The organism is Peribacillus huizhouensis, assembly GCF_014138605.1.
In the GTDB taxonomy this organism is placed as follows: Bacteria; Bacillota; Bacilli; order Bacillales; family DSM-1321; genus Peribacillus; species Peribacillus huizhouensis.
Map to the genome: position 1 here is coordinate 1 of NZ_JACJHX010000015.1, position 112,264 is coordinate 112,264.

The 112,264-nt window shown below is 33.9% G+C and carries 102 protein-coding genes and 8 pseudogenes; 61 read left to right on the forward strand and 49 right to left on the reverse strand.

The genetic code is table 11. The annotated features are described in order from the left end of the window. The coding region (locus HNP81_RS18395) for an SOS response-associated peptidase (RefSeq protein ID WP_182503583.1) at positions 1–365 on the reverse strand (365 nt) is incomplete at its 3' end. Positions 366–1,099: 734 nt separating this feature from the next. On the opposite strand from HNP81_RS18395, the gene HNP81_RS24010 reads away from it, so the two are divergent. Beyond that, the gene (locus HNP81_RS24010; protein ID WP_246399450.1) at positions 1,100–1,315 is read left to right on the forward strand and encodes a hypothetical protein; all 216 of its coding nucleotides are present in this window, start codon (positions 1,100–1,102) and stop codon (positions 1,313–1,315) included. Between the two features lie 388 nt (positions 1,316–1,703). Here the strand turns inward: HNP81_RS24010 and HNP81_RS18405 are convergent, their stop codons facing one another. Genes HNP81_RS18405 through HNP81_RS18415 form a run of 3 tightly spaced genes read right to left on the reverse strand, consistent with a single transcriptional unit; the run spans position 1,704 to position 2,764 of the window. Next, positions 1,704–1,985 (reverse strand): hypothetical protein, encoded by a 282-nt coding sequence (locus HNP81_RS18405; RefSeq protein WP_182503584.1) that lies wholly within the window; start codon positions 1,983–1,985, stop codon positions 1,704–1,706. 10 nt (positions 1,986–1,995) lie between these two features. Next, the gene (locus HNP81_RS18410) at positions 1,996–2,385 is read right to left on the reverse strand and encodes an SHOCT-like domain-containing protein (RefSeq protein WP_182503585.1); all 390 of its coding nucleotides are present in this window, start codon (positions 2,383–2,385) and stop codon (positions 1,996–1,998) included. 13 nt (positions 2,386–2,398) lie between these two features. Further along, positions 2,399–2,764, reverse strand: coding sequence for a DUF2089 domain-containing protein (locus HNP81_RS18415; protein WP_182503586.1), 366 nt, complete (start codon positions 2,762–2,764; stop codon positions 2,399–2,401). Between the two features lie 1,000 nt (positions 2,765–3,764). On the opposite strand from HNP81_RS18415, the gene HNP81_RS18420 reads away from it, so the two are divergent. The 7 genes and pseudogenes from HNP81_RS18420 to HNP81_RS18450 form a co-directional block, all read left to right on the forward strand. Then, positions 3,765–4,334: a DUF4871 domain-containing protein gene (locus HNP81_RS18420; protein WP_182503587.1), complete on the forward strand. Its 570-nt coding sequence runs from the start codon at positions 3,765–3,767 to the stop codon at positions 4,332–4,334. Between the two features lie 380 nt (positions 4,335–4,714). Continuing rightward, positions 4,715–5,191, forward strand: coding sequence for a GNAT family N-acetyltransferase (locus tag HNP81_RS18425; protein ID WP_182503588.1), 477 nt, complete (start codon positions 4,715–4,717; stop codon positions 5,189–5,191). An 885-nt stretch (positions 5,192–6,076) separates the two neighbouring features. Continuing rightward, positions 6,077–6,733 carry an RNA polymerase sporulation sigma factor SigH gene (sigH, locus tag HNP81_RS18430; protein WP_376766769.1) on the forward strand — a complete coding sequence of 219 codons (657 nt, stop codon included), beginning with the start codon at positions 6,077–6,079 and terminating at the stop codon, positions 6,731–6,733. Positions 6,734–6,820: 87 nt separating this feature from the next. Beyond that, positions 6,821–7,198: pseudogene (locus HNP81_RS18435) on the forward strand (MerR family DNA-binding protein). Next, entirely contained in the window at positions 7,198–7,656 is a 459-nt protein-coding gene (locus HNP81_RS18440; protein ID WP_182503651.1) for a putative iron-sulfur cluster-binding metallochaperone, read from the forward strand. The pseudogene HNP81_RS18435 and the gene HNP81_RS18440 overlap by 1 nt, the downstream one beginning before the upstream one ends. Positions 7,657–7,666: 10 nt before the next feature. Next, positions 7,667–8,125: an NUDIX domain-containing protein gene (locus HNP81_RS18445; protein ID WP_182503590.1), complete on the forward strand. Its 459-nt coding sequence runs from the start codon at positions 7,667–7,669 to the stop codon at positions 8,123–8,125. 290 nt (positions 8,126–8,415) lie between these two features. Next, positions 8,416–8,838, forward strand: a pseudogene (locus HNP81_RS18450) (IS1595 family transposase); the annotation flags it as partial. A gap of 28 nt (positions 8,839–8,866) precedes the next feature. On the opposite strand, the gene HNP81_RS18455 reads toward HNP81_RS18450, so the two are convergent. Continuing rightward, entirely contained in the window at positions 8,867–9,163 is a 297-nt protein-coding gene (locus tag HNP81_RS18455) for a Type 1 glutamine amidotransferase-like domain-containing protein (RefSeq protein ID WP_051404886.1), read from the reverse strand. Between the two features lie 1,061 nt (positions 9,164–10,224). Then, on the reverse strand, positions 10,225–10,437 hold the full coding sequence (locus HNP81_RS18460) for a histidine kinase (protein ID WP_182503591.1): 213 nt from the start codon (positions 10,435–10,437) through the stop codon (positions 10,225–10,227). Between the two features lie 1,234 nt (positions 10,438–11,671). On the opposite strand from HNP81_RS18460, the gene HNP81_RS24475 reads away from it, so the two are divergent. From HNP81_RS24475 to HNP81_RS18515, 12 genes and pseudogenes are all read left to right on the forward strand, one after another. Beyond that, positions 11,672–11,761 (forward strand): hypothetical protein, encoded by a 90-nt coding sequence (locus HNP81_RS24475; protein WP_312859701.1) that lies wholly within the window; start codon positions 11,672–11,674, stop codon positions 11,759–11,761. Between the two features lie 406 nt (positions 11,762–12,167). Beyond that, positions 12,168–12,875 carry a DUF421 domain-containing protein gene (locus HNP81_RS18465; RefSeq protein ID WP_028390990.1) on the forward strand — a complete coding sequence of 236 codons (708 nt, stop codon included), beginning with the start codon at positions 12,168–12,170 and terminating at the stop codon, positions 12,873–12,875. A gap of 1,011 nt (positions 12,876–13,886) precedes the next feature. Then, positions 13,887–14,225, forward strand: coding sequence for an ArsR/SmtB family transcription factor (locus HNP81_RS18470; protein ID WP_034300900.1), 339 nt, complete (start codon positions 13,887–13,889; stop codon positions 14,223–14,225). Between the two features lie 17 nt (positions 14,226–14,242). Then, the gene (locus HNP81_RS18475) at positions 14,243–15,205 is read left to right on the forward strand and encodes a TIGR03571 family LLM class oxidoreductase (RefSeq protein WP_182503592.1); all 963 of its coding nucleotides are present in this window, start codon (positions 14,243–14,245) and stop codon (positions 15,203–15,205) included. A 155-nt stretch (positions 15,206–15,360) separates the two neighbouring features. Next, the gene (locus tag HNP81_RS18480) at positions 15,361–15,540 is read left to right on the forward strand and encodes a hypothetical protein (protein WP_182503593.1); all 180 of its coding nucleotides are present in this window, start codon (positions 15,361–15,363) and stop codon (positions 15,538–15,540) included. Between the two features lie 189 nt (positions 15,541–15,729). Next, positions 15,730–15,816, forward strand: a pseudogene (locus tag HNP81_RS18485) (hypothetical protein); the annotation flags it as partial. A gap of 209 nt (positions 15,817–16,025) precedes the next feature. Then, positions 16,026–17,027 (forward strand): LLM class flavin-dependent oxidoreductase, encoded by a 1,002-nt coding sequence (locus HNP81_RS18490; protein ID WP_182503594.1) that lies wholly within the window; start codon positions 16,026–16,028, stop codon positions 17,025–17,027. Between the two features lie 364 nt (positions 17,028–17,391). Further along, entirely contained in the window at positions 17,392–18,342 is a 951-nt protein-coding gene (locus HNP81_RS18495; protein ID WP_182503595.1) for a TIGR03571 family LLM class oxidoreductase, read from the forward strand. A 52-nt stretch (positions 18,343–18,394) separates the two neighbouring features. After that, positions 18,395–19,372: a nuclear transport factor 2 family protein gene (locus HNP81_RS18500; RefSeq protein WP_182503596.1), complete on the forward strand. Its 978-nt coding sequence runs from the start codon at positions 18,395–18,397 to the stop codon at positions 19,370–19,372. A 406-nt stretch (positions 19,373–19,778) separates the two neighbouring features. Then, a complete protein-coding gene (locus HNP81_RS18505) occupies positions 19,779–20,039 on the forward strand; it encodes a hypothetical protein (protein ID WP_182503597.1) in 261 nt (86 codons plus the stop codon). A gap of 200 nt (positions 20,040–20,239) precedes the next feature. Continuing rightward, positions 20,240–20,668 carry a DMT family transporter gene (locus HNP81_RS18510; protein WP_182503598.1) on the forward strand — a complete coding sequence of 143 codons (429 nt, stop codon included), beginning with the start codon at positions 20,240–20,242 and terminating at the stop codon, positions 20,666–20,668. Positions 20,669–20,683: 15 nt separating this feature from the next. Beyond that, complete coding sequence (locus tag HNP81_RS18515) at positions 20,684–21,157, forward strand: DMT family transporter (RefSeq protein ID WP_182503599.1); 474 nt, start codon at positions 20,684–20,686, stop codon at positions 21,155–21,157. 289 nt (positions 21,158–21,446) lie between these two features. Here the strand turns inward: HNP81_RS18515 and HNP81_RS18520 are convergent, their stop codons facing one another. Together HNP81_RS18520 and HNP81_RS18525 are read right to left on the reverse strand one after the other, a co-directional pair. Next, positions 21,447–22,058 carry an FMN-binding negative transcriptional regulator gene (locus HNP81_RS18520; RefSeq protein ID WP_182503600.1) on the reverse strand — a complete coding sequence of 204 codons (612 nt, stop codon included), beginning with the start codon at positions 22,056–22,058 and terminating at the stop codon, positions 21,447–21,449. A gap of 194 nt (positions 22,059–22,252) precedes the next feature. Next, entirely contained in the window at positions 22,253–23,155 is a 903-nt protein-coding gene (locus HNP81_RS18525; protein WP_182503601.1) for a DMT family transporter, read from the reverse strand. Between the two features lie 159 nt (positions 23,156–23,314). Between HNP81_RS18525 and HNP81_RS18530 the strand changes: the two genes are divergently transcribed. Together HNP81_RS18530 and HNP81_RS18535 are read left to right on the forward strand one after the other, a co-directional pair. Then, positions 23,315–24,694 carry an aminotransferase-like domain-containing protein gene (locus HNP81_RS18530; RefSeq protein WP_182503602.1) on the forward strand — a complete coding sequence of 460 codons (1,380 nt, stop codon included), beginning with the start codon at positions 23,315–23,317 and terminating at the stop codon, positions 24,692–24,694. A 181-nt stretch (positions 24,695–24,875) separates the two neighbouring features. Continuing rightward, positions 24,876–25,019 carry a transposase gene (locus tag HNP81_RS18535; RefSeq protein ID WP_182503603.1) on the forward strand — a complete coding sequence of 48 codons (144 nt, stop codon included), beginning with the start codon at positions 24,876–24,878 and terminating at the stop codon, positions 25,017–25,019. 841 nt (positions 25,020–25,860) lie between these two features. On the opposite strand, the gene HNP81_RS18540 is transcribed toward HNP81_RS18535, so the two are convergent. The 3 genes from HNP81_RS18540 to HNP81_RS18550 form a co-directional block, all read right to left on the reverse strand. Beyond that, positions 25,861–27,015 (reverse strand): pyridoxal-phosphate-dependent aminotransferase family protein, encoded by a 1,155-nt coding sequence (locus tag HNP81_RS18540; RefSeq protein WP_182503604.1) that lies wholly within the window; start codon positions 27,013–27,015, stop codon positions 25,861–25,863. Positions 27,016–28,036: 1,021 nt separating this feature from the next. Next, complete coding sequence (gene guaD / locus HNP81_RS18545; RefSeq protein WP_182503605.1) at positions 28,037–29,404, reverse strand: guanine deaminase; 1,368 nt, start codon at positions 29,402–29,404, stop codon at positions 28,037–28,039. A 602-nt stretch (positions 29,405–30,006) separates the two neighbouring features. After that, positions 30,007–30,273 carry a hypothetical protein gene (locus HNP81_RS18550; RefSeq protein WP_182503606.1) on the reverse strand — a complete coding sequence of 89 codons (267 nt, stop codon included), beginning with the start codon at positions 30,271–30,273 and terminating at the stop codon, positions 30,007–30,009. A gap of 236 nt (positions 30,274–30,509) precedes the next feature. On the opposite strand from HNP81_RS18550, the gene HNP81_RS18555 reads away from it, so the two are divergent. The 3 genes from HNP81_RS18555 to HNP81_RS18565 all read left to right on the forward strand — a co-directional run bounded on the left by HNP81_RS18555 (position 30,510) and on the right by HNP81_RS18565 (position 31,955). Further along, positions 30,510–30,959: a hypothetical protein gene (locus tag HNP81_RS18555; RefSeq protein ID WP_182503607.1), complete on the forward strand. Its 450-nt coding sequence runs from the start codon at positions 30,510–30,512 to the stop codon at positions 30,957–30,959. Between the two features lie 449 nt (positions 30,960–31,408). After that, positions 31,409–31,555: a hypothetical protein gene (locus tag HNP81_RS18560; RefSeq protein ID WP_154663995.1), complete on the forward strand. Its 147-nt coding sequence runs from the start codon at positions 31,409–31,411 to the stop codon at positions 31,553–31,555. Between the two features lie 109 nt (positions 31,556–31,664). After that, entirely contained in the window at positions 31,665–31,955 is a 291-nt protein-coding gene (locus tag HNP81_RS18565; protein ID WP_182503608.1) for a DUF5316 domain-containing protein, read from the forward strand. A 686-nt stretch (positions 31,956–32,641) separates the two neighbouring features. Here the strand turns inward: HNP81_RS18565 and HNP81_RS18570 are convergent. Beyond that, entirely contained in the window at positions 32,642–33,091 is a 450-nt protein-coding gene (locus tag HNP81_RS18570; protein WP_182503609.1) for a GNAT family N-acetyltransferase, read from the reverse strand. A gap of 261 nt (positions 33,092–33,352) precedes the next feature. On the opposite strand from HNP81_RS18570, the gene HNP81_RS18575 reads away from it, so the two are divergent. Next, complete coding sequence (locus HNP81_RS18575) at positions 33,353–33,919, forward strand: GNAT family N-acetyltransferase (protein WP_220478641.1); 567 nt, start codon at positions 33,353–33,355, stop codon at positions 33,917–33,919. 167 nt (positions 33,920–34,086) lie between these two features. Further along, a complete protein-coding gene (locus HNP81_RS18580) occupies positions 34,087–34,260 on the forward strand; it encodes a serine kinase (RefSeq protein ID WP_182503610.1) in 174 nt (57 codons plus the stop codon). Positions 34,261–34,743: 483 nt separating this feature from the next. On the opposite strand, the gene HNP81_RS18585 is transcribed toward HNP81_RS18580, so the two are convergent. Beyond that, positions 34,744–36,354 carry an ABC transporter permease gene (locus HNP81_RS18585; RefSeq protein ID WP_182503611.1) on the reverse strand — a complete coding sequence of 537 codons (1,611 nt, stop codon included), beginning with the start codon at positions 36,352–36,354 and terminating at the stop codon, positions 34,744–34,746. A 9-nt stretch (positions 36,355–36,363) separates the two neighbouring features. After that, on the reverse strand, positions 36,364–37,245 hold the full coding sequence (locus HNP81_RS18590; protein WP_200868663.1) for an ABC transporter ATP-binding protein: 882 nt from the start codon (positions 37,243–37,245) through the stop codon (positions 36,364–36,366). A gap of 184 nt (positions 37,246–37,429) precedes the next feature. On the opposite strand from HNP81_RS18590, the gene HNP81_RS18595 reads away from it, so the two are divergent. The 6 genes from HNP81_RS18595 to HNP81_RS18620 all read left to right on the forward strand — a co-directional run bounded on the left by HNP81_RS18595 (position 37,430) and on the right by HNP81_RS18620 (position 43,171). Further along, positions 37,430–38,014, forward strand: a complete 585-nt coding sequence (locus HNP81_RS18595) for a TetR/AcrR family transcriptional regulator (protein WP_028391013.1) — start codon at positions 37,430–37,432, stop codon at positions 38,012–38,014. A 209-nt stretch (positions 38,015–38,223) separates the two neighbouring features. Beyond that, positions 38,224–38,412, forward strand: a complete 189-nt coding sequence (locus HNP81_RS18600) for a hypothetical protein (RefSeq protein WP_182503612.1) — start codon at positions 38,224–38,226, stop codon at positions 38,410–38,412. 223 nt (positions 38,413–38,635) lie between these two features. Then, positions 38,636–38,857, forward strand: coding sequence for a hypothetical protein (locus tag HNP81_RS18605; protein ID WP_182503613.1), 222 nt, complete (start codon positions 38,636–38,638; stop codon positions 38,855–38,857). Positions 38,858–39,993: 1,136 nt separating this feature from the next. Beyond that, entirely contained in the window at positions 39,994–40,503 is a 510-nt protein-coding gene (locus HNP81_RS18610; RefSeq protein ID WP_182503614.1) for a DinB family protein, read from the forward strand. A 1,008-nt stretch (positions 40,504–41,511) separates the two neighbouring features. Continuing rightward, positions 41,512–41,967 carry a DUF4362 domain-containing protein gene (locus tag HNP81_RS18615; RefSeq protein ID WP_182503615.1) on the forward strand — a complete coding sequence of 152 codons (456 nt, stop codon included), beginning with the start codon at positions 41,512–41,514 and terminating at the stop codon, positions 41,965–41,967. An 886-nt stretch (positions 41,968–42,853) separates the two neighbouring features. Continuing rightward, complete coding sequence (locus HNP81_RS18620) at positions 42,854–43,171, forward strand: hypothetical protein (protein ID WP_182503616.1); 318 nt, start codon at positions 42,854–42,856, stop codon at positions 43,169–43,171. 301 nt (positions 43,172–43,472) lie between these two features. On the opposite strand, the gene HNP81_RS18625 is transcribed toward HNP81_RS18620, so the two are convergent. Continuing rightward, positions 43,473–44,489 (reverse strand): LacI family DNA-binding transcriptional regulator, encoded by a 1,017-nt coding sequence (locus tag HNP81_RS18625; protein ID WP_182503617.1) that lies wholly within the window; start codon positions 44,487–44,489, stop codon positions 43,473–43,475. Between the two features lie 454 nt (positions 44,490–44,943). On the opposite strand from HNP81_RS18625, the gene HNP81_RS18630 reads away from it, so the two are divergent. Then, a complete protein-coding gene (locus tag HNP81_RS18630) occupies positions 44,944–45,765 on the forward strand; it encodes an inositol monophosphatase family protein (RefSeq protein ID WP_028391020.1) in 822 nt (273 codons plus the stop codon). Between the two features lie 219 nt (positions 45,766–45,984). On the opposite strand, the gene HNP81_RS18635 is transcribed toward HNP81_RS18630, so the two are convergent. Further along, the gene (locus tag HNP81_RS18635) at positions 45,985–46,560 is read right to left on the reverse strand and encodes a DUF7010 family protein (RefSeq protein ID WP_028391021.1); all 576 of its coding nucleotides are present in this window, start codon (positions 46,558–46,560) and stop codon (positions 45,985–45,987) included. Positions 46,561–46,932: 372 nt separating this feature from the next. Here HNP81_RS18635 and tpx point away from each other — a divergent pair, with 372 nt between their 5' ends. The 3 genes from tpx to HNP81_RS18650 all read left to right on the forward strand — a co-directional run bounded on the left by tpx (position 46,933) and on the right by HNP81_RS18650 (position 49,476). After that, the gene (tpx, locus tag HNP81_RS18640) at positions 46,933–47,433 is read left to right on the forward strand and encodes a thiol peroxidase (protein ID WP_182503618.1); all 501 of its coding nucleotides are present in this window, start codon (positions 46,933–46,935) and stop codon (positions 47,431–47,433) included. Positions 47,434–48,328: 895 nt separating this feature from the next. Next, a complete protein-coding gene (locus tag HNP81_RS18645) occupies positions 48,329–48,991 on the forward strand; it encodes a YcnI family copper-binding membrane protein (RefSeq protein ID WP_182503619.1) in 663 nt (220 codons plus the stop codon). A gap of 332 nt (positions 48,992–49,323) precedes the next feature. After that, positions 49,324–49,476: a YfhD family protein gene (locus tag HNP81_RS18650; RefSeq protein ID WP_152534710.1), complete on the forward strand. Its 153-nt coding sequence runs from the start codon at positions 49,324–49,326 to the stop codon at positions 49,474–49,476. A gap of 691 nt (positions 49,477–50,167) precedes the next feature. Here HNP81_RS18650 and HNP81_RS18655 read toward each other — a convergent pair. After that, positions 50,168–50,671: a YflT domain-containing protein gene (locus tag HNP81_RS18655; protein WP_182503620.1), complete on the reverse strand. Its 504-nt coding sequence runs from the start codon at positions 50,669–50,671 to the stop codon at positions 50,168–50,170. Positions 50,672–50,986: 315 nt separating this feature from the next. Between HNP81_RS18655 and HNP81_RS18660 the strand changes: the two genes are divergently transcribed. From HNP81_RS18660 to xylB, 4 genes are all read left to right on the forward strand, one after another. Next, positions 50,987–51,184 carry a hypothetical protein gene (locus HNP81_RS18660; protein WP_182503621.1) on the forward strand — a complete coding sequence of 66 codons (198 nt, stop codon included), beginning with the start codon at positions 50,987–50,989 and terminating at the stop codon, positions 51,182–51,184. Between the two features lie 17 nt (positions 51,185–51,201). Beyond that, positions 51,202–51,573, forward strand: a complete 372-nt coding sequence (locus HNP81_RS18665) for a hypothetical protein (RefSeq protein ID WP_182503622.1) — start codon at positions 51,202–51,204, stop codon at positions 51,571–51,573. Beyond that, entirely contained in the window at positions 51,567–51,830 is a 264-nt protein-coding gene (locus tag HNP81_RS18670; protein WP_182503623.1) for a GNAT family N-acetyltransferase, read from the forward strand. The genes HNP81_RS18665 and HNP81_RS18670 overlap by 7 nt, the downstream gene beginning before the upstream one ends. 150 nt (positions 51,831–51,980) lie before the next feature. Then, positions 51,981–53,480 (forward strand): xylulokinase, encoded by a 1,500-nt coding sequence (xylB, locus tag HNP81_RS18675; RefSeq protein WP_182503624.1) that lies wholly within the window; start codon positions 51,981–51,983, stop codon positions 53,478–53,480. A 558-nt stretch (positions 53,481–54,038) separates the two neighbouring features. Here the strand turns inward: xylB and HNP81_RS18680 are convergent. Continuing rightward, positions 54,039–54,269 carry a LysR substrate-binding domain-containing protein gene (locus tag HNP81_RS18680; RefSeq protein ID WP_220478643.1) on the reverse strand — a complete coding sequence of 77 codons (231 nt, stop codon included), beginning with the start codon at positions 54,267–54,269 and terminating at the stop codon, positions 54,039–54,041. Positions 54,270–54,309: 40 nt separating this feature from the next. Between HNP81_RS18680 and HNP81_RS24760 the strand changes: the two are divergent. From HNP81_RS24760 to HNP81_RS18705, 5 genes and pseudogenes are all read left to right on the forward strand, one after another. Next, positions 54,310–54,659 (forward strand): annotated as a pseudogene (locus tag HNP81_RS24760) (hypothetical protein). 533 nt (positions 54,660–55,192) lie between these two features. Beyond that, positions 55,193–56,572: an amino acid permease gene (locus tag HNP81_RS18690; RefSeq protein ID WP_182503625.1), complete on the forward strand. Its 1,380-nt coding sequence runs from the start codon at positions 55,193–55,195 to the stop codon at positions 56,570–56,572. A 1,613-nt stretch (positions 56,573–58,185) separates the two neighbouring features. Continuing rightward, positions 58,186–60,231: a transporter substrate-binding domain-containing protein gene (locus HNP81_RS18695; RefSeq protein WP_182503626.1), complete on the forward strand. Its 2,046-nt coding sequence runs from the start codon at positions 58,186–58,188 to the stop codon at positions 60,229–60,231. After that, positions 60,221–61,591: a sigma-54-dependent transcriptional regulator gene (locus tag HNP81_RS18700; RefSeq protein WP_220478644.1), complete on the forward strand. Its 1,371-nt coding sequence runs from the start codon at positions 60,221–60,223 to the stop codon at positions 61,589–61,591. Before HNP81_RS18695 ends, HNP81_RS18700 begins: the two co-directional genes overlap by 11 nt. Before the next feature lie 723 nt (positions 61,592–62,314). Then, positions 62,315–63,433: a YkvI family membrane protein gene (locus HNP81_RS18705; protein WP_220478645.1), complete on the forward strand. Its 1,119-nt coding sequence runs from the start codon at positions 62,315–62,317 to the stop codon at positions 63,431–63,433. Positions 63,434–63,822: 389 nt separating this feature from the next. Here HNP81_RS18705 and HNP81_RS18710 read toward each other — a convergent pair whose 3' ends face one another. After that, positions 63,823–63,978, reverse strand: a complete 156-nt coding sequence (locus HNP81_RS18710; protein ID WP_182503628.1) for an alpha/beta-type small acid-soluble spore protein — start codon at positions 63,976–63,978, stop codon at positions 63,823–63,825. Positions 63,979–64,343: 365 nt separating this feature from the next. Between HNP81_RS18710 and map the strand changes: the two genes are divergently transcribed. Continuing rightward, positions 64,344–65,093, forward strand: coding sequence for a type I methionyl aminopeptidase (gene map / locus HNP81_RS18715; protein WP_028391030.1), 750 nt, complete (start codon positions 64,344–64,346; stop codon positions 65,091–65,093). Between the two features lie 468 nt (positions 65,094–65,561). Next, positions 65,562–65,711, forward strand: coding sequence for a hypothetical protein (locus HNP81_RS18720; protein ID WP_154663996.1), 150 nt, complete (start codon positions 65,562–65,564; stop codon positions 65,709–65,711). Positions 65,712–66,109: 398 nt separating this feature from the next. Here HNP81_RS18720 and HNP81_RS18725 read toward each other — a convergent pair whose 3' ends face one another. Further along, entirely contained in the window at positions 66,110–67,474 is a 1,365-nt protein-coding gene (locus HNP81_RS18725; protein WP_312859702.1) for a cytochrome P450, read from the reverse strand. A gap of 262 nt (positions 67,475–67,736) precedes the next feature. Further along, complete coding sequence (locus HNP81_RS18730) at positions 67,737–68,561, reverse strand: alpha/beta fold hydrolase (RefSeq protein WP_182503629.1); 825 nt, start codon at positions 68,559–68,561, stop codon at positions 67,737–67,739. A gap of 310 nt (positions 68,562–68,871) precedes the next feature. On the opposite strand from HNP81_RS18730, the gene HNP81_RS18735 reads away from it, so the two are divergent. The 4 genes from HNP81_RS18735 (at position 68,872) to HNP81_RS18750 (ending at position 73,439) form a co-directional block, all read left to right on the forward strand. After that, positions 68,872–69,633, forward strand: a complete 762-nt coding sequence (locus HNP81_RS18735; protein ID WP_182503630.1) for a helix-turn-helix transcriptional regulator — start codon at positions 68,872–68,874, stop codon at positions 69,631–69,633. 10 nt (positions 69,634–69,643) lie between these two features. Then, positions 69,644–70,570 carry an MBL fold metallo-hydrolase gene (locus HNP81_RS18740; protein ID WP_028391033.1) on the forward strand — a complete coding sequence of 309 codons (927 nt, stop codon included), beginning with the start codon at positions 69,644–69,646 and terminating at the stop codon, positions 70,568–70,570. A gap of 90 nt (positions 70,571–70,660) precedes the next feature. Then, positions 70,661–71,812 (forward strand): acyl-CoA dehydrogenase family protein, encoded by a 1,152-nt coding sequence (locus tag HNP81_RS18745; protein ID WP_182503656.1) that lies wholly within the window; start codon positions 70,661–70,663, stop codon positions 71,810–71,812. Between the two features lie 721 nt (positions 71,813–72,533). Further along, positions 72,534–73,439 carry a tyrosine-type recombinase/integrase gene (locus HNP81_RS18750; protein ID WP_028391035.1) on the forward strand — a complete coding sequence of 302 codons (906 nt, stop codon included), beginning with the start codon at positions 72,534–72,536 and terminating at the stop codon, positions 73,437–73,439. Between the two features lie 264 nt (positions 73,440–73,703). Here HNP81_RS18750 and HNP81_RS18755 read toward each other — a convergent pair whose 3' ends face one another. Continuing rightward, positions 73,704–74,366, reverse strand: a complete 663-nt coding sequence (locus HNP81_RS18755; protein ID WP_312859705.1) for a hypothetical protein — start codon at positions 74,364–74,366, stop codon at positions 73,704–73,706. Positions 74,367–75,020: 654 nt separating this feature from the next. Continuing rightward, the gene (locus HNP81_RS18760; protein ID WP_028391038.1) at positions 75,021–75,422 is read right to left on the reverse strand and encodes a hypothetical protein; all 402 of its coding nucleotides are present in this window, start codon (positions 75,420–75,422) and stop codon (positions 75,021–75,023) included. Positions 75,423–75,763: 341 nt separating this feature from the next. Here HNP81_RS18760 and HNP81_RS18765 point away from each other — a divergent pair, with 341 nt between their 5' ends. From HNP81_RS18765 to HNP81_RS24025, 3 genes are all read left to right on the forward strand, one after another. After that, the gene (locus tag HNP81_RS18765) at positions 75,764–75,904 is read left to right on the forward strand and encodes a hypothetical protein (RefSeq protein WP_154663997.1); all 141 of its coding nucleotides are present in this window, start codon (positions 75,764–75,766) and stop codon (positions 75,902–75,904) included. Positions 75,905–76,290: 386 nt separating this feature from the next. Beyond that, positions 76,291–76,788 carry a hypothetical protein gene (locus HNP81_RS18770; protein WP_028391039.1) on the forward strand — a complete coding sequence of 166 codons (498 nt, stop codon included), beginning with the start codon at positions 76,291–76,293 and terminating at the stop codon, positions 76,786–76,788. A gap of 578 nt (positions 76,789–77,366) precedes the next feature. Next, complete coding sequence (locus HNP81_RS24025; protein ID WP_312859706.1) at positions 77,367–77,540, forward strand: hypothetical protein; 174 nt, start codon at positions 77,367–77,369, stop codon at positions 77,538–77,540. Between the two features lie 362 nt (positions 77,541–77,902). Here the strand turns inward: HNP81_RS24025 and HNP81_RS18780 are convergent, their stop codons facing one another. The 8 genes from HNP81_RS18780 to HNP81_RS18815 all read right to left on the reverse strand — a co-directional run bounded on the left by HNP81_RS18780 (position 77,903) and on the right by HNP81_RS18815 (position 86,601). Next, the gene (locus HNP81_RS18780) at positions 77,903–78,298 is read right to left on the reverse strand and encodes a tyrosine-type recombinase/integrase (protein WP_182503631.1); all 396 of its coding nucleotides are present in this window, start codon (positions 78,296–78,298) and stop codon (positions 77,903–77,905) included. Beyond that, positions 78,271–79,041, reverse strand: coding sequence for a tyrosine-type recombinase/integrase (locus HNP81_RS18785; RefSeq protein ID WP_182503632.1), 771 nt, complete (start codon positions 79,039–79,041; stop codon positions 78,271–78,273). The genes HNP81_RS18780 and HNP81_RS18785 overlap by 28 nt, the downstream gene beginning before the upstream one ends. A 1,331-nt stretch (positions 79,042–80,372) precedes the next feature. Beyond that, positions 80,373–82,319, reverse strand: coding sequence for a PhoX family protein (locus tag HNP81_RS18790; protein WP_182503633.1), 1,947 nt, complete (start codon positions 82,317–82,319; stop codon positions 80,373–80,375). A gap of 700 nt (positions 82,320–83,019) precedes the next feature. Then, positions 83,020–83,451 (reverse strand): hypothetical protein, encoded by a 432-nt coding sequence (locus HNP81_RS18795; RefSeq protein ID WP_182503634.1) that lies wholly within the window; start codon positions 83,449–83,451, stop codon positions 83,020–83,022. 594 nt (positions 83,452–84,045) lie between these two features. After that, positions 84,046–84,672: a VanZ family protein gene (locus HNP81_RS18800; RefSeq protein WP_182503635.1), complete on the reverse strand. Its 627-nt coding sequence runs from the start codon at positions 84,670–84,672 to the stop codon at positions 84,046–84,048. A gap of 285 nt (positions 84,673–84,957) precedes the next feature. Next, a complete protein-coding gene (locus tag HNP81_RS18805; RefSeq protein ID WP_028391045.1) occupies positions 84,958–85,224 on the reverse strand; it encodes a DUF1292 domain-containing protein in 267 nt (88 codons plus the stop codon). Between the two features lie 219 nt (positions 85,225–85,443). Then, a complete protein-coding gene (locus HNP81_RS18810) occupies positions 85,444–85,896 on the reverse strand; it encodes a hypothetical protein (RefSeq protein WP_028391046.1) in 453 nt (150 codons plus the stop codon). A 111-nt stretch (positions 85,897–86,007) separates the two neighbouring features. Then, the gene (locus tag HNP81_RS18815; protein ID WP_028391047.1) at positions 86,008–86,601 is read right to left on the reverse strand and encodes a hypothetical protein; all 594 of its coding nucleotides are present in this window, start codon (positions 86,599–86,601) and stop codon (positions 86,008–86,010) included. A gap of 307 nt (positions 86,602–86,908) precedes the next feature. Between HNP81_RS18815 and HNP81_RS18820 the strand changes: the two genes are divergently transcribed. Then, positions 86,909–87,406 carry a hypothetical protein gene (locus HNP81_RS18820; RefSeq protein ID WP_182503636.1) on the forward strand — a complete coding sequence of 166 codons (498 nt, stop codon included), beginning with the start codon at positions 86,909–86,911 and terminating at the stop codon, positions 87,404–87,406. A gap of 771 nt (positions 87,407–88,177) precedes the next feature. Here the strand turns inward: HNP81_RS18820 and HNP81_RS18825 are convergent. The 3 genes and pseudogenes from HNP81_RS18825 to HNP81_RS18835 form a co-directional block, all read right to left on the reverse strand. After that, positions 88,178–88,639, reverse strand: a pseudogene (locus tag HNP81_RS18825) (tyrosine-type recombinase/integrase); the annotation flags it as partial. Positions 88,640–88,684: 45 nt separating this feature from the next. Continuing rightward, positions 88,685–89,302 (reverse strand): tyrosine-type recombinase/integrase, encoded by a 618-nt coding sequence (locus HNP81_RS18830; protein ID WP_182503638.1) that lies wholly within the window; start codon positions 89,300–89,302, stop codon positions 88,685–88,687. A gap of 1,652 nt (positions 89,303–90,954) precedes the next feature. After that, positions 90,955–91,119 (reverse strand): DUF6440 family protein, encoded by a 165-nt coding sequence (locus tag HNP81_RS18835; protein ID WP_246399452.1) that lies wholly within the window; start codon positions 91,117–91,119, stop codon positions 90,955–90,957. A 466-nt stretch (positions 91,120–91,585) separates the two neighbouring features. On the opposite strand from HNP81_RS18835, the gene HNP81_RS18840 reads away from it, so the two are divergent. After that, on the forward strand, positions 91,586–92,998 hold the full coding sequence (locus tag HNP81_RS18840) for a glycoside hydrolase family 18 protein (protein ID WP_182503639.1): 1,413 nt from the start codon (positions 91,586–91,588) through the stop codon (positions 92,996–92,998). Between the two features lie 185 nt (positions 92,999–93,183). Here HNP81_RS18840 and HNP81_RS18845 read toward each other — a convergent pair whose 3' ends face one another. Both HNP81_RS18845 and HNP81_RS18850 read right to left on the reverse strand, forming a co-directional pair. Next, the gene (locus tag HNP81_RS18845) at positions 93,184–93,417 is read right to left on the reverse strand and encodes a YczI family protein (protein ID WP_182503640.1); all 234 of its coding nucleotides are present in this window, start codon (positions 93,415–93,417) and stop codon (positions 93,184–93,186) included. Between the two features lie 443 nt (positions 93,418–93,860). Then, on the reverse strand, positions 93,861–94,625 hold the full coding sequence (locus tag HNP81_RS18850) for an SDR family NAD(P)-dependent oxidoreductase (protein ID WP_182503641.1): 765 nt from the start codon (positions 94,623–94,625) through the stop codon (positions 93,861–93,863). 143 nt (positions 94,626–94,768) lie between these two features. On the opposite strand from HNP81_RS18850, the gene HNP81_RS18855 reads away from it, so the two are divergent. Further along, on the forward strand, positions 94,769–95,053 hold the full coding sequence (locus tag HNP81_RS18855; protein ID WP_376766768.1) for a MerR family transcriptional regulator: 285 nt from the start codon (positions 94,769–94,771) through the stop codon (positions 95,051–95,053). Positions 95,054–95,457: 404 nt separating this feature from the next. Continuing rightward, positions 95,458–95,604 (forward strand): tyrosine-type recombinase/integrase, encoded by a 147-nt coding sequence (locus HNP81_RS24030; RefSeq protein ID WP_246399460.1) that lies wholly within the window; start codon positions 95,458–95,460, stop codon positions 95,602–95,604. Between the two features lie 237 nt (positions 95,605–95,841). On the opposite strand, the gene HNP81_RS18865 is transcribed toward HNP81_RS24030, so the two are convergent. The 3 genes and pseudogenes from HNP81_RS18865 to HNP81_RS24035 all read right to left on the reverse strand — a co-directional run. Next, positions 95,842–96,123, reverse strand: a complete 282-nt coding sequence (locus HNP81_RS18865; protein ID WP_182503642.1) for a hypothetical protein — start codon at positions 96,121–96,123, stop codon at positions 95,842–95,844. Between the two features lie 255 nt (positions 96,124–96,378). Beyond that, on the reverse strand, positions 96,379–98,334 hold the full coding sequence (locus tag HNP81_RS18870; RefSeq protein WP_182503643.1) for a fructose-1,6-bisphosphatase: 1,956 nt from the start codon (positions 98,332–98,334) through the stop codon (positions 96,379–96,381). A gap of 276 nt (positions 98,335–98,610) precedes the next feature. After that, positions 98,611–98,874: pseudogene (locus HNP81_RS24035) on the reverse strand (ribonuclease FAU-1 family protein); the annotation flags it as partial. A gap of 712 nt (positions 98,875–99,586) precedes the next feature. Between HNP81_RS24035 and HNP81_RS18875 the strand changes: the two are divergent. Next, entirely contained in the window at positions 99,587–100,453 is an 867-nt protein-coding gene (locus tag HNP81_RS18875; protein ID WP_028391072.1) for a PfkB family carbohydrate kinase, read from the forward strand. Between the two features lie 376 nt (positions 100,454–100,829). Here HNP81_RS18875 and HNP81_RS18880 read toward each other — a convergent pair whose 3' ends face one another. The 8 genes and pseudogenes from HNP81_RS18880 to HNP81_RS18910 all read right to left on the reverse strand — a co-directional run bounded on the left by HNP81_RS18880 (position 100,830) and on the right by HNP81_RS18910 (position 108,172). Continuing rightward, positions 100,830–102,452, reverse strand: a complete 1,623-nt coding sequence (locus HNP81_RS18880; RefSeq protein ID WP_182503644.1) for an ABC1 kinase family protein — start codon at positions 102,450–102,452, stop codon at positions 100,830–100,832. A 372-nt stretch (positions 102,453–102,824) separates the two neighbouring features. Further along, positions 102,825–102,890: pseudogene (locus tag HNP81_RS24480) on the reverse strand (GNAT family N-acetyltransferase); the annotation flags it as partial. 158 nt (positions 102,891–103,048) lie between these two features. Beyond that, positions 103,049–103,195, reverse strand: coding sequence for a hypothetical protein (locus tag HNP81_RS24485; RefSeq protein ID WP_312859703.1), 147 nt, complete (start codon positions 103,193–103,195; stop codon positions 103,049–103,051). 324 nt (positions 103,196–103,519) lie between these two features. Continuing rightward, on the reverse strand, positions 103,520–103,912 hold the full coding sequence (locus HNP81_RS18890) for a DoxX family membrane protein (RefSeq protein WP_182503645.1): 393 nt from the start codon (positions 103,910–103,912) through the stop codon (positions 103,520–103,522). Between the two features lie 372 nt (positions 103,913–104,284). Further along, positions 104,285–104,896, reverse strand: coding sequence for a DUF7010 family protein (locus HNP81_RS18895; RefSeq protein ID WP_182503646.1), 612 nt, complete (start codon positions 104,894–104,896; stop codon positions 104,285–104,287). A gap of 117 nt (positions 104,897–105,013) precedes the next feature. After that, positions 105,014–105,558: pseudogene (locus tag HNP81_RS24040) on the reverse strand (tyrosine-type recombinase/integrase); the annotation flags it as partial. Between the two features lie 216 nt (positions 105,559–105,774). Then, positions 105,775–105,972 carry a hypothetical protein gene (locus tag HNP81_RS24045; RefSeq protein ID WP_246399454.1) on the reverse strand — a complete coding sequence of 66 codons (198 nt, stop codon included), beginning with the start codon at positions 105,970–105,972 and terminating at the stop codon, positions 105,775–105,777. Between the two features lie 775 nt (positions 105,973–106,747). Next, positions 106,748–108,172 (reverse strand): MFS transporter, encoded by a 1,425-nt coding sequence (locus tag HNP81_RS18910; RefSeq protein ID WP_182503647.1) that lies wholly within the window; start codon positions 108,170–108,172, stop codon positions 106,748–106,750. 231 nt (positions 108,173–108,403) lie between these two features. Here HNP81_RS18910 and HNP81_RS18915 point away from each other — a divergent pair, with 231 nt between their 5' ends. Next, a complete protein-coding gene (locus HNP81_RS18915) occupies positions 108,404–109,627 on the forward strand; it encodes an AraC family transcriptional regulator (RefSeq protein WP_182503648.1) in 1,224 nt (407 codons plus the stop codon). Positions 109,628–109,845: 218 nt separating this feature from the next. Here HNP81_RS18915 and HNP81_RS18920 read toward each other — a convergent pair whose 3' ends face one another. Both HNP81_RS18920 and HNP81_RS18925 read right to left on the reverse strand, forming a co-directional pair. Continuing rightward, the gene (locus tag HNP81_RS18920; RefSeq protein WP_182503649.1) at positions 109,846–110,406 is read right to left on the reverse strand and encodes a TetR/AcrR family transcriptional regulator; all 561 of its coding nucleotides are present in this window, start codon (positions 110,404–110,406) and stop codon (positions 109,846–109,848) included. 46 nt (positions 110,407–110,452) lie between these two features. Beyond that, entirely contained in the window at positions 110,453–111,658 is a 1,206-nt protein-coding gene (locus HNP81_RS18925; protein WP_182503650.1) for an MFS transporter, read from the reverse strand. Positions 111,659–112,264 lie beyond the last annotated feature (606 nt).

Below are 112,264 nucleotides of genomic sequence, written 5' to 3' on the forward strand. Positions count from 1 at the left end.
GTCTTAAGTTTGATTCGCATGGGAATTTTACGTTCGGGTGTTTTCTTCCACTCATAGAAAGAGTCAGCAAGTATTAAACAACGTTTCTTTTTATAGGCATTCTTAAAACTTGGTTTCTCAGCGATTGTCTCAGCCCTAGCGTTGATCATTTTGTAACCAATCTTTTCATCTTTAGCCCAGAAAGGGATTAACCCCCAACGAAGGTAGCCTAAACGATTCTTAGTTCCGTCATTGATAACTGACAAAACAGAGTGTGAAGGAGCTATATTATAACTGAATTGATACTCGTCATTAAATGGAGCATTTATGCCAAAACGGTCTATTATTTCTTCTATGTCAGTGAACAAAGTGTATCGTCCACACATAGTATCACCTACTTGTTAGTTTAATTAGGTTGATTCTAGCATATGATCCTTTTAGTGACAAATCAGCGTTCCAGAATTCCAATATTTCTATATGGTTGATTGGATAATTTGCATTTTATGTAAACATAATAGATCAATCATTTGCCTCCCTGAATATAAATATATAAAGAAGTAGAGGACTTTTTTGCACTTATAACTCTCATAATCGCTATTATTGTCGGTGTTCATTTTCTTCCCTTGGCCCATCTTTTCCAAGTAAGAATTGGTTAATAGCCAAAAATGTTAAGTATCATAACATAAGAAGTAGATCAAGTGTTAAGTACAAGTCTTACACAAAGGATCTTAGGATACTTTCGAGGTGATCGTTAGTGGATACGAATCTGTCGTCGAAACCATCGCAATCAAAATCGTCCTTTTGGGCGGGGATCGCTGTTTTTGTATGGTCCATTGCTTATATGCTGCTACACCTATATTGGGCTATAGGCGGAAGAATGGGGCTGTTCCTACTAAAACCCAGTGTGGCTGCATCTTCCTAGTTTCAACTAATTAATTGGGTTGCTACACCAATCTTTATTGCTGCAGGACTCGTAGGCCTTGGTTTCATTTATATAGGCAATAATAAAATTCTGCGCTCGTTGTTGCTTTCCATATCTATGTTAGGGTGTTCGATAGGCACTGCTCATGGCATTTTTGGCATTGTCTATCGTGGCTTGCAAATTGCAGGTGTGATTGGCTTGGAGAATGGGACATATCATATCCACGATGATATGTACGTAGTGTGGGATATGGTCATGTTCGAACAGTGGTTTTTGATTGAGGGCATTTTACTTGCTATTGGAGGATGGTGTTTTTTGAAAGGAGCGCGGAGCAGGAAAATTTGGCTTGCGGTGTGTATATTTGGCACGCTTGTTGGGGTGGTCACAGCGATGCTGGGTGTGCGATTTGCCTAGTTAATGTGTTAAAGAAACCAAGTGATGAGCTGCTGAGACTGTTATACTGAGGTAAATAAAGTACGAGGGACAATATATCGGTTGTTAAGTTTTATATTGTCTGAGGTTATTGGACATTCGGGCGCTAATCTTGTATAACATAGGTGGAAAATGATCATTTTTTTATAAAAATCTCATACTTATCTAAAAATAGTAACTCCATTTTGATCAATCTTTTTTCAAAATGGAGTTTTTGAAGTTGCTGTTAGATTAGGATTGAGGGATATTTTTCAATCAATATTTATTCCAAACTACAATAGAGGCTATAATAATTTTCTCGGTATTGTAAGCGAGAAATTAGGCTTTTTCTTCAAAATTCCAGTCAGTGGTCGGTGTATTCTATAATAAATTATAGTCTAACCTTAACCTCAGTACCGTCCTTAGCTTTGACATCTACTAGCACGAACCCCTTATAATTTTTCAGTTCCTTGACGATAGGCTTTAACGTTTTTTTATCTATTAATGGAAAGGTAAAGTCCAGTTCTTTTCTTTTGAAGTGCTCTTTTGTCCATTTGTTTGCATTTTGCTGAAAAAATTTTGAAGACAAAATTGAAATAACAATGTTTAAAATAGCATATGGAATTGGGATGGTAAACCGAAGGTCTTTTGCTTTCACTTTTACATGCATCATAAGCAAATCACTAATCAATAATGACCGAAACGGTATCCCCGTTTGCCGATTTAATATCAACAATTTGGCCATCTAATTCGTTTTCGATTGCTTCAATAATAAGGCTTATGTCTATATCTTTAACGTATTTTTCCGATTGAGGAATACTCGCTGCGATGCTGTGTCCAGCCATTAATACTACCTTGACAAGTTTTATAGGCAAATTGACCGTGACGTTATCATTTTCGGCCGATACAACACGAATTTTTAATGTTTTATCTAAATATTTAGTCGGCTTTTCAAAAAGCTTATTACCTGTTTTTTCTTTCTCTTTTAATACTTGAATCAGTTCTGTACCCTTATCTGCTTCAATCTTCCCTTCTTTAACCATTGTTAGCACTCTTGTAATTTCCTCTTTCATGATAAATTCCTCCCTAATCCTCTTTTAAGAGCTTAATGGCTTCTTCATATGTGATTTCGCCATTTTCCAACATGGTGACAACCTTTTTCTCGTCTACCTCATTTTTCTTCTTCTGCACATATCCAAGGGATGAAATGATGTCTGTTAGCTTGCCTCGGACCGTTGGATACGAAATTCCCAGTTCCTTTTCAACTTCTTTGATATTCCCTCTGCATGTTAAAAATACTTCCACAAAATGAAGCTGATCCTTTGATAAGGATGCCAGCTTAGATAATTCAAACTCATTTTCAATCGTAGTGTGACAATGAGAGCACTGTAACTTTGTAATTTTCAATGTTTTACTGCAGACAGGACAATTTGTAATTACTTTATAAGCCATAATGAAATTCCTTCCTTTTAGTTGATTCGATTATATAACAAGAAATCAAAAATATAAATAATTAAATTTAAGTTTTTTAAATAATAAAATCAATAATGTTAATTTATTATTCAATATCATTAATAATCCGTTTACATTATTCATTCAAGTATTATATTTACCATAATGGTTGATATTGTAGATATTAGACTTGGCGAAAATACCCAATTATATAATGAGCACGATTACTAGACTTTGGGATGCTGACTAATAATCCATGGATATTTGATATTAATATTCCAACTGATGATGATTCAGCAGTCGTTAGCACTGATGTATTATTTAATGATTTAGAACTTGAAAATTATTAAGCTTAAGGGTTGAATAATCTCCGATTATGCAGTGATATGAAGACTTGGTCTATATTTTAGTTATTCCAGCATAGGGTGCCTTTTTAGAATAAGGAAGGCATTTTTGTTTTAAATAAAATCATGTGGAGACAAAGGATTTTACGCAGAATTTGTCGAAGTATGTCTTTAACATTTTGTATTAAACCAATAAAATATATTTATTGTTCTCTTGTATGTTGATATGAAGGAGGGGGAGACAAAGTGTATAGGTTGAATAGTATTGTGTTAATAGTATTATTTACGATTGTCGCAGGGTGCAGTAAAGTTGAAGAAGAAAATCGTATAGATACTATTCAAGAGACTAGAATATGATTTCTTTTCTTCAAGATAACGGAGCAGATATGTCTGCTCACGTAAACGTAGAACTTTTAGAATAGATATTGTTTGTTTTGAAACAACAAGTGATAAATATATACCGGTATCTTTAACAATAGGGCGCGTTTATTTAGGAACGCATCTTTTTTATTTAATAGGCCATTTAATGGAGGAAGGACCTCAAGAAAAATAGTACTTATGGTATTGTTAGTGTGCTGTTTGTGAAAGATTGTATTTAAACTATAAGTGCATTAAGTTTAGGAAGGGATTTTTATAAAAATATAGAAATTATTAGAGTGACAAAATTTTCAAAGATTACAGAAGGGAAAGTGATTAACATAAAAAAGGTTATCTGCATTTTGGGGATATTATTTCTTTTGGCACTAGTAGGCTGTTCTTCTAAAAATAATGCTGGTCAGGATAAACCAAAAGAATCTATTAATAATCAACATAAGGTGGAGGAAACCACAAAAGAAAGTGGTAAAGATATTGTCAGGGATGAACGTTATTGGAAAGAAAGCGAACACTTTAAAATTGATAATAACACACTAATTGGAACACCCAATCTCTTAGGGGTTACATTTGATGAAAATGATAAATTTTATGTAAATAAACCTCAAAAACATATTTGGTATTTTTGGGGAACTGGTGAACAATTGAATGGTAAACTAACGGTAAAAGCAATTCACCAAGACACTTCTGAACAAATTGAGTTAGTAAAAGATGCTCCTATGGGTGGTTCGCTTAATGGAGCTAATGGCCACGCCCCAACAACTATGAAATTTAATAAAAGTGGGAAGTGGGCTTTAGATACCTATATAGGTGATAAATTATTTGGTAGTGTTACCATTATGGTTGAGGATTAAATAGAAACTAGTCACTTGCCATAGTTAAAATTACTATCGCTGTTTTTAAAATTTTCTTATTAGGAATAGTCGTTACTCCATAATCAGGCGCTTTTCTGTAATAAGGAACAGCGCTATTTCCATTTAGGGCCATATAATTGAATAAAACCTTTAAGGAAAACTGGATATCTATGTTGAAATATTGTTGAGTTTGTAAAGAATTACACTTAAGCTAACGAGCAGTATAGTTGAATTAACATTTTATTAATAAGTAGTTATAGCATCTTTGTTAAATTTACGAGTGCGAAAAAATTTTTTGTTGGTTCTAGAAAGAAAAATACTATATCATAACACTAGTTCTGTTTGAGATTTATATACAAACAAAAAGGCAGGTAAGTGTTATGGAGATAAAGACTGAACGATGTACTGTACGTCGATTTGAAGAGAAAGATCTTGACGATTTTATGCAATATAGAAATGATGAAAACTGGATGCGATATCAGGGTTTCAAAGGATTGACAAAGCAAATGTATGCTAAAGAATTACTTAGCGAACCTTCTTTTTTAAAGGGGGTACAGCTTGCCATAATCAACAATACAACTAATCGATTGATTGGTGATGTTTATTTAAAAAGGGAAAATTACACTTTTTGGATTGGATACACTATAAGTCCTTTTCACGCCAAGCAAGGCTATGCATATGAAGTACTTGTTAAAATTATCGCTTGGCTCAAGCAAAAAGGCTGTATCAATATAAATGCAGGTGTTTCATCTGAAAATCTTGCTTCAATCAACTTACTTAAAAAGCTTAAATTTACTTATCTTTCCACAGATGATAACGGTGAACTTATATATTCATTGGATTTGCAAAAGATATGAACTTTTCTCAATGACCAATTCGCTTAAAAGAAAATAATAATATGTTTAAAAGGATTAATCTTATGATGTAATTCACTTAAACTATCGGGTGCTTTTCTTAAATAAGCAACAACCTTTTGCGACATCCAGACTAACTACTTGATTCCTGTATTATCTCCTCCTGATGTAATGGATTGACCGGTAACCTCTATCTACCTTGTCATTCATATCTTCGCTTGTTATACGGGATCACTATGTCCCAACCAGCCTAATCATGTGTTAACAAGTAGAGGGCGAACAGTTTAATGGTCGGGATCAAGCCCCACGGGCGCGTACATTCTACCCCGGCTACGGTTATCATATATCGATATAAAAAAAGGTCAACCAGAAATATTTTCTGACTGACCTTATAATACGAAAGGGCGCTTTATTGGAGGAAAAATCACAAAAATGAACCAGCTTTTTTTTAATGAGTGATTCAATTGAATATATTAAGAGTGTGTTTTGATCAATCTTTTTTCAAAACATGCTCTTTTTTTTTGTTCGTTTATTAAGGTTATTAGTGTCAATTGATGCAATCGGAAGAAAAAGGTTGTAAAGATTACCTATCGATTAAACAGCTATAGCACCCTGAGTAATAACTTGAAAGTTCTTTTACCTAGTTGTCCAATTTCAATGAACCTAGTAAGTTGGAATTTAATAAACAGACTACATAAGACTTTAATCGACAGCGTTTTCATTTATTATATTTTATACTAGTAATTCGATATATAGATAGATACAAAAAAATAAAATCGATTAATACAGCATTACTTTTATAAACAAATTCCTAGATAAATTTTTCTTATAGGAAAAACAATATATCAATTTATTAAGTAATAGATTTCAGTAGAGTTTGGCGGAGGGATATGTGTGAATGTAAATTTCAAGGTAAATCAAAGTGTTGGAAATTATGCTAATTTAGAAGATAAGGTATTGGTAAAGATGGCGCATAGTGGCGATAGCGAATCACTGGCATTTTTAATTAATAAATACCAGAACTTCGTTCAGATGAAAACACGTCCATACTTTTTAGTCGGTGCAGATAAAGAGGATCTAGTTCAAGAGGGAATGATTGGTTTATATAAAGCTATTCGTGACTTTAAGGAAGACATGAATACCTCGTTTAAATCTTTTGCTGATCTTTGTATCACAAGACAAATATTAACAGCGATCAAAGTGGCTAATCGTCAAAAGCATGGTCCTCTAAATGCTTATATATCTCTGGACAAGCCACTTTACGATAATGAATCAAACTATACGCTAAAGGATATGATTTCTGAACAAGAAATAACGAATCCGGAAGTTTTAATCATAAACCAAGAAAACTTTGATGATATAAATAAAAAAATATCAAAATTGCTTAGTGAATTGGAAAGAAGGGTGATGGACCTTTATATTAAAGGACATTCATATGTGGAAATTTCTGAAGAATTGAACACGCATGTAAAGTCGATTGATAATGCTCTACAGCGAGTCAAAAGAAAACTTGAACAGATACTGAGGGAAAAAATCGCAATCTAAAAAACTTCTTGGGATAATTCTTTTTATGAAAATATACATCCTCCTTAATTTAAAGAAACCCTACATTTTGATCAATCTTAGTTCAGAATGGTTTCTTTGTTTATAATAAAATTTGATTTAAGAATGGGAATAGTATCAGAGCATTCCCGATCAGAATCAGGGTATAGAATGTACCCATCGAAAACAGTTGATCGAATTCGGTTTATTAAACGAATGCAAGAATTAGGATTCTCTTTACCTTAAATTCATAAATTACTTGGGGTAGTTGATAAAGATGATGAGCGATGTCTGCATATGTATGATTTTGTCATTCAGAAAATAGATGAAGTACAAAAGAAGATTAAAGACTTAAAAAGAATAGAACATATGCTTACTAATTTGAAAGAATGTTGCCCTGATGAAAAATCTTTATATGAATGTCCTATTATTGAAATCTTAATGAATAAGAAAAAGGTGGGAGAATGATGGAAAATTGTTGTAGTAACGTAAATAAAATAAGAACTGAAAGTGATGGTATCTGCCCATTATGTAAAAATAATGGTAAAAAGGTACTGTTAATTACACTAAAATCATTACTTAAACCATCCGCATTAGAGTCATTAAATGCAAAAGAAAGTCACTATTTTTGCTCAACTAAAAAATGTAACGTAGTCTATTTTGATACGAATAATAACATGTATCTTATATCTGATATACAGGTAGCTGTTTATCAAAAAGATGATTCGTCTCTTACACCGATTTGTTATTGTTTTGACTGGACAAAAGAGAGAATAATGGAATATGTTGAAAAAGGTATTATTCCTAATCCGGTAGAACATATTCGAGAGAACATAAAGGAAAACCGATGTGGTTGTGAAGTGAATAACCCTCAAGGTAGTTGCTGCCTAGGAAACGTTACAAAGTTTATTAATCAATTAACATAGGGAGGATTTTATGGGTTATTGTGAAGATATGAGAGAAATGATCGGAAATGCTCCACTGATAATAGTCCGACCAAGCGTTGCTATAATAAATAATAAAGGCGAAATATTATTGTATAGATATTCAGGTGCACTTTGGGGAATTCCAGGTGGAATTTTGCAGTTAAATGAGTCAGTTGAGCATTGTATTAAAAGAAATGTAAAAGAAGATTTAGGTTTGATGCTAAATTCTCTAAGATTATTTGGTGTTTACTCTGGTCAGGAATTAAAAACAAAACCTGAAAACGGTGAAGATGAATATCATACTGTTGCAATTGGTTATTTATGTACGGACTATGAAGGAGAATTAATACCAGATGAGAATCAAGTAATTGAAGCTGAATTCTTCAAGTTGGACCAATTACCTGAAGAAACAGATCCTTCCATTAAGAAAAAGTTGGTTGAATTGAAGGAGAAGCTTGTAAAAAGTTAATGTAAAAGCTATTTCTTTATCGAGCTAACGAGTTCTTTAGCACGTTAACTAATAACAATTTTTGAAGTTCTTTTAAAATTTTTTGATCTTCAGCAATCAGGTGCGATTGCTGAACAAAACAGGTAGAAATGATCTAACTTTTTTTAAAAACCTAACCTAAATCTGCTAAAAATGAATCTATTTTGATCAATCTTTTGTCACAATGGATTCTTCTTATTTATCATAAAATATGGGTTTGCGAGGTGTTTTTGATCAAACTTTATTTCAAACCAACAGTTGTAGTAGCATAAGATAGAAACGACAATACGATTGCTCGTAAAGCAGGAACAGTACGTGTTAAAGTCGAAGTAATCGACACTGTATATGGTGAGTTTATTCACCGTCTGTTTTTTATGTACTGATACAGCCACTAACTACAAGAAGTTTGCCAAACTTAAAGGATCATTACACGAAATGGTTAATGAACACCAAAAACAGTATGTGAAAAAAAGAATATATCACATACAACACGTTAATAACTTCCATAAACGATTAAAAGGGTGGTTGGAGCGTTCTCAAGGTATGGTAACTCATTAATTGGACAACTACCTCTATTGGTTTCGTTGGCTCGAATAGGGAAAGATTTAGCATTTGGTAAATGAATAGAGCAAATGCTCATTTCAGCGTGTCAAAAGTCTAAATATACAACGGTTGAGATGTTGCGATGTGCATAAAAGAGACCTCAAAATAGAGGTCAATAAATTACTTTTCTATTGTAATATATTCATCGTCTTTAAGTCTCTTAATTTCACAATTTTCAAGCGTTTCAAATTCTTTCAGTCTATCTTCAATTGTCTTGCTTGTACTAACCTTGAACAAATCTTCTCTGTCGTAGTGAGGGAAAACAAGTTTATCCGTTAATCCTAATGCTGAAAAATCTTTAGTATTTAGTGTATCCATTTGCGGAGTTAAGTAATGAACGACCTTAATATTAGGACCAAGTAGAACAGCACCAGCACTAACACCTACAATAAATACATTTTTTGAAACGAATGGCATTTTTCTGAAATAAGCGATTTAAATACAAAAATATTAAAAGAGTATAAAGATAAAATCAATATGGAGTAGCAATGAAAAGCCCTAAAAGAGAATTAATCTCTCTTTTAAAGCTTTTTTACGAACTAAACTTTAAAAAGTATGCATAACTAAAAAGTATGCATAACTAAATAAATATCATCTGCAATTCTAGACCTAATAATTGTTAAATAACAATAAACATGTCTAATTAAAGAAAAGTCGTTTCATTTATTATCAAAACATAAATTGTAAAAAGTCAAAAAATAAAGGTCGATACATATTAGACATCACCCTAGCCTTCAACTACTTACCTCAAAACAAGAAGAAAACCAAAAAATAATAATTATCTACTTTCCATTGCAATGTTAAGAGATTCTCTTCATAAAATTCTCGATTTATCTATGGAGTAATGGAGTTAGCCTGAAGTTCAGTAAAAAAGGATATGATGATTATTAGCGTTCATACTAACAATAAGAAGCAGGGTGGATTTTATGTATGATGCTTGGATTTATAATCATTTCATAATTACTATGTTCTTCCCTGTGTTAGTGATGGGTGGAACGATAATAATATCAGCTATCTTTATTTATTTTGTATCTAGAAAACAAAACAATTTGTAAAGGAATACCCCTATATATCTTTGATCATTAAGTTTAACCATAGCATTGAACGCTAATCTAAACACTTATCAAATGATTCCCCACTTTTAACCCCAGAAATAGGATCTATGAACAGCGCATAGAATAGTATAGAAAGACTGCGGCTAATGCTAGACATGTAGGGGATGTTTTTATATGAGTACCAGAATGATCCGGCAGTTGAAAGGTTAAGGCAATAGGAATTAATCCAACTTGTATTTGTGTATGGATTTGGCTGCATATTCACCTATCCGCGCTTGTACTTACATGACCTCCTTAAAAATACAAGCCTTCTGCCCATTTCGTCACGTACATATGGAATCTTTATCCGAATGTAGAAGACTTAAACGTGCATCGCATATTATGGCTAAAGGCAAGATGCTTATTTTTACTTATAACAAGTATTTACCTGTTTTTTCGCTCCCGATGTGCTTCAACGAAGTTTTCAGCCTCTCTGCGCATGAGAAAGAAGGTGATGACTCCAGATAAAATAGATCCACCGGCTGCTATCAGTATTCGTATTGGCATATCGATCATTGCATAATCTTTATTCAACATCCACATAGCAAAAAAATAAACGATAATTATAACTGGAATAACTAAAATAAATCGTTTCATCCTACAGCTTCCTTTCTTATTCCTTTTAATTTAGTTTATCATAAATCAAATAATAATATTTCCATCATTTCCAAAGCTAATATTTCTAGCGTGTGAATACTGATGTATCATCTCCTTTTTTCATGGTTAAGAGAAGAAAAGTTTGCTTATTTAGGACTATTTTGAGAATAGCGTTAGCTTTATATGGTGTTATTGTAAATTTTTAATTATATCAAGGGGAAATGTTAAATTGGAACCAAAAAAAGATAACTTAACAGTGAAACCACCTACTACTTTTAGAGAACAAGTAGAGTTGTAAAAAAGTAGGAACCTAAAAAAGGAAGCAAAGAAATTTGAAAAATTCCCTATATATGCTGCAACATATATCACTCAGAGGTTGTTAACCAAAACTAAAGGAAACAGATGTACGTGATTAAAGAAGACGAGCATAAAAAATTATCGGAAGAATCGCGAGTATAAAAGTTTTGTTATATAGAAGATTCATAACCGTATAGTAGGTTATCTTATAGAAATCCATGGAGATATCTGTGATGGTGATTTAGTAGATCATTAATATAACGTTTATGGAAGGAATTATAAAAAACAGTTAGTACGAGAGCTAAAGGATTCTGGTTTTTATTATGGGAAATATTAACATTCGATGCAAGGTCAAATACGCGCAAGTAAGGTTTTGCACGGCAGCACTACAGCTAAAGATAAAAGAGATAAGGACGAAAGGAATGCACCCGTCAGGGTGCTTTTTTTTCTTTTCCATTTTGCCTTCCGAATCGTAAAACAGCGCAAGCCTTCTAAGCTTATCCGGTAGGACACCCGAACTTTACCGGCAAAAAGCTAAGAGGTCTAGTCAATCGATCAAGGGGCACAAAACTATTTTATTAAAAAAGCTGTGCAACATAAAAAACTTTTGTGGAAAAACTTAAAACACCAAATCCATAATTGAAAAAACTTTAGGAGGTGGGACAAGTCCAATCGGTTAGCCAGAGAATCAATGGAAATAAGTAATTCAAGAAATTATACGAAAAAGGAGTGTTTTAAATGGCATTAACCCCAATTATTGAAGTAGTACGATTAAGACAGGAATTCAGGGAATCATCAGAGTTTTCATCTTATCGGATTTCATCATCAGGAGATGCGCAAGAATAAGCAGTTTCATATATTGCAGATGAAGATAGAGAAGTATTTCTTGTGATGATGCTAAACTAAAAATCAAGTTATCGGGCTTCATAGAGCATCAATGGGAAGTTTGACCGCAAGTATTGTCCATCCAAGGGACGTATTAAAAAGCGCGAAAAATTATGAAAAAAATCTTACTGGAAATGAATAGGAACTTGAAATGATACGCAAGGAATAACTTTAAGTTTCAGATAAAGAAAAGCAAAGACATCGTAAGGAGTCTCAAAAAGTAGCGAGAAATTTTGATTTTACTGAAGCGGAAACTAGGATGCTTATTGACCAACAGTTACAGGAATCTTTGTGGGATGCTGATACAGAAAAAATACGGTGGCGCACTGCTTCATGAATCCATCATTGTTTTTTTATTCTAATCTGGGTAGTTGTTCCACGTGTCTAGCCAAGGGTATTATTTATGCTATTTTACCAATTGGACCAACGAGCACTATGGCAGTGTTCATTTTTAATACTTATAAAAAGTTTTTCCCCTAGTTTAGATCCGGTCGAATCTACTCATACTATCGATAGTAATAGTCGAATTTCCCAGAGGTGAACCACATTTGGAACTAATTTACCGAGCAGTTATTGTGTTTTTGGTCGGATTTTTATTTTTAAGGCTGTCAGGAAAAAAGGCCGTGGCCGAAATGCACTCGTTCGATTTATTGTATGTCTTTGTGCTTACGAATATTATCAGTGCACCGGTTGTGGTCAATAATCTCGGAAAAGCCATCATCTATGCTGGAATCACCGTTATTATTTATAAAATTATCGGCCGTTTATCCCTACATAATAAATTAAGATGGCTCTTATATAACAGTCCTACTGTATTGATTCGTAATGGGGACATCGATCGAAAGGGACTGAAAAAGGTCCGAATGCCTGTGAATGAATTATTGTCCCATTTGCGGGTGAAAGGTTACACGGATACACAAAATATCGCCATTGCCGTTATGGAGGATTTTGGTGATATAAGTGTCATACCTAAGGCTGATTACCGACCTGTGCAGCCGAATGATTTAAACTTAAAGGTAAAAAAAGAATATGTGCCAATCCCTCTGATTATGGATGGCCAAATTGTTTCCCATAATTTAAAATACCTAAAGCTGGACATAGATTGGCTAATGACTGAAGTGAAAATAATGGGTGAAAAAGTAGAGAGCATCATGCTGGCCACGTTTCAGGAAAATGGAAAGTTATTTATTGATAATAATGAAATCAAAGATCATAAAAATGCGCCTTATTACTACAAGCCAGGAGAGGATAATTGATTAATTTCCCGCCCCAACTCAGCATATTCCTTTTTAAATATCATTAGGAATAAAGCTGTTGAGGGATGGGGAAAATAGCATTCCTTGATATTGAAGAAGTTCATTTCAAAAGAACAACTAAAATATTTCTTTTCTGAGGCATATTATCTTCACTTGTACAGTCCTACCTCATTCGGATCATTTATTGTTCGAGGAGACATTCCTCTCTTGGATGCTTTTTGTTTTACGGTACGTTATTGGTTAGTGTATACATTTATATTTATTTGTTCATTAACAATCTGGCGCTATTCTTAAAAAGAATTGTGCCTTATTTAGCTTTAGGGCCAATTTAATTGAATAAGACTTCCAAACAATACTGAGTATTTATTTGAGATGTAGATTTGAAATAAAGTCACTATGTTTATAAAAAAAGATGCGATGTTTTGAATAAAGTCGCGACGTTCCCCTTTGGATATGATTATCTAAATGAGTGTTTTTATATCGAATTAAAAGGCGGATTAATGAACTTTGATTGAAAATAGAGTTTTTCCTTTAAAGTGCCAGATTGTTGAAAATCGTGTAGACAAACGTTTTCGATCAGCTGGAAATTTTTAAAAATTAACTTTGTCTACAAACTAAAAGTTAAAATAAAAATATATTTGTTGACAATATTAATAAGAAAATATAATATCGGTATATCCTAATATTACGATTAACTTTTCTTTTTTAGTTTTTTTTAATAGAAGAATAACCTTTATCTCAATATCTATAGAAGAAGGTTTTACACAATCGGTAGAGTGGGCAAAATATGTTGATAAATCAGGATATCAACATTACTCGTTATCATAACATCATAGTACAGATGCGTTAGCCTGGATCTTCTCCTGAAATTCATGCTAGCTATTTGTTAGATAAAACAGTTAATATTAAGGTAGGTACTGATGGTGTTATGTTACCACAATATAGTGCATACAAAGTAGCAGAGAACTTCAAGGAAGCGTCTTTTGTAAAAAGAAAGGATACTGGTTAACGATGGAAGAAAAACAAGTAATCATTGATGAAAAAATTGTAGACATGTTTAAAGCATTATCAAATGCAACTAGGTTGAAAATTATCCAAATGTTAAAAGAGCCGGAAAACAACTTCCCTCCCCAAGTTCATATCCATAAGGGAGACGATTTCCAAGGAGGGGTTTGTGTGGGAGATATACGAGATAAGATAGGCTTGGTTCAATCAACTACTTCTCAATATTTATCACTATTGCAACAAAGCGGTCTTTTAGAGATGAAACGAATTGGCCAGTGGACATATTATCGCAGAAATGAAAAAGTGATTACACAATTAGAAGGTTTTATTGGTAAACAACTGTAATACAATGGAGGAATTACATGAGTCTCAATCAGCATAAGGGATTTAATCGTATGTATCAAAAAGGTAAAATGACGCTTGGATTTTTACCACCATTTGAACCGATGACCAATGAGCTCCCAAAGATGGAAAATACAGTTGAACTCTCTCGTAAAATAGAAGATCTTGGATTTTCTGCAATTTGGTTACGGGATGTTACAATGCAAGATGCAAAATCGAATGATCACGGACAAGTCTATGATTTATGGATTTATTTAACCTATTTGGCTGCACACACGAAACATATAGCGTTAGGAACTGCAAGTGTGGTGCTTCCGTTGCGTCACCCTGTTCGAGTTGCCAAAGAAGCAACATCCATCGATCGGTTATTCCCTGACCGACTGATTATGGGAGTTGCTTCGGGAGACCGACAAAAGGATTTTACTGCTTTAGGAGTAGAGCGGGAAGGAAGAGGGAATCTCTTTCAACAGAACTTCAATTTTGTTGAAAGATTACTAGAAGAAGAGCAGCCAACGATTGACTCTAATCAAGGAATGATAGAAGGAAGAAGTATGAAATTGATTCCAACTCCTGTTACGACCATTCCGACGATGGTGACAGGGTTTAGCCAACAATCCATCGAATGGATCGCTGAACACGGAAATGGTTGGATTCAATACCCACGTGGTATCGAAGAGCAAGCCACATTAATTCGAAATTATCGTGAACTAGTAGAGAGAAAGAACCCAGGGTTATTTAAACCATTTACGCAAACTTTTTACATCGATTTATTGGAAAATCCCGATGCGGTGCCGATGCCAATTCCATTAGGTTTCCGTTTAGGGCGTAATCATCTACTTGAATTATTATACAAATTCCAAGCAATAGGGGTTAATCATTTGGCGTTTGTGCCTTATTTTGCACATAGACCAATGGAAGAAATGATTCAGGAAATTGGAGAAGAAATTTTACCACATTTTCCAACACATGACTCAATTAGTTAAGGTACCTTATATTCGGAAGAATGCAATTTTTATGATTGAATTCGTCAGCATTGTTTCACTTTTATATTTGAACCATCTTCCATTTATGCACAAACAATTGTCCATGTAGGTGTTACTATTATCCAAATAGTTTTTTACTACCTTCTTTAGTATCAATGGGGTCTTTAAAAATAGCGATTATTGCTGTTTCGCATGGAGGCCAATTTGCAGGTATCGATTTAAAGGAAAAAGGACATCAAGTTGATATATACGAACGTTCTGCTGTCACGATGGATGACAGAGGAGCAGGATTAGTCGTCCAACCGGAGAATCATTTCTTCTTGAATATCATTTAGCAACTCTACAAGATGTTACTGTTCCTCTCTCTTATCGAAGATTTCTTAGAAGGGATGGAAAGTTTGATGAGCTGCCACTCTACAATACTTTAAATAGATGCTTTTCCTTATGGAAATTATTTTTCAGGTAAATGTAAATTTTTCAAAGCCATTGTTTATATATGATAGGAGGACAGGAGGGAACTTTTAATGGAAAAAGCACCAAAAGATACACGTGTAATTGTGGGAATGTCAGGCGGAGTCGATTTTTCTGTAGCGGCAATGCTTTTAAAAAAGCACGAATGAACACGATGTAATGTGAAGATTCAAATGTGTTGACAACATAAAATGTAATCTTTAATATCTATATATCGAAATAAATAGATATAATTAATTATCTAATTTTTTATTGGTAAAGTATCGTAACAACATACATATCGATGAATTTGAATTTCTCGATATAAAAATATTGTTTTATCAATAAATAATAATAAAGGAGAAAACAAATGAAAATCAGTGTATTAGATCAAACTCAGTTATTAGAAGGAATTACAGCGGAAGAAGGCTTTGCCCATTCAGTTGAGTTAGCAAAATATGTTGATAAATTAGGGTACCATCGTTATTGGTTATCAGAGCATCATAGTACAGACGCTTTAGCAGGATCTTCCCCTGAAATTCTTGCGAGTCATTTGTTGGCTAAAACAGATCATATAAAAGTAGGTACCGGCGGGGTTATGTTACCACACTATAGTGCTTATAAAGTAGCAGAGAATTTTAAGGTAATGAGTGCACTTGCTACAGGACGTGTAGATATGGGGGTGGGGCGTGCCCCAGGAGGCCACCATTTATCTACGATTGCATTACAAGGTGAAAGAGCTAGAAATGTAGATATCTTCCCAGATCAAATTGACCAAGTGCTAGAATATCTTGAGGATACGCTACCTGAAAACCATCCTATAAGAGGTTTAGAAACAACGCCAGTTATTGATAGAAAACCGGAATTATGGATATTAGGTACAAGTAATTCTTCTGCAATTTTAGCAGCAGAAAAAGGATTGCCTTACGCCTTTGCGCAATTTATTAACTATCAGCCAGGTGGAATGGAACAAGCGTTGAAGTTATATGTTGATAACTTTACACCATCAAAATATCTAGAGAAACCAAAAGTGTTGGTCACAATGAAAGTGATAGTAGCAAGCACTGATCAAAAGGCGGAAAAAATAGCTGAAAGTGCGTTGAGGTTTAATTATTATTTACACCGCGGACGACTTACACGTGTAGTAGATTCAGAAAAAGCATTGTCACATGTAATAAATCCATCTGAAAAACGAGAAATGGAATCTGTCAAAGAAACATATATTATTGGTTCTAAAGAAACTGTAGCTCAAAAAATAAAGGAATTAACGAATAAGTTTCCGATTGATGAACTAATGGCCATTACACCTATTTATGATTTTGAAGAACGAAAACGCTCCTTTAAATTGTTAAAAGAAGCTGTTGGTGAATAATCATACTCCTTATCGGCTGGCTTCTGAAGCATAGCGGTAAAATAAATCATAGTTTCTAAATGAAGTGTTTCGTTTCTAGAGATAAGTTAAAAATTTTACATATGCTAAATGAGCCAGAAAAAATTTCCCTCCTCAAGCCCATATCCATAAGAGAGACGATTTCTTTGGAAGGGTTTGTGTGGGAAATATACAAGATAAGATAGGTCTAGGGGAGTCAACGTCAACTCAATATTTATCATTCTTTCAGCAAAGTGGTCTTTTAGAAATGCATCGGGCAGTGGACCTATTATCGAAGAAATGAAAAAGCAATTAAACAATTAGAAAGCATTATCGGTAAAAGCCTTTCATAAATAGGAGGAATTATATGAGTCTCAATCAACATAAGGGATTTAATCGTATGTATCAAAAGGATAAAATGACACTTGGGTTTTTAACACCATTTGAACCAAAGTCGAATTTACTTCCAAAAATGGAGAATACCGTTAGCCTCGCGTGTAAACTTGAGAAAATGGGGTTTGCGGCAATTTGGCTACGTGATGTTACGATGCAAGATTTAGAATCTGATGATCACGGACAACTCTATGATTTATGGATTTATTTAACCTATTTGGCTGCACAGACGAAACATATCGCATTAGGAACATCTAGTGTTGTTCTTCCGTTGCGTCATCCTGTTCGAGTTGCAAAGGAAGCAACATCTATCGACCGTTTATTCCCTGACCGACTGATTATGGGAGTTGCTTCGGGAGACCGAAAAAAAGATTTTACTGCTTTAGGAGTAGAGCGGGAAGGAAGAGGAAATCTTTTTCAGGAGAACTTTAGTATCGTTGAACGATTACTGAAGGAAGTGCAGCCAACGATTGATTCTAATCAGGGAATGATAGATGGAAGAAGTATGAAATTAATTCCAACTCCTGTTACGACCATTCCGACGATGGTGACTGGGTCAAGCCAACAATCAATGGATTGGATTGCTGAACATGGAGACGGTTGGATTCAATACCCAAGGAATATTGAAGAACAAACCTCTTTAATTCGAAACTATCGTGAATTAGTGGACAAAAAGAACCCAGGATTATTTAAACCATTTACGCAAACCTTGTATATCGATTTATCGGAAAATCCAAATGAATCCCCAACAGAAATTCCGTTGGGGTATCGATTGGGTAGAAATCATTTGTTGGAATTGTTATTTAAATTCAAGGAAATAGGTGTTAATCATTTAGTCTTTGTACCGTATTTTGCTACAAGGCCAATGGATGAAATGATTCAGGAAATTGGAGAAGAAATTTTACCGCATTTTCCAACACATTAATATTAATGAAGAAAAAACTATTTTCAGATAAGAAATAGGAGTTAGAACTAGAATGGAAACGAACCAAAAGTCTAACACTGTATTTAACAAAGGTGGCTCAAGCCGTGCTGAAATTCAGCAAGTCTTTATAGCTTTTGCTAAGGCACTTGAGGCAAATGATGTTTCTACAGTTGAAAGTTATTTTTCACCTGATTCAGAAGCGAAATTTAGCCATTTAGGACAATTTAAAGGGATAGAAGCAATCATAAAAGGTTTGACTCATGTTGGACCAAAAGTTGATGTAACAAAATTTAATATAACTAATTCGTACGTTGCGGTAGCCGGAGAAAAGGCGCAACAAAGTGCCTACCTCACAGGGGTTCTTGCTAACGATATCGGAGAAGGTAAGCTTGACAGCTTTATATTTGGTGGTCATTTTGTTAATACCTATGTCAAAACTATTAAAGGGTGGAAAATTTCACATCTCCGGTTCGAGCTCGATTGGCAAAGTGGCAAAAGTAGTTATGTGAAAGATTGGAAGTTAGCTGATGGAGCGGTTGGTTGGCATCCGAAAACAGTTACACCAACTATCCTAAGTAAGTTAGATGCGCCTTGGCGAGTTTTTCCTAACCCGGATGAACAAGGTACAGATGAAGAGCAAATAGCTGAAACATATATTCGCTATTCATGGGCATTGGATCAAGCTGACTTTAGCTTATTGACAACTGTATTTACAGAGGATGCAAAAGCGGACATGTCTCCATTTGGTCTAATGGATGGACGACAGGAAATTGTTAGCTTATTGAAAATCTTGCGTTCAGGTCACCCTTATATGCAACATGCAGCCACAAACTTTCGTGTGAAGGTTACAGGAGATACTGCGACATTGGATATCTATCGTGTTGTACCGTTCCTTCCTACTAAAGAAACCTTAGATGCTCCAATATTTGGTGCCCGATATGAAAGCCGATTACGACGAGAAAATGGGGTTTGGAAGTTTGAGTGGCTTCATTATATTCCAGGTTGGCTTCAAGGTGAAGAAGGTATGTGAACACAAAATATGTTTCAATGTGGGACGATGTAGAAATTGGAAGAGCTGATTTACACCTCATTGTTCTGACACTTAATCTTTTATTTAAGAGATTTTTATAGTGGAAGGTCTGTTAAGTTGGCCATAATGTTCATCCTTTCAATTCAATAATATAACTGAATAAAGAAAAGGTTAATGTGAAAACATCAGGAAGATTGAAGAATAATATTTAAAAATAGTAGTCTTAGAAGTCTAAGATGTAAAGTATAATTTGCAACGTTCCAATATAAATGTAGAAAAATATCTTATTTCCTTAAAATATGTATTCATAAATAGCAGTGCATATAAACAGTAAGCTTTGGTCTAGATAGGAATTAGTATAGGCCGTTTCTAATCTAAAAGTACTGATGTTGGGTGGAGTATTGTTATGAACGAAATACAAGAGCAAATTATCAATAAAACTGATTTGCATTTTTTTAGATATTGCCAAGAGCAGTTTGGAATAAATCGAGGGGTTTATAACACCATTGAACAGTGGTTTTATAATAAGGAAGTTCAGGAAATTGCATATAGAAGGAAATTTGTTCTTCGTTTTCTTAAGCACGTATACGGTGATGAAAAGGGGTCCGGAAAATTTTTGGATGAAGGATTAGTAAGTAGACTTCATAAGTTCTGGAAAAAAGAATGATAGATTAAACGATTCACTTTTATTAATAACCTTACCTTAACTTAATAAAAGGCGAACTTCTTATTTTGGTTCCATCAATCATTATAAAGCTTTGTAGCAATTTGAACAGTTGCTTGCTAGCGTAAAAGCAAAAATCTAAATTATTGTAAAACTATCATTAGTTATAAAATTAAAATTCGTTATTTTATAAGGAGTTATTCATGAAAATATTATTTTATTTATTAGCCCTAGTAGCAGGTGCTTCATTAAGTATTGAAGGTGCAATAGGGGGAACATTAGGACGAAATATAGGAGCGATAGAAACAACCTTATTTATGTTTGCTATAGGGTTTATGACAATCCTATTAATTACGTTGTTCTTTGGTAAAGGTGATTTAAGCCAGACGTTCAAAGTACCAAAGTGGAAATTGCTTGGTGGTAGTTTAGGAAGTTTCTATAATCTGATGCTAGTCATTAGTGTGCCAATCGTTGGAGTAGGAATTTCAGTTATTGCTGCTCTTGTTGGGCAGATCGTTATGAGTACAATGATAGAACATCGTGGGTGGCTCGGATCTTCCCAAATTAAATTCAATAAAAATAAAGGTATTGCGATTATATTATTAGCTGTATCGCTCTATCTTGTATATTAAAGGGAGAGGTATGTTATGAGTATTCTTATTATTATTCTTACGCTTATATCCGGAGCAGTTTTAGCAACTCAGGCCCCAATTAATGCAGCTTTTGCTGCAAAAGCTGGATCGTTGGAAAGTACATTGGTTAACTACTTCTTTGGAACTGTAATCATGGTGATTGTAGTTGTTCTATTTGGTAAGGTAGATATGATTGCTATTTCTGAAGCACCGACTTGGCAGCTTTTATGTACGTTTTTTGGGTTAATTTATGTATTACTATCAATTATTACTGTTCCAAAAATTGGAGTAAGTGCTGTTGTTATTTCGGTTATTATTGGTCAATTAGTAACTGGCATGGTGATTGATAACTTTGGATGGTTTGGAAATACGGTCATTCATTTTGAAATCAAACGTTTAGCAGGTTTAGTACTTATGTTTATAGCACTTTATTTTACATTGAAAACTGAACCTGAAACGCAAGGGGCTCAAGAATATAAAGCGGCATAATGGTTCGAGGCATAAAAGAACTAAAAAGTGAATTAGGGGAAAAGGAAAGAGCGGCTATAGCTGGAGTGAACTCCAGATCAAGAGTATAAATAAATTATTCGATCTAAATTCTTCTTCAACATTCTGGTCCTATATGGAAAAACTTCATATGGGGGTGCTGCCGACAAAACGCGGATATTATACGCTAAGCAGATTAACCTAAAAAAGTCGGATTCCTTCTGCGTAAAGGAACCGACTTTTTAGTTTGTTTTGTTAATCGAAGCACCCGTTTATGCAGTATCTTTCAAGGTTATTTTTTTAGATTAGCCTTCATTAATAATGAAATCTTTTGCTCATCTGTGTTTGAAAACTGTTCCAGTTGAGTAACGATTAACTCTTGTCTCTGCAATGGATGGTTTTGACTTAACTTTGCTTTCCCTTCTATTTTGTTGATTTTTATTTTAAATCCTTGAACTCCTTTGTTCATACCAGCAAGAAACTCGGCATCTATATCTTGCAAACTGTATGAACTGTCAGGAGCTTCGTATTTAAATACCATATCATGTAAGGAGCCCGTTAACTCATGTTCATCCTCTAATAGTTCGACTTCTCCGTAAACATGAACGGTCACATAATTCCATGTCGGTACTGCTTTATTTGTCTCATACCAAGATGGAGAAATATAACAATGCGGACCATGAAAAATTGCTAAAACGGTTTGATTTTTGATATCATTCCACTGAGGATTAGGACGAGCAAAATGTCCATATAAGTATGAATGATCCTTGTTCAAAATTAACGGTAAATGAGTCGCAAAAGGCATTCCATTGTGTTGAGAAAAAAGAGTCGCAAAACTATGTTCCTTCATAATGTCGAAGGCAAGTGTTTCGTCTTTAATTTTAAAATGTGCAGGAATATACATATTTTTTCTCCTCTCAGAATCTTTTCTTATCATTAAATTTATGATTTCTCTATAAGATAGCCGTTTTTTTACCATGATCCTCTTTATCAATGACTACTTCTTCATCTAATACAATTCTCATTCCATAGACTATATGCCCTACGATACATCCTTTTTCATATATAATTATTTAACTATCTCAATTGAACATGTAATTAGTTTTTCTCTGATACAGATCTGATTTTTGATACGGGAGCATTTTTTCCTAATATTACAGAAATAACAACAATCACTGCTATTACAAGAGTGAAAAATGTGATGGATTCATCTAGAAATACTGTTGCAAATAGAATCATTAAAAATGGTTGTAAGTATTGAAGCTGACTCACTCTTGCTATTCCACCCATAGCCATTCCGCTATACCAAGCAACATATGCTAGAAATTGACTAACAACTGCGAGATAAATAAAACTGACCCAAGCTTGTATAGGGGCATGGAGCATTTCAGTTGTAAGGTTTAGTCCAACTGGAATGATGAAAAATGGAGCACCGATCATAATTGCCCAAGCAATCACTTGCCAACTACCTAATTCTTTCGCTAACTTCCCACCTTCTGCATAACTAAGTCCAAGTATAATTACTGCTGCGAGTATTGCTAAATCGGCAAATTGTAATTGACCGAATCCGAGATGCAGTGCATACATAATAACAGCTAAAGAACCGATTATACTTGAAATCCAGAATTTGCGAGAAGGGATTTCACCTGCTCTAAACATAGCAAAGCCGGATGTTGATAATGGTAACAGGGCCAATTCCACAGCTCCATGGGAAACAGGCAAGGAATTCATTGCCCAGGAAGTGAGGAGTGGAAATCCTAAAACTGCACCAACAGCAACAATAAGTAGACTTTTGAATTGGCGAGGAGAAGGAAGCTTTTCTTTTCGAATAATAAATATCACAGCTACTAAAATTGCAGCAACAACCGTTCTTCCTAAACCGACGACCGTAGTCCCAAAGTACTCTACAGCAATATTTGTAGAAGGAAGTGTTAAGCTAAAACAAATTACACCTACTAATCCCAACAATAATCCAAATTTCTCTCTGGTTTCTCTCGGCATCTTATCCTACCTACCTTTTTACTTCGTATTATATCTGTACCATTTTCTACTTTTCTAAAAAACAGTTCTGATATAATTAAAATATTAATTGGTACAGGATATAAAAATAAACCATTTATTTACCTATCTGTACCGGTACAGTTGAAGGAGGATCCATGTATGAGCTCAAAATATATCGAGATTATGGAAGAAATTAAGCTTCGGCTAGCAGACGGGGCGCTTATTGCAGGGAGTAAACTACCTTCTGTTCGTCAGATGTCTGAGCATTTTTCATGTAGCAAAAATACAGTAATTAAAGCATACGAGGAACTAGAAAAAGAACATTTAATTTATTCTGTTCCTAAAAGTGGCTACTTTGTTGTGAATGAATTTCAAATTGCGACGAATGAAAATGACGTGATTGATTTCTTGTCTGCTGGTCCAGATAAAAATGTTATGCCTTATGTTGAATTTCAACATTGTATGAATCAAGCAATTGAACAATATAAAGAGGAACTTTTTACATACTCTGATCAACAAGGGCTTTACACATTACGAGTACAGGTAGTGAAATATTTGCAGAATCTACAGGTGTTTACTCAACCTGAGAGAGTAGTCGTTGTATCTGGCTCGCAGCAAGCCCTGAATTTATTAGTTTCAATGCCGTTTCCAAATGGAAAAAATAACATTCTAATTGAGCAGCCTACTTATTTCGGATTCATTGAGTCTATCAATCTGCACCAAGCTACTACTTTTGGAATTGAGTTATCGATGGAAGGGATTGATTTTGATCGTCTGGAATATATTTTCCGAAATAATGATATTAAATTTTTCTATATTATTCCAAGATTTCACAATCCACTTGGACATTGTTACTCGAATAGCGAAAAGAAAAAAATCGTTGAGTTAGCTGAAAAATACGATGTGTATATAGTTGAAGATGATTTTTTAGGAGACCTTGACCCAAATCCTAAATCAGATCCCTTGTTTTCATTTGATCCTTCTGGAAGAGTAATTTATATTAAAAGCTTTTCGAAAATTTTTCTTCCAGGGTTAAGGATTGCTACTGTGGTTCTTCCTACATTAATGATTAACAATTTTTTACGATATAAATTTAGTTCGGATTTTAATAGTTCAGCACTTTCTCAAGGTGCGCTTGAAATATATTTAAAAAGCGGCATGTTTAATAGCCATCTCAAAAAAGTAAAAGAGGTATACCGTACTAAAATGCACATCCTTCAAGAAGCGTGTGAATTATTGCTACCAGCTAATACTCACTTTTCTAAACCAACTTCAGGATTCTATCTATCCATTAGTTTGCCAGAGAATGTAACAGCAAAACAGGTAGCCCATATGCTAAACGAGCAGCATATATATGTTGATGATGCCTCTAGAATGTTTTTACCAGAATATAAAAAGGAAAATCTCCTTCGAATATGCATCTCTCAAGTGAACGAGAGTCAAATTAAACTAGGGGTAGAGCGTTTGGCTCACTGTATTGCTTTAATTGACAGTAGAAAAAATTATAGTACTCCATGGGTAAGTTTATATAGAGGGTAGTATCAGGATTATGCGGATTTCCAATGCTAAGAAAATATGCTCAAAACAGTTGTTTATGTGACTTAGAATTTGAGCAATTATTTGAAACATATTTACTCTCCTAATTTACAAGTTTTTAAACCCTCTCAAATGAACTACTCCGTAAATGTTAGACACCAACTAACATTTACGGGGTGTTTTTATGTCTAAATATACAGAAGAAATTAAATTACAAGTGGTGGAAGAGCGCTATTTAACTGGAAACGAAAGCTATAAAGCCATTGCAGAAAGCATTGGCACAACTTATAATCCTGATAGCCACCAAGTAGGTATAGAATATATATAAGTGATTTACTTCAGTATAGGATATACCCCAAAGAATTAAGAATATACATAATAAAGTATTTTAATGATGAGAAGTCTCCAGTATATTTAGTGGATATTAATTGAAATCTTATTCCAAAATTGGGGCTTTAATTGAACATCAGGACCAGATCAGCAGCTCCTTTTCTTATGTAGGTAACAGTATTCGTATAATTAAGTGATATTAAAAGAAGCAAATATTATCTTTAAGTAGGTGAAATCGTGGAACAAGTGATTAAAGAAATTTTTTTCTCTAAGCAAACAATACAAGGCCGAGATAATAAAACGATCAGATGGTCTATATTCGACAGAAATTAATAAGTGGTACAAGTGGGAGGAACCATATGAATATGATTACTGGGGTTCCATTAAACAAGGGGTTTCTTTATTTGATACAGAGGAACGTGCAATAGAAGGAGCTATTCAACAGCTAAATGAACTTTTAGGTGAGAATACTAACCAATAATAAAAATACTAGTTTCATTGGGTCATCAAGATAACATATTTGAGCTGTAGCACTACAGTATGTAAAAAAGGGAAAATCTACCCTTTCTTACATACTGTAAGTGTCTGGTACAGCATTTAAAGACCCGATAACCACGGTCTATATGGCACATACTACTACCAAAATAAATGGTCAGGAGGTAGCATAAATTTTTATAGGACTATATATATGCATATGGATTAATATTAATTATTTTAACGCAATTAAGGTTTACTATATTATTTTAAGTTTAATGTTATAATTTGTTAGTTTAATAATTGCGATAGGATTCAACCTAAGTTTTTGTTGATCCTGAGGACCCTTTATTTCCTGCAATTCGTCAGTTACGATGTTTTGTCAAAAAGACATCTTGGGCAGCTTTTACTCCAGCTCCTGCCTCAAATGAATATCCAAAGTCTTGTAATCCCGCTTCCATTAGAGAAATAGCTTCTAAAATATCACTTGGGAAGCAATAGCCCATATGACCGAATCTGAAGATTTCACCTTGCAATTTTCCTAGGCCTCCGGCAAAATCAAGATAATATTTTTGCTTTAGGTGTCCGATGTATTTACCAAGATCTACACCTTCAGGAGCACGGATAGCGGTAATCGTAGGTGAAGCATCTTCCTCGCTTGTTAATAAGCCAATACGAAGAGCCCTCATTCCTTCACGAACCATATTTTTCATTAATTGATGTCTTTCTATTGTTTGCTGGAATCCTTCTGCCTCAATTAGATCACATACTGCAGATAATCCATATATAATACTAATTGCTGGTGTATTAGGAGTCATTCCTTTAGCAAACCATTCAAGATAGGTTAATAGATTTAAGTAATAGGCTGGAGTCTGATTGTTTTCAATGACTTTCCATGCTTTTTCACTAACGCTAATAAATGAAAGTCCTGGAGGAAGCATCATCGCTTTTTGTGACCCTGTTACTAAAATATCAATTCCCCAGCTATCCATCTCTCCCGGTACTCCGCCTATGCAGCTAACCCCATCGACAATAAATAAAGCGTCTGAATGTGTACGGACAACGTTCGCAAGTTTTTCAATTGGATTAATGACGCCAGTAGATGTTTCGTTATACGTAGCAAAAACAGCTTTGATATTTTTTAATGGTTTTAAGAATTGGATAAGATCATCTTCTGTACAGGCTTGGCCCCATTCTTTTTCAAGCTTATGTACCTTAAATCCATATTTTTCACAAATTGAGACAAAGTAATCTCCAAATGCGCCAATAGTAATAACAACTACTTCTTCTCCTGGTGAAACAGTGTTAATTGCTGCAGCCTCCAAAGCAGCCGTACCACCGGATGGAATTAGTAATATGTCTTGTTTTGTACCAAAGAGCGGTTTAACGCGATTCGATGTTTCCCTAAAAAACTGAACAAATTCTTCACTTCTGTGGCTGACGATATTGTTATTCATTGCTTGTTGAACTTTCTGTGGAATAGGAGTAGGACCGGGATGTCTTAAAATGTTTTGGTACATGTAAATTCCCTCCAATATTAAATTTAATAATTACATCAATTATGACACAATTTTAATAGTAAGGTGGCGATTCGTTATGTCGGAATTAAAGTATCAAAATATCTTGTCGTAAAGAGATCTGAGAATATTGACCTCAATCTTAGTTCACGTATGCGTTTCTGCTATTTTTAGTTCAATAGCTAAACCAATATTAAAATAATATCTTTGATAATATAGCTATAAATACTGATTTTATTGGAAGGTAAAAAGAGCACAAAGTAAACTAGCGATTGTTTAATATACTTTAATTAACTCCTGAACAATTCTCGATCCAATTATGAGTATATGGGACAATAAATGAAAACGTTGTCGAATTATATCAATGTTAGCGAAAAATCGAAAAATCCAATTTTCTATGATTGGATATTATTTTGGTAAAATCAAGTGCCCAAGAAGCTATGAAAAATTCCGTAGGTTTTTCTTTTGCCCCTTAAACTCCAGCTGGATTAAATTTAGAAGAGATTGTGAAGAGTGGTACGAAGTAAAATGTTATGATTTCCATAGTTTACGCAGGGAGAGTATAGGATATAATAATAATTTTGATCAACTTTATTTCAAAACGGAGATTTTCATTAGTTATCAAATAAAGGTTTGTTTCGTCATTTTATAGCTTTTCTTAACGAAAAACATTTTGAAAATGTAGTTTCATTCGGCAAACAAGAGTGATAAAATCATTTTACAAATTTCGGTGACGATGCTGAAAGTGATTCGATTCATAATGCAGTAGAATGATATATTTCAGCTATGGAAGTCAGCAGCTGAAATGAGGAAATAAACAAAAGTTAAGAGCCGACAAGACATTTGGTCTTATCGGCTCTTCGATGAATTACCTGTATTATTGTTATAATTCAAAATGAGAAAGTGTTAAAATATTTTCTGGGAATTTATTTTAAAAACTAGAGCCAGAGAAACTCATAATTACAATCTCAAGGGTTTTGTTTACCACAAATCTCGGCAAAGCCTCAACTAGTATGGAATGAACTCATATGCGTGAATGAACTTTTTCTCCTTGCACCCAGACTTCACGAATATTTTCAGGACGAGCAAGATACATGATCTTCTGGAAGACATCATGTAAATTTTCATTTGCATGAAAAATTGGCAGTTTTGCTGATTCTATTGTCGTATCGATGATTTGTACATCCCAAGCATAGTTTTCTGTCAAGCGACCGATTGGCAAGCTTAAACTTTCACCACCGCCAACAGTTGCTAAATAAAACGCTTCATTAATGGTGATCCGTGAATTGGGTACACCGCGTTCGTTAGCAGAAAGTGCAGTATTAACACCATCTTCTAACATTCTTGATGACATCACTGCCTGCCTAGCATTATCGAAAAGACTAGGTGAAAAACCGCCAGAAATATCGGATCCTAAACCAATTTCAACACCTTTTGAGTGCAAATGGGCGATTGGAATAACACTATTAGCAAAGTAGGCATTTGAGATCGGACAGTGGCTAACAGCAGTACCTGTTTCAGCAAATAAATCTGCATCATCATCATTTAAGAAATTACAATGCGCCATGATAGATTTATCACGTAATAGACCAAAATCATGTAAAGCAAACGCATCGTTCTTATTGAATCGATCTTGTACATAACCATGCTCCCAATCACTTTCACTGCAGTGTGATTGAACGTACGTATCATACTTAGCAGCTAATTCTCCTAATCCTTTTAAAGCATCGTCTGTACAGCTCGGAATAAACCGTGGCGTAACTACTGGGTAAACACCTTGTTTCGATGATTTCGCCAATTCTGTGACAGCAATAATAAATTCTTCTGTATCCGCTAATGCTGTTTGCGTATCAACGTCACGATAATATTCTGGATTTTGTTCGGGGTTATCCATAACAACTTTTCCAACTAAACCGCGTTGCCCCTTTTCAGCGCAAATTTTAGCAAGTAATAAACTTGCTTCTTTATGTACAGTGGCAAAATAAAGTGCAGTCGTTGTTCCATTTGCTAGTAGGGTACGTACTACATCTTGGTAGACATCTTTCGCAAAATCTAAATCTGAAAATTTAGACTCAATTGGGAAGGTATAAGTGTTTAACCAATCATAGAGTGGAATGTCTAAAGCCGTTCCTGCTTGAGCCCATTGAGGCGCGTGAACATGTAAATCGACAAAACCAGGAAAGAAATATTGGCCGTCTGCTAAACGGTGAAAGTTTTCTTCTCCTTGGTAAGCATCTAATAAGAATTGATAGTCGGCATCTTCTGGAGCAACGATTTTCTCAATCATTCCTTTATCATTAATGCAAAAGAGATTTTCTTTTAAAATTTGGACTTCTTTTGGTGACTTGCTGGAAAAAGCAGTTCCTTGAAAAACTTTTGTATATTTTTTCATTTTTAACACCTTATTGTTCGTATTTTGGAAATATATTTGCTATTATAGGGCATTTAAAAAGCAAAGTCTATTAAAAAAGAACAAGAAGGGAAGCTAGTTTTCGTATCTATTTGGTTTCTCAACATGCAAATGTGATCATGAAAAGTACAGTATAGGATAAAGAATACGTATGGAATGAAGTGTTTTGAAATAATAAAACATTGTACCCATTTTCTTGAGAAGTGGATAACGGCGAAGGATCACAATTCAATATACGTTATAATTATGATTTTGCTTTACTTAATGTAGGCTAGCTACCAATAATATCTCGTTCCTGCCATCATTGTAAACGATGTATCCCGGGGGAAGTAAAAAACCACCGTCAAGATGAGAAGAATCGAAGAAGCGTAGGTGAGGAGGGTGACTGTGAATCATTGAATCGGGTTTGTAGGGGAACTTTACCTATGCTACGTGAAGATATTATTGACAATAAAACGAGACTAACAATTAGGGAGGATGATGAATTCCCCTCTGATTGAAGCTTTACTTATTTTAAGAAATTCGTTGTTGTACTTTCTTCTAATATTCTTGCTAACTATCATTCACTAATTTAGAGGCTCATATTAATTCCTCTGAAACGCTTCATCTATTACTTTTCCCTCAACGAAGGAAGGAGCTTCTAGCTCGAGTAAACGATAAATCATTGGGGCGATGTCAAGATTGGAGGTTGAGCCGATTTTCTTCCCTTTTTTCAGTTCCGGTCCGGTAGCGATAAAAACGGGTTTCAGCTCACTTCTTTTTTGGTTTCCGCCGTGAGTTCCTAATTCAACTGGTGAATCTACTCGTTTTGAAGTACCACTTCCCATGACATAGCCCGGAGCTCTCAGCAATAAGAGATCTGCTTCTATTACTGTTGAAGTTTGCGCAATTCTTGAAAAAGAATTGTACTTTCTTTAACTCAGGTTGTATATAAGACGTTTTCTAAAAGTATTTCAAGAAGCTCACCCTGATTTAAAACAGTTTAAAGAAGATATACATTATTCATTCATTGAATATTAGTGGTGGCAATATAACTCATTGGTCATTCTTAGATGATGAAACAGAAGCTGATGAAGGACATGCTTCTATGAATGCTGAAAAAATCTGCAGCACTCTTTTTTTGATTTCAGACAAAGACGGTGATGATAAGCGTCCTCGACAAGAAAAGTTAAAAGAAGTTCTAGGAGAAAGGTATTATTGTTTGGAATGTAAAGAAATTGAGAATATACTCTCAGCAGATACAATAAGAGAAGTAATTACTGAATACGAAAAGGGTGCACTAGAACACCTAACCAACAAAGACTTTACTCAAGAAGAATACAAAAACAAGCATTTAGGTACCTATATAAATTCTCTTTTTCCAGTACGAGCTAGAAAGAGAAGGGGTAGTTATGCTGCAGATTCAGGAACTATAGTAAATAAATTGGATTTCTGTAAAAAAGGTATTGCCCATATAACTGCGTATGATCAATTAAGTGAGGAAGCCCAGAAATTAAGTCATGATATTTATAACTTTATAAAAGCACACAATGAGTAACAACATTTATTTAAAAAACTCTCAATTAGAGAGCTTTTTTCTTTAGTCGAATATTGATAATAATGAACTTATTGCATAGGCTAAAAAGCATTAATCCTCTTAGTCCAGACTTGGATACATTGGATTAATGCTGTATCCAAAAGATGGCTCATACAATTATTCATATAAATGTTATCTAAAGCTTAGAAAAACCTCATTCTTTGTAAAAGGACTAACTTAATTAAGTAGTTCAGTGTAAACTGAATTTATAGAAATAATTGAATTGTTAGGTGATAATAAAGTCGTTTAAATCATAATATAGTTGTTTAAAAAATAATAAAGTCAATTAAAATTAAAATGTCGATTATGCTATTCAACAAACGGGCCAGATTGTGGAATAATACCCGTCTATTAAATTGGATATTTATGTTAATATATAAATGACATTTTATATTATTGGAGAAATATGAATGCGAATTTCACTTTTAGGAATTTCCATTTCGCTTTTTGGAATAGCACTTATACTAACATCAAGCGGTTCAGCAACTTCATTTGGACTTTTGGTTTCATTTTTAGGCTTAGCAGTTTCTCTTACTTCTTGTTTTCTAAAAGAATGAGCTAAATTCTTACTTTAGTACGATCCGAAAAGACTCCTTCTTCAACTATTAACTTAGTAAATGAAACCTATGAAGTACTTAGTCATATAAATAAACAAGGAGGGATAAGTTGAGGTATTTTCTTATAGGAATTATTCTATCCATAATAGGTTTCTTAGTATCTTTAGTTGTGTGGGGAATGGATAAGGCTTATTTCATTCCTGGTGGTATTGGATTTTTTTTCATCGGAATATCAATGATTTTTTCAGGTTCAATGGTAAGTGGAGACCAAATGAGAGCTAACTTTGCAACGGAATCTGTTGAAGACAGGCGTAAACGAAATAGAGTTACTTTTCGTTCAGCTTTGATTGGAATACCTAATCTTGTTATGGCGTTCTTTTTTTACTTTTTCTTGAACTAAAAGGTGCTTTGATTCAACAGCGTGACCACCAATTTGATCATATCAATGTACGAAAATATACAAAATCATACATTCAGAAAAACTCCCTATTCAACTAAAGAAGCAGTATACTTTTATAAAAAGAAAGATTAATAAAATTAATTATTAATCTTTAGTGATTACTGGTAGGTGTGAAAAATGGGAAGTGAAACATATATAAAAGATACTCCACTGTTACTTCTTTTTTGGTTCCTTTTTACTATCATTTTTGGATTTTGGTTAAGAAAAAGGATTGTATCATTCGATTTTAACAATAAAAGTAAATTCTTCTTCTTGTTGGACAATTATGAGTTGATTGGTGGATTTCTTATAGGTATAGGATTACTATTTATTGCAATTTTTCTCTAAGGTATTTCTTTCGCTAACAGATGCTTTAATTCAACAGTGCGTTGATCTAGATGGTATTTCGGAACTTTCGAATCCTTGCTATGTGCTAGTTGAGGTATTGTCAGGAAAGTGCGGATTTACAACGATTAGATTTTGGTACAAGTCTTATGAGACATTATGAAGACTAATTGTCACTTTTAGAGTTATTTTGCTCTATGAACAAACATAAAAAGTCCAATTTCTCAACATAAAAAATTAAGAAATTGGACCAATTGCTTACTTCACAAACGCGCCCGTTAGCTTAAGATAGTTCCATTCGTTTAATTGGGATTCCATTCAAATTGAATATCAGGTAAATTTTCTTCATTTTCATGACCCCTACCAATGATTTCAAACCCATGTTTTTCGTAAAATCGTTGTGCGTTTTTATTTATCTCAAATGTGCGTAAAGTTAATCTTCCACTTGAGTGTGCTTTAACTTTATCTAGCAATGTTTGACCTATACCAATTCCCTGATAATCTGTATGAATGTATAATTGGTTTATTTCGCTTGCATTATAAGCAATCATTCCAACTACCTTCTCACCGATTAACGCTAAATCTATTTGAAATTGTTCAGGTAATATGCAGTTTAAAAAATAAACATGGTCTTCAAAACTATGGATTTCCCTTTGATAAATAGCCTGTTCTTTACTATCTCGCCACATTCTCACTGTTTGTTCAGCGTACTTTGGATTATATTGAGTAATTATTGATTTCACTTGGTTCACTGCTAAACCTCCTTGCCTTTCTTTAATTCAACAATGTGACCACCAATTTGGTGGTCTTTTCAATATGCGAAAATATGCAAAATCATACATTCAAAAAACCCCTTGTTCAACAACGGTCAGATTAGTTTAAGCAGAAAAGTATGAATGGTATAATATACCTAACGTTAAAAAGAAAGGTGTGATGTCTTATGGCTAATACATTTAATCATACAGGTAATGCAAATAGTTTTCGAAAAAGGTTAAAGAAGGGAAGATATCACATTGATAAAGAAGGCAAAAACATTTGATTTTATTTCAGAAACAGAAAGATTAGTAATAAGACCATTAAAAAATGAAGATTATCAAAATTGGCTTAACGAGTTTAAAAATAGATTTCCATCTCAGCATAGACACGATAAAGGAAAAATTGATATGAGTGAATGTACTGAGGAATGGTTTCATAATTTGGTGAAGAAACACCAGACGTTAGCATTAAGTGATACAGCTCACATATTCGGTATCTTTCGGAAAAATGATGATATACACTTAGGGATGGTTGATTTTTCCACATTAGCAAGAGATAATTTTCAATGGGGTAGAATAGGATACATGATTCATAATCAGTTTTGGAGAAAAGGTTACGGCAAAGAGGCAGTAAAGGAAGCTCTAAATATAGCCTTTAAGGACTTGAATTTCCATCGTATTGAGGCTCATATAAACGTTGATAATGCACCTTCTATAAATTTAGCAGAGAGTGTAGGTATGGAATTTGAATGTGTTCGTAAAGGGTTTATATATGAATATGAAGAGTGGACTGACCATATGGTCTATTACATAAATTCCAAGTAATTTTTATTCAATAAACGGGTACTTTAATTCAACAGCGCGACCACCAATTTGGTGGTCTTTTCAATGTATGGAAATATCTAAAATCATACATTCAGAAAAGCCTTTTGTTCAACTAGCGAAGAAGGTCGAATTGATTTTGTGGTAGGGCTTGGAGGATTGAAAAGAATTTGAAATTAATTTTTGTTATTTCACTTATTTTATTTGGGAGTTTTTTAATTGGATTAACAATTGATGGATTTGGTAAGACAGGTAATATTATTATGCATGTAATAGGGGCTGGATGTAATTTAGGAGCTGTTTTCATTGCAAAAGGCAAGAAAAAACAACAACAACCTTCTTAAAGTAAAGAGCGCTACAGTGAAAGAAGAATTTGCATAAAACAGCTTTTTTATGCAGATACCATGCTTCTTCAGAAGCCGAAAATGTTGATTTATCAACCATGTAAAATCATGTATAAACGATAAAAATGGACCATTCGGAACCCCTTGAGAACCAAGGGGTTTTATGTTTCGAAACTTCCGGAAATTGACTTTATGTAAACTAGATTTGTATAGAGTATTCATGTGATACTTTAAAGTCTTATTCAACTAAAGGGCCATATTGTGGAACAACAACTTTAGATTGTGAATGTTTGTACTTAGACGAAAGGGTGTGTTAGTTGAAGAAGGAGCCTCAAAATAATCAAACTTTAAAGGAGGTTAACAGATTTAATAATGAGCAAACAACAATCTTTTACAAAAGAGCCAAATAAAAAGATGACCCCTATTCTCAATTCAGAGATCATCTTCTTTTTAATAGTCCCGTATGAAGGACACTTTTCTTTTTTACTCACTTACTAAATCCCGTTTTTTATAGCCGATGAAACCAATAACGATTATGAAGAGAGCCAATAATTTGATGAGGATGATGGCTCCCCATTTCCATTCTTCAATTGGAATTTTTGGAATATAGCTAAATACATCTAGGTTGGTTACGAATTCCGGAATCTCCATCATTTGCCCAAAATAACTGATAAAGAAAGTAAATAATAGATAAGCCCAAATGATCATCGTAAAGCGCGGCAACCAACCAATTAGGACAGACAAAATGCCGATAAAGAAGAAAATCGCAGGTATCCACACAATCCCAGCCTTAGTAATTTCCCAGAAACTTAACGGTGTTTCCATGACACTTCGTTGGGCCAAATAGAGCCCTAATATTGCAGAAAATTGTCCAACCACTCCTAGTATGGAAGCCATTATCACATGGTACCAGTAAAATTTTGTGCGACTTAATTTAGTGGCATAAAGCTGATCCCAGTGCCCTTTCTTTTCTTCGTTTACGAGCCTCATGAGACTTCCTACAATAAAAATCGTAGTCAATAGAGATAAAATCACGAAGAGAACGCTCATAAATTGTTCTTGTATGGTGTAATCTGAATTATGAAGGAACATTTGCTTCATGATTTCATTTTCACTTACAAAATAATCCATATCTCCAAAAATGGACCCATACATAGCTCCACATATAAAGAGAGCGAAGAGCCAGCCAATAATAAATATTTTTTGCAGCCGTAATACAAGGCCAGGAAGACTCAACAGACGTTCTTTTGCATGTGCATGCCCAGCGCGTTCTGGTAAATATCCAGCCCCCAGATCTCGAGCTTGTTCCAAAAGATAAGAAACTGCAATGAAAACGATACTGGTAACAAAAGCAATGACGATTGGAAGCCAGCTATCACTAACGTAAACATTTACTAGATAACTCCATCCCAGCGGGTTGAACCAAGAACCATCTGGTGCGTTCATATCTGTTGCCATTCGAAGGATATAAAAAAAGCCAAGAGTCAAGAAGCTCAGTCCTCTTGCACTTCCAGCTCCAGCAGCTAATTGGACAAATATGAGTGCAATCATTGCCCATAAGAACCCTTGCATACCTAATGAAGCGGAATATAACAAATTACTGGAAAAATCCATTCCAGGTACATCTTGGACTTGTAGTAAGCCTGTAGAAAGAGCGATTATGACCAAATGTAAAAGAAGCATTTCGATAACGACTGCTGTCGTGTTGGCCAGTCGACCAACTTGAAAGGAACGAATAAGCTCTGTTGTTCCATCATCCTCTTCTTTTCTTGTCCGACTGACTACATGCATAATCGATACAATGGCAAATACGAGTGCCGTAAAGAGGATCATTTCATGTGCGTACATTGCTCCCACTGTATACGTTTCGGCAGTAGCTGATGTTGGTCCAAGCATGGCAATCATTGCTGGATTCTTTAAGGTTTCATACATAGCCATCAATCCAGCAGGGTCTTTTCCATAGATTTCATACATTGCACTCGCAAAGCCGCCTGTGAAAAGACTTAAGGCCACTGCCCAAATGAGAAGCTTTAACCAATCTCTACGTAATGTATGAAGAAAGAGCATTCCAGTCATATTAAAGCAATTTTTCATTTTTCTCACCTACTTTCCAGTGTAATGACGCATAAACAATGCTTCAAGAGTCGGCGGTACACTCTCGAGCTTTGTTACATGGTAAGGCATGATTGCTTCTAGAATGGTCTCAATTTGATCAATATCGGCTTGGAAAACAGCTTCTTTGCCATTGATCACTAGGTCATGCACACCGCTCACCTGTTTTAATCCAATCGGTACGTCACGAGTCGTAACTTTGTATTGATATCGGGTTAAATGTCTTAATTCATCTAATGTTCCAGTTTCAATTACTTCTCCTTGACGAATAATCGCTACGCGGTCACATAAGCGTTCTACCTCGCTTAAGATGTGGCTGGAAAGAAGGATGGACTTTCCTTGATTTTTTAAATTTTCTACTTCCTCTTGAAAGACAGCTTCCATTAGAGGATCAAGACCGCTAGTTGGTTCATCAAAAATATAAAGTTCTGCATCACTAGCAAGTGCGGCAATAAGGGCAACTTTTTGACGGTTTCCTTTTGAATAAGTCCGTGCTTTTTTCTTAGGATCCAGGTGAAATTTTTGAATTAATTCATCGCGTCGTGCATCGTTTTTCGTTCCCTGCATGCGCATAAAAACATCAATAATTTCTCCGCCTGTTAAATTTGGCCAAAGGTTTACATCGCCAGGAACGTAGGCAAGTCGTTTATGGATTTCAATCGAATCTTTCCAGACATCCTTCCCGAAGATTTTGGCTGCTCCTCCGCTAGATTTTATAATGCCCAGCAGAATGCGGATGGTCGTCGACTTTCCGGCTCCATTTGGTCCTATAAAACCTAATACTTCACCTCTTTTTAATTCCATCGTTACATTTTTTAAGGCTTGTGTTGATTTATATTTTTTTTGTAGGCCCTTAATTTCTGCTATAACCATTCGTCTCATCTCCTATTCTGTGAAATTGAAGATTTTTACTAAAAAAATATTTATAGTTCATAATATACGCTCACTCCTATAGTAATTCAAACTATTTTTACTAAAACGTTTGAATTAGTTCAAAAAATCAAATACTATATATATGTAGAAAGTAATTGAAAAACGGAAAAAATGTGGTGAGAAGATGACGAAAAAAAATGGCTTTGATCTAAGACGTGAAAAGAAAATGAAAATTATTGAGGAAGCTACGCTTGAATTGCTGAATAAAAAGGACATTTCAAATATAACCATGGACGAGATTGCAAAAAGTGCGGGTGTTAGTAAAGTAACCTTATTTAATTATTACAATACAAAAGATAATTTAATAAATACCGCGATTCAGAATTCATTTGCCTCTATCCATAAAGAATACGAACGATTGATTGAAAGTGATTTATCTTTTGAGCAAACGTATATGGAACTCACGCAATATAAAATGAAAAAAATCCAAAGTACGACATCAGTGTTTTTTCATAATGTGATGCAGCAATTTGCAAGTGAACAGACTTTTTTTGATAAGGATACACAAGAAACAAGTGATCGATTAGTTTTAAGAATGTTTCAAAAAGGGCGTAAAGAAGGAAAAATTAATCCCGCATATTCTGATGAGGTTTTATTGATGTTTATGCATATTTTCACGGAGGGACTGAAGAGTCAAGCGATTAATAGTGATAACTTGATAAAATATAGCCCTCAAATCACTCAAATGTTTATGAATGGCTTGCGTTAAAGTAATCTCGACAAATCGAACAAATTATTCGATATATGTGTTAAAGATTTAGGACAAATTTAATACTTATTGCTGCTTGTTTAGCTAAAGGGTGCTTTAGTTCAATAAGACATGTAGATGAGATCTTCAGCAATCGGGCGCTTTAATGCATATGAATGATTTATAAGTGGAGGTTTATATGATGACTTTTTTTTGATTGGAAAATTGATATGGCAGATAATCTTAAGCCATATGTAGATATTGAAAATAAAAGAATGGCTATTTTGACAAATGAGGATGATGAGATTCATATGGCTTTAGAATTTGATGTGAATAATAACTTGGTTATGCACCCAAGATGGAATATTAATATTACTATCTTAGGGGATAAACACTTAAAGTTCACTACTAATTCATAGAATTTACAATAGATTAACCAAATAATGATATTTGATTATTCAAAGAAAAGGGCGCATTTCCAGAGTAGGGATTTGCGCTTTTTTACATGAAAGGGCCATTAAATGGAAGATAACAATTGCTTAACATAAGGCGATTTGAAATAATTGGTATATAGCCAAAGAGCGTTTTGGTATTAGATCAATCCTATTTATAATATTTTGTTAGATAAGAGGAGTGGAGGGAATGAAAGAAAATTTAAAATTTGCTTGGATAGCTTCGTGGTTTGCACTTGTGGGACAGCTAGTGTTTTTTATTGGAGTGTCGATTTTTACAGGAGAATGGCGTTATGTAATGTGGAGTTTTATGGTGAGTATGCTAGCTGGTGTTCCTAGTATGATTAATACTTGGCGAGCACAGAAAAAAGCGAACAACAATAAAATTGAACAAGTCCAAAAGAACTCTTAATATTCTTATTCGACAAAAGGGCGCGATTGTTGCAGAATGATTGGGCTTTTAAACGACTTTATTGTTATTTCCACGAGTTCTTATTCAGTAATTGTACAAAGAATTAAACATCTTTATTTTTTACACCGTCCACGTTTTCGGACGGTGTAATGCGTTTTTTCTGATTCAAAATTAAACATCTTTATTATCATTACACATGAATGATATATGGAAGTTTGTGAACAAATGAACTTAAACTAAAGGGCAGATTAGTTTAAGAAGCGAAACTTTCTGACTTTTCATCCGTATATAATGTCAGGGGGGGATTTTTATTCATACAATAATAAATAGAATATCAATTGCAGTGATTGTACTAGTTGTAGTTTTATTTTTGGTAGATAAATCTATTTTAGGAGTTAATTTTATAGGGGTTATTCCTTTAATTTGTTTATTCTTAGTCACTTCCTACATTGGTAAATTAGAGAAAAAAGCTGAAATTGATAAAAAAGTAAAAATAATAAGTTGGATTTGTTTTTTTGCAACTGCAATTATAGGTTTAGTGCTAATTCTTTCGTTTCCTGATTTTTTTAATACATATGGTTTCTAGATCAACAGGAAACGGCTTTTAGCTTATTCAACAAAATGGTGCGTTAGTGGAATAAGGAGATTTAAAATAATCAATCTTTTTTATAAATTAACAGTTCTAAAATAAAAGAAAGCAATCGTTTTGATCAATCTTTATTCAAAACGATTGCTTTTTACATTCAGTAAAATCAAGGATTTAAAGTGATTTATAATCAAACTTTATTTTAAAGCTACACTTTTTGAAATTAACCGAAGGTTGGCTAGTTTCGTGCGCTCATTTTCTTCGTAAACTGTCTGATTGTGTTCTTTTCGTTCTAATCAAATCTGTATAGTTAAATAAGTTAGGTAGTAATATAGAGAAAAACTGCGTATTTAAGAGATAAGTGTTTGTTTATTGAGGGAGGTTAGTGGAATAAAAAGTGAATTAATCCATTATTATGTTAACTGCATAAATCGTTAATTTGCAATTATTTTGTGGTAATGAAATTAAATATCAAATAAAGGAAATATCTTCTTGACAGTCGAATTTTAGTATAGAACCATAATTAACTATTCCGATGAGGAGGATTCTTGTGCGTCCACGACCATTATCTATTGAAAATCCAGAGCATGCTAGGTATGTTAGTCTTGTGCCAGATGGAGATATTGAAGAAATACTTAGTAAGCAACGAACTAAGACCATAACCCTCTTGAGCAGCATATCAGAGGAGTCAGCAAGGAAGGCGTACGCACCAGGGAAATGGACTTTAAAAGAAGTGATTGGGCATATGACCGACTCTGAACGTGTGATGTCGTATCGACTGCTTGCCATTGCACGAAATGAAAGTGCGCCACTCCCAGCAATGGATCAGGATCAATACGTTTCTGCAGCAAACTTCAACAAATTATCCTGGGAGCAGCTACTAGCTGGTTTAGACACGGTACGCTCCAACACGTTAAGTCTTATTTCAACCATTGATGATGCAGCATGGGATCGTAATGGAACTGTAATGAACAGCCCAGTTTCGGTAGGTACCCTTGCATATGGCATTGTCGGGCACGAGTTACACCATATGAAAGTGATTAGTGATAAATATTTATAAGTCTTTTTCTATTAATTAAAAAACCTAATTTCTCATTTAATGCTGAGAAATTAGGTTTTTTAATATTGAAACTTCCTTAAGGTTGTAAATCCGCATTTTCCTGACGCTACTGTACAGAGATAATAAAGTTGTTTAATTTACAATAAAGTCATTAAAAAATAATAATGTTGTTTAAAAATCCTTATGTCACTAACGGTGCAGGTTAGTTCAAGAGAGATTCAGGCTAAAATTACCTGATGTAATACATAAAAATAACAATTATTATTGATTAGAAAACAAAACAAAGTATAAAAATGGATGTGAAACACACATTATGGATTTGATTGATTTTGTTTTTTTAATAATAATGGCAGTTATTTATGTTGTAACATCTAAAGAAATGAAATTAGCAATATTTGATTATTTATTAATAATTTTACCTTTTTACTGTATTTATTATTTAATTGGTTTCTTGTTAAACATCCATAGAGATTTTCTTAACACTATCAGTATTATCGTGTGGTTATTAATGATAAATCGTTTCTTCAAGATTAGTTCAAAAATCAGAAAATATATAGTCAAAAGAAAAATGAGTAGACATTGGTGAACTAACAGGTGCTTTAGCTCAATAAGGGAGGATGCTGAAGCAACCTTTTTGTTATGCAAAAAAGGTCTTTTCCAAAGACCTTAAAGGAGTAATATCCGGTAGACAAATAATTGTTACAAGGGTGGGAGGATATTAAAAATATCTTATCAATTATCAGGAGGATTTATGGAGTGAAGAATTGGGTAATTCGAGTTTTAGTTATTATTGCAGGGTTACTTCTAGGGGCTGTTTTGAGAATTCTATTTCATTATCCTTATTAAACTAAAGGGTGCTTTAGTTGAACAAGAACTTGCTTATTAAGTAGATTCTTTGCTTCGCAGTACAATAATACTCTGCAATAGAAAATGCTCTTTCACAATTTTTACATGATTTTGAAACGAAAGCGAAGAAATACGACTAACTTTATAGAGGTGGTGATTTTTTTGAATAAATTCAGTTTAATTTTGTATTCAACACTTTTATCAATAGTGTTACTTGGTTGCCAACAGGAAAGTGGAATTGATAATCCCAAAAAACCTTATTCTTCTGAGGAGGCTATAGAGAATGGAGATGTAGTTGATCTTCATGGGGAAATTAGTAACTTAAATGAATTTGAGAATTTTATCGAAAATGTTAAGGATAGTGCCAAAGATCAAATTCGTCTCACAATGTACACCATTGAAGGAGACCCAATTTTCTATAATCTAAATTATGACGGTAATAAAATTCAATATACTTATGATAATTCACAAGACGGATATGCAGGTTCTGGAAAAGGAATAAAAAGTACGTCTTGTTCTAATATAGACTCGAGAAATACTGAAAATGGAGTTGAGTATACTTTAAGTGAGTGTTCTTCTGAAGTTGGAAATACCTTTAATTTTTTAGTTACGGAATAAATAAAGGTAGAGAAAATTCCGAATATTATATTCAACAATCGGGCGCGATTATTTAAAAAAATTTATTTTTAAATGACTAAATTGCTAGAGAATCCTTATTAAAAATTTCACAACTTTATTTTACCCCCATCTAAAACAGGACGGGGGTATATGCATGTTTGAAGTAATCTTGACATTTCCTTATTGCGGGTGGTGACAGCTTCGCTGGTAGTAGCCCATTTTATAGAACTTTAATAGGAGATACTACAATTTAAGTAGTGCCACTTTTATGTTTTTTAAAGTAAATTTTAATGACTTTATTATTTCTATTCACCTAAAGACACTAAATCCCATAATTAATGCATCTAATTTTTCTTAAGCCTTTTTTGTCTCATCATCTGTATCCTTAAAAAATTTCACAACCTTACCTGTAAACCCTATATCAAGAAAAGAAAGTCAAGAAACTTCCTTTCAATAGCCTTCTTCATAACATTTTTTAAGTGTTTTTTTACTTAAATAAAAATTGGGTAGTAAATTCATCTTTATTTGTATGATACCTAGTACATCGAAGTCTTGGTATTTACTTAACCTTAACCATCTCAATTCTTTCCATGTCTAAAGGTATGGTGGTTTTTGCCACTGGACAAGCCGTTTTCGGTTTGATGTATCAAATACTCCAATTTGTCTAAAATACGTCCAACTTTTCGCCCTTATTATATATTATATTGTCATTATCAACACAGATTATAAAAAAACAGAAAAGAAAGTCATTTATAGATTTAGTGTCCAACTCACAAAAATAACTAAAACTAGCTTGTATCGTTCACTTTTTGCAGTTTTTTCAAGGGAAGGTGCTAAAGTTTTTAATGTTGTACAAAAAAACGACTTATCATAAATGGTGCATGCTGTGGACCGGAAATCTCTATTGGATTCACTTGAAAGAACAATCGAGATTCTCAAAATGAAAAAAAGATATTCTCAGTATGAACTATACAATGACCGTAAACTGCTTGCTATGCTAATTGAAGAGCATGAGATGAATATTGTTTTTGAAGAGACGGCCTGGGAAAATGCAAAAAAAATGAACGAGGAATATAGTATTGTGGATTGGAGAAGTTTCGAGTTAGTAAAAGCGCAAGGCTTAGCAACCTATATTCATTTATATCAAGAAGATCTTAACCTTTATAAGCGACTCGTGGCCGAACATAGCGATCAAATTGCTTAATGAAAGGCGAAGTAAATTATTCAAAAGAAAACAGTGCACTTGAATAACGTAACCAGTTCAAAAAAACGGAGATCATTCCATCTAAGAACATTGTAACTCTAGTATATGCACTCCAGGCTAGATGTTGTTTTTGAAGATTATACCACTTCACAACAATAAATATTAACAAAACAGACAGTTATCACTTTAGGTGACTATGGTTTTTTTAGTTCTTAGATGGGTTTAAAATGAATATTCAGTTAAAGTCGCTTTCTTATTTTTGTACAATACTAGTGTAATAAAAAACAGCTTAAATGATCATTTAATCGATTATTCGAGACCCGCATGTTTTTCTTACAATTAATTCAGCAGGTAATAAAATATTATGATGATTATTTGTATCGTTATTTGTAATCTTGTCGATAAGTAATTCCATAGATTTTTGGCCAATTTCATACCGTGGAATCCTTATTGTTGTAAGTTGAACAGAGCGCATACTAGAAATAAACAAATCATCAAAACCAACGACTGCTAATTCTTCTGGTACCATTATCCCTAAATCACCAGCTGCATCCAGTACCCCTAAGGCACCTAGATCACTAATATTAATGATAGCAGTAGGTCGGTTGTTTGAATTTTTTAACAATTCCTTTGTGAGGTCATAACTTTGCTGGTACTTCGCTTGACCAGATGCAAGCCAATCTTCCTTTGTTGGAAGGTTAGCATCTTTCATTGCTTTTAGAAATCCCTTAATTCGCAGGTTATTAATTGACGATTTAGTAACGCCTGTCATAAAAGCGATTTTTTTATGACCCAAGTTAATAAGGTGATTAGTGGCATCTATAGCCGCTTGTATATTATCTGCAACAACTGTGTCCATATTTATACCATCTAATAACCGGTGGGCAAGGACTATAGGGTATTTATCTTTTATTAAGTTCTCCATTAATGAACGATGATGATCTAATACTGTTGTATTAATAATTCCGTCAACTTTTCCTTCTCTTAACTGCATAACAGCTTTTATGAACCGGTCGTCTTGATCGTTTGTGTTGACAATATTTAATGTATAACCTGATTGATAGGCAACTTGTTCACAAGCTTTTGCAATATCCGGATAAAAAGGATTCGTAATATCGGATACTACTAAACTGATTACCTTACTATTTTTTACACGTAGCCCTCTTGCTACTGCATTGGGAACATAGTTCAATTCTTTTATAGCTTCTTCAACTCTTTTTTTCTTTTCTGGACTTACGAACCGTGTATTATTTAACACATAAGAAACTGTGGCAACAGATACATTTGCTCTTTTAGCAATGTCTTTTATTGTACTCATGCTAAAACTCCTTTATAAAAATCATTTCTCTATAAAAACGCTTACCAATTTTGATTGAATTAAAGCCCGTCATTGAAGAATTAATTTTATCCCTTTTAAAGAATGATTAATAGCCAAAATTTAATCAATTATACCATATCAACTATTACCTAAGGAATGTGAAGGTCTTGAATATAAATGCGTGTTTTTTATCCCGCATTAAAGGCCATTAAAACTCCCACTCAATGAAGTTTCACTTTATAAGATAGCTAGAGTAGACAACTTTTTTATTCAACTATATAATAAAATTGTCAGAAATAGAAAGCGTTCGCTATTTACTTTCGGTAAATCTAATCGATTAGATGAGCTGTTTTAGTGTTCAATACATAATTAGTATTGGAGTGTAAACTCTCTCGTTCTACTATTACTTTTGGCTAAATTCTAAGGTATTACAATAGAAAGGAAGGTAATGATATTGAGTTTTTTGGAGACAGCATGTAAAGCGGCTAAACAGGCAGGGAAGATGATACTTTCTGAGGTAAATAAGGATTTGGTTACTGAGAAAAAAAGCTCCAGCTTTGATGTAGTGACAGAGATTGACAAGCAGTCGGAGCGAATGATTCGCTCATGTATTTTGGAATCGTATCCTGATCATTCTTTTCTTGGGGAAGAAGAGACCTTTGCATCCGCACAATCGATTGATCAAATACTGGAATCCGCCCAAGACATTCCCTATCTGTGGATTGTCGATCCGATTGATGGGACAGCAAATTTTATCAATGGCATTCCCGGATTTACTGTTTCAATTGCACTGGTCTCTCAAGGAGAACTAGTGCTCGGCGTTATATATGATCCTTGCCGAGATGAATTGTTTTGGGCAGAACGAGGGAGTGGAGCGTATTGCAACGGCAATCCGATTTCAATCTCAACCGTAGAGCGAGCTGTTGATAGTGTTATAGCTACCGGCTTTGTTTCCACAACTGAATTTCGTGAAATTAACATCGCCAGCATGGAACATATTGGGAAAGAATTCAGAACGATACGTGTATTAGGATCAGCTGCCCTACATTTGGCATACGTCGCTAGTGGTAAACTTGGCGCCTTTTGGGAGTATGGTTTAAGTGTTTGGGACATTGCAGCAGGCGTATTACTAGTCAAGGAAGCTGGGGGAATGGTAACGAATACTGAAGGAGAGACGTACCAGCTCTCTAATCAAAATATCGTAGCCAGCAATTTGAAAGTACATCCAACAGTTTTGAATTGTTTAAGTCATCATTCGCTGAAATCGATAGGATAGCAGCAAGCAAAGCCTGATAGAAAATGAAGAGTAGTTCCGATAATGTGGAGATAATCTAAAATCGCAGGTATTTTTTTCCGAAAACAGTAGAAATAGCATGATAACTAGCAGTTATTTTAGCTCATAAAAATGCTTGGAGAAATCTCCAAGCATTTTTTCATAGTGCTTAATTTTTTCCTTCAAATAAAGTACCCTTTAGACAAACAAGTTTTGCTATTGCTAAAAGTTAAAGTCTTTTGTAAATCCAGATGTAATAGACACTTTTTTCTTATAATCTATAAATAGAAATAAATTCAAAAACACTAACGATATTAACATTGTAAGAGGGATTACCCACAAGTAATCACCATTTAAAATCAATCCAATGAAAAAAATTAACAGAACCATTATAGGTGATAGAATATAAAAAACTTTTGTATTATAAAGCCAACCAAATGGAAAGAAATGTGCGCTCGTTATGATGGCAAAGAACACAAGCACTTCATTTGGGTTAGAAATAAATGCCCAAAAGATTAAAGGAAAATAAACTAACTGTGCCAAGTTCAAAATTAAACCTAAATTACCTAGTGGATTGCTCTTAGCTTTCCAATCAACTTTCATTATTTTTGAAATAATAACTGCTAACGGAAACATTAGTCCAGTTGCGTACAAAGTAATTATATTCTTCGTATTGATTTCAAATGATTGTAAGAATAGGATGGTTATGATACCCCATATAATTACACCTGATAACAAAAAAGAGGTACCATTTTTTCCTTTTACAGATAACTCATTTTTCATAGTCAATAAATCCATATTTTTTACCTCCTTTATTTATAAATAATATAATTTAGAAGTTACAATAATTATTAAAATTTCAACTGTAAATATTTTACTAATCCACATTATATAAGTAGAACCATTCATAATCTATATTAACATAAATTTTCCATTTCACTTCAAAAAAATAGTATTCTAGCATCCATATTCTTAGAGTAACAACAGCTATTGTTACTCTGTTATTTACAATGAGATATTTAACTGTCTACTTGGTAGTTTTTTGCGTTATTGTAACCGTCATTTTTACGACGACGGCAAAAAATTTAAAATAATACACCGAATAAATTGATGATTCTAAATAGTTGAGCTATATTTGCATAGTACATATTTTTAAGGGAGGATTTAAAAATGGCTAATTTCACGTGGCAAGGCAATCCAGTAACACAAATAGGAACAGACCTAAGGGTTGGAGATACTGCTCCTAAATTCACAGTACTAGCGAATGACTTATCACCTGTTACACTCACTGACTCAAAAGGAAAAGTTCGTTTAATTTCTGTTATACCTTCTATTGATACTCCTGTTTGTGATGCACAAACACGTCGTTTTAACGAAGAAGCTTCTAAATTAGGTAATGTACAGGTTCTTACGATTAGCGCTGATTTACCGTTTGCACAGGGAAATTGGTGTGCAGCAAATGGTATTGATAATGTACAAACATTATCAGATCATCGTGATCTTTCATTCGGAGAAGCATATGGTGTTGCTATCCAAGAACTCCGCTTATTAGGGCGAGCCATTTTTGTTGTTGATACAAACGACAAAGTAACATATGTTGAGTATGTTAATGAATCAACAGACCATCCAAATTACGAAGCGGCATTAGATGCTGCTAGAGCAGTATTATAAACAAATAGAGTAATTGTAGATCATATGTTGAAAAGGTTTAAAGGATCGTACATATTAGTCAAGCTAATATGTATGATCCTTTATTTGTATTTTCTGCTTCTAAATGGGATGATCTCGGAATTAAACTTTCGATCCACAGTAGTGAGCTGAAATTACTGCGACTCCACTTTAGACAACAAGGGAACTATTAAAGGGACATCCCGAAGCTTTAGCTATCACGGAAGCAACAAAATGACCGAATTTTATTAGTTATGTTATTATCCCCAAATCAATAGCACTACATTATGAAGCTAATTATGATGAAATTTGTTATTAATTATCAAGAAGTACCGTTTTTTACAATCATATATAGGGAGATTCTATTAATATAAATGTAAATCAAATGTATTCTACACAAAAGATATTTCATTGATTTGAAAAGCTAATTTTCAAATTTGAATTATATCTTTATCTAAAGTTGAAGAAAGGGTCCGCTATTGTTAATTAGAAATTAACAAATAGTAACATGTTTAGTGTTGGGAAATTATTTTTAGGTATACGTAAATATATTGGAAAATTACTTGTATTTACCGTGGTATAAAATGGAGGCTGATAAAACATCAACTAGATTCAAATCAAATGATTACGAAAAAATTGAAACACTCCAGAGAAAAGAGATTTGCGAACTAGTATTCTTTGTTTCAGATTGACCTATTACTAAAATATAGAAACAACTTTGTAATTTCTTCAGATTCAAGTTCCAATTCCATAATTGAGCAAGCCGAGAATATTCAATACATGTTGATTGCCTAAGTTTACCTTTTAATAAGAACAGGATATTAAAGATTCTTATACTGAGCATTTTATTGATTTTATAGTTTATTTATATATTTTAAAAACGATTGGAGATTCTATTATGAAAAGAGTATTAACATTAACGGTATCAATGATTGGTGCATTCTCTCTTTTTGTTGGTATGGCCAGCGCCCATGTTACTGTACAGCCGAAGGAAACTTCACAAGGAAAATATGAAGTGTTTACGGTCCGAGTTCCATCTGAAAACGAAGTGGTTCCAACAACAAAAATAGAGGTTAAATTTCCAGAAGATGTAGATATTACACGATTTGAGCCAAAACCAGGTTGGGTATATGAAGTTCAAAAAGATGATGCTGGCAAAATTACGAGTGTTACTTGGATAACGGAAGGGGAAGGCTTATCACCAACTGATTTCGGACAGTTTAACATGCAAGGAAAAGTAGCCGATGATGCGACCGAAATTGTTTGGAAAGCATATCAAACTTATAAAGATGGAAGTGTAGTAGAATGGGTTGGGGCACCAGATGCTGAAAAGCCTGCCTCTGTGACAGTAGTAAATCCAGCTGATGGATCTGCCCATGATCATGGACACGGAGAAGTTACAACTGATTCTACTCCCAATGACCAAGGTGGCATGAAAGAACATGCAACTAATGAAGAAACAAAATCAAGTTCGAGTAATGCCCCACTAATTCTATCTATAGTAGCTTTAATTGCAGGTTTGTTATCAGTGGGTATTTCTCTCAAAAAAAAAGCTAAATAATACGCATTAGGCAAGAGAATCGATTCTCTTGCCTTTTTGGTGTACGAAAATATTTGATATTTTCCCATATTCTTTACATTTCATATTTAATATCTTTTCAAAGTTTTCTTGTAGTTCTTCTAATTAATTTAAAATCTGCAGGCAGATCAAACAAATCTCATAAATAGGTTTTTCAACTTGTCAGGTAAGTTCAATAAATTTCAATTAAAAATGATATGTCTTAAAACTAATATTATTTTTGGAAATATTTTCTTATAAACAAATCTTAGGATATATAAATGTGATTTATAGCCATACTAATATAGATTAAAATTTCGTTAGGAGGTTATTTTATGGGAAGATCAAACAATCAAAAATCATCTAGCAGAAAAAAATCATTACCTCAAACTCCCAAAAACTTAAAAATAGAACCGGAGCATGTGAATGAAGAGTTTTCTCGTGAGATAGGTGAAAGTGTGAAAATAAGAGCTACGAGACCTAAATAAAACGTAATGACGGACTGGAGACATTCTGCTTTAGATTTTAGTAAAACAGATAGGCTGTGAAATCGATCTTGAGTTGATAAAATTCTAATAAAAAATTCTCTCCATAAAGTAGGAGAGAATTTTTTATTAGAATTTATTGTATTATATTTGTTGATCTAGCTAAAAACCAATAGCCGATCCAAGTCTGTTTTTTGTGAGAAAGATTGCAAAGATGGATGTTACAGCAATGCTATCGCCTCGATATTCGTACAAATGCGAAATGTGTATTTTTATTGTAAGCGAGATTTTTTACAGGACTTCCCAACGAGAAAGCCAATGCAAGGCGATAGCTCGTCTTTTGAAATGGGATGATAGTGAGGTAAAAGAGTACAAAGGGAAGGTTTAGTACCTTAATTATTTGAAGAAACAACCAAAAATTGTATACTTATTATCTTCCCTATTAGAGGATCAGTAACATAATGCGATAACGAAAAATTGAAGTCTTTCCTTAGAGGAGACTCTACTAACTGATATGCTTAAAAAATGGGATTCAAATATCAAAACGTTCATTGTTGGGGAGCAGCAAAGGAGGATGTTCCCTTATTTAAAAGAATAATTCGATGAAATTTTTTAGAGTTACATATTCACTCACAATAAATGTGAGAGGAGGAGGTGTAAACCTCCGTCCCTCATTTTCTAGCTATTTATTAGTTTATTTTCGATTAAATTCAGCACCCCTGATATCACCTTGTCGTACTGTTCCATGAAATTCAGGCTCCTTTAATTTACTCGGCTCATCAAGAATTTCACCTGATGGACCAATTTGATGATTGGTTGAATGCGATTGATTTACCCCGTTGCCAATATCATTGTTTTCTTCGATAAGGACCAAAATTTCCCCAGCTTTTACATTAACCGAATAATCAGCTGCATCTCGATCAGTTAAACCTAAAGTGACAAGTTGCTCTGTTAGCGAATCATCTTCATCTTCTCCTATAAAGAAATTCTTTACTTTTGCCATCCATGATTTGCCTCGATGCTCGTCCGCTACAACATTCACATCTGTTGTCAGATTGTTAGTGACAAAGTTCAATTGATCTTCTTTATCTGCCACAACCAGAATTTCGTTTCCAGCATACCCTTTTGACTTCAGTTCATTAATTGCCTTTACTACTTCTTCATCCGAATTTAAAATCCCATATACTTTTCTTCTCATTTTTATCCTCCTCCAATCTACTGTTTATACTGTGAATACCCACCACTAAGTTTATAAAACCAGAAAAATCAAAAAATGTAACATGATGATGCGTATTAGTCGAAAAGAAAATGGTGAAAGCACACTGATGAGTAAGCCGAATAAGGTGAATGGATCAATGTTGATTATGTATAAAATTCTGTTAAACTTTGCTCAATTTATCTAACTATTAGGGCAAGTAATTGAGGACGGAATCCCGAAAAGACTTTATCTTAAAAGGAATATTTATATATGTCACGAATTTATAAATAAACATTATAGTGGTGTGGTGAATTTATGATGCTTGTTGAGGCAGATTTAACTAATATTAAGTTATTTGACCGCTCATTAAGAATAATTAATTTTGCAGAACTAGAAGCTAAAAAAACAAACAAAATTGTCTATCCAATTCATTTGTTAATAGGCACATCACTTGAGAGGACGGGTGTTTGTGCAGAACTGTTTATTAATTATCCATATCTTTTGATGTTTTAATTGAACGAGCAAAAAATATGAATTTTGATTTTGATGAACAAGGTATTCTATTTCATCCTATTAGCATGAATATTTCTCTAACAACTAAACAGGTATTGGAGAATGCATATAGGCGGATGAAACGATTCAATCAGGTTTATATAAATGAAGGAATATTAATAAAAGCTCTTTTGGATTTAAAAGATCCTGCGACAAATTCAATTATAGAGGGATTGGATGTTTCAAAGATTCTTGACATCATATCTTCCCAGAGGGATATGATTGATTCATTGAAAAATTATACCTTTCCTGAAATTGCTCCCAGTGAAGTCATTTATAGAAAAGCAGAACAGGATGATGCAGCAGCATTAGAACTTTTTGTGAAAAAGGAATTTGGAAATAGATGGTAGCAGCTATTGAAAATGGATTTCAAGAAGAAGATATTCCAATTTATGTTGCTGACGAAAATGGAATGATTGTTGGGTTCGCTTGCTTTGATGTTGTCCGAAGAAAAAAAGGATTATTTGGTCCAATGGGTACATCCATATCAAAGCGAATTCATGGAATAGGTTATTCTTTGCTTCACTATTGTTTAAGTGAGATGAAAGAAAAAGGCTATGAGTATTCAGTTATAGGAGAAACTGGACCTCTTGAATTTTACGAATAAGCCTGTAATGCAATTGTTATTCCTAAATCTTTAGGTAATTTTTAAATGGAATCACTAAAAGCTCGACGTTATTTTGTTAACAGTAAAATGGTACCTGCTAATTGAAAGGGGGCCTTGCTTTATTTATTGGATTAGGAGTGATGGTATAAAATGAGTTATTTAATGGGAATAGATTTGGGTACATCCAGTGTAAAAACGGTCATAATCGATATCGATGGAAATATGAAAAGTTCTGCTCAAGCGTTCTATGATATAAATATTCCAAATAAAGGATATGCGGAACAAGATCCAAAAAGATGGTGGAAGTCCACTGTACAGTCGATCAAGGAGGCATTAAACAATGCTCATATTCAATCGCAAGAGTTAAAAGGGATAGGATTTTCTGGTCAAATGCATGGTATGGTGCTTATCGATAAACAGTTACAAGTAATTCGTCCAGCTATTATATGGTCAGATCAAAGAACACAGCGGGAGGTACACTCGATCTATGAGTTGTTAGGGAAAAATTATGTAGGGGAAATCACTTTAAATCCATTATCTACGGGATTCCAAACTCCTTCCTTGCTATGGGTTAAGCAAAACGAACCAGAGACATATGAAAGAATTTATAAAGTACTGCTGCCAAAAGACTATATTCGACTAATGTTGACGGGGGAAATAGGGACGGATGTGACAGATGCATCTGCAACACTAGCGTTTGATACGAGAAATTTAGTTTGGTCGGACAAATTAATTTCGACTATAGGGTTGAATCGTGATTTCTATCCAAATGTAAACAATCCGTTTGATATTGCTGGAGAAATAACAGAAAAAGCTTCCAAAGAGACGGGGTTATACAGAGGTACGCCTGTCGTGTATGGAGGAGGAGATCAGCCAATGCAATCGGTGGGAAACGGCATTGTAGAAGCAGGTCAAGTTTCTTTAACAATTGGCACCGGTGGACAAGTTTTTTCAGTGATCTCTGAACCTAAATATGATAAACAAATGAGAACCCATACTTTCTGTAATGCAGTCCCGGGAACTTGGAATATTATGGGGGCGAGTTTAGCTGCTGGATTATCTTTAAGCTGGTTGAATGAAAAAATCCTATCGAATATGCCTTATCATGAAATTAATGAGTTAGCGAAAAGTGTCAAACCTGGAAGTGAAGGATTGTTATTTTTGCCATATTTGACAGGGGAACGAACTCCTCATATGGATTCTTCTGCGCGGGGAACATTCATTGGCTTAGTATTAAATCATTCTCGGGCCAATCTTATCCGCGCAGTGATGGAAGGAGTAGTATTTGCTTTAAAAGATTCAGTAGAAATCATCAAAAGTCTCGATACAAAAATGGATACCTTTATTGCTTCTGGTGGTGGGGCACGAAGTGATGTTTGGTTGCAAATACAAGCTAATATATTAAATCAAGAAATTTACAAAGTAAGTCAAGAAGAACAAGCATGTGTAGGTGCAGCAATCATGGCAGGAGTTGGTGTTCAAGCTTATCCATCAATTAAAGAAGCGTGTCAAGCAATTATCCAAATTAGTGATGAACCTGTCGTTCCACATCCAGAAGATGCTCGTAAGTACAACGACATGTATCAATATTACAAAATGGCTTACCAACAGAATAAGGAGCTATTTCATCACCTTTCGGATTTTAGTTAAGTATTTATCACCAAGCAAGTAAAAAATATATTAATAGAATGCTAGTATCCACATAATAATAACGTAACAATAGGATCTTTAAAATAATTGTCGAATGATAGGGTTAATATAAAGGTCGATTACAATTCCACCTATTTAAGTATAACGATGAGAACAGTCAGTACTAAGGAATAATCATCGATTATTTTAGAATTCTTTCAATCAACTTAGCCAAAAAATAAAATTTAAAACTGAACCTGCTGGGAATAGAGGCATACGATGATGTAGTATATGGAAAAGCCGCTTAGCTTGACATGATAGAATCTCCGCTTCATTGAATCTATAAGCAAAAGGGAGTCATGAATGTGAGAAAAGACTTCTCTGGAAAATAAAGCTAAAATAAAAAAATCCTACTATTACTTGTAGGAATTTTTTTATTTTGGCTAGTGAATTGTTTATAGATAGCAGTAAAAATCACATCATGAAGTTGTTATTTGGTTGAACAAACGGAAAGTAAAACTTACTTGAAAATCCTAAACAGGTAGTGTAGGTACTATAGAAAAAATGTATATTTGAGACTTATATAGACTCTTGATTCAACATAGAGATAAATTGAATCGCTGCGGGTGAAAGATGTGAACCGCGATGATAAACGTACCTAATTCCCCTATGAAATTTTACCCCTTCAATAGGGACAGCTATTAATAATCCTGTTTCGATCCCCAGTTTAATTGCAAAGCTGGAGACAATTGATACTCCGAGTCCTTGTATAACCCCTTGTTTAATTGCTTCGAGGCTACTAATCTCCAAATGTTTTTGAGAACGGAAGCTGGCTCTTGAGGAAATTGATATGGTGTATGTTCATGTTAAGGCACCTGATGTGAAAGGTCACGATAATGACCCGTTTGAGAAAGCTAAAGCAATAGAAATGTTCGATCAAATGGTTGGCTTATTGCTAAGCAGCTACCTGAAAATGTGTATATGGCTTTAGCAGCTGATCATTCTACACCATGTGAAATAGGAGAGCATACAGGTGAACCCGTGCCTGTCGTCATTTCTGGTCCTAGTATTCGAAGAGATAGAATCTTGCAATACAATGAATTGGATTGTGCCCATGGGGGGTTAGGGCATTTAACTGGAAATGAATTTGTGAGAACACTACATAGGTTAATGGGATACGTAAAAAAACAAGGTAATTAGACGATAATTGCATTCAGTTCAAAGGTTGTTAAAATTACATCAGTTGGGTGAGCTAATCCGCTCCTTCAAAAGGAGAATGTACTAAAATCTAGTAATAGGTTGAAGCTTCTAAATTTTAGTTAGAAGCGGTAATGAGCATGATTGATATCTGTCTTAATCTTAGTAAACTGAAAATCCTGGTACCTTTTGGTAATTCTGGTTTTTTATCCGAGAAGACCACTATCAAAGTTTCACCATTTACCACAACCAGAGCTATGTCTGGATTCTTGTAATTCTATTTATCCGTTAAATGCTCTAGCTTTACGTTTGCATAACTAGAAGAAAAAAGTAAGGAAGCTGTATCTGAAGTCCTAGAAAAGGTTTAGAAAAAATACTATTTATCAAAAATATATGAAAATTTATTCTATTATGAATGTAAACGCTTACTTTGTTGTTGTCGAATTGACTAATAATATGTTAAACTTTTATTAGAATATTAATATGTTAAAAACGTAAAATTGCAAACATCCTAAAACTAGAGAGTGGGAAATCGTATGCAGGAAGAAAAATTGGCGAGAGGTTTAAAAAACCGACACGTACAACTAATTGCTATTGGTGGGGCAATCGGCACGGGATTATTTCTTGGAGCAGGAAAATCTATTCATTTAGCAGGACCATCGATTCTATTTGCTTACTTGATTACAGGTGTCATCCTCTTTTTACTCATGCGGGCACTTGGAGAATTACTTTTAAGCAATTTAAGTTATCATTCTTTTGTTGACTTTGTAAGAGACTATTTAGGTAATATGGCAGCATTTATCACTGGATGGACGTACTGGTTTTGCTGGATTTCAATCGCAATGGCCGACTTAACAGCAGTTGGTCTCTACACTCAATATTGGCTTCCTGATGTACCACAGTGGATGCCAGGATTAATTGCTCTTGTCATTTTGCTAATAATGAATCTTGCAACAGTCAAACTTTTTGGTGAAATGGAATTTTGGTTCGCATTAATTAAAGTCATTGCGATACTAGCACTAATTGTTATTGGTATTTTTATGATTATTAAAGGCTTTTCCACTGATTCAGGCGCAGCCAGTTTCACAAACTTATGGAGCCATGACGGCATGTTCCCAAATGGCATAAATGGCTTTATCCTTTCATTCCAAATGGTCGTATTTGCGTTTGTAGGCATTGAACTAGTAGGACTTACAGCAGGTGAAACAGAAGATCCAGAAAGAGTTATCCCAAAAGCAATTAATAATATTCCGATTCGGATTATTATTTTCTACATTGGCGCTCTTATTGTCATTATGAGTATTTATCCATGGAACGCAATTGTCCCAACGGAAAGCCCGTTCGTCCAAGTATTCGTGGCAGTTGGTATTGCTGCAGCTGCTGGTATTGTCAATTTTGTCGTCCTAACATCCGCTGCTTCGGCATGTAATAGCGCCATTTTTAGTACAAGCAGAATGGTATACTCGCTTGCCAAAGATAAAAATGCACCAGTACCATTTGCAAAACTTGATGCTCGTAAAGTACCTTCTAATGCATTGTTCTTTTCAACTGTCGTGATTCTAATTTCCGTTGTGCTTAACTATGTAATGCCAGAAGGAGTATTCACACTAATTACAAGTATTTCTACAGTATGTTTTATCTTTATTTGGGCAATTACTGTTATCAGTCATTTAAAATATCGTAAAACAAGACCAGAACTGGCGAAAGTGAACAAATTTAAATTGCCACTTTATCCATTTTCCAATTACTTAATTCTTACTTTCTTAGCGTTCGTTCTTGTCGTGCTTGCACTTGCAGAAGATACTCGAGTAGCCTTATTCGTAACTCCTGTTTGGTTTATAATGCTAATTGTGGTTTATAAGATTCGGATATCGAAAGTGAATCATGTGAAGCATGATAAGGTTGCGGAACATTAAGAGAAAACAGATAAAAATCTACACGCTTTGATACTATTAATTATCTAAACAGCTGTATAAGTTTATATTACTTATTGAAAAATTCCTTGTCTTTTATTTCAAGACAGGGAATTTTCAATGTTTAAAGATTTATTTTACCTTATATTAAAGTTTAAACTCTAATCATTGTTAGACATGGCATTATATCATATCTCGTCATCAGTGGAAGTAAGTGGTTGTCAGTATCTAAATTACTCTCTAATCGTTAAATCGACACAGATTCTATAAATAGAGCATTATAAAAAACGCAATGTATCAATAATTACTTATTTTATTCAAATGACTCGATTTTTAACAACCGGATGCTTTCCTACAATAAAGATTATCGCCTATTATCATTATTGGCCAATTTTATCTATAATAAATGCACAGTTACTATTTATTGTCCAAGATCCTATTCTTGAATATATTTCTTCATTAGTTAATCCATCCATTAAGTGAAATCTTCATCTTAAAACTGAATTTAAGATGAAAATGTTATCTTATACACAAAACTTAGGATATATAAAATGTGATTTATAGCCATACTAAAAAGATTATATTTCGTTAGGAGGCTATATTAAGCGAAGATCAAACAATAGAAAATCATCTAGCAGGAAAAATTCATTACCTCCAACTCCCAAAAACTTAACAATAGAACCGGATCATGTGAATGAAGAGTTTTCTCGTGAGATAGGTGAAAATGTGAAAATAAGAGCTACAAGACCTAAATAATCCATTTAAATAAAAAGGTGAAGAGGGATTGAATACACCCCGCTTTAGATTTTTGTAAAACGGATAGATGATAAAAGTAGGAGAGAATTTTTTGTTTCATTCAGATATTTTAGCACGAAACATCCAGTAAATTGCTTCGTTAATTTTCTGATGTCAGCCTAGGATGTGATAATCTCAAAGATTGCAAGCTTACTCTGAATAGCTGATGAAGCATTTTATTTTCTGTATAATTCCAATTAAGCTTTATGAAGAAGTATTTGTTTGAAATCAAGGTCCGTTGCAGCTTCATGCCCCTCTATTATTAGCAATCCAATTGTCCACTGAATTTCTAATAAATTAGAAATTGCAGTTCAGGAATAATATGTTTCATTTTTTTAATTAAATGAAGATGAGTGTTTACAAAAATGGACACATACATTGCTTCAGGTGGTAGAGCTCATTGTGATGTTTTGATGTAATTACAATCAAATATTTTAAATCAAGAAATATACTTGAGTAAATATAGGACCTAGAAAGTCTAGAAAAGATTACATAAATAAAATACCTTGAAAGATAGAGTATACAAAAATTTAAAGTTATAAAAGGATTATTAAAATATTTGTCGAATGATAGTGTATGGAATTAATGGGTTGAACGAAGTACACCAAATGTATTTGTTCAAGGAAATCTTTTCAAAAGGGCCTTCATAACAGCTAAAAGGGGATTTAAGATAGGGAATGGGAAGGAATTGTGGTTTTTCATGCTATGTTTAGCATCGTATATTATCTGAATTTTCGGATGGTTTCTAGATCATATAAATTTTATTGTTTATCTACTTTGGTTCGATCAGATGTAACGACAATGGAAGGTTAGATGGTGTAATGAATAAAAAGACTGTCGTAGCCCTATTAATCATCATCACTATTTTGCTAAATGCTTATTTGAATCTTAGATACGATTCAGATCTTTTTGCTTTCATAAATGATGATCAAAGGCTGTCAAAGAGTGAAAAGCATTGGCTGGATAATCACGGTAGCTTCATCTATAGCTCTGATTACAATTCTCCACCTCTTAGGTATATAGATGAGAACAGTCAATACCAAGGTGTAATCGTCGACTATATGAGTGCCCTTTCTATCAACTTAGAAACAAAAATGAAATTTAAACCTGAAGCTACTTGGAATGGTGCATACGAAAATGTGAAAAGCGGAAAAGCAGATTATATTGACATGATTGAATCTCCAAAAAGGAATCTCCGCTTCAATTTTTCAAAGCCAATCTACAAGTTAAGGGGAGCTGCAGCATTTAAAAAGGGGAAAAGTGAATTAACAAATGTTTTGGATTTGAAAAATAAAACGATTGCGGTTCAAAGATCTGACTATGCAGTAGAGTTTTTAATGACAAATGTTAAAGGGGCAGATATTGTTCAAACGAACAACATGAGTGAAGCCTTAATAAAGCTTAAAAATGGAGAAGTAGATGCAGTAGTAGGGGATGAGCCTGTAATCAAATATATTGCAGCAAGATTATCTATTGAAAATGGTATAAGCTTTTCTGAAAAACCACTTTATGAAGAAAATGTTGTACTCGCTGTTGCAAAGTCTCAAAAAGAAATGATTTCCATACTAAATAAGAGCATAACAGAGCTTGATAAGAAAAATACGATGCAAAAGATACAAGAAAAGTGGTTTGGAGCGTACTCCCTCTCAAAAAATGAAAAACAAGAAAAGATGATCTCCATATTCCTTTCATCTATTTCTATTTTAATACTACTTTCTTATATATTTTACAGCTGGAACAGACAGCTAAAAAATGAGGTCAAAATAAGGACAAAACAGCTTAACTTAAGCAGAAATAGCCTTATAGAAACTTTAGATGGATTTACAGATTATTTGGTAGTTATTGATAATAATGGAAAAGTGATTCTAGCAAATCGCTCGTTCGGCAAAAAGTTTGGAAAGGCTAAGGAATATTTAATAGGCAAAAATTATAATGAGTTAATAAATTTTCCATGCTGGGATTATGCAATGGGAATGATTAAGGATACTTTTGAAAATGGAAATGGGCTATTCAAGGAATACAAGTGCAATGGTAGCGTTTATAGCATTAATACTTTTCCGATAAGAGAAGGATCGGAGAATATAGAAAGAGTGCTTACAGTTATTAAAGACATTACAAAGATAAAAGTCAGTGAAAAAATGCTTCTCCACGAAGATAAGATGGTTGCCATCGGCCAACTTGCAGCAGCCGTAGCCCATGAAATTAGAAACCCCCTTGGGATCATAAGAAATTATGCATACATTATCAAGACAAATGATGAGAACTTAGAAACTACACAAAGATCAATCGCAGCGATAGAAAGTTCTGTAAAGCGGGCAAGTGGGATCATAGATAATTTGCTTAACTTTTCAAGGCTTTGTCCCAACACAGTCATTAAAACGAATATGAAACAATTTATACAGTCAATTTTCAACTTGTATACAAAACCTATGCAGAATAAGGGAATACAGTGCTCCGTGATTTGTAGTGAAAATTCAGAGTGTTTTGTAAACCAGGAATCATTAAAGCACATTATGACTAATCTTATATCGAATTCGATTGATGCGATCGAACAAAATGGCATGATAGACGTAAAATGTATGACATATAATGAGAAAGTTGTTATTGAAATTTCAGATACTGGTTCGGGTATAAAGGAAGAAAATATTGAAAGCGCCTTCAACCCCTTCTTTACTACGAAAGAGCCTGGAAAGGGTACGGGACTTGGTTTATATATAGTTTACAACGAAGTAAAAAAATGTTCTGGAGAAGTTAATGTATACAGCACGTATGGAAAAGGAACGACATTCAAGGTGAGTCTGCCGTTAGAAACTAGAGAATTAAGGGGAAATACTAAGAGTATAGAAGGTGAATCTATTGATCAATAAAAAACAAATAAAAATATTAACTCTAGACGACGAAGTTGAATATACTCAAACACTTTTTCATATACTGAGTAATAGCGGATACGCCGTTAAGACATCCAATTCACCAATAGAAGCATTCGAAATGATGAAAAATGAAAGTTTTGACGTAGTCATTACAGATCTTATGATGCCGACTATAGATGGAATACAAGTGCTTAAACACATAAAAGAATATTACCCAAAGACACAAGTCATTATTATAACAGGCTATGGAACGATAGAAAATGCTGTTGAGGCAATTAAAAAAGGGGCTTTAACTTATTTTATAAAAGGACATGATCCTGAAAATCTTCTTCAGGAAATTGAAAACATAAAAAGCATGAAAGAAGAAGGTGTTTTAAAGAATTTAGATAATGAAAAGCAATTCTCAGAAGTTAATGGATTTTTACTAGAGACAAAAAGTAAGGTTTTTGCAAAGACTCTCGAAATTGCTCAAAAAGCAGCAAAAAGTAATGTGAACATATTGATACTCGGAGAATCGGGTGTAGGTAAAGAAGTGTTTGCAAGATTCATACATGACAGTAGTAGAAGAAGCTCCGGTTCGTTTGTTCCTATAAACTGCCACTCATTTTCAGAAAGTCTTTTGGAATCTGAGCTTTTTGGACATGAAAAAGGAGCATTTACTGGAGCGGCTGCAACTAGAATTGGAAGATTCGAAACTGCCGATGGAGGAACTCTTTTTCTTGATGAAATAGGAGATACATCCCTTGATACCCAGGTCAAGCTTTTAAGAGTACTTGAATCAAAGAGTATACAAAAAGTTGGTAGTAACGCTTCAAAAAAACTTGATTTCAGACTAGTCAGTGCTACAAATCAAAATCTTCAGGAAGAAATAACGCTTGGAAATTTTAGAGAAGACTTTTTCTACAGGATAAGCAGTATTGTCATAAGAATACCACCTCTTCGAGCAAGAAAAGAAGATTTGGAAAGCCTTATTGCCTTTTTCATGAAAAAGGCACAGAAAGAGCAGATGATAAAGATTTCTAACATGGAGCCGGAAGTAAAGAATTTTCTATTACAATATGATTATCCTGGGAATGTCAGAGAGTTAAAAAACATAATAGAAAGGCTTGTAGTGCTTTCTGAAGATGGAGTGATCACAAAAGATACTCTTCCTATATGTACAAATTATGAAAAGAAACTTGTTGAAAGCAGAGGTTTTGAAATAAAACCTCTCAAAGATATTAGAAAAGATTTTGAGATCGAGTATATCCAAAAAGTTTTACATGCTTGTTCAGGAAATTTAACTGAAGCTGCACGACATTTGGCAATAAGCAGAAGACAATTATTTAACAAAGTTTCTGATTATGGACTAAAATGAGTCAAATTGCCTTAAGTGGAAAGAAAATTCACTCTATTCGGGAAATTTATTTCCAATTAAGAAAAAATCCGAAATGATAATAAATCATTTCGGATTTTTTTGTTGTCTAACTCATTGAAAATACTGATACTAGAAGATTTCAAATTACAATTTTCATAGAATTGGCATACTAATTGCATGTATATAAGAAAGGAGGAAATTTATAGATCAACCATCTACTAAAGTAGGCGGAATATATTTGGTCTAGAGCCCACTGAAGCACAAACACTCAAAAAAAGGTTAAAAAACAGAAAAGGCTAAAAACAGATACGGTTTAAAGCCGGTGGTTTTAGACCAGGCATTTTTTAATAAATTCATAGGGAGGTTGAAAAGTTATCTCAGCTAATTGAAGGAATGGGAATACTGAAATCCATTATTTTAAGGGACAGTGCTTTATTAAGTAAAGAATCCTTAATACAGTAGAAACCAATCTTACATCTATACCTTCATTTTCTGTAAAAACTTTAGCGTATGTTTTGAGCATATAGTTGGAAGGACCCTGTTAAGAAAGAATAAACAAAATTAAAGGGGATGATAAAAGAGGTTAGGGATTGTTGAGGTTAAAAATGAAAGCGTTTTAAATCAAAAAAAACTCAAGATGTGTATGAAACTAGCAGGTTAAGTTTTCAATACTCGGCACAAGCCGGTAAATACAATCAAACAATGTGAACAGGAGATATGAATATGGATCGTAATAAAGTAGAATTAAAACAAGTTATTGCTTTTAGCGGAGCTTTTATAGCATTTTTAATAGGATCAGGATTTGCAACGGGACAGGAAATTATGCAGTATTTTGTTGCATATGGATATATGGGTGTGGCTGGAGCAGTAGTCGTTTTCCTTCTTTTTATGTACGTAGGAGTTAGTTTTATAACAACAGGGTATGAGCGTAAATTTCCGAAACCCAATGATATTTACACATATTATTGCGGAAAGACAATAGGTAAATTCTTCGATTACTTTTCAATACTATTTATTTATCTATCATTTATTGTAATGATAGGAGGAGCAGGAGCCACACTAAAACAGCAATATGACCTTCCAATTTCAGTTGGAGGTATAGGAATGGCCGTACTTGTAGGAGTTACGGTAATATTGGGACTTAACAAAATAGTTGATGTAATCGGTAAGATCGGACCAGTAATATGTGTTATGGCCATACTATTAGGAATTTCAGCAATCATTATGAATCCTTCTGGTTTAGGTAACGCTACTCAGATTATACCTAACTTAGATTTATTAAAGGCATCGAGCAATTGGATATTCGCAGCGGCTTCTTATGTAGGATTTTGTATGTTATGGCTAGCTGCATTTATGTCTTCAATGGGGGCAACGGCAGTAAACAAAAAAACAGCATCTTTTGGTGCAATTTTTGGAGCGCTTGGTTTTTCAGTAGCTGTCATCGTGCTAACTTTAGGACTTATGGCGAATATTCAGCAAGTCGAAGGGGCTTTAGTACCCACATTAATTTTAGCAGGAAATATACATCCTAGTGTAGCAATATTATTTTCGTTGACAGTTGCAGGTGGAATCTACACTACAGCTGTACCACTACTTTGGACAGTTTCAGCAAAGATTGCAGATGAAAAGAGTAATAGGTTTAAATATGTTACGATAATACTAGCAGTTATAGGATTATTTGTTGGATTAAATATACCGTTTGATAGGCTAATAAATATTGTTTATGTAATTAACGGGTATGTAGGGGTACTCTTACTAGTTTTAATGATTATTAAAAGTATAAAAAATGTTATCGAGGTTAAAAAGGATAAAAACATTGCTGGCAAGACACTTGAAACGTAAGTAATTTGGTTTAAAGTTTGTATTTCGATAAGTGGGAAGTAAGACCAAAATAAAAAATAAGCACACTTTCACGGTACGCACCACAAATAACCGTCTATCATGATTTTTTTATCAGATAGACGGTTATTTCATTGTATCTGCCGCATTCTGCTTGGTTCATTTTTGACCAAGGCATATATTGTTGTAAAATTTCCGGATGTTTATAGGGGTTCAGTCGAGGTACGCGTAAAAATGGGGCATACAATTTGGCCAATAATGACCTATTTCTTCGTCTTTCGGAATAGTAAATTTACTGAATAAGATCAGTGTCACTATAGGAACATATATAAGTAGAGAGCAGGTTAAAAGAAAGTTTCTACTCATCTATTACGTTTAATATCAGTTAAATATTAGCTTTTATATCCATCTAGTTGTTGTTCAGTCATTTGTACTAAGCGTTTTGTAATTTCATCACCTACAGATCTGTTGACGCGTGAGGTTGTTTCAGCTCCTAATGTAACTCCGAGCTCTTGTCCAATTTCATATTTCATTTGATCTCTAGTCATGATGCACAATTCCTAAGCATTTTAAATTACGGTGTTTTTAATAAAGACTTACAGAAGGGAGAAAAGATTGGAAACCAAGTATTGGTATGAAGAGGATATTACATAATTAACAGGAGTGAATGTTTGTCTAATGAATTCTAATTAATTTTGAACAGACTCTAATCAAACAGGAGAAGATAACCTGTGGTATATTTGAAAGAATAATGTCTGTCATCGGCCTGTTACAAATTTTGATGAGACCCTTCAATTATTAACCCGCTGTTTTTGGCGGGTTTTTGTTGCATTTTATAGCGGAAAAGGCATATGATAGGGAAGAATTGTCTAAGAGGCAAAGGAAATACGAATTTATATGAAAGAGGATTATCATGATTACATTAAAAAGTGAACGCGAAATAGAAAAAATGCATGAAGCTGGAAAGTTATTAGCGGCTACTCATAAAGAAATTGCTAAAATGATTAAACCGGGCATAACTCCTATGGATATTGAGAAATTTGTTGAAAAATTCCTAGCAGATCATGGGGCTACACCGGAACAAAAAGGCTACCAAGGATACCCGTATGCAACATGTGCATCTGTGAATGATGAAGTTTGCCATGGTTTTCCTACAGATAAACCGTTAGAGAGCGGTGATATCATTACGGTTGATATGGTTGTTCGATTGAATGGCGGCTTAGCTGACTCTGCTTGGACTTATGCGGTTGGTGAAGTATCTGAAGAAACACAGAAATTATTAGATGTGACAAAAACAGCACTTTATAAAGGGATTGAAGCGGCCGTAGTAGGAAATAGGTTAGGGGATATCGGTCATGCTATTCAGTCGTATGCAGAAGGTGAACAGTTTTCTGTTGTACGCGATTTTACCGGTCATGGTATCGGGAAAACGATGCATGAAGAGCCAACTGTGCTTCATTACGGGAAACCAGGTAAAGGAACCCGTTTGAAGGAAGGTATGACCATTACGATAGAACCAATGCTAAACGCTGGATCATGGCATTGTAAAATGGACAGCAATGGCTGGACTGCAAGAACAGCTGATGGCAAACTTTCTGCTCAATATGAGCACACAATTGTTATTACAAAAGATGGGCCAGTAATTTTAACTGATCAAGATTAATCTGAAAAACGTGAGGGGATTATACCTTCGCGTTTTTATTTTTTTAGCGGATAACTTTCAAAAGCAAGTTTTTAGCATCCATCCAGTAGGAACTTAGGCTTTACTAAAGATTTTTACCTAAACAATCAATTTATGTTCATGTATGATTCGATTTCTTTTAAATATGAGGACGGTTGTCCAATCCAATACGATAAGTAAACATATTTTAGTAGAGGTGTTCTTAGCAGCGAATACTTCTAGAATTTTGGAGTTGGACAAGTTGTCATTCAGAATGGTCGTATAATAACACTAACAAGCCTTTACACGAAGAAATGAAATAATAGACTACAACTTCTAAAACGGCTATAAAACACTAAGAAACACCTGTTATGTATTTGATTAAATACTAAATGGCTGCCTTTCATTTATGAGTTAATAAGAGTAAGGCATATATGATAAGGTTCTGCCAACAAAAAGGAGGGCTGAACTATGTATATGCTATCTACAACGAGTAAGAGTCATATTGATCCTATACCGGAATATCTAGGCATGGGAACACTTGTATACGCCAATTTCTTTGCCTATATAAGGGAGCTTGACGATTATTCTGAAAGCGAATTTCAACACGAAGTATTTTAGAGTTAAACTTGAATAAAACTACTGCTAGCTAGTGAAATGGTTGTCCCCAAAAAACGGTAGGTCAGACGAGGAAACTTATAAATAGTTTTAAAAACAATATATGTAACACGAAAAACTGTTTATTAAGAGCGAGATCAGATCCGTTGTTTGGGACAGCCTCAATTCAGTTTATTTTTAAAAGATGATGGATTATGCTCGATGTAAAATGGTAGGAATGAAATTATGGTGTAAGTGTTGAGTTTATTACAGTAATAAGCAGTCCTATCAAAAAAAGGCTGTCCATTCATGACAGCCTTTTAATTGGTCAAAGAAATAATTTGAAAGATTACTGCTACTAAGATGTTTTTCATTATCTTTAATAAAATAGAGGGGCTCGGTAGTTGAATGGTTCATTTATATCAAATTGATTTTCGTTCTTCTACTACCATTCGCAATCCACGCCTCGGTCTGAGTGTAATAGTTGGGATAGGGATTATTTCATGATGGTCTGGCGCAAGTTTTAGTCTGTACCGTTGAGCAATACAAGCTAGGACAAGTACCGCTTCCATCAAAGCAAAATGATTTCCGATACAAACTCTGGAACCTCCTCCAAACGGAAAATAAGCGTACGCAGGTATTGTTTTAATAAAGTTATTTTCAAATCGCTCAGGAATAAAAGACTCTGGATTGTCAAAATACTCCGGTTTACGGTGCATCACATACTGACATACCATAACCATTTCCCCTTTTTTAAATTGATAACCTCCTATCATTACATCTTCGTCGACTTCTCGTTCGACTATAAAAGAAGGGGGATATACGCGCAGAGATTCCCAAATAATATTTTGTGTATACGTTAAATTTTTGAAATCGTCAGGAGTGGGGGGACGACTACCAATTACAGTATCTATTTCATCAAAAAGTTTCTTTTCTACTTCAGGATTCTGAGAAAGCAAATATAAGGTCCAGGATAGCGCGTTTGCGGTTGTCTCATGACCGGCAAGGAAAGTGGTCATTAATTCATCACGTACTTGCTTGTTTGTCATACCTAATCTATTCTCATCATCTTTGGCATTCATAAGAATACTAAGCATATCGTTATGACCCAATGGATCTTCTCTACGCTTTTCAATCATGCCATAGATTATTTGGTCGAGTTCTTGGATTACCTTTTTATATTGACGGTTATTTTTAGTTGGAACCCATAATGGCATTCGAACAATAGGTCTCATCCTTTTGACGGCCATTTTGATTACAGTTTCAACCGATTTCCCAAGAAGCTCATATCCCTGTTTTAAATCCATGCTGAACATCGTCTTACAAATGATTCCGAGAGTAATGCTCATCATATCCTGTGTAATTATTCGTTCTTCTCCATTTTTCCAAGTCGAAAGATAATCGGTTGTAATGTCAATCATATCTTGGCCATAACTACTGATATGTGATCTTTTAAAAGCGGGCTGAATAAGTCTTCGTTGACTCATATGAAATTCTTTTTCACTCGTAAAAAGGCCTTGGCCCATAACGTCTTCTAATGAATGCATGGCCTTTGATTTTATGAATGATTTTTGTTTTGTTACAAGTACTTCTTTGATTAAATCTGGATTAGATATTAGATAAACATTTTGAAAAGGTCCAAACTTAATTTTCGCAACGTCTCCATATTCGTTTGATAAATGAGTAAAATAAGCAAGCGGGTCTGCTTGAAAATCCTTTATATGGCCAGTAAGTAGTTTTCCTTTTGGTCCTTGTGGGATGTTCGGTGAAATATTTGAATCGGTCACTGTGGTGTCTCATCCTCCTTTTATGGAATACTCCTTTTATACTATGACAACGATGTATTTTGGCTTGGACTACGGTTAAGTACATAGATTAAATAAAGAAAATGGGCTATACCCTAAAAGTAAATAATAAAAAGGATGTCCATTAGACTAAGTCTGAACGAGACACCCTTTTTCAATTTAATAATTCTAAGGAAAAGTAGAAGTACCAAAGATATTGTAAGAAATAGAGAGGAGGAAGTCAGATTAAATAAATACTTAGTTTTTATTTACAATTTTTGAAATGCTGGTGTATATAAAAATTTACTTTATCAGGTACTTCAATTTGGAGGAAATGACCAGCATTTTGAATAATATGAACGTTTGCATGCGGTAAACCATCATTTTTAAGTTTATATGCAAACTCAAAAGGTATATACGGATCGTTTTCTCCCCAAATGATAGTGACAGGTATTTTGAATCGATTGAGTTTTTCATTATACGTTTTTACTTTTTCTAAATTTCCTGAACGGTATAGATCTAAGATTACTATACTTGATTCAGGAGTTCGAAAGACACGATAGAAGTCTTCCAAAGTTTTGTCCGTAATGTTTGGAATTGTCTTTTTCATTTCAGTTTGAAATTGTAAGTGGTTAGCCATTTTCTTCATTATTTCTTCACCTGAACTAGGTGTTCGCCAAATTTGTGCAAGCGGGTGCCATTTATAGTCTTCTGATAATGTAGTATTAGAAACAAATAGACTTAGAATATTCTCTGGATGATCACATGCCCATTTCAACCCAATTAGGCCTCCCCAATCATGTACAATTAAATGAAATTTGTCCAAATTTAGTGCTGTTGTAAAATCAGAAACAAACTGCTCAAATCGCTTCCAAGTTGATGGTTCATCAAATGGTTCACTATGACCGAAACCTGGAAGATCTGGGGCGATGGTTCTATATCCACAAGACATAATACAAGGAAACAATTCTCTCCAAACTAAGCTTGATTCAGGTACGCCATGTAATAAAAGAACTGGCGGGTCATTAATATTACCTCTCTCAATATAGGCTACCTTTTTGCCATGTAAAAATAAGTTTTTCTTCTCCAATTTTCATACCCTCCAAAAATGCTGTATTGTATTAGTTCTATTGATGATAAAATAGGTTTATAAAGTAAATAACTTCAAAATCAATCAATCTCATAATCAACTAATTAGAAGTATGGTGTTGAGCTGCTAATTTCATGTTTATGTTAAAATGCGATTAACTGCTTGTGGTTTCTTATATTTTTTTGAATTTGATACATATAAGGAAAATACGAGGTAAGAAAACCCTAATTGCGTGCTATTTACCAATACATATAGGATAATAGATTATATGAACCGAACGAGTATTCTAATCAATTTAGGGGGCTTTGCCATGGAAAAAAAAGATTCAACTACTGTAACACTGGAAACAGTTGGTTTAAGTCAACGAGAGTTTTTAACGATGTATTTGCTGCAAACGCTATCTAATCATTCAAACTATCCACGTGCGATTCACCAGGAACTACAAAAGCTATTTACTGGTAAAATCCATAGCTATGATTATTTATGTAAAACTTGTAAACAACTTGTAAACTCCGGTCATTTAAAGTTTCACACAGTAAAAGGTAGGCATTATTATCAAAATACGGAAAAGGGTAAAGAGCTTTATAAATGGTATCAAGATAATTTCTCAGAGCGATTTCGTGAAGTAAAATACGTGATTGATCGATTTATGTATGATTTAAAGGGTTCTGGCGATAATCCACCTGTGCTACATGAACTTCCAGAAGAATATCGGTCTTATTTTTCAAAAATTATTTCAGTCAAAGATCTAGTTCGTTATGTTACTTTGAAAGCGGCTTTTACGAAAAGACCAATTTATATGGGAGAGATCGGTGATTTATTGAAGAATAAATTCGGTTGGATTGCTAGTAATGGCTATTTGTATGATCTTTCTCATGAAATGGAGGAAGGAGGACTATTGGTAGGCCGTTGGGAAAGTGAAAAGCGTACGAAGCGTTATTTAAGAATTACGGATGAGGGGCTGCATCACTACAAACAAATTGCTGATTCTGCCGCATATCAAGTTCAAGAAGTTCAGAAATATATAGGAAGTGTTCTCTCTTTTTTAGAAAGAGAAAGTACGAATGTGTGAGGCTAATCAAGTGAAAACAAAATATGAAAATTTAGACGGTGTTATTAATACCAAGTCAGTGAAAGAACTGCTTCAATGGGGCAAAGAACGACGTTTGAAAAAGAAGGATTTACACACATTAATTCCTCAAGCAAGCAATAAACAAATAACGGAGATCAAAAGCAATCGAAGTATGCCTAGTATCACATGGATTGGTCATTCCACCTTTTTGCTCCAAATAGATGGAATGAATATTTTAACAGATCCTGTTTGGGCAAGATGGCAAGGTACACAGAAGCGGATGACAGATCCTGGCCTATCAATTGACCAGTTGCCAGATATTGATATCGTAATTATTTCACACGGGCATTATGATCATCTTGATTTTGGAACAATTCGTCGATTACCAGGAGATCCGATCTATTACGTTCCTGAGGGTCTGAAGCAGCTTTTTTTGAAAAAAGGGTACAAGAAAATTATGGAGGCTAATTGGTGGGACTCATTTCAGTATCAAAATTTGAAATTGAGTTTTGTTCCTGCACAGCATTGGACACGTCGCAGTCTATTCGATACAAATACGTCACATTGGGGCGGTTGGATTATAGAAGCAATTGAAGCGGATCATTCTATCTATTTTGTAGGTGATACTGGTTATTTCCGTGGATTTAAAGAAATCGCAAAACGGTTCAAACTTAAGCATGTATTAATGCCAATCGGGGCGTATGAGCCTGAATGGTTCATGAAAGATTCTCATATTAATCCCGAAGATGCTGTGAAAGCTTTTCAGGAACTAGAAGGAATTGTCTTTATACCTATGCATTATGGTACTTATCGTCTTGCTGATGATACAGGACCAGAAGCTTTGGATCGATTGAAGCGGGCATGGAGAACGAAAGACCTACCTGAAAATCAATTACAAGTATTGGAGTTTGGTGAAACACTTTGGTTGAAGGTTTAAAAAATATACGCGAACTTACTTTGGTAAGGAAATAGAACATAAGTACAATGCTCTATCTGTGAGGCAAAGTATATTAAAAGAGGAGAGGGAATACCGTTGTCATTTTTTCAAACTGAGGATCAAAAAACATATATTGAACAATTAGGTGAATCAATTTCGGACTTTGCTTCACGTGCAGAATCTTTAGATGAAACGAGAGGATTCCCTTATGAAAATATTCAAAAATTAAAAGACTTCGGATACACTAAGCTTACATTAGGGAAAGAGTATGGAGGACATGGAGGATCATTATACGACTTTATTTTGGCACAGGAGCGGATTGCGATAGAATGCGGACCTACCGCGCTTTCTATTGGCTGGCATGTTGGAACGGTTCTTAGCTTAATGGAAAAAAAGTCTTGGAATGAAGTTGTAATGGATGAATTTTTCACGGAAATCGGTAATGGAGCATTAGTAAATACCGCCGCAACTGAGCCAAAGACGGGTAGCCCGACTAGAGGAGGGAGACCTGAAACAATTGCTGTTAAGGATGGGGATAGCTGGGTAATAACGGGGAGAAAAACGTTTACGACACTATCACCTGTCCTAGATATTTTTCTCGTTACTGCCTGGGTACCTTCAGAGGAATCTGTGGGAACGTTCCTCATCCATCGAAAGCTGGCTGGTGTTCGAATTGAAGAGACATGGGATATGATGTCTATGCAAGGAACAGGAAGTCATGATTTAGTACTCGAACACGTTAAAATTCCTGAACGTTATTTTGTTGAACAAAAGCAAACAGCTAATAAACCTGGAACGGGTTGGATGTTACATATTCCGGCATGTTACATAGGTATTGCTGCAGCAGCAAGAAACTACGCAGTGCAATTTGCCAAGACTTATGCTCCAAATAGTATAAGTGGACCGATCAGAGATTTACCCAATGTACAGCGCACGATTGGTGAAATTGATTTAGAATTAACGGAAGCACGTCATTTTCTATACTCAGTAACGGATAAATGGCAATCCCAACCGGAAAACAGAGAAGTGCTAGCAACTGATTTAGCAGCTGTAAAAGTAGCTGTCACTAACAAAGCGATTCGAATTGTTGATCTAGCAATGCGTGTTGTAGGTGCACGTAGCTTACAAAGAACGAATCCACTCCAACGATATTATCGCGACGTTCGAGCCGGTTTACATAATCCACCAATGGAAGATATGGCAATCATCACATTAGCGAGACAAGCATTGTATGATAAATAAAATTAAAAGTCTGTATAAGAGGAATGATTCCTTTTATATAGACTTTTTTTGTTAATAAACACTTTATTAGAAGTAATGGTTTTATTATATTAAATCGTATCAATTACGTTTTGTGCGCGAAATATATGAAAGACATACATGATCAGACTTAATTTAGGTAATCATTGAATACCCAATGAATACCTAGTTTCAAGAATAAATCAACTCTGATTTAACGAACTGGAATTATTAAATGTAGCATGTAAAACTGAATTAATTTACGAAGCATTAAGATCATAAATCGAAAGTTTAATTTACGAAGGTTTAAATAATTTTTTTGGGATCGTATAGTTAATTTATTTTGTAATTGAATGTAAAACGCTGTGATCTAGTTAAGGAATCGATTTATACAAAATGATAGTTAATATAGAAAAATTTTTCTTTTGTCTCAATACATTAAGTATTCTTAATATATGAGACAAAATATAAAGAAATAATTTAACTTCCTATAATATATATTATGTAAACTAGAATAAAACATAATAGTATCAAGTGGTCGCAGCCTCAAGTTCCTATAAGATTCATTATGATCCCCTAACTAGGCTCAAGTTGACTATAATATTCAAAGCGGATTCTGATAACTCTTAGGGTTCTTCCTATAATTCGGTTAGTTCTCATAATAAATGGTTTCGAACATAACTTCTTGGGTTGGACTGAATAATTCCCAGGAGGTCTGATAATTATGAATTACATTCAAGCTTCGGATGATTATCTTATGTATTTACAAGTTGAGAAAAATTATTCGGTGAACACCTTAACCAGTTACGCGTTCGATTTAAAGCTCTATGGTGACTTTTTAACTGCTAACGACCGATCATTGGACTTAGATGAACTCACATCGTCTAGTGTGCGTCGGTTTGTGCAAGATCAGGTCATTAATCATCATATTAAGCCAAGGACGCTACAACGCCGTATATCGTGTTTAAAATCATTTAGTAAATATTGTTTGAAGGAAAACTACATGAAATCTGATTTCACAGCAGGAATCCAAGCACCTAAAGCCGATAAGAAATTACCTAAATATATGACCTTACAGGAGCTTCACAAATTATTTACTTATTTAGAACATGATCCGCGACCGCAAAGAATTAGAAACGAATTAATGATTAAATTACTAGCAACGACTGGTATGAGACGTCAAGAATTAGTAGATTTAACATGGGAGCAAATTAATTTAAATAACCAAACAATTTTAATTCGAGGAAAAGGAAAAAAAGAACGTCTCCTTCCCCTCCATCCAATTGTTTTACCGTTATTTCATATCTATAAAGAAACTCTTCTAGAACAGCAAAAACATTATAGTGAACCAATATTTTATAATCAAAAAAATAAATCTTTAAACCCGCGTGGTTTGCACAAAATATTTAAAGAGATATTAGATCGCGCAGGATTACCCGCTCACCGCTTTTCTTTGCATCATTTAAGACATACGTTTGCTACCTTACTTTTACAAGAAAACAAAGATAAAGTAGATTTAAGAACGTTACAGGAGTTATTAGGACATGAAAGCCTTGCTACAACTAGTATGTATACTCATATCGATTTTGAACAAAAGAAAAAAGCGATAAATAGTTTTTTAATAAGTTAATTTTAAAATTAGAATAAGAAAAGCGGCAGAAATTAATCTCCGCTTTTTAATCTATTGGTTAATGGTTACTAATCTTTTCTGTTTTATTAATAATTGTATTCGGCAATCAAGAAATGCTGTTTATGGCAGTGTGTTTTATGAATGGAAAAAGAGCCTAAATATTTAAGAATTGCATAAAACCTTGCATATTTTAGGCTCTTTAATTTATTTCTTATTGTGTTAAAGCACCCCTTTAGTTCAACAAGGTTATAGAATGGGAGAACACTACTCCCACTCATAATCACCAGTTACCAGCTCGACCTTTTCTGGTATTATTTTTTGAAGAGAGACTATTGTTGAAAAGTGTTCATCATTTGAGAACGCAGTAATATAATCACCATCATCCCCTACCCAAAACATAGTGGAACTTTCAGTTAAAGTTGCTATCGGGGTATTGGCTATCCACTTTAATTTAACTAGTCTAGTTCGGTTTTTTTTAGTCCTTTTTACAGGATAAGGTGACTCATATTCCCTTTCCTCCAGTCTGAATACATCCTGTTTTAAGGACCATAATGATAAGTTCAACATGCTTCCATTCCTGTACAAATAAGGATAATATCCCTTAAACTGCTGTGGGCTGCGTATAATTGCCTTTACAAAGAACGTGTCTTTACGACTCCCCTTCATATAATTAAACTCTATATTTTGCATCTTAAACAGCTCTTCGTACTCTGCTTGTTGAAAATCATAGATTTCCGCAAGTGAATAAATTGGGTAATAATCTGAGTTGTTCATCCAGTTGCAAAAAAGTTCTTCATGGATGTCTCTTTCGAGAAAAAAAGAAAAATCTATGATGTATTTGAAATCACCGTCAATTTCAAAAGGATAAGTAGGTTCTGAACTTGGTGCAGATTTTACTTTTTCGGGCGGGAAGTAATCTATTTCCACCTTCAATTTAATCACCTCTTTAAAAAAATAGAATAATTATATTACACATTAACACATAGATTTCTCCAACTAAACTGCTAGTTAAAAGAAGGGGTTTTCTGAATGTATGATATTAGATATTTTCGTACATTGACTTAGATTTAGCCACGATAATTGACCTTATAGGCAATAAAAAAAACTTTCAATAGAAGGATCCTTTTATACTTTCTTATTCCACTTAAGCACTCCGTTAGCGAATGAAATACCTTAGAGAAAAATTACAATAAATAGTAATCCTATACCTATAAGAAATCCACCAATCAACTCATAATTGTCCAACAAGAAGAAGAATTTACTTTTACTATTAAAATCGAATGATATAATCCTTTTTCTTAACCAAAATCCAAAAATGATAGTAAAAAAGAGCCCAAAAAGAAGTAATAGTGGAGTATCTTTTATATATGTTTCACTTCCCATTTTTCACACCTACCAGTAATCACTAAAGATTAATAATTAATTTTATTAATCTTTCTTTTTATAAAAGTATACTGCTTCTTTAGTTGAATAGGGAGTTTTTCTGAATGTATGATTTTGTATAGAATATACATTCGTAAAAGGCCGTCATTTGGCGGTCATTTTATGGCGCTAACGCACCCGTTAGCTGAAGAAGAACCTTTAAATTACATCATTTAATACTTCTTTAATATATTCCTTTAATTCCTCTTTTACTTCTTCAACTGATTCATCAAGTAGTTCACCGATAATTTTGCTTCCAGGAATATTTTTTGAAATCGGCATACCTAATAAGGAACGTTCGCATACCCATATTTTAATTATATGTAAATCAATAAGTTCACCGCTTTTGTCAGCAATCCCTATCGAAACAGAGGAACTGTATCCAGGCTTAAAAGGGTCATTGCCTTCTTTATCGAACCCAACATCAAAATCTAAGTTTTTCTTGGCAAAAACAGATTTATTTTCTTTTAACAATCTTTTGATATGGTCTTTTAAAGTCGATTCAGTATTTTTAATCTCTTCCTTTAATTCTACATTGAAATCCTTATGTTGATACTTCATTAAAAATCACTTCATTTCCAATAGGATAAATAAAAAATTCGTCAAGCTATTATAAAATCCTTCTTGAACTAAACTGCCCCGTTAGTTTAAGTGTAATCCTTCACAATCTCAATTGCATTAGAGATAAATATTTGTTTACTTTCCTCAACAATATGGCCCTTTAACGGAACAACTCTATGTCACTTAACAGTTCCTTAATCTACCTTTCAATTCAAATGTTCTGCCCTTTTCACTATAATAAAACGTAATCGACAGAAGAAAATTAAGTTTAACCCACCATGGAAAAATTACCTGTCATTGGAGCTTAATTTTTACCAATCCTATTAATGGAGGTGGTAATCATGACAAATCAAAATCCTATTGAGTATACTGGGAAGGTTCTTGATCAACGAAATGACCTTACTGGACCTGACGATTCAGGCAAGGCATTATATCCAAAACGGCCCAAGCGTGTATCGATCCAGGAGCCTAAACGAAAGTAGATCAGACTCTGACCCCCAAGCGGTGATGCATTTTCCAAATGGGGGTCAGCTTACATAGACATAAGAACATACTTTAGTCTTTTTCATTTATTTCTTCCTGAACTAAACTGCCCCGTTAGTGCAATAAGTACAGCTTTATAAATATGTATAAATATTTGTGTGTATACAATTCCTCTCTGAGTAATGATTCAAAATGATTAATATACATACTGCCGAAACATACATCAATTAATTTCCAGATACATAAATAGGCTATTGCTATGATCGTCGAACTAAGTATTAAAATAAAGAAAAACTGTTCGTACTCTGTATAGTATAATTTTGATACCATTTTCACCTGGAATTCTACTTTGGCTTACTGAATATACATAAAATGAGGTGTTAACATGACAAAAAAACTATGGAAAAATTCCGTAGATGTATGGAAACCTTATTTTGATCAATCCTATACTTATTGTGAATTTGCCGAACTTAAAAATTTCTTAATTGACCCAAGTGAAATCATTGGACTATCCCGACCAGAAAATGAAATAAACGAAAGAAGAATGAAACAATTAAGATCTCAAGTAGAACTTAATGGTTGGAATTATAATTTACCTATGTGTGTTCATTTGTATAAAATACCATTTGGGAGTTATCTAGTAGGTCGCGATGGAAACCACCGCACGCTCCTAGCTACTGAAATGGGATTAGCCAAGATTCAAGCCGACATCAGTATAATAATCCCTCATAGTATCATTAATAGTGATATTAAATCTGTACTAGGAATACTTGAAGAAGAAACTACATCTGATAATAAATTAGATATTTACCATTTAAAAAACAAAATACTCTTGGATTTAGCATCTAAATTGGGTATCTTACCACAATCATTAAAAGAATAGGTTTAAATGTAAATTGTTTTATTTCCACAACATATTCACAGTTTTTGTCGTTTGTGCAAGTTCCCCTATTGGCCGAGATCCTAACTATAAAAAAGATTATTTTTTGTATAAATATTTTTCTTGGATATAATATTTCAATATTAGGAATTCAGTATATTTTTCACAAATCTCTTGTTTACTAAATTAAATTAAAAATCAACAAACCATTTTCAATCGTGATTCATCAATATTTATCATAATTAAACGTCTAAATTGATTACATGTCTAATATAATATTACATTAATATAATAAAGTTTTTGTATAATGCCGCTTTTTTTCGCATTTATATCTAATTTAACTATATTAAAATAATACTTTCGTGCTTTTTTTTGTAAAAAAATTTCTGAAAATGTATTTCATTCGCGTATGTGTCGAAGTTAATTTTATCTATTAGGATTTCAGAATTGGATAATCATATGATTTTAATTCGATGGAAAAAAAGAACGCCTCATCCCTATCCATCCAAACGTTATACCATTATTAATTGAATATAAAAAATTACGAATAACAGAAACATTATAGTGAACTGATACTTATAATAAAAAATAACAAGCAATTTAACCCTTGTGTCCTACATAAAATATTCAAGGAAATATTAGAACGAGCTGGATTACCCGCACATCGCTTTTCTTTGCATCATTTAAGACATACGATTGCTACCTTACTGTTACAAGAAATTAAAGATAAAGTGGATGTGAGAACCTTACAATAGTTATTTGGACATGAAAGCCTTGCTAGGACTAGTAAGTACACTCATATAGACTTTGAACAGAATAAAAGCTACTTAGTGGTTATAATATAATTAATTATTGATGAAAAAACGACAGAAATTAATCTGTCGTTTTATTCTGTCATAGAAGACTTTGCTATGGCATTTATTTAAACATATCAAATAATTTTTTTAGTTTTAACCATTCTATTTACTTTAATATTCAAAGTAGCATCCTATATTGCCGATTGGAATAAAAACTTCATTTCATTTTGCTTATCATTAGAAGCTTCTTTTTTATTTTTTTCGATGGCTTGAAACATCTTGCATTTGATTTTGATTGCAAAAATCCATAAAAAATCACCTCAAATGTTTTGATGTTTGTAATGCTCTATCATCAACTTTTCTAATAATTTTGGATTTGACTTCGAAAGTTCTAAAATGAAGTTTTCTGAAAACGGGAGGCCTGTTAATAAATGATTACCACCTCTCTTCCCCATTTCTTCGTGGTCTATGGATGGGAAATCACCCTTTTCTTCTGTAACACTTTGTTCTAGCTCTAATTCTATTTTGGTCAATTCCTCTTTGATTTGTTTGATTTTTCGTTCATGTCGTCTAAGATAAAGATCAACGTTGGCTCCAGAGCTGTGTCCAAGTAAATATTTGATGGTTTCGACTGACAATCCTTGTTCATCTAAGAGTGTGGCAATCGTGTAGCGAAAACCATGAGGAGTTACCCTCTCTTCTCTTCTCCTTTCCAATCCAGAAATTCATTCACTTTATTGACCACAGCATTCAACTGCTTATTTTTAAGCGGGTAACCCTTAATTCCATAACTAAGTGGATCGTCATCATTCAGTTTCATTTCTTCTACGTGTTTCCGTAGTTCTTGCATTAACAGAGGCGGAAGAGGCAACACCTGCATCTTGTTTTTCGAATTCCTAACTTTTTGATTGTAAATAATCAAACCCTCTTCCCAATTAATGTTTCCCACTTTCAATTTGGTAATGGCCTGGTTGCGAAGGCCCGTAAACAGAAGCAGTTTAATTGGTAACCCAATATAAACCCCTTGTTTTTTCAAGCCCTCTAATGCGCTGTACACTTTTTTTAAATCATCCATTTCCAACGTACGACTATGTGGGCCAACATGCTCGCCAGGAACACTGGACGCTTTAAAGGCATTTGTTTGAACGATACCTAACTCCTTATAAAACGCATAAAGAGATGAAAGAGCTGCTACCCTTCTCATAATGGTTTTATACGCAACAATATTTTCTTTTTGTTGTACAATCCACCTATTCACAAGACTTAAGTGTTGCCCATTTTCTAAAGTTGATTCCAATCCTTGACTAGTGAGAAATGTTTCAAATAGTTTCACATCATATTTATAACTGTCAAATGTGGTTTCAGACCAATAGCGATGTTCTTTCATAAACAGTAATGCTTGAGACAAACTGGTTTCTGAATTTACCAAGCTTTCAATTGGTTGAAATTTCTCTTCCATAGTGGAATACTCTTCCCCTTTCATATGGTAGTGGACCTAAAATAAAGAAGATTTGATACCAGTATTCGCTATGAAAATGTAATCTATTCATCTATATGTTTTTCGGTATTTTGTGTTTCTTAACTTTTGCTAGAAATATATTTTTTTATATTTTTTACGATACATTACTCTCATTTTTTTGAAAAAAATCTATTTTTATTTATTGTTAGTTGAAATTTAAAAGAGAAAAAAGATTTTAAATTAACTTTAACAAAAAACAAAACCACATTATATGGTCCATAAAAGGAATACATAAAATTGAGAAGTCCAACCTTTTTCATTTACTTCTGTAACTTTTATAAATTTTGATGTGATTTATTGAAATGTAATTCCTTAATCGCCCTTAAAGCTATATTTTGTTAAACATTATGTAGCAGAGCCACATAAAATTAAGCCAAACGCATGATACGTCTGGCTTGATCTTCTTATAGCTAAAATTCGGTATATGGACAATCACGGGAACCAGTAATTTTTACTGGCTGACCTTATAATACGAACGCACCCGTTAGCTTAAGTACAATAGTCTATAGTTAAAATTTTACATCATAATAGGATCACTATGTAAGCAGGGTTCGTCATCTAAAATTAGTCTTTTATCGACAAGAATCTCGTAAAACTTAATTTCTAACCTATCATTTTAAAGCTATATAACAAAAAATAAAGAAAGAAAAAGCTCCCACTCATATTTTCAACTGTCATGAGTAGGAGCTTTTTCTGATATTATTGACTGTTCAATACTTTGAATCGATTCATTTCTTATTTAAAATTTTTTTTATTTCCCTATTATTTTATCTTAATTCCACTCTAATTGGTGGAACTATCCATAAAAAAACTAGAGTAGTTCGAGACTATTATACCTCAAGCTACTCTTGTAAATGAAATTCTCCTATTACTAGATTTCGCCGTTACTTATGATAAGGCTCACCGTGATATATCTAAATGAGGTTTGTTTTTAAGATTTATTATTTAGAACACGGTCAATATTCGTTTTTCCTAATTCTCGTACCGCTGTCCAATAGAGTGCAACTTTTGCCGTTGACCACATATCTTCATTATTAAAATAATCACAAAGTTATTATAAATAAATTTTTACCGTATTATTTTATCAAATTAAAACTAAACACCTCAGAATTCTGATAATAATTTGACATTAAAGAAGGCTTTGCTTTTAAAAGCTATGAAAGAAAAAACCGCACCTATTATGGTACGGTTTACTGGAAGCACATATATTTCCTGCTATATCAGTTGCTGATACTTAAATTTGTGTTCGTTCACTTAGCTTTTCCCTAAACTTATTTTCCTTTATTATCTATTTCTAAGTCTTTTTGATATTTCCCATTATTATATTTTGTTAAAGAAGGTATACCAGAGATATAACCAATACCACCTGTTTTATTAATACCAATTTGTTCGTCAACAGCTTTAACTAATTCATCTTTGTTAACAGCTGTAATTGACTTACTTTCTACTTCATCACCAGGATGTTGGAAATTACTGAAAATGTATGAGAAACCATTGCGGTCATCTGCAGCAAATAATCCTGTTGCTTCCGCTCCTGCTGGGACAGATAAAATACGTTGTAATTCTTTCGTATCAACATTATATGCCCAAACAAAGTTATTTGTGTGAGCACCGCTATCTTCACCAATAAAGAGGGTTCTCATTGCTTCAGAATAACTTAAGTTATCTGGATTCGCTACTTTGTCTACATTTGCAGTGTTTCCATATGCATCAGCTTTAGGAAGATCCTCCCCTACTACCAATCCATGCATTGATGGTGCTACATAAGAGCTATCAATAACTTTTCCTCCGCTATCCTTTTGACCACCTTGCAAATCTAATTGATAAGTTACACCGGCTTTAATTTTTGGTAATTGGATATGGTCTGCTGGATCTTTTCCTGTTGAATCTTTTTCCATGCTCTTACTTTGATCGGAAATAGCAATATATACTTTTTTATCCTTTTCGTTTAACGCTACTCCTTCCATTTTGTTAAATTCAGTAGTCGCACCAAGCATTGCTGCGTATCGGCGTGTTTCAAGGAAAGCCGCTGCTTTTTCTTTACCAGGTTTAAGTTTTAGATATTCTGTTTTACCATATGAATATTGTTTTATCGCTGTAAAACCTTCTTTAGGTACATCAGAAGTTTCAAAAATATCATTGAATGTAATGCCACTGTCAATAATATTTTTCACTTCTTTATCTGTTGCATGTCCTAAATTAATCCATTCTAAGTCTCCTGAACCACCATTCTCAGTTCCTGTTTGTTTAAATTTCGCTGCGTATAGTGTACCCGCTGATAAATCTTTTGCTTTATCGGCTACATACATAAACATTCCTGTATTACCGCCATCATCACCGTAAAATACAGTTTTATTATCAGGCATTACTTTAGCTAACTCATGGGAGAAACGTCCTGTGCTGTAATGTTTTACAACTGATGCTTTACCATTTTTATCTACAGTAATTTCAGGGGTGTAGCCATAGAAATAAGGATTAGCCTTTGCTTTATCTCCAAAATAGAATTGAGCAAATGTTTCAACTTGACTTCTTGTTTTTGATGTAGGATCTGCAAATTGGCGAGCATCTGGCTCATATTCTTCTGAACCTAAGTGTGTATTCCAAGGTGATAAAGATCCATTACATGGAATCCAAAGTCCATTTACTGCTGAAAAATCAATTTTTTTAACATTGGCAGGTTTAAGTTCACCTGTTTTTTTGTCCTGTTCCATCTCAGTTAAAGACATAGATGCTGGAACTAAACCGTAAGCTGATTGACCAGCAGCATCAATTGTTTGATATTCATAATGTGTAACCATATAAAGTTTGCCGTCAATTGGCATTAATAAACTATTTGAATCCGGAGCATCTGAAACAAAGTATTTTCCATCTGTACTACTTGGATCAACGATTGGATTTCCGTTCACATCAATCGGTGTACCAGCAGGGATTTTTTCCCCATTAACTGTTGCTACCTTATCTTCCGATTTAAAAAGGTAGTTATAAGACAACGGAAATGTTTTTACTTTTCCATTGCTATATTTCACATCAACTGTTGCAGTTGTATACGTTTTTACCATTTCATCAATAGTAGATGGTGCTTTCATTCCGTTAAATTTAACAAATTCTATTTTACTATTATCTTTAGCTGCCGCTGCTATCGGTGATAATGCTGGAACTGTAATAGCTAAAGCAAGAGCTAGAGTAGCTCCTGTTTTCACAAGTTTCTTATTAATCATCTAGATATTCCTCCTAGTAGATTTATCTTATACAATTCAATTAAGCCAGCTCAATATTAATTTAATATTAATAGATTATTAAATTCTTGTAGAGATTAACTTTTGCGGCGGTCATCAAGAGAGGATCATAATATTCCATTAGTAGAAGATTGTATTGAAATGCAGGATACATCATATTGAAACGTCCTTTGCTGCTTCCGGAGGTATTGGCATTTCTGGTTAAGTAACCTTTAAATTTAGTTTCTAAACCATAAAAGCAGTAAATGAGCAGGCCATTATGAGCCTGCTCATTTATTGAATTGCAGTATTCATTTAGGTTAATTATAAAAAAAGTGGTAAACCAAACTATCAAAAAACCTCATTTACTTATGATACGGTTCACCGTACATGATTCTAAACTATATGCCCTGTTAGTTTAAGTACAAACCTTCACAATCTCTTCTAAGGTATAACATAGACATCTTATTTAATTAAAGGTTTTGTTCCACAATCTGGCCCTTTTCATGAAGAAAGACGCTTTCCTTATTTCGGAAAAGCGCCCTTTAATTGAATAACTAAAATATGGTCTCATTCCTAAAATCACATAATTCTTATTGAACTAACGCACCCCGATAGTTTAAGTACATTTCTTCACAAATGGAAAATTTCTATCCATGATAAAAAGGTAATTGCCTCTTTTATCATTCAACTGTATACACAGCTACGGACTTGTTAATATTAACTTTCTTGTTTTGACATCATATATTTTGTAACCAATTTCAAACATATGGTCCTTTGTAACTGTCATCTTACAATAATAAGGGATTGACTTTCCATAAGCATCAAGTGCAGGAATATCATTGAAAGTAAACAGTTCATCTGTATCGAGCATATTAAAGTCCGCCAAAGAAGAACGACCTGATGAAATTTCAACAACACATTTTCCACTGACGACATCATATTCCTTTAGCACAACATATTTTAGGCTTGGGAGGGTAGCAGCTAAAAGAAAAGCACCAATTACAAAGCTTCCTAAGATTTTACCTACATTTAATAATGAATATTCTTTATCAACATACATAGCAAAAAAAGTAAATACTGCACCTATTACTAATAAAGCTCCTACTATGAGCATGAAATAATAAATGATCATCTTTTCACTTCCTATAACAATTGAATGGTAATATTACCAAATGATAATTGTTCTTCAACTAACCTGCCGCGTTAGTTGAAGAACAATAAGGATTATTTTGAACTATAAACCTAAAACCTTAACAGTTATAATGATGAACAGTAAAATGATATTTAGCCAGACGAAAAATTTAATCATAACCTCAGCCCATAACTTCCTACGCAATCCAAAATAAAGGATAACACCATAAATTAAGAGGCTAATAACTACACGAAATTCAGATTTTTTTTCAATTCCCAAGTCGAAAAAATCAATGAATGTATATATTAAAACAGTGATAGCAAATAAAAAAAGGTATACCTTGAAAATTTTTTCTTTTCTCTCGGACTCATGTTTAAATTCATACATTTTTCTTACCTCAACTTATCTTCTTTTTCCTTAAGTTTAACAAATATGTACTTAAACTAACCTGCTTCGTTAGTTCAATAATCAAAAAGAGCCGCCAGTGTTGGCAGCCCTGATCTTCAAGTAAAGCTACCCGTTAGCTTAAGTACAATTTTTCACAAACTCTTTATAATAAAGCATTATCATTATATAGAAATTGACTGGTTTTACTCAGAAAACTCTTTGTTTTTGGGGTGTTTTTTTATGAATCAGTTTTACAATAGTTAAGTTAAGCATTAAGAATACTCCGTATCCTATAAGTATTCCGAATGTATTTAAAATAACATCATCAATGTCGGTACTACGTCCAATAAACATTTGAATAATTTCAATAAAGCAAGTTACTGTTAAACCTAAAAATAAAACTCTTTTAAAGGAATACCACTTTTCCCAAATTAAGGGGATGAAAAACCCAAAAGGTGAAAACAACAGTAAATTGGCAGAAATATTCAAAAGTGATACGCTATTCCAATCATCAACATTCGTATTTGTTTCAAAAATATATTGATAGAGAGTGTAAAAAGGTATTAGATTTACCTTAGAAATTTCATTTGATAAATGAACATTAAAAAAGAATTCACCAGTATCACTAACTATCCCCATATTCCACCTTGGAATGATTGTTTGGGAAGCTAAACCAACAAGATATAGAACAAAAATTAACATTAGTATTTCATTCATTATCATTATTTGTTTTTGTCTCTTCTTTAAAAGAACAATTCTACCAACAACATAAAAAGGTAGTGCGACAATAATATATCCTATCATACTCTGTATGTACATTAATATTAAGCCCATATTACGTTTCCTTCCTAACGGATTATATTATCTAAATTATACCACTTCTACTTACACTAAACTGCCCGTTAGTTTAACAAGAGAATGTTAAATTAATGAACAATTTAATCCGACTGCGCCAGAAAAAAGCCAACATTTTCTCATAACCCTAGCCCTTAAACGTGTTGTTCTAGAATCTAAACCATTACAAAAAGACGTCTTCTCATTGGAAGAAAACGCCCGATTACTAAACAACAAAAACCTTATATTGGCAAGGTTTTGATATTCCTTTTTTTTTTAAAATCATTAGTCTTCTTTCATTATTTCATCAAAAGCTGAGGAAACTCTGTCGAATTCCCCGTCGTTTTCAATACCTGTAAAGTCACCATCCTGATCAACCTTTAAAAAGAAGACATCAATGTCTTCCTCGGTTTCTTCTTCAAGATCCTCCACAAAGCTGACTGCAACGTAATCTGTCCCTTCAATATTTAACGCTGCCAGCACTTCAACTTTCTGCTCCTGTTCATTCTCATCGGTAATCGTAAAGATTTCGCCTATTTCAATGTTTTCCATACGATATCTCCTCTCCTTTTTAAAAAATTGTCTTGCACTAATTACTGTATAAAAGTATTCATACTCATTTTATTTCCAAAGAGGAACAGATTCATGCAGGAAATTAAGATTTTAAAAGGCTTTACTCATTAATCAAGTAAAGCACCCGTTAGCTTAAGTACATTTCTTCACAATATTTTAGTTAAGTTCACAAAGACTTGTCGCTTTCGCTTAAGTCCCTTAGTTACCCACTTCCCATTTGAATTTTCCATTATTTTTCTTAAGTTGTTGTTTCACCAATTCTAATTCATAGAAACTTAAGTTTGTTTTTTCTACAATCTCTTCGTTTGATTTACCTTCTTTTAAAAGTGCTCTTGCTTTCTCATATCTTGATACCTCAAACTCAAAATAACCATGATAGAGTTTGAGCTGCTCTCTTACGTCCTTTAATTCTACATAGCTTGTTGGTATCATGTGAACAAGTTCTTCATCCGTTTTTCCTAATTGAATCAGGCTTCTTGCGATTCGATACCTTTCATTTACAGTTCCTGTACCATAACCCATCCTATACCCGTCATCCCAAGCAGTATCATAGCATTCTTTACAATGAAGGCATTTGTCTTGGTCTTTCTTAACAAAACCTGTAAGAATGATTACAGAAATTAATGTTAAAAGAAAAAATGTTTGTTTCATAAAGCCACACCTTTTTATCTTAGTATGACCTGTTAGTTCACTAAAGAGTCAAATACGCATTATTCGTTTTTCTTCTTCTTCAACTATACTGCCTCTTAGTGAAGGAAGAAACTAAATTTTTTGAGCAGTATAACAAACCAAGACCACAGGTTCCTCATTTGTTTGAGGCTTAAAATAAGACTCCCCCCAAGTTACTTTAGCTATTATTAAATCGTTGTGTATTGCTAATATTCTTGGAAAACTAAGATTTGGAAACCTTGAATCATTCATTTTAAAATCTTCAAGTAAACTCAACAAACTTTCACTGCCTAATGCTCTTTTTGAAATGAACAGAATTGAATCCCACAAAAATTCTACTTCTCCTATATGAGAAAATTCCTTTTTGTAAATATGCTTGTTGTTTTCTAACTGCTCCCAATTACCCTTTACTTGTTCTCTTTCAAATAAAATCTTTTGAATAGTCGTCATCTCGGCGACTATATCTATACAGTCATTTATACAATAAATCCTATACCCTTCCCTAAACAACCAATTAATAAATTGAGGAATTACAATTCTATTCTGTTGACTGATTTCAACAATATACCTATTTATAGTTGATAACTGTGACTTTACTTGTGGTTCCTCAGTATCAACAACGTTTCCATTATCATCAAACCAAGTAAAATCCTCGCCTTGTACTGGTTCGTGCTTTTCTATAAACATTTTGTACCCCTCACTTAAAATTGTTTAAAAATGAATACCTACCTTTTCCTAATTATAACATTCCTTGTTCAACTAACCTGCTTCGTTAGTGCAATAAGTACAGCTTTATAAATATGTATAAATATTTGTGTGTATATAATTCCTCTCTGAGTAATGATTCAAAATGATTAATAAATAGGCTATTGCTATGATCGTCGAACTAAGTATTAAAAAAAACTGTTCGTACTCTGTATAGTATAATTTTGATACCAATTTCACCTGGAATTCTACTTTGGCTTACTGAATATACATAAAATGAGGTTTTAACATGACAAAAAAACAATGGAAAAATTCCGTAGATGTATGGAAACCTTATTTTGATCAATCCTATACTTATTGTGAATTTGCCGAACTTAAAAATTTCTTAATTGACCCAAGTGAAATCATTGGATTATCCCGACCAGAAAATGAAATAAACGAAAGAAGAATGAAACAATTAAGCTCTCAAGTAGAACTTAATGGTTGGAATTATAATTTACCTATGTGTGTTCATTTGTATAAAATACCATTTGGGAGTTATTTAGTAGGTCGCGATGGAAACCACTGCACGCTCCTTGCAACTGAAATGGGATTAACCAAAATTCAAGCCGATATTAACATAATAATCCCTCATTGTATCATTAATAAAGATATTAAATCTGTCCTAGAAATAATTGAGGAAGAAACTACATCTGATAATGATTTAGATATTTACCAAAAAAAAAATAAAATACTCTTGGATTTAGCATCTAAATTTGGTCTCTTACCCCACTCATTAAAAGAATAAGTTGAATGGTTATTTCTGTCGCTCTTCCTATTGTTTTTTACTCGTCACATATTGATTTACAAATCAATAAACTATTATCAATCGTGATTTCATCAATTACTTTTCAAAATTTAACCTTTTTATGATTAAGTGTCTTACGTTTTAAATTATAGTAATATAATAAATATTTTATATAAACCCGTATTTTTTCTCATTTATACCTAATTTGATTATATTAGAATAATGATTTGTGCTGTCTTCGCAAAAAAATAATATATTCTATAAATTTATTCCATTTGCGTGTTTAATTTCGAATGCGATTTCAGAATGGGGCGTTAATTCTCGATCCATGATTCTTTAGTTATTGTATATTACCCACTTTGAACATTTCTGGGTGTGCTTAATAAATCATCGCTTAGCTGAACGTCTTTATTCATGTTTGAATGTAACCACAATAATTGAGGATTTAATTTTGAAAGCTGCAAAATTAAATCCTACAACCAAGAAAAACCTGTATCATTGAAAATCAACATAAATTTTTCAGCGTATTCAGTTATCATACGAGACTCAATAACAGTATCTCCTACTCTGAAATTTGCAGAGCACCTTTACCTCCGCTCCTTGCTGTTACAAGCAATCTTTCGATAATAGATAATTTTATGTAGTAAAAGGCTGATAACTCAATAAAACAACATAGCAATTCTTAGTGTGAAAAGCCATGTGGTTTTGTTACAATTTGAACCTTTGTGCCCTCTAAATCGATCTCATTAAAACAAACATCAGAATTACCTTCTAATTATGGTAATGATCCATCATCAGTTTTTCTAACAATTCAGGATTGGATTTTGAAAGCTGTAAGATAAATTCCTCTGAATATGGCAATTCTGTTTTTAATTTGTTTGAACCTTGATTCGAAAATTCCGCACGGTCGCTAGACTTTATTACCTCCCTGTCTTTATTGAGGCTACCCTCCAATTCCACCTCGATTTTGGTTAATTCCTCTTTGATCTCTTGGATTTTTCGTTTGTGACGTCTAAGATAAAGATCAACGTTTGTGACTGAACTGTGTCCAAGCAAATACTTGATGGTTTCAACGGACAAACCTCTTTCGTCTAAGAGTGAAGCAATCGTGTAACGAAAACCGTGTGGAGTCACCCTTTCTTCCCCGTTCCAATTGAGGTAATCATTCACTTTGTTGACCAAGGCGTTTAATTGTTTATTCTTTAAAGGATATCCTTTAATCCCATAGCAAAGTGGATCATTATCTGTTAGTTTCCTCTCTGATACATGTTTACGAAGTTACTCCATAAACTTCGGTGGCAACGGCAACACCTGCACCTTGTTCTTTGAATTCCTGACTTTTTGATTGTAAACAATTAAATCTTCTTCCCAATTAATGTTTTCAACTTTCAATTTGGTAATGGCATGGTTGCGAAAGCCTGTGAATAGAAGCAATTTAATGGGGACTCCTATATAAATCCCTTCCTTTTTCAATCCCTCTACTGCCCCATACACCATTTTCAAGTCATCCAACTCCAATGTGCGGCTGTGTGGCTCAACGTGTTCTTCTGGTACACTAGATGCTTTAAAGGCATTCGTTTGAACAATTCCTAAATCTTTATAAAACGCAAAGAGAGACGAAAGAGCTGCTATTCTTCTCATAATAGTCTTATAAGCAACATCATTTTCTTTTTGTTGAACAATCCACCTGTTTACGATACTCAAATGTTGACCATTTTCCAATGTGTTTTTTAATCCTTGACTCGTAAGATATGCTTCAAATAGCTTGACATCGTATTGATAACTATCGAAGGTCGTTTCAGACCAATAACGATGTTCTTTCATAAACAGTAATGCTTGCGATAGAGTGGTATTCGAATTCACTGAGTCGTCAATCGGTTGGAAGTTATCTAACATAGCAGATATCTTTCTCCTTTCAATTTGTGTAAGTGTATGGTTAAGAAGTTTTGATACCAATATCTGATATGATCCTCTATTAAAATGAAATCTATTCATCTATATGTTTTCTGCATTTTTATGTTTTTGGGGATTTGATAGAAATATATTTTTTTATATTTTTTTTTATTTGTTCGAGGAAAAATTTAAAAAAATAAGTAATTACGAAAGGAATATACCTTTTTGGCTAATAAGTTGACCGAAAACAAAGAAGAAAAAATATACAGGCAATCAATTCACGATCAAAATTAGAGGAAAGTAACAAAAGCTTATTGGCAAAAAGGATTCAGGTTCGGAAAAAATGTTAAATCACTCACTCGCAAACCTGACTGACATCGCCACTTAAAAATATTAAGCAGTTATTTATATTGATTCATGTTTTGGGCATGTGTACAACTTGCATGGGAACCTCCCGAATTTGAATCATATGGATAAGCCTATTATATATAAGTTCAATCCTTTTTCTTTCTTTACACAGATAATATTGCTTGGCAACTTGGTGCAATATGATTTGAATGAAATATGGGAAATCGTAGAACCAGGATGTTTGTATTTCAGCAAAGATGAATAATTTTATGTCATAAAAGTTAATCCGTGTTCCTTCAATACTGAACGAATCCACTATAAAAGAAACCCACACAATTGTGGGTTTCAATGGTTGTTATGTCCAACATTAGTCTATCTAACAATTGGGGATTTAATTTTGTCATCCATTTAAATTTCTCTCCTTAAAGCACCCTTTACTTGAATAAGAAAAGGCATTAGTCATTATAACTGTTCATTAAGAAACATTATAAATTTTTTTTGAACGTCTTCCTTCTTAAAATCCTTTGCACACGATATGTGTTTTGTAAATTTTTTTGCAATCATGATTTTCATTAAAAATATATTTATTAACTTAATAGGTCTATTCCGGTAGAATATAATCGAGATTTAAAGTATTTCAATATTCTAAAAGATCTAGGTTATGGGAATTAATAGGAGGTTAATAATGGAAAAATCTTTTACTAAGTATTTATTATTGTTTTTCCAATATATATTTTTCACGATAAATATATATATATTATTGGGATCTTTGGCATCCTTATTTCCATTTGTAATCTACAATATAGATCAAGGTTACATTCTCGCTAACATTGTTCGAATTTGCATAGTTATAAGTATTTTATGTGGATTAATATTGACTTTTATTTTTTATAAAAAACAAATTAATATGAAAAAAACTTTAATTATCAATGTTGTAATACTTGTGTTATTGATGAGTGTTTTATATTTTAGTATAGACTATTTAAATGATAAGATATCAGAACCATTTTATGAATAGCTAAAGGAACTTATTTTTCATGCTTAACAGTATTTCAGCTAATAGTACTTGAGTTTCTTGTTCAGTGCAAAATAATAGTGAATCCTCACATGAATACTCTATACAAATCTAGTAAACATAAAGTACCTTATAGGCACTGAAAAAGGATCTTCAATCGAAGATCCCTTTTATGTTGTTCAATAAATTAAAATATCTATTTGTAAAAAATCATAAGTACAATTAGAAAGACCGCATTTGGTGGTCTAGATTGCTATTCCCCTTTTTTGGGGCGTTGGGCAAAAACATTCATTTACTGCCTCTTAAAATTTTTATCTACTAAGGGGTTTCCTTCTTGATCAACCATAACAGTCAGCCCAGCACCATATCCTTCCTGCTGGAACATATATAAAATCCCAGTTTCATTATCACGAATAACTTTAGTAACCTTTTTTTCCTTGTGTGTAAATCTCTTCAAAACGTTTATCAGCCATTATCTCACTCCTCCATGTTCTCTTAAGTTAAACAATCAAAGATGACCTGGTTATCCCATAATCTACGTTTGTTAATGTAATGTGGTAAATATGAGCCTTCTTTTTTCAAATTGATCTCTCCTTTTTTAATGTCAATAATCTGTATTTATTGCTTTCTAGATTCCACGAATCATTTCTATTTCCTTTATTCTTATTCCTCAAAATGGCCTTTCAGTTTAGTTAGGTTTCCAAGTAACACATGTATACTCAATACAAACCTAGTTAACATAAAAGGGAAAAGAAAAATACTGATGCAGACGCACGAAATGACAGGAAATGGGAGTAGACCGGATACAATGAAGCTTTAAAGTCGAGACATTTTATAAGGTAAAAACGACTTCCACCTATGAAGGGACATATAAATCTTGCCTCCAGAATATAGTTAAAAGTGATGATGAAGGAGGGGATGGAATGCAAATTCATGTGGTGCAGGGTGGAGATGCCCTTTGGTCTATTTCACAGCGTTATGGTGTTACGATTAACCAAATTGTGACTGCAAACCAACTGCAGGACCCAAATAGACTTGTAGTGGGTCTTGCCCTTGTCATTCCAACGGCTAACCGGACCCATACAGTCCGTTCCGGGGAGACATTGTGGATGATAGCTCAACGGTACGGGACGACCATTCAGGCAATAGTGCAAGCGAATAATATAACTGATCCATCACAGATAGCCCCTGGGATGGTTTTTATTATTCCTGCCAGGACTCATGTTGTCCAATCCGGAGAAATCTTATGGCAAATTGCTCAGCTTTATAATACTACCGTTCAAGAAATAATCAGGTTAAATCAAATCCAAAATCCTAATGTAATCTCCAAAGGTACCGTTTTAAGTATTCCGTTCAGAAAGCCCGTAACAGATGTGAATGCTTATACCATCAATACCGGGGAACAAGGAGCAAGTGATATTCGAGATGTCGGAAGATACCTAACCAACTCAGCTCCCTTTGCTTATACGTTTAACGAAGATGCAACCCTTAATACCATTACCGATGTTCCAATAATACAGGCATCGGTTGCTGAGAGGGTCTCCCCAATGATGTCAATTACAAACTTTACATACAAAACTACTGGATCTCAGTTAGCTCGTACTATTCTTTCCAGCACGGATCTCCAGGATCGATTATTAACCAATATTTTAAATGTTATGAGACAAAAAGGATATGAAGGGTTAAATATAGATTTTGAAAACGTTTATCCCGCAGACCGTGAACTATATAATTCATTTTTACAACGTACTGTTGACCGTTTACATCCTGCAGGATATTACGTCTCCACTGCACTTGCTCCAAAAGTAAGCGGCGAACAGAAAGGATTGTTAGTTGAAGCACATGATTACCCTGCTCACGGGCGGATTGTGGATTTTGTTGTCTTAATGACATATGAATGGGGATACAGACTTGGACCACCTCAGGCAATTTCACCTCTTAATCAAATAAGAAGAGTCTTGGATTATGCTGTATCTGTCATTCCAAAAAACAAAATCTTTTTCGGATTCCAAATTTATGCCCGCGATTGGCTTCTTCCGCATGTTCAGGGGCAAGAAGCTGAAACATTCAGTCAGCAGGAGGCTGTCCGACGTGCCATTCAGTATGGTGTGGCAATCCAGTATGATCAGGTAGCTCAATCCCCATTTTTCCGGTACACTGACGCCCAGGGCCGAGGACATGAAGTTTGGTTTGAGGATGCCCGGAGTGCACAAGCAAAATTTGATGCTTTAAAAGATTATGGACTGAGAGGAATCAGTTATTGGGCACTCGGTTACCCGTACCCACAGAACTGGCTTTTGCTTGAAGATAATTTCATTATCCATAAATTACATTAAGGAAGTTAATTTGCAGGTCTCCGTATATGGTTTGTCTTTTTTTTGTTTCTCAAGTCAATTTTTATGACTTTAATGCCATTTTACAATAACACTACATTAGGCTTTCTTTATTTCACAATCGCGCCCGATTGTTGAAGATCAGTGGCTGCTGAAGATGGCTCACACTTATTGAACTCTAGTACCCGTTACTCCAATAAGAAACTTTTGATTGATACAAATAAAATAAATATAAATACAACTATACTTAGCCAGCCGTAACCTTTTTGTCCCTTTTGAAATTCTCTTAATCCCATTACCAACATCGTTAAACCTAAAAACAACATCATATATGGTTGAAACTTAAAATCCTCAGTAATCAATCCATACCCTGCAAGTGAAATAACTGTTATTGATAAAATAATTTGCAAAAACTTTAACAATTAACCACCCCCTTTAACCAAGTTACCACATATTCCTAATTGATTGTTAAACTATCCTGCTCCGTTCGTTGAAGAAGATTTTCCGAATGTATGATTTTGCATATTTACATACATTGAAAAAGGATCTCCCAGTGAAGATCCTTTTAGCTACTTGTTAAATAAAAGCGCCCGATTGCTGAATAACATTTTTGTGTTTTTAGGATTTATTTTCCTTATTTGGCATGACAATAAGCGAGATCGCTGTATCAACTTTTGATTGCTCAAAATATTTTTAGCCCTTATAGCTAATTCTTCCTATCTCAATCAATTCTTTAAGTCCTATGAATATTGAATTCCAACCATGTTCAGTTCCATCGTGATACTCTCTAAGACTTTTTTAATATCAGATTTTGTCCAAATTTCTTCACGTTGTAGGATTTAAAACAAAAAGGATTGAATATGAATTAGTTTCTTTCTAATACTACATTTGGATAAATAGGGTCTTTTAATTCAAATTCATACGTAATTCCGTCTACTATTCCTACTACCTTTTCACTATCATAAAGGTCGAGCATAAATTCTGCCATTTCTTTAGGAGTATGATACTTTGGTAAAATACCCGCTAATTTAACATCTTCTTGGAGATCATAAGAACGTTTTATAAATTCTGTTTCAGTTGCAGCTGGAGCTAAAACTTTTGCTTGCATGTTTGCCCCTTGCGCTTTTAGTTCATGTGAAAGCCCTTCTGTAAACGCACTTACATAAAACTTACTTGAGCAGTAGGTAACAGCATCTGCAACAATTTTATATCCTCCACCTGATGAAACATTGATTAATTGAGTTCCTTCAATATTCGAGTAATCCCGTACGAAAAGTGATGACAAAATTGTTAGAGCTTCGATATTTAAATGTAACATTGTCTCGATTTTATTTAAATTTTGTTCTCCGACAGATGCAAAATTTCCAAATCCCGCATTGTTTATCCAAGTCTCAATTTGATAATTTTTAAGTCCTTCATAAAGCTCATATACATTTTTACTAACTGATAAATCAGTTGTTCGAATAATAACGTCTAAATCTGAATTAATATTCGCTATTTCTGATTTTAATTTCTCAAGCTCATCAGTTCTGCGAGCAACTAGGACTAAGTTTTTTCCACGTAATGCAAAAGCTAAAGCAGTTTCATAACCAATACCTGAACTTGCACCTGTAATAACTGTATATTTCACTTATATTCCTCCTAAATGATACTCTATGCTTGTGTTGTTCAAATTTATTATAATTTGCACAGTTGTTATTATATGACTTAGAGTAAACTCTAAGTCATATCCTTTTTTGACCCTTAGTATTTCTATAAAAAGAGGAGATAAATATGTACACGATCGGTGAAATAGCTCAAATATTAGCGGTTAGTGCGCACACGTTACGATATTACGAAAAAGAGAGTATCATTCTCCCAGATCGAAATGAAAATGGAGAAAGACAGTATACTGATTCTCATCTAAAATGGTTAGCCTTTGTTCTTAAATTAAAAGAAACTCAAATGCCCATAACACAAATTAAAGAATATACCCGTTTATTTAAAAATGGGGAACAAACTACTGAAGCAAGGTTAAAACTTTTAGAAGTCATAAAAGTTCTATTGAAGTCCAATTAAAGACAATGCAAGAAACAAATAGAATGCTAGAGAAAAAATATCAGCATATAGAGAATTTATTCGAAATGGAAAATAATTTCTATGACAACAAAATATATTGAGCTATATAAACGCCTATATTTTAAGTAGATGTAGCATTGAAATAAAGTTTGATCTAAAATACCTTACAGAAAAGCATTTTACTGAAATAAAAATTTTTGATCGTTTTTACCTGTGTTGCTCCACAATCTGGCCCTTTAATGGAATAAAGGCTGTGCAGACCTTGGAATTCTCAGTACTCTTTAAATGCTTCCAGTTTATATGAATATGGAAGAACTCAAAAAACTTTTTAATTTCCTTGAACATGATACCCATCTCTTGCTCTTCGAAATGAAACGATGTTTAAGCTGCTGGCAACAACCGGTATGCGGCGACAGGAACTCGTGGATCTCACTTGGGAACAAATCGATTTCTATAATGGAACGGTTCTCATTTTCGGTAAGGGAAAAAAAGAACGCTTGCTCCCGCTAGAGTTTAATCCTCTTCCACTTGTTTTTCTTCTTTTTTTATAAAAGCGCAAATAGAGCTTTTGACAAACCTTACGATAATATGAAGTTGATCCAATTGTTGATTTAAGACCTGTATGCCCAACTTACCTGAAGGTGTAATGAACCATCATTCACCTGTCATGACAGTCATTAAGCTGCCCTGAAGAAAAGTTTCTACCATGGCATTCATAGCAGAGCAGTTCAGCCCAAGGCGTCCAAATCCCCTTATGTACAAGTGAAGGTCTTTCAAGCTGTTTAGATTTAATCATTGTTTTTCACCTCATTGTATTGTTTCTCTATCAATTCGGTTAATTTGGGTTGGGCAGCATTAAGCTCTTTTGTCATTACCATCCACTGTTCATGTTCAAATCTTACATGACCTTCTGATGGTTCTTCATTGAGTGATTTTGTAGGATAGACTAAAAAGTCGCTAAAGGGTCTATCCACACAATCATTACAGATTAACAATAAATCCTGAACCTTGTCCGGTATTTCCTCTGTATCCGGTACCACACATCCGCATCCTTCACATTGAAATTTCATAGTATTTCCTCCTTAAAAGTTTTGATGCACGCAAAAAAACACCCATTAGTGATAAAAACTGCACAAAAACAGAATTGGCAATTAATCACTAAAGAGTGTTTGATAATAACTTCTTCCTCCCGCTTGGGTTGAAGTAGAATGGTAAATATTGAATACCTTGAGTATAGCAGACTTTCCTTTTTAATTAAACCGGTTACGGTTTAAATTTTGGTGAAATACCAGATTCATACAGACTAGCTGTTCTCTTTTTTTAACTCAATTGAGGGGAAATTTCTGATGTCCTTTCATATAACGATATTCCCTCAGACTATTTAAAATATGGATTTCCTTTAATAATTCCTCACCAACGTTCGTTTCTCTAACCGTTTTTCTCTCTAATTCTTTATCCACCAATCTTTTTACTGATAATACATCCATTCCGTTACATAGAACATCATATTTTGAATTAAAGTGTTTATGGGCGATCAATTGCATGCCGAAGGAATTGTCTAGTAGAGTGTATCCAGCTATACCTGTTGTTGATTGATAAGCTTTTGAAAAACCTCCATCGATGACAATCATTTTCCCATTTGCCTTAATTGGATTTTCACCATTAATTTCTTTAACTGGTGTATGGCCGTTTATAATATGACCGTGATCAGGACTGAGATCAAATTCAGTTAGAATTTTACGGCAAATGTCCTCATTTTCACGTAAATAGTAGTATGGGTTCTTTCTCTCTCTATGGGTTTCCTTATCCTTAATAAAGTACCTCTCAAAGGTTGTCATTTCTCTTTTTCCAAAGAGTGATGAATATTCTCCTGTCCATAAATACCAGGTCATATCTGTCGCAAGGTCATCCGTTTCTTCAGGATGTGCAAATGCATATCGTAAATAATGCTCAAAAATATCAAGCAAATCATTGCCTGCATAGGTCTTATTTTCAATCACCATTTTTTCCATATTTCCTTTTTCATCTAAAGGAATACAACCATGTATTAATAGGTTTCCATTATATTTCAAATAAAGACTGCCCTTTTTCATCAGAAAATTCATATGTCTAGCCAGTTTTTCTGAATGCTGAAAAGAAAATAACAGTCTTTGGATTACTTGCTCTTCTTCCTCCAATAATTGATTAGGGTGCTCTGGATTAATCGTTGTAAAACAGGTATTTTCTAGTGGGTACTTTTTCCCATAAACCGTTATTTCATTTTTGTCATAATCGATTTTCTCAAGCAAAAGCCTCTCAGACATATCAAAGCACGGTCGTCTCTTTATGATAGGACTTTCAAGTTTGAACTGAATCATGGAAATGGCTTGATGTATTTTGGTGATTTGTAAATGTTCATGATCAGATTGTTTTTCATCTGAATGTCTCTTTGGTCTAAAGGCTGGATTATCGTCATAGTACTTTTCCGCAAGGTTCAAAAGTGGTCTAAGATTTATTCCATAAGCATCTTCAATAATATCTAAGTTATTGTAGCGAGCACATATACGAATAATATTAGCAAGACAAACCTTTGAACCAGCAAAGGCGCCTATCCATAGGACATCATGATTCCCCCACTGAATATCAACGGAATGATAATTCACGAGAGTTTCCATAATTTTATCAGGGTCAGGGCCGCGGTCATAAATATCCCCCACGACATGAAGATGATCAACAACCAATCTCTGGGTGGTATATGCAAGACCAATAATAAGCTTATCAGCCTGACAAAGTGAAATAATTTGCTGGACGATTTTTGTATAATAATCTTTCTTGTTTGTGAATTGATCTGTTTTATATAATAACTCTTCTATAATAAAAACAAACTGTTTAGGCAATGCTTTACGTAATTTCGATCGTGTATATTTGGAGGAAGCATAAGAAACGAGCTTCATCATACGCTCAATGATATCTGTGTACCATTGGTTTAATTCTTTTTTATTGCCAAAATTATTCTTAATTAATTGTATTTTTTCTTCAGGATAATAAACTAATGTCGCAAATTCATTCAATTCTTTTTCAGATAATTCATCTTTAAAAAGGTCTTTTATTTTCACTTTTACATTTCCCGAACCATTTCTTAACACATGTTGAAAGGCTTGGTACTCCCCATGTAAATCACTAACAAAATGTTCAGTCCCCTTGGGTAGATTAAGAATAGCTTTAAGATTAATAATTTCAGTAACCACTTTTTCTTCACTATCATATTTTTGCGCTAATAAATCTAAGTAATTCGAATTCAAAATTATGTATCTCCCTCCAAAATTAATTACTCATTCTCCATCTAATATATTTAATACTTACATTCGTTTTATTAATAGATTCACTAACTTTCGATGCGGAGAGCTGTTCATTACGATTTATATAATCTTCTACGTCTTCAACATATTTATTATATAGGATTATATTTGTGATAACTGAATATATTGCAACCTATGGTTCTGGTGCAAATATAGTATAGTATCATCTTGAAGATTCGTACAGATTGCTAACGGAATCGAGGTTTACGCAGTAATTCCAGAGCCTAAATACTTCCCTTTATTATCTCTCCAGATGTATAAATTATACGGACGATCTTTCTAGTAATATGTAATTGTATAACTACCTTTAGGAGTAGTTAATGTTGTTTGGTTCGCTATCATCGTAAAGGATTCTTGTATGATATGGAAAAGCACTACATTTTGATTTTGTACTTTTAAAAGCTTACAGCTATATTCTAAAACTAAGGAGTCGTAACGTATTTTTCTTTCAATTATTATATTGCCACTTTGAATAGTTGGAATACTTAAATTCACCACTGTTTTAGTTTCTCCTTCCTAGCTAATGTTCCTTCCCATAACAATTGTCTTTATTAATCGTAACATAGATTTGTCCTTTCCCTTTATTAATCGTACATCGCTGATAAACCAATATTGTATTCTATTAAATGGCCCGATTATGGAATAAGAAAAAACCTGCAACACAGGTTTTTTAATCAAACTTTATTACAAATTTATCTTAGGGTAACGACATTCAAACATATGTAAATAAAGAGTTCAAACATATTATATATATCAAATATGTTCGAACTCTTTTGTTGTTGCTTTGTAAAAAATATTGATTATTTCGGAAAGCGAATCTTCAACTAACGCACCCTTTACTTTAAGTGTAATTCTTCACAATCTTATAGTTAAAGGACCAAAAAGCTGAGGAAGAACCTTTTTTTGAAACTCCCATTACCTCATAAGACTATGTATCTGTTAAAAACATAAACGAAGCTTTTTTAGCATTAGAAAATTTTATAAGAGAAAAAAGAGAGTGTCTTATAGCGGCCATGGTAAAATAGTGGTGTGGGGACTTGGAGAGAGAATTTTGGACGAATACAAAAAGTGTGACTACAACACTGATTTACAGGTTTTGGAAAAAATATAAGTTTTTAGTATACAACAAAGTGTAAACATCTATGTAGACTATGAATTTTTGTTTCGTGTTGTTTGTAAAGGGAGTGAAAAGAAGATGATAAAAGGTTTATTTTGCGGTTTAACAGGTCTAGACATTACGTATTACCAAAACGAATTTCCATCTGAAAACTTCAAAAGTAAAACGAACGATTATCAAACATTTATCGGCGGTCCTGCTGCCAACGCAGCCATTACTTATTCGATTTTAGGAGGGGATGCCACTCTTATTACCTGTTTGGGAAACAGTACGATCGCTAAGGCAATCAAAACCGAGTTGACAGATGATTATCATATAAAGGTAATAGACCTGGCGGAAGATGAGAATCGATTACCCAGTTTATCCAGTGTATTGGTAAACATGCAAAAAGCCACTCGAACAATCTGGAGCGGTCAACAACAGTTTTCCATTAATAATGAAACTATCTATGAAAATCTAATAATGGAAAGTTCATTTTGTTTTTCTGATTGCAATATTCCTGAAATATCCATTAACTTTCTAAAAAAATCGAGAATGTCTGAAAAACCTATCATTTTGGATCCTGGTTCTTGGAAATCACACTTTCCTGAATGCTTATCGTTGGCTGATGAAATAATCGCCTCTATCAACTGCACTCCCCCAGAAAGAGATTTAGTCACTTTTTTAAAATCTACAAGTGTACAGAACATTGCACTAACAGATGGAGAAAACGATACATTGTGGTTTTCAAACTCCAAGCATGGAAGGATACACATTCCAAAAGTAGAGGCCATAGACACTTTAGCAGCAGGGGATATATTACACGGTGCTTATTGTTATTATCGGTATCATGAAAACGAACCATTTGTTGAAGCATTAGAAAAAGCCACATTGGTGGCATCTAGAAGTGTTCATTATGCAGGACCTCGTGAGGGTGTTTTCAAGTTTATGAATAATCGTTTTTAATTCGTTCTTTTTAAAAATTAATTTATAGATAAAGAGGGTATGTCCCTCTACCTTAAGAGGTCTTAAAAAATTGTCCATGCAGGCGATGCTTACTTTTGCTGCTATGAATTTAAAGAAGTTGGCAACATGGACTTGGACCAGTTCAAAAATGGTATAAAAATTGACCCCAGAGGGGGCTGCTTCAAGAAAAATTTAACATTAAAATACTTTAAAATGTAAAAGGGCACCTGAATAGGGATATTCAGAATGCCTTTTGTCTATAATCTGAGATCTTCAATCGAAGATCATTTTTTTATGCTGTTTATTGAAGTAAAGCCCCCGTTAGTTTAAGTACAACTCTTCACAATCCAACTATTACTTTAACATTACTATGCATTTATCCTCTCCGTTTTTCATGCATGTACTTCATCCATTTTTTTTGCTTATAACTACAAATAATATACCCGATACTTGAGAAGGCACTTACTCCAACAGACAGCTTCCAAATAAGGGGATGTGAGGTATAGATACCTGCTGTTATCCCTGTGAATCCTAGTAGCGTTAATTGAAATAACTGCTTTTTATGATTTTCATAAATAATAAATTGAAATTGTCTTCTTTGTTCGGTTTCCTTTAAATGTTCTAACGTTTGTGGTGTATTTAAAAATTCTGTAACTGAATGAAAGATCTTAAATATAGGCTGTGACTGAATCCATTGCCAAATAAATGACCATTTATTATTCCCTTGTTTATTTAACCATTCCATAAAAACAGGTTTACCTAGATCAATGAGTTCCTCCTCTGGTGCCAAATTGCGGAGGATTCCTTCAATCGTTACGAAAGAACGACCTAAAAAGACAAATCTTGTTGGAACCTGAATGGGTAGTGCTTGAATCATATCGTTCATTTCTAATTTTAATGCGATAAGATCCATTTCTTTTAATTGAGCAGGTTGGAAGGACATAAATTCAGCTAATAGCCTTTCAATCGTTCTTGATTCAGCATCAGGGAGCAAAAATCCTAAATGAGACAAGCAAACGACAGCTTTAGCATAATTTTTCGAAAGAAAGCTTTCAATCAAACCTTGAAAATTAGCAGCATCCTTATTGGTGATTTCCCCCACCATTCCGAAATCAAGTAAGATGATTTGTCCTTCCTTTGATACCAGTACGTTTCCTGGATGTGGGTCAGCATGGAACGTACCAGGCTCAATCCATTGAGGAAGGAACACTTCGATGAGCCGTTGAGCCAACTCATGACGGCTCACTTCTAACTGATCTAAAGCCTCCACATTTGTGATTCTTATTCCTTCAACCCATTCCATTACCAGTACCTTTGACGTACTAAGCTCCGAATACACAGAAGGAATTTGTACAACATCGACATCCTTAAATCGTTCTCTAAAATACAGTATGGCTTTCAGCTCTTTTGTAAAATCAAGTTCTCGTTCAATCACTTGTTTTAGTTCCTTAAACAAGACTTTAAAGTTAATAAACCCTTTTGGAACGGGAACAAAGTGATCGGCAAACCAAATGATGATCCCTAAAGTACGGAAGTCAATTTGTACAATCGAATTAATATTAGGACGTTGCACTTTAATAGCGACCTTTGTTCCATCTTTCAAAACACCCTTATATACTTCTCCAATCGATGCTGAAGCAATTGCATCTTTTTCGATTGAAAGAAAGTGATGATTAAGGGGATCCCCCCATTCCATTTCAAGAATTTCCTGAACATCACTCCAGTTAGAAGGGGGAACTTTGTCTATAAGATCTTGGATTTGGTGTATAAATGCATTGGGCAACAAGTCGGCACGAATGCTGAGCATCTGTCCGATTTTGATCAGTAAACCTTCTAATTCAAAAAGTGTTTTTCGAAACCTTTCCCCTATTTTCCCCCAAAGTTTTTCCCATTCAGCTTCAGGCTTTTTCCGAATTTTATACCAATAAATTTGAATGAAGATGGAAAAGGACAAAGATAGCACTTTTGACATCCGAACCAACTTATTCTTTGTTTTCACCACAAAACCTCTCATTTCTTTATTAGCCTGTCCAATCATATTTCTTGAGATGTCTACACCTAAAACCTTCGAAGACGTTACCTTGCAAATTGACCAGTTCCACAACCCAAATCTAACATTATGTGTCCATATAATATGAAGATACACGAAATAAAACGATCCTTGTTATATCAAGGTTTAGCGTTTTTTCGATCCTTAATTGTTGAAAATCTTAATTACTAAGTCTTGTTAAACCAATTTATACATAAGAATGTCATCTACATATAAGTCCTCTTTAAACTTTACTTCTTTAATTTTACGTCCTTCCTCAACAAATCCTATACTTTTGTACAAGCCGATAGCCCGCTGATTTGTTGATAAAACACCTAAACTTATTTTCTCTATTAATGGGTTCTGTTCCGTCCAGTTTAAAAGTTCTTTAATCAGGAGTTTACCAATACCGCTTTATTGACCATTGCCGTAAAAGAACCAGTGTGAGAAAGCCTTTTGGTATTTTTTGAGCGAAAGACAATTAAACCAACAACTTTTCCTTCAGTTTCCGCTACAATTAACGTTTCTCTTTCATTCACTAAAATTCTCTGGATCCAGTTTCTTAGTTACTCAGTTGTCTCTTCAAACTCTTCTATAACAGAAATCATAAACTCGCTTTCTGAAAGAACTTCCCTTTGAAGTTCTTTCACGGATTCTGCATCATCTAAATTTCCTGTTCTAAGTGAAACGTGTATATTATTTTTTGTCATCATGTTTACCTCCTTTACCATTACTTATCTTAAATAACAATTCCACAAATAGTAGTAGATACCCTTTTTCATTAACCTGCAACGTCACTTTAAGTACAAAGCTTCACAGTCTCTTCTAAGCTCTAACATACATATCCTATTTTCTTTAAAGGAGTTACACCACAATCTGGCCCTATAACGGAAAAAAGCGATCTTCTTTATTGAAGAATCGCGCCCTTTTCTGGAACAACTAGAATATGGATTTATTCCTAAAACCGCTTAATTCTATTTAAATTAACGTATATAGTTGAACAAGATATTTTGAAATTAGATATACGTAAGGGCGAGTTATTGAGAAGGTTTTGATTTCCTCTCCAATATACTCATAAAGTTTTTTCTGTAGTAAAACAACAAATAACCATGAGTGAGGACAAGTATTACTGCTAAAATAAGTAACGAATGGTCTAGGAACAAATGAAGTAAGAAAATATTGGCTAAAATTGGTGATAATATTGCAATGGCTAATGGGGTAAATTGGTTGATTATGAGTAAAATTCCACATATAACTTCTAAAGATTTTTCTGCAATTAACAGATATTCAAACCCGAATAATGCCATTGCTTCGGGGCTAGTTGCAATAAATGGTTCAAATCCAAAGATGACAAAATAACCGTTAATACCTGCAACAAAAAAAATGATCCCTAAAAATAATCTGCTTATTTGCATAAATATTTTAGACAATTTGCACACCCCCTATTAAAAGTCTATTACAACTCGAAAATTTATAATATTAAAAGCCCAAAAAAAGGTTGGTGTGCTTATTCAAGTAAACTCCGATGTAAGTTGAATTAATTCCCAGAATAGAAAATCGACATCCTTTAAAATAAGATTATTGACTTATCTTGTTCAAGAATTTGGCCCTTTAGTTGAACAAGATCCCCAAGTATTACAGGCATACACTATACAAAGCCAGTTAACATAATCACGCTTATCGGTATTGAAAAAGGATCTTCTAGTGAAGATTCTTTTAGCTACTTGTTAAATTAAAGCGTCCGATTGTTGAATAGCATGACTATGTTTTTTAAACAACTTTATTATCATGAAACAGCAATATTATTCGTTCTGTGCCATCCCAAGTAACTTTCTACCCATGGACAAAATTACAACGCTCGTTGCCCATAATATCAACATGGAGCCAAAGCCAATCAGTAACCACCATGTGTTAACCTGATGTTTCCCCAGATTAACCTCTAACGGCACAAAGAGCAATGTCACTATTGCCAGTAAGCAAAGAAGTGAACCCGTAACATAGTAAGCCTTGACTTGAAAAAGGTAAGCCAGTAGAAAAAAGTGAGCGCCAACAATAATAGCCATAATTGGGAAAAACCAATCAAAATGTCCAATTGAATTGCATACAACGGCAGCAATTATAATCAACACAAATTCTATAGCAAAGACAATATTAAACCACTTGCCGACATTCTTGGAACTATAGGCACTCGTATTATTAGATAAATTTCGTGAACCTTTTATCAATGCAATTCCAGAGGTAAATAAAACAGCGCCGATCATTACCGCCAAAATCAACAAATAGATGGAACCCCATCCCTTCAAACCTCCAATACCAATATCTGCCCAGACTGTTCCAAAAAAAGCCATAAACATAACCCCGGAGGCTGTACCACGCACATCCGATTTGGAAACAACGGTTTGCGACACAGGCATTCTCCTTTCCACGAGTTTCTGTAATTTTAAAATCAGTTTCCTATATTCATATGCCCACTGAATAGTTGCTAATATTCATTTTATCTACAATACCTTATTCCATTAACTGGCCCTTTGATACCTTTTTAACCAAATGGAGCAACGGGTATTAAAGTACACTTTCCTTTCTTTATCACCTTTCCCATGTACAATGACTGAATTCATTGCGAAATTAATATCATCACGGTTTAATTTCACAACTTCCCCAATACGGCAGCCAGTAGATTACATAAATTCAAATAACGCATTCTCCATCGAAGTATGACAGGCTTCCCTAAGATGTTCAATCTCTAGTTCTGATAGGAATTTTGGAATTCTTTTGCCTAATTTCGGCTTTTTTAATTTAGCAGCAGGGTTTTTAGGAATAAATCCTTCATCATGTGTCCATTTGAATAGGGATTTAATACAACGAACCCTGTGACCTAAACTAGAAGGCTTTAATTGTTCTCCTGCCTGAATTAGGTACTCTTTTAATTTCTCAGTAGTAAGTTCATTCATATTAATATCACCGAAAATCGTAATAAGAGATTATATTGAAAACAATATGTTTTTAATGTTAGGGGGGAATATCGCTCAATTTTTTTATCTAGTTGATACTTTTTCCAAGCTTCTGATAATAACATTATTCTTTCACTCTCCTATGTTATAAATCAATTAATCTAGACACTATTATGTTCAAGGAGAGCCCTTTTTATACGCAAGTTATTCAACAATCGCAGACAATACCCAATTATCGAACCGTGAGAGCCCTTAATAGACAAGAAAAAAGGGCCTTTCTTTACTCAAGAAAAGCGCCCAATTGTTGAAGAAGATGTTTTCAGTTTATTTTCGACTTACAATCAATGCGTAAAATAAAATGTACCAATAATCGTTTTACCATCTTGTAAATATAATGGTATCGATACTTTGAATGATTTATTATATTCATCTAACTCACTTGGCGAAGATATACCTTCAGGCTGATAAATATATCCTAATAACCCGTTCGCACCTTCTGCCAACATTAAATCAGGTTCAACAAGCATTAATTTTTCCATATTAGGACCATAAGTTTGCCAGTTTTCATTTGTTGGATAACCATCTCATATAATACTATCCTTAGTAGGTATAACTAAATCTGAGGTATCCTTAATTGATTGTTCCTTAATTGATTGACAGGCAACCAACATTGATAAAAGTATTGTGGATGCAAGGGTTAGAACTTTTTTCAAAAATTCCACCTCCGTTATAGTCCAAAGCTAGCGCTTTTTAATGTATTCGTTGTAAAACACTTTACGTGTAATTAATTCGGCCTCCCCAAAAAGTATTTACCAAAAACATGATTAATGAAGTCTTTGGACTAGAATGCTGTCTAATTGAAAATTCTGTTGATCAAACATCGCTTTGCATTTCTATTGGCCGATCATTAAGATAATGATAAGTACAAAAACCGTTGCCTTTAAGAGGCAACGGTCCCTTTTTTATTAGTTTTGATAAACAATATGATTGATTTTTAACTCATCTAGCTTATCAACAAAGTTTACTAACAGTGCATTTTTATTAGAAGCACTCATATGTACTAATTAATTTTTCTATCTAACTATTGATGATCAGATTGTACAAAGATTGCTTCATCCCGATAGAGTTGTGCTTATCATTTACTGCTTTTCATTCGTTTACATGTTGCTAAAAAATGATATTACAAATCAATATCAACACCCATTAATTGTTCATACATCCTACTTTGCTATTCTAAAAAGATATTCGTTTCTCTTCTATCCTTATAAAAGTCACTCCACATATACGTTTTTGTAAAAGGTTATTACATGACTACTACGCTCCCATTTCAACCTTTGCTTTACTTTCATTATTCTCTCTTGTCATTTTTTCATAAAACTCCTTGTTAATTGGGTACTTCTTCATGGCGATCAATGCAATGATATGAGCAATTAGCGGTGCACCAAAGTACAGTCCTAATATAGACCAGTATAGTGTTAGGGTTACTTCCATCCCTGCTGTATAATGTGCAGCTCCAAGTACAGCTCCTAATAATAAACCACTTAGAGAACTAACCATTTTATCCACAAACGAGAACGCAGTGGCAATCATGCTAGGAATGAAACGTCCGTTTTTCCAAAGCTCATAATCGGCTACATCGGCAATCATTGGAATCTGATTCGTATCAGCCATTCTCTCGGCTAGACGGAAGAAAGAGATTAATACAACCGCTAGAATAACAGAGCCCGCATCAAATGGTCGAATGACTAAAATGATGGCCGCAGCCACAATGCTGAGAATTTGTCCAATCACAAATGATTTTTTTAATCCTAAATAGACAGCTAAGCCAACACCGATAAAGGCACCCGCTAAACTAACAAAGGTTGCAGGTCCGTTGACGATTGCCTGAAATTCCGCACCACCCATGACAATTATAAAGAAGTAAGCGGTTGCTGAACTTTGAATGGAAGTTGCAATTTTCGTTGAAGACCCCGCAACTATTAGCATTTGAAGCGCTTTATTACCTTTAATAATAGAAATGAAATCTTTTATTTTAATCTGATTTTCCTTTTTAGTAATATCCTTTACTTCGTAGTAATTTTCATTATCCTTTTTCCAGATACCAGCCATTGCAAAGATCGTGAATAAAGTGGTAAACCCTGCAATCATAAAAGCAAAGTTTCTAAATGAAGCAGGATCCTCTACTCCGCCAAAATAATTTAAAATGATCATACCAAAGGAGAAAATAAGAATATCGAGTCCAGTCATGATAACCTGGTCAATCCCGCTTACTAGTGGGCGTTGCTTCGGATTATTCGTTAAAACATTTTGAGCACTCTTTGTACAAATCGTAGAACAAGTATAGCCAATGTTCCAAATCACGTAACAAACTGCAATCCATGTATACATGGCAATATTACTATCTAATTGAAGCCCCCAATAGAGCCCAATCGTAGAGATATTCATAATAATCATGCCCACAAACATATAAGGTCTGAATTTTCCAAAACGAGTATTCGTTTTATCGATCATTAATCCAATCATTGGATCGATAAATGCATCAAAAATACGAGAAAATGTCATCATTCCACCGACAATAACAGCTGACAGCCCTAAGCTATCTGTACAATAATAGATAAAAAACATGAGGTACATAAAGTATTGAGCATTTGTTGCTGAATTGTTAAAAGCAAAAGCGACAAGCTGCCATGGTTTGGCGTTATTATATTGAATTTCACTAGCAATTGAACTATTCCCCATAGGATTTCCTCCTAAAAATGTATATTAAAATCTTTAATATGGGTACATCATAATACAATAAAAGCGTTTCCACACCTACTATTGTTGGTTAATATGCAAAATTAAAGCTATAATGTTCTCGCTTACAAAATAAAAAAACCACATTTGTCATACTTATCGATATATACAAAAAATAATTTGAACGTTAAGATGGTGTGATAATGAAATGAGATTATAGATAAAGGTGAAACAATGGAGAACTTACTAAATGAATTAACAGAAAAGTGTTGGATGATCAAAAATGCTTTTAAAATGGATGTTGAAGTCATAGATGAACAATTGAGAACCATTCTACACATCTCAGATGACACAGAACCCCTCATCATGACAGAAACTAAGAAGGGGATGTATGCTCTTTTTCAAAAAGCACTGATGAAGGCAAAGAAACATAGTTTTTGTTTTCAAACAGATTCCTTTGGCCTTTCCTATTTCGCCATAGCCATTATCACCCATGAAACGCATAAAGGGATGGTCATAGTAGGTCCTTTTTTAAAAGAACAGGTAACAAATTCTTTCATTTGGCATGTAATTAAGGAAAACCATTTGGAAAATAGCTGGTTCAAATCTTTGGAAAACTATTATAAATCCATTGCCTATATTGGAGAATCACACTTAGCATTAGGAGATCTTTTAGTGAATATTTATGGACATCCTCCTATAAAATCTCAAATCATCACAATGGTAAGCAATGAGGGGGACAATCCTAAAAAGCTTCAACCACAAGAATTTGATGAAGATGATTTTGATATTAAACTAAGATATGAGATTGAGAAAAAACTTTTACACTTTATTGAGGTAGGAAATACAGAAAAGGCTCTGGAAACATTAGTAGACTTTTCGGGAGATTTCTTATACAGGGTGCCTGGAAATCCTTTAAGAGCAAAAAAAAATATTGCTTTCAGCTACAGTACCATGCTTCGTTTGGCAGCCAATAAGGGTGGAGTAGCTCCACAATATTTGCATGGAATTTCAGAAAAGTTTGCCATAAAAATTGAGGAAACCATCACCTTATCTGAACTAGATCTGTTGGAAGTGGCCATGACAGAAGAATATTGTAATGCTGTGAGAAGCTTTACGATGAAAGGACATAGTTCAGTGGTCAAACAGGTACTTATGTATATCAATCTTCATTTTAGTGAACCGGTAAATCTACAATCGGTAGCAGATGAACTTGGTTTTAATAGGACCTATATAGCAAAGAAATTTAAAGATGAGATGAATATGACGGTCATTGAATATATTCAGAAGAAAAGAATCGATGAAGCAGTCTTTCTCATTGAACAGGGACAATCATCGATCACGGATATTAGCTATATGGTTGGATTTAGCAGCTATAATTATTTTTGCAAAGTATTTAAGGAAATAAAAGGAATGACGGCAACGGAGTATAAGAATGGTAGAAGAGTAAACACATGAAAAACTCATATGTCTACTCTTTTAAAAGTGGGAGATGCATTTTTGGGATAGAGACAATGCCAAGCCATACCATTTGTATAGTGATTGGATCTTGCCCAACTTTTTATCCCACTCTCAACGGGCAGTAAAGGTCCGATTGGTTCATCTAACCAACAGTGGGGGATTCACTTTATCTCAGATTAACAAAAAGGGAAACTTCCACTCATGGAAGTTTCCCTTTACCCTTGAACGCCAGCCCAGAAAATATTCCAAGTAATCTGTTGTACTTTTTCATATGCCTGACTGTTTTCATATAATAACTGGACATCGAGACCGTCTAATAGCGTGGCATACGCAATCGCACATTCTTCAGGACTTAAACGACAGGTATGCTTGGAAAAGCAAGCGGCAACCTCTTCTTTAAGAATGGCCAAATATAAACGGAATTGGGAGATGACATAGTCATAAACCTCCAATGGCGTAAAAGATGACAATACTAGCATAAATGAAGCATTAGGATTCGTTAGAAAACGATTTTTATGTTCCGTTAAAAAGTTGTACAACTGATGTTCGATAGGTTCTTCTGCATGATCCTGAAAATAGTTCTGGACAAACAATCGTTCTTCTTGTACGACATCTTGATAGACTTCCAAGAATAGTTCCTTTTTGGTTGAATAGTGATAGGAAAGAGATTGCTTCCGAATTCCTGTTTCTTCCGCAATTTGGGCCATCTTCGTTCCCTCATATCCAAATTGGTTAAAATGTTTAATCGCTATCTTTTTTATCTGTTCTTTGCTCATTTTTTACCTCCATAAGTCAAACATAACATAGGCTAGAGTCGTAATTCTATGCTAATTTTCTCTTCTTTTTCATTTGTAAAATGAAAGTAGCATGAATAAAATATAGGAGTAAATATAAGACATAGGTAATGATCGCTACATAGAATACAGCCTCATAGGAAAAGGCTTCTGCCACCATACCAAGTAAAATAGAGCCTCCGCCGATTCCTAAATCATAAAAATTAAAAAAGGATCCGATCGCATTTTCATGGTCATGTTCCTCCACTAGGTTCAAGCATACAGTCTGAAGAGCAGGAAAAATGGCTCCAAATCCCATTCCATATAGGAAACCAGCCAAGAGAAACATAATCTCATTTTGAGCCACGATAAAGATAATCAAACCAGCAATGCTAATCACTCCAGCTGGGATTAAAACATAACCAGGTCCGAGGTTGTCAAACATTTTACCAGAAACCAACCGCACGAGAAGACCTGCAATTGCTACAATGAAGAAAAACCATGCGACATTTTCAAATCCTTTATCGATTGCGTATAAAGTAGTGAATGACATGATTCCACCAGAGCTTATTCCCGTCATAAAAGTAAGAATAGATGGAAATAGCACACGTTTTTCGATCAACTTAACCGTAGTGGTTGGAGCTTCTACTGTTCTTAATTCATTTGCCATGTTAGGTTTTCGAGAAATGAAAATCGTTGTCAATAGGGCTAGTAAAATGAACGCTGTACACCCCATAAATAAGCCTCCGAAATGAGAGTTTTCTAGGATACTGACCCCCATTAACGGTCCAACAGACATGGCCATCGTCTCTCCCACTCCGAAATACCCCATACCTTCTCCTCGACGATCCTCAGGAATATTTTCAGCTGCGATGGTCGTAAAATAGGTAGTAGCTAAGCCAAAACCAAAACCATGAATCACTCGGATAAGAATCATTATCCCAATACCTGACGATAGGTAGTATAATCCACTAGATAGAGCACATATTGCGATACCGATAATTAATAAATATTTTTTATCCATTTTGGTAGCGAGAACACCTGCAAAAGGCCGAATGAGAATCGCTGAAAACACAAATATTCCTGTCACTAATCCAATTTGTGTAGGATCTCCACCAATATGTGAAACAAATAGAGGCAAGGTCGGAAGCAACATCTCGAACGCCCCAAATAATAAGGCATTGGCCAACATGACAAAAATAAAAGAACGGCTCCATAGCTTTACCTTTGAAGTTTGTTTTGTAATAACAGTCATATGAATCCCTCACATTATAAATTTTATCTCGAAGATATGGAATTCATTGTATCTGACTTAAGTCAGAATGTAAATAATATTTAGAAGATTCATAGGTATTTTTAATAAAATTTACAGATAGTTTGAATAACCAAAATCAAAATCAAGCGTTTTTTAAAATCAAGATGCTATACAAAACTCCTATGGCGTTAAAACACCACCTTGTACTATGAAGGATCCATTCTGTAGCATACTACACTCACCTAATCACAATGGTGACCTTTATTTGCAGTAAATATATTGATTAAATAAGGAAGTCACACCCTTAATAAGGCGAAAATTGCTTTCAGCTTCCACATCCTTTATCAAAATTTAAAAGCTACCAATAATTTATAAAAACAGCCAATTTTTTAGCATTTTGTGAAGTATTACACTTACACTATCCTGCCCCTATAGATTAAGTACAATCTTTCACAAACACCACACTAGCATTACAATAAGTATTCAATTTTGCTTGAGATTCTTACTCCGCTAAATGGCCCTTTAATTGAATATGGAGAAGTTATTTGCACAAGATAAAAACCTCTAATCCCAAAGAGCATTAGAGGTGAAATTTGTTTCATTAGT

Coding starts and splice junctions, on each gene's coding strand:
- HNP81_RS18405 (WP_182503584.1), bottom strand. CDS start 1,985: ATGATGCATGTAAAAGTGAAAGCAAAAGACCTTCGGTTTACCATCCCA.
- HNP81_RS18410 (WP_182503585.1), bottom strand. CDS start 2,385: ATGAAAGAGGAAATTACAAGAGTGCTAACAATGGTTAAAGAAGGGAAG.
- HNP81_RS18415 (WP_182503586.1), bottom strand. CDS start 2,764: ATGGCTTATAAAGTAATTACAAATTGTCCTGTCTGCAGTAAAACATTG.
- HNP81_RS18425 (WP_182503588.1), top strand. CDS start 4,715: ATGGAGATAAAGACTGAACGATGTACTGTACGTCGATTTGAAGAGAAA.
- HNP81_RS18440 (WP_182503651.1), top strand. CDS start 7,198: ATGGAAAATTGTTGTAGTAACGTAAATAAAATAAGAACTGAAAGTGAT.
- HNP81_RS18445 (WP_182503590.1), top strand. CDS start 7,667: ATGGGTTATTGTGAAGATATGAGAGAAATGATCGGAAATGCTCCACTG.
- HNP81_RS18455 (WP_051404886.1), bottom strand. CDS start 9,163: ATGCCATTCGTTTCAAAAAATGTATTTATTGTAGGTGTTAGTGCTGGT.
- HNP81_RS18460 (WP_182503591.1), bottom strand. CDS start 10,437: ATGAAACGATTTATTTTAGTTATTCCAGTTATAATTATCGTTTATTTT.
- HNP81_RS24475 (WP_312859701.1), top strand. CDS start 11,672: ATGGGAAGTTTGACCGCAAGTATTGTCCATCCAAGGGACGTATTAAAA.
- HNP81_RS18470 (WP_034300900.1), top strand. CDS start 13,887: ATGGAAGAAAAACAAGTAATCATTGATGAAAAAATTGTAGACATGTTT.
- HNP81_RS18475 (WP_182503592.1), top strand. CDS start 14,243: ATGAGTCTCAATCAGCATAAGGGATTTAATCGTATGTATCAAAAAGGT.
- HNP81_RS18480 (WP_182503593.1), top strand. CDS start 15,361: ATGGGGTCTTTAAAAATAGCGATTATTGCTGTTTCGCATGGAGGCCAA.
- HNP81_RS18490 (WP_182503594.1), top strand. CDS start 16,026: ATGAAAATCAGTGTATTAGATCAAACTCAGTTATTAGAAGGAATTACA.
- HNP81_RS18495 (WP_182503595.1), top strand. CDS start 17,392: ATGAGTCTCAATCAACATAAGGGATTTAATCGTATGTATCAAAAGGAT.
- HNP81_RS18500 (WP_182503596.1), top strand. CDS start 18,395: ATGGAAACGAACCAAAAGTCTAACACTGTATTTAACAAAGGTGGCTCA.
- HNP81_RS18505 (WP_182503597.1), top strand. CDS start 19,779: ATGAACGAAATACAAGAGCAAATTATCAATAAAACTGATTTGCATTTT.
- HNP81_RS18510 (WP_182503598.1), top strand. CDS start 20,240: ATGAAAATATTATTTTATTTATTAGCCCTAGTAGCAGGTGCTTCATTA.
- HNP81_RS18515 (WP_182503599.1), top strand. CDS start 20,684: ATGAGTATTCTTATTATTATTCTTACGCTTATATCCGGAGCAGTTTTA.
- HNP81_RS18520 (WP_182503600.1), bottom strand. CDS start 22,058: ATGTATATTCCTGCACATTTTAAAATTAAAGACGAAACACTTGCCTTC.
- HNP81_RS18525 (WP_182503601.1), bottom strand. CDS start 23,155: ATGCCGAGAGAAACCAGAGAGAAATTTGGATTATTGTTGGGATTAGTA.
- HNP81_RS18530 (WP_182503602.1), top strand. CDS start 23,315: ATGAGCTCAAAATATATCGAGATTATGGAAGAAATTAAGCTTCGGCTA.
- HNP81_RS18535 (WP_182503603.1), top strand. CDS start 24,876: ATGTCTAAATATACAGAAGAAATTAAATTACAAGTGGTGGAAGAGCGC.
- HNP81_RS18540 (WP_182503604.1), bottom strand. CDS start 27,015: ATGTACCAAAACATTTTAAGACATCCCGGTCCTACTCCTATTCCACAG.
- guaD (WP_182503605.1), bottom strand. CDS start 29,404: ATGAAAAAATATACAAAAGTTTTTCAAGGAACTGCTTTTTCCAGCAAG.
- HNP81_RS18555 (WP_182503607.1), top strand. CDS start 30,510: ATGAATGCTGAAAAAATCTGCAGCACTCTTTTTTTGATTTCAGACAAA.
- HNP81_RS18560 (WP_154663995.1), top strand. CDS start 31,409: ATGCGAATTTCACTTTTAGGAATTTCCATTTCGCTTTTTGGAATAGCA.
- HNP81_RS18585 (WP_182503611.1), bottom strand. CDS start 36,354: ATGAAAAATTGCTTTAATATGACTGGAATGCTCTTTCTTCATACATTA.
- HNP81_RS18590 (WP_200868663.1), bottom strand. CDS start 37,245: ATGGTTATAGCAGAAATTAAGGGCCTACAAAAAAAATATAAATCAACA.
- HNP81_RS18595 (WP_028391013.1), top strand. CDS start 37,430: ATGACGAAAAAAAATGGCTTTGATCTAAGACGTGAAAAGAAAATGAAA.
- HNP81_RS18600 (WP_182503612.1), top strand. CDS start 38,224: ATGGCAGATAATCTTAAGCCATATGTAGATATTGAAAATAAAAGAATG.
- HNP81_RS18605 (WP_182503613.1), top strand. CDS start 38,636: ATGAAAGAAAATTTAAAATTTGCTTGGATAGCTTCGTGGTTTGCACTT.
- HNP81_RS18625 (WP_182503617.1), bottom strand. CDS start 44,489: ATGAGTACAATAAAAGACATTGCTAAAAGAGCAAATGTATCTGTTGCC.
- HNP81_RS18635 (WP_028391021.1), bottom strand. CDS start 46,560: ATGGATTTATTGACTATGAAAAATGAGTTATCTGTAAAAGGAAAAAAT.
- tpx (WP_182503618.1), top strand. CDS start 46,933: ATGGCTAATTTCACGTGGCAAGGCAATCCAGTAACACAAATAGGAACA.
- HNP81_RS18645 (WP_182503619.1), top strand. CDS start 48,329: ATGAAAAGAGTATTAACATTAACGGTATCAATGATTGGTGCATTCTCT.
- HNP81_RS18650 (WP_152534710.1), top strand. CDS start 49,324: ATGGGAAGATCAAACAATCAAAAATCATCTAGCAGAAAAAAATCATTA.
- HNP81_RS18655 (WP_182503620.1), bottom strand. CDS start 50,671: ATGAGAAGAAAAGTATATGGGATTTTAAATTCGGATGAAGAAGTAGTA.
- HNP81_RS18660 (WP_182503621.1), top strand. CDS start 50,987: ATGATGCTTGTTGAGGCAGATTTAACTAATATTAAGTTATTTGACCGC.
- HNP81_RS18665 (WP_182503622.1), top strand. CDS start 51,202: ATGAATTTTGATTTTGATGAACAAGGTATTCTATTTCATCCTATTAGC.
- HNP81_RS18670 (WP_182503623.1), top strand. CDS start 51,567: ATGGTAGCAGCTATTGAAAATGGATTTCAAGAAGAAGATATTCCAATT.
- xylB (WP_182503624.1), top strand. CDS start 51,981: ATGAGTTATTTAATGGGAATAGATTTGGGTACATCCAGTGTAAAAACG.
- HNP81_RS18690 (WP_182503625.1), top strand. CDS start 55,193: ATGCAGGAAGAAAAATTGGCGAGAGGTTTAAAAAACCGACACGTACAA.
- HNP81_RS18695 (WP_182503626.1), top strand. CDS start 58,186: ATGAATAAAAAGACTGTCGTAGCCCTATTAATCATCATCACTATTTTG.
- HNP81_RS18705 (WP_220478645.1), top strand. CDS start 62,315: ATGGATCGTAATAAAGTAGAATTAAAACAAGTTATTGCTTTTAGCGGA.
- HNP81_RS18710 (WP_182503628.1), bottom strand. CDS start 63,978: ATGACTAGAGATCAAATGAAATATGAAATTGGACAAGAGCTCGGAGTT.
- map (WP_028391030.1), top strand. CDS start 64,344: ATGATTACATTAAAAAGTGAACGCGAAATAGAAAAAATGCATGAAGCT.
- HNP81_RS18720 (WP_154663996.1), top strand. CDS start 65,562: ATGTATATGCTATCTACAACGAGTAAGAGTCATATTGATCCTATACCG.
- HNP81_RS18735 (WP_182503630.1), top strand. CDS start 68,872: ATGGAAAAAAAAGATTCAACTACTGTAACACTGGAAACAGTTGGTTTA.
- HNP81_RS18750 (WP_028391035.1), top strand. CDS start 72,534: ATGAATTACATTCAAGCTTCGGATGATTATCTTATGTATTTACAAGTT.
- HNP81_RS18760 (WP_028391038.1), bottom strand. CDS start 75,422: ATGAAGTATCAACATAAGGATTTCAATGTAGAATTAAAGGAAGAGATT.
- HNP81_RS18765 (WP_154663997.1), top strand. CDS start 75,764: ATGACAAATCAAAATCCTATTGAGTATACTGGGAAGGTTCTTGATCAA.
- HNP81_RS18770 (WP_028391039.1), top strand. CDS start 76,291: ATGACAAAAAAACTATGGAAAAATTCCGTAGATGTATGGAAACCTTAT.
- HNP81_RS18785 (WP_182503632.1), bottom strand. CDS start 79,041: ATGGAAGAGAAATTTCAACCAATTGAAAGCTTGGTAAATTCAGAAACC.
- HNP81_RS18790 (WP_182503633.1), bottom strand. CDS start 82,319: ATGATTAATAAGAAACTTGTGAAAACAGGAGCTACTCTAGCTCTTGCT.
- HNP81_RS18795 (WP_182503634.1), bottom strand. CDS start 83,451: ATGATCATTTATTATTTCATGCTCATAGTAGGAGCTTTATTAGTAATA.
- HNP81_RS18800 (WP_182503635.1), bottom strand. CDS start 84,672: ATGGGCTTAATATTAATGTACATACAGAGTATGATAGGATATATTATT.
- HNP81_RS18805 (WP_028391045.1), bottom strand. CDS start 85,224: ATGGAAAACATTGAAATAGGCGAAATCTTTACGATTACCGATGAGAAT.
- HNP81_RS18810 (WP_028391046.1), bottom strand. CDS start 85,896: ATGAAACAAACATTTTTTCTTTTAACATTAATTTCTGTAATCATTCTT.
- HNP81_RS18815 (WP_028391047.1), bottom strand. CDS start 86,601: ATGTTTATAGAAAAGCACGAACCAGTACAAGGCGAGGATTTTACTTGG.
- HNP81_RS18820 (WP_182503636.1), top strand. CDS start 86,909: ATGACAAAAAAACAATGGAAAAATTCCGTAGATGTATGGAAACCTTAT.
- HNP81_RS18830 (WP_182503638.1), bottom strand. CDS start 89,302: ATGTTAGATAACTTCCAACCGATTGACGACTCAGTGAATTCGAATACC.
- HNP81_RS18840 (WP_182503639.1), top strand. CDS start 91,586: ATGCAAATTCATGTGGTGCAGGGTGGAGATGCCCTTTGGTCTATTTCA.
- HNP81_RS18855 (WP_376766768.1), top strand. CDS start 94,769: ATGTACACGATCGGTGAAATAGCTCAAATATTAGCGGTTAGTGCGCAC.
- HNP81_RS24030 (WP_246399460.1), top strand. CDS start 95,458: ATGCGGCGACAGGAACTCGTGGATCTCACTTGGGAACAAATCGATTTC.
- HNP81_RS18865 (WP_182503642.1), bottom strand. CDS start 96,123: ATGAAATTTCAATGTGAAGGATGCGGATGTGTGGTACCGGATACAGAG.
- HNP81_RS18875 (WP_028391072.1), top strand. CDS start 99,587: ATGATAAAAGGTTTATTTTGCGGTTTAACAGGTCTAGACATTACGTAT.
- HNP81_RS24485 (WP_312859703.1), bottom strand. CDS start 103,195: ATGATGACAAAAAATAATATACACGTTTCACTTAGAACAGGAAATTTA.
- HNP81_RS18895 (WP_182503646.1), bottom strand. CDS start 104,896: ATGCCTGTGTCGCAAACCGTTGTTTCCAAATCGGATGTGCGTGGTACA.
- HNP81_RS24045 (WP_246399454.1), bottom strand. CDS start 105,972: ATGGAAAAATTAATGCTTGTTGAACCTGATTTAATGTTGGCAGAAGGT.
- HNP81_RS18910 (WP_182503647.1), bottom strand. CDS start 108,172: ATGGGGAATAGTTCAATTGCTAGTGAAATTCAATATAATAACGCCAAA.
- HNP81_RS18915 (WP_182503648.1), top strand. CDS start 108,404: ATGGAGAACTTACTAAATGAATTAACAGAAAAGTGTTGGATGATCAAA.
- HNP81_RS18920 (WP_182503649.1), bottom strand. CDS start 110,406: ATGAGCAAAGAACAGATAAAAAAGATAGCGATTAAACATTTTAACCAA.
- HNP81_RS18925 (WP_182503650.1), bottom strand. CDS start 111,658: ATGACTGTTATTACAAAACAAACTTCAAAGGTAAAGCTATGGAGCCGT.